The organism is Psychroserpens mesophilus, from assembly GCF_050617655.1.
Classification (GTDB): Bacteria; Bacteroidota; Bacteroidia; order Flavobacteriales; family Flavobacteriaceae; genus Psychroserpens; species Psychroserpens mesophilus_A.
In genome coordinates, this window is record NZ_JBODQC010000002.1 from 115,344 (window position 1) to 230,686 (window position 115,343).

The following is a 115,343-nucleotide window of genomic DNA, read 5'->3' on the forward strand; positions in this document are numbered from 1 at the left end:
CTTGAACTATCTTGCTTAAGTATTGAAACACTTTAGGATAAAACTCTAATTTTTCAAACGAATCGATTTGCTCATCTGCTGGTTCTTTGATTAACGTTCCGTCTCTGTCTATAAATAATATTTTTTTCATCTTTTTATTTTTTCGTTTTGCTGAATACACGTCAACATTTATTGTTTGTGTGATTCTGAAACCTGTTTCAGAATGATTTAAAGTTGTTATAACAGTTTAAGCACTGTAATTAGTTTTTTGTTTTCAGATTCTGTGCCTATAGTAAATCTCAAGCAATTGTTACATAAGAGTTGATTCGTTCTGTTTCTAACAACGATACCTTTTTTTAATAACTCCTGATATCGCTTTGTCGCATCATCAACTTTTACCAATAAGAAATTCGCATCAGAAGGATACACTTTTTCAATAAAGGGAATGGTTTCTAATTCTAATTTCAACCCATCTCGTTGTTTTAATATTTCAGTAATATCTTCTGAAATTCTATCTGGTTCTGAAAGCTTTTCTAAAACCTTTTGTTGCGTCAATGTATTGACATTATAAGGAGGTTTGATTTTGTTTAAAATGGTTATGATAGCTTCGGAAGCATAACAAATCCCTAACCTTACCCCTGCCATACCATAAGCTTTTGATAAGGTTTGTGTCACAATCAAATTGGGAAACTCGTCCAATCGTTTTATCCAGCTTTCTTTATTTGAAAAATCGATGTAAGCTTCATCAATTACTACTAATCCTTCAAATTCTCGTAATAACTTTTCAATTTTACCTTTTGAAAACTGATTGCCTGTTGGATTATTTGGTGAACATATAAATATAGCCTTAGACCTGTAATCTTTAGAGCGTGAGATGAGTTCCAGATTTGGTTGAAATTGATTTGTTAATGGTAATCTTCTATTTTCTATATGGTTGAGTTTTGCCAAAACGTCATACATACCATATGTTGGTGGTAACGTGATGATGTTGTCTTTCTTAGGTTCACAAAAGGCTCTGAAAATTAAATCAAGTACTTCATCACTTCCGTTCCCAAGTAATAGTTGATGCACAGAAATGCCTTTTAGCTTTGATATTTCAGCTTTAACTTTTAACTGTTGCGGATCAGGATAACGGTTTATACCATTTTCAAACGGATTTTCATTAGCATCAAGACATACCATATTTTCAGAAACATCATTGTAATCAGTTCGTGCTGAAGCATAAGGTTTCATGGTCTTGATGTTGTCTCTTATAAGTCGTTTTATATTAAAATCTTTCATTTTGTCAATGCATTTAATGATGATATGTTCTTCTGTTGAAATGCTGAAAAAAGCTCAGCATGTCACAATTAGTCGAGATCTTTAAGTCTTAGTGAAACGGCATTTTTATGTGCTTGTAAACCTTCAGCTTCTGCCATGAGTTCTATAGTGTTTCCTATATTTTTCAAACCTTCCTTTGATATCTTTTGAAAGGTGATGCTTTTAGTAAAACTGTCTAAATTAACACCAGAATACGCTTTACTAAATCCGTTAGTCGGTAAAGTATGATTCGTTCCTGAAGCGTAATCTCCTGCACTTTCGGGAGTATAGTTTCCTATAAAAACGGAACCTGCATTTTCCAGATGATTTAAATAGAACGCTTCATTTTTTGTACAAATAATAAAATGCTCAGGTGCATATTCATTTATCATTTCGATAGCTATTTGATCAGATTTTACATAAATAAGTTTTGAATGCGCTATAGCGTTTTGAGCTATTTTTAGTCTGGATAATTTTTTAAGCTGTTCTTTAATTTCTTTTTCAACAGAAACAATGAGCTGTTTTGATGTTGATACCAAAATCACCTGACTGTCTGAGCCATGTTCAGCCTGACTTAATAAGTCTGAAGCCACGTAATTAGCTTTTGCTGCATCGTCTGCAACCACTAACAATTCACTCGGACCAGCAGGCATATCAATAGCAACACCAAATTTTGTTGCCAACTGTTTTGCTACAGTAACAAATTGATTTCCTGGTCCGAATATCTTATACACCTGAGGAATGGTTTGTGTTCCGAAAGTCAATCCAGCAATGGCTTGAATACCTCCGGCTTTAATAATTTTAGTGACACCACACAATTGAGCTGTGTATAAGATTTCGTTAGCAATTTTTCCGTCCTTGTTTGGTGGAGAACACAATACGATATCTCTGCAGCCTGCAATTTGAGCAGGAACAGCGAGCATTAATACTGTTGAAAACAAAGGAGCAGTTCCACCAGGAATGTATAAACCAACTTTTTGAATCGGACGCTTTTCTTGCCAGCATTCAATTCCTTTTGAAGTTTGAACTGTGATACGTTCTGTTTTTTGAGCTTTGTGAAATGTTACAATGTTCGATTTAGCCGTTTGGATAGCGTTTTTTAAATCGGCAGATACTTGTTTTGAGGCTTCTTCAATCTCTTCTGAAGATACTTCAGTAGTATTTAACACAACACCATCAAATAGTTCAGTGTATTTTGAAATGGCTTTATCTCCTCTTCGTTGAACATCCTTAAAAATTTCGTTAACTGTATCTTCAATATTTTCGACAGTTTGGGTTGGTCGTTTTAAAAGACCTGACCATTTCTTTTTATTTGGATTTATATATGTTTTCATTACAATACCATATTTTCGATTGGACAAACTAATATACCTTCAGCACCATTTTGTTTTAACTCATCGATGACTTTCCAAAAATCATTCTTATTAATAACAGAATGCAACGAACTCCACCCTTCTTTTGCGAGAGGCAAAATGGTTGGACTGTTCATTCCTGGAAGCATATTGCTAATAGCATCTAATTTTTCATTAGGAGCATTCAGTAGTACATATTTACTCTGACGACCTCGCAATACAGATTGTAATCGGAATTTAAGTGTGTTGAGAATGTCTTGGTTTTCAGTATTTATTAGAGGAGAAACAGCAAGAACAGCTTGTGATTTTAGTAACACTTCGACTTCTTTTAATCCGTTTTTGAACAACGTGCTTCCACTGGAAACAATATCGACAATAGCATCTGCCAATCCAATATTAGGAGCAATTTCTACCGAACCGTTAATGATATGGAGATTGGCATTTACCCTATTCTCATTTAAGAACTGGTTAACTGTATTTGGATAAGAGGTTGCAATACGTTTACCTTCTAAATCTTTAATGGATTTGTACTCTGTAGATTTAGGAATGGCGACAGACACTTTACAGGAAGAAAAGCCGAGTTTTTCTATGACTGAAATACCGTTTCCTTTTTCAATTAAAACATTTTCTCCTATGATAGCTGCGTCAACGACACCATCATTTAAATACTGAGGAATATCTCCATTTCTAAGGTATAATACTTCTAGAGGAAAGTTTTTGGCAGATGCTTTTAATTGATCTTTTCCGTTGTCTACAGAAATTCCTACGTCTTGTAGAATTTTCATTGAATCGTCGTGAAGTCTTCCAGATTTTTGAACAGCAATTTTTAATTTACTCATTGTACTTTTTAGTTTTTGTTTGAGTAAATCATTTTGGCAGGATTCCTATAAATTAAGGAACAAAAAAACCGTTTGATTTACTCAAACGGTTTTTAAAATATGTTGGTGTTATTCAATACATTTTCATCTCGCCTGAGTGCCAGTGTGAAAATGATGATGATGTAATTGAATAAATGTCATTTGTTTTTTTTGTATAAACAAAGGTTGCAAATTATAATTTAAAAATCCTAATTATGACTTATTAAATTTGTGTTAATGCTATTGATTCCCCAGAATAATTGGCATTCCCGAATCTCCAGAACCAATAACAACAACTTTGCTGTTAGGTGATTCAGACAATTTTATTGTTGCTTCAATGCCTTTGTCTTGTAAAATTTTATCAGTTAACGAAGCACTTAAAATACGGTTCGCATCAGCTTTACCTTTTGCTTCAATAATAACTTTTTCAGCTTCTTTTGCAGCAGTTACAAGTCTAAATTCATATTCTAAAGACTCTTGTTCTTGTTTTAACTTACGCTCAATAGCTTCTTTAATTGTAGGAGGTAACGTTACATCTCTAATTAAAATATTGTTTAGTTGAATGTACTGAGGCTCAACAATTTTCTTGGTTTCCTCAAAAATTTCATCTTGTATCGCATCACGTTTACTTGAGTAGAGTTGTTCTGGAGTGTATCGTCCAACGACACTTCGTGCTGCACTTCGAATTGCAGGTTGTAAAACTCTGCTGATATATTCTTTTCCTTTCTCTTTGTGTAATCTGCTTAAATTATTGTAATCTGGTTGATAAAGCACAGACGCGTCAAGTTTAATGTCTAATCCATTTGAAGATAATACCGACATTTTTTCAGGCAATTCTTGTTGTCTCACTTCATAGTCGATAACACTATTCCAAGGTGCAACAAAATTTATACCTTCACCAAGTGGTTCACTTTCAGGATCGACTCCACCTCCAAGCTGGTATAAAACGCCAGCATGACCAGAATCAATGGTAACAACCGATTTAAATATTAGAATTAATGCAGCGAGGATAACAAGTATTGTTATCACTCCTCCTTTTGGTAATTTTTCCATAGTAATTGTTTTTAAATAAGTCCGTTATATTTTCTAATAAACCACTCCACTGCCAGACTTAAAGCAATAAGAGCGAGTAGGTATTTCCAATCAATCAAAGGTACGATTTTTTTACTGCTTTTTTGAATCGTAGCAAACCTAGAATCTGTTAATAAATCATCAATGATTGAGCTTGTATTCCCAATAAAATAAGCTTTTCCGTTACTGTTGGCTGCAAGATTTTCTAATTTTGTGACGTTAGCATTTAAAAATTGTTGTTCTACATTATAATCCAGTATTTTAAGCTCTCCAGATTTAGAAATAGTTCCGTTAGAGGTCTTCACTGTGAAGCTATAATCACCTGCTTGCAATCCGCTTAAATCGACTTGATAATTTGTGTTTTTTAAAACAAACGGATACGTTTTAGTATCGTTAGTAAGTTTATTTTTTAAGGTTATATTGATGTTTTCATTAGCATCAAACTCATAGTTTTTATTAAAATACTGCGCTGTAATTTTAACGTTATCATTTCCATTGTAAAACGATTCGTAATTCACATTTAACCTTGAACGTCTTTGCTTAGAACTTAAATACTGAACCAGTTTTCCTATAAAATTATCAAAGGTATTAAACGATTTTTCATCCAAATAACTTTGTGCTCTCCATCTCCAGATATCTTCTCCTAAAAGTATAGCTTCTCGCTTATCGTTAATTTCAAAAGTAGACAATAATGGCTCTTCTAGTTGAGTTCCATTAATGGTTTTAAAAAGAAGCGTTTCAAAAGGAACTTTAAATGTAGTTTCACCAAATTCGGATTGTAATGGAGGAAAAGCCTCAAAATTTAAATCATCTATAATAAAGGTGCTGTAATTTTGATTTAATGAAGGCTGAAAATTTTCAGTTTGATTAGTGATTTGCTGACTGTAGTTATTTTGTAATTGATTTAAAAGCGACCAGTTTGTTTTGGTACCAGTTACAACTATTTTATTAAGTTTTAACCTGTCAATTTCTTTGAATAAAGCCCTAAAGTTATTCATTGGCTGATACACTATAACCAATTGAAAATCTTCGGATTGATTTAAAAACTCAACAGAATTTAGAATAATAGCTTTTCGTTGTTCATTACTTTCAATAGCCTTTTTTAATGCACCTAAATCCGGATGAATGAGATCTGATACAATAGCCACATTTGTTTTTTGATCTATCACTTCAACAGCGAAATTTTTAACATTATTTACGGTGTTTTTTTCATTGCTCAAAGGAATGATTTCAGCTTTATAACTGCCAACACCTACACGATTGGCTGGTAAATTTAAATTAACAATTTGTGACGTTTTGTTTTTGCTAAAACTTACAGGTTGAGAAAAAACAGTTGTAGTTCCAGAAGTTATTTTCAGTTGAGAATTTACGGTTGTATTTCCATTGTAAGTTGCAATAATTTCAACTGGAAATTTATTTTTTAAATAGGCATACCTGTTGACGTTAAGCTGTTGGATTTTTATATCAGTATATGTAGTGGTATCACCCAATATTACTGGAAATATAGCTTGTTGATAACGGTTGGTCATGAATTCGTAATCGTAACCATAGGTTTGATTGCCATCTGTGATAAGAAGGGTTGGTGAAATAGAGTTATTATAAACTTCTGACAGGCGATCAAATACGTCTGCAATATTAGACTGTTTATCATTAAAGTCTAAAGAGTCAGTCTGATTAACTGATTTTCCGAAGGTGTAAAACTTCAGATTAAAATTTTCATTAAGTTGCTCATTTTGCTTAATCGACTTTATTACATTTGAAGTGTTTTCTGATTGATTCAGATACGTGATAGATTCTGAATTATCGACAGCAACAATAAGGTTAGGTTTTTCATCGTAAAATGAGATTTTATCAAACTTAGGATTAATTAAAAGTAATAACACAGAATAGATACTTACAAACCTTAAAAACGCAAGAAACCAATACGTTTTCGTGGTTTTTTTAGATTTGAAGATATACTGAAAAAGCGCTAGTACTAGCGCTAATATTCCAGATATGATGATATATATTATAGTATCTGTTTGCATTTATAGACCTTTCGACTAAGCGCAAGGTAACATCTGTATAAGGTTTAGGTTAACATTCCGCCATCAACATTTAGGGTCTGACCAGTAACATACGCACTCATGTCACTCGCTAAAAACACACAAGCGTTGGCAATATCTTCAGGAGTTCCTCCACGTTTTAACGGAATGGCATTTCGCCATCCTTTTACGGTGTCTTCATCTAACTTCGCTGTCATTTCTGTTTCAATAAAACCAGGAGCAATCACATTGCTTCTAATATTTCTAGAACCTAATTCTAAAGCTACAGATTTAGAAAAACCAATAATACCTGCTTTTGAAGCTGCGTAATTCGTCTGACCAGCATTTCCTTTAACACCAACAACAGAACTCATATTAATGATAGAACCTTTGCGTTGTTTTAGCATCGTACGTTGTACAGCTTTAGTCATATTAAAAACGGATTTAAGATTCACTTCAATGACTTTGTCGAAATCTTCTTCTCCCATTCTCATTAAAAGGTTGTCTTTAGTAATTCCAGCATTATTAACTAAAATATCAATACTACCAAACTCTTCTAACACCTCTTCTGCCAATTTTTGAGATTCTTCAAAATCTGCTGCATTACTTTTATAGCCTTTGGCTTTTATACCTAAAGTGTTTAATTCGTTTTCCAATTCGTTTGCAGCTTCAACAGAAGAACTGTATGTGAATGCTATATTTGCACCATGTTGAGCAAAAACTTCAGCTATTCCTTTACCAATTCCACGACTTGCGCCAGTTATAATTGCTGTTTTTCCTTCTAATAATTTCATGTATGATTGTGTTAAAATAGTTGGTTTTCAAATATAGCAAATTGAAGTTGCTCTTAACAAGAAAACTTCAAATTTTATCATTTAATTAAGAGGTTATAAAAGCTTTATTTTTTTATGTAAAAATCAGAGTACACCTTGGTGAACTGAGCTCCAAAAAATAAGATTAAGCTTGTATAAGAAACCCAAAGCATGATAAGAATTACAGAACCTGCTGCACCATATGTAGATCCTGGTTGCATTTCACGAAAATAAAGTGCAAGAAGATGTTTTCCTGTTAAAAACAAAATAGCTGTAAGTGCAGCTCCAATGCGAACTGATTTCCAAGGAACTTTTATATTAGGTAAAAACTTAAACATGGCTGCAAACAATACATAGATAATAACTAAAGACGTTATGATGTCTATAATGTAAATGGATTCAAATAAATTTTCAGGAAGCAAAGGTTCTAATTGTTTACTAAATGCACTTAATAATGATGTTAAGATTAAACTTACCAAAAGTAAGAATCCTAAAATAAGAATGAAGCCAAAACTTTTAACTCTACTCACTATGATTGCTATGATGCCATTTTTAAATTGTGACTCTGCTTCCCATATTTTATCAAAAGCAGACTGTAACTGAAAAAACACACCTGTTGAACCATAAATTAAAGTAGCGATACCTATTACTGTGGTAAATCTAGACGTTGAAGAGCTTCCTTTTTCCAAAATCATCAATCGAATAGATTCTGCGGTATCTGGACCTAAAGCTTTCGTAATCTCATCTAGCAATTCACCTTGAACAATTTCTTGTCCCCAAATACTACCTACCACATTAAGTATTATAATTGTGAATGCAGGAAGTGATAAAATGGAATAGTATGCAATGATAGCACTTAAGCGAAATGGTTCACTTTTATACCATGAAGCAGCCGTTTTTTTGAAAATTTCAGGCAGATCTTTAACTTTAAATTTGTTTTTCATGCGATGTAATAAAAATCAGAATTATTAAAATTCTAATTCATTTTATTGAATGATGGTTCCGTTAGCTCTAAACTCAACGTCCATATTTTTGCCTTTCCTTTTAAATTCTACATCATAAAATAAACCTTTTGAATGGTGTTCTACTTTTTCAACTTCTGTGATATCTTCATCGCTAAATTTAGATGCAATAACCTCTTTAATTGCTTGTGGTAAATCGTCTTCATCAATACTGGTTTCAGTTTCGATCCAACCTCCATTTGGTGCAAAATCGGCACGATATTTAATACCATCAATTTTAAAATGTGATTCATAATTCCCATTGGAATCTTTCTCCCAGTCTGGGTCATTTTCTCCAGGGTATTTAGATTGAAATGTTTTCTTAACGGCATCAGGTGCCTGAGCGTTTAGTGAATTTTGACAATTGAAACTAAAAATTGTAAGTAAGACTATTAGAATTGTGTTTTTCATTTTCATTTTAATTTCTTGTAATGTATATATTCATGTCATCCTTTTTTATCTCATAAAATTAAAATGCTATCTCATTACATAATTTAGATCACGATTTGAAAGTGATTTGAATTACATTTTAATTTGATAGCGACAATAGGAAAACTTTCACTACTGTAACTTTACTTTTTATTAATTGTAACTTTTTCGAGATGTATCAAGAACATACTTCAACTTCAATTGGCGAATCCTTTTATGATTTTTACAATGACCTGATAGAACAATTACCAGGAATAGGTTTGGGAATTTTCATTATTATAATGGGAATACTTATCGCTTCATATTTAGGACAATTTGCTCGAAGACACATCTCTAAAAGAACTGAAGATCCTCTAATGAGTCGGTTTCTCGGACAAGCAATTAAGTATGTATTAATTATTGTAGCCATTATGCTAGCCTTGAGAGCTGCAGGACTCGGAGCCATTGCTACTGGAATATTAACTGCAGCTGGAGCCAGTGCTGTTATATTAGGCTTCGCATTTAAAGATATAGGAGAAAATTTTATCGCAGGAATTATATTGGCTTTTAACAGACCTTTTGATGTTAATGATACCGTTGAGATTGGAGAGAATTTTGGAAAAGTTAAAGCGTTAGAATTTAGATACACAAAACTAAAAACTTTTGACGGAAAGGATGTGTACATTCCTAATAGTGATGTGCTTACTGAACCAGTGACTAATTATACTGAAGATGGCTTTTTTCGATGGAATTTTATCATCGGAATTGCATATGAAGATAATATTGATGGTGCCAAAAAAACGGTTATGGAAGCACTAAAACAAGAGCCAAACGTGATTGAAGATGAAGAACATGAAAATTTTGTAATTGAAGATGAGTTAGCCACCAGTACAGTTAACTTAAAAGTTTATTTCTGGGTTGACACGAAAGACTTTAGAAGGATGGCTTTAATAACCAAAGGTAATGTGGTAAGAAATGTAAAAGAAGCTTTAGAAGATGCTGGTTACTACATGCCTGCTGACATCCAAGAGATTAAATTATATGGAGGAGAAAAAGAGTTCCCTGTACGCATAGCAGAAAATCTCAAAAAGCATCAATCGGATTAATAATTTAATTGATACAACTAAGAGTGTCAAGAGTGATCCTGTATATTGAGTTAAACTAAAACACAAAACCATTATGTCGATTTTAACCATTATTTTAAATATTCTATTACCACCTTTAGCAGTTGCAATGCAACATGGAATTGGTAAACAATTTCTAATCAGTTTATTATTAACAATTATAGGATGGCTACCTGGTGTGATACATGCCTTTATTGTGAATTCATAATAACATATTAAACCTAAAAACATGTCAAAAGAAAATAAAACAAAAACGTATAATCCTGAAATCACTAAAGACGATAAAACTGCTCTTGGTGATAAAAAAGGTCATTTAAAAACAGAATTGAGTGACGACACACTATTAAAAAACAGAGAAAATAAAGTAGATTTTACTGGAAAAGATTTAGATATTCCAGGACGAAATAAGAATACGAAAAAGAAATTAAAGGATGAAGAAAATCAGCTTTATAGTCAAGGTAGTGATGATAATGAAGATCTTGAAATAACTTCCGAACATATCAAATAGATTAAAAAATTGCTATGAAATTAAAAAAGACTGCTTTATAAGCAGTCTTTTTTTATAAATATATGGAGTTGTTTAGTCTATAATACGTTCTAATTCTTGTCTGTTAACAGACTTTCCATACAACTTTTGATCTGGATCCATAATTGCTGTTTTGGTTAAATCGCCAATGTAAACAGCATCAAACCCTATGTCTTCAATTAATTGCTGTGTTTTTTGTTTGCTATTTTCATCCTGAGCAGCAAACGGAACAGCAAGCTTATCTGTATCTCTCCAGGCTCTATCTCTTAAATGTTCTGCCCTAATAGTGTTAAACGCTTTTGCGGTTTTTGCAGTATTAAATTTCATCGCAGTATATTCAGATGCATTTCTATTGCTATCTCTTACCTCTTGAGCCATATTTCCATCACGTTCAGGATAAGGGTTTGTGGCATCAATAATAGTATTGTTACCATATTCACCAGCATACAATTCTGATAATTTATCAATCGCTTTATAAGGGGTTGCTAATAAATATACATCAGCATTAGCCTCAAATGCTTTTTCTATGCTAACAGCTTTTGCATTTCCTTCGGTTTCACTAACCAAACTGTTTAAGGTTTCTGGGTGTCTTGAACTAAATAACACTTCGTGGCCAGCTTTAGCCCAATGCTTTCCTAGATTTCCTCCAATATTTCCACTTCCAATTACTCCTATTTTCATACTTTTAGTTTTTATTTTTGTTAAACATTAATTTCTAAACATTAATATCTGAAAAACATCATAAAGAAATAGTCGTAAATTCAAATAATTTTAACTCAAATAGAAAAGTTCCGTGTACCATTCAGACGCTATTCAAAAACGATATAAAGGCTTTTGCGCAACAAAAGTATTATGGCATCATTCATTTAAGGGTTTGAATCAATTACATGTGATGCACTCATCAAACACATCGTTTTCAAGAGCATTACTTCAGAAACGTCGCCTTGGACAACTGGCTGAACAATTCGCATTTCATCAACTGGAGCAATTGGAAAACTGTAGGATTTTAGCTGAAAATGTTCAAATCCAAAAAGGAAAACAAACCATTGGAGAACTTGATGCCTTAATTGAATTAAATAGAAAACCTATTCACCTTGAAGGCGTTTACAAGTTCTATGTGTATGATAAAACTAAAGGCACTTCTGAAATTGAACACTGGATAGGTCCAAATAGAAAAGATAGTTTAATTGAAAAAATTACTAAACTCAAAAATAAACAACTTCCACTGCTCCACTCTTCTGAATGCATGGCTACTTTAAAGGAACTAAACTTGAACAGAAACAGCATTCAGCAAGAGGTTTTATTTAAAGCTCAATTATTTATTCCTTATCAGAAAACAGTTAATTTTAATGAACTAAACCAAGATTGTGTTTGCGGATTTTACATCAACAAATCGCAATTAAACGATTTCAACACCTGTAAATTTTACATTCCTGAAAAATTAGATTGGTTTTTGAAAGTCAATGACTGTGTGGATTGGCTGAATTTTGAAACATTTAAATCTCAAGCCGACGTTTTTTTACAAGCATCACAATCGCCTTTAATCTGGATAAAAAAGCACGATGAATCATTCATAAAATGTTTTTTAGTGTGGTGGTAAATTTCGTTAATAACTCTCGATAAATCTCTTTTAATAAACACATACAATTTCCTATTTTGCAGTTCTGTTTAAATCAAAACGGTTCACTTAGTAAATGAAAGTCTGTATTGCCGAAAAACCTAGCGTAGCAAGAGAAATTGCACAAGTACTTGGTGCTAACACTAAACATGATGGTTATTATGAAGGTAATGGATACGCAGTAACGTACACCTTTGGTCATTTATGCACGTTAATGGAGCCAAACGACTACAAATCTTACTGGAAAAGCTGGGATTTAAACAATTTGCCAATGCTTCCGGAAAAATTTAAAACCAAAGTGGTTAGTAATTCCGGAATTAAAAAACAATTCACTATTGTAAAATCCTTATTTGATAAAGCAGACGTTGTGATTAACTGTGGTGATGCTGGACAAGAAGGAGAACTCATACAGCGTTGGGTTTTAGATCAGGCTAATTATAAAGGTAAAGTACAACGCCTTTGGATTTCTTCTTTAACGACTGAAGCCATCAAAGAGGGTTTTGAAAGCCTTAAAAACTCTGAAGCCTATGATAATTTATATTATGCAGGATTTTCTCGTGCCATTGGAGATTGGTTATTAGGTATGAATGCCACACGATTGTATACTGTAAAACATGGAGGTTACAAACAAGTGCTTTCTGTTGGTCGTGTGCAAACGCCTACTTTAGCAATGGTTGTTAACCGTTTTAAAGAGATTGAAAATTTTAAGCCTCAGCCTTACTGGGAATTGCAAACCCTTTATCGTGATACCTTGTTTGCTTATGAAGACGGTCGCTTGTTAAATATGAAAGATGGTGAACTATTAGCCAATAAAGTAAAAGCATCTGATTTCGAAATTGTTTCCGTTACCAAAAAGAAAGGAAAAGAATACGCACCAAAACTATTTGATTTAACGGGTTTACAGGTGTATTGCAATACGAAATTCGGATTTACAGCAGATGACACTTTGAAAATTGTTCAAAAACTATACGAACAAAAAGTAGTAACCTATCCAAGAGTAGATACCACATTTTTACCAACAGATGTTTATCCGAAAATCTCTGGTATTCTTCAAAAACTAACCAATTATTCAGAATTAACCCAACCTTTGTTGGGTAAGAAAATTAAAAAATCATCGAAAGTATTTAACGATAAAAAAGTAACCGATCACCATGCGATTATTCCAACAGGTATTCAGATTAATCTGCAGCACAACCAACAACAGGTTTACGATATTATTGTAAAACGTTTCATTGCTGTATTTTATCCAGATTGTGATGTTTCCAATACAACAGTGATTGGAAAAGCAGATGATGTTAACTTTAAAACCACAGGAAAAGAGATTTTAAAAGATGGCTGGAAAGTGGTTTTTAAATTTGGAAAACAAGCTTCATCAGTTTCTACTGAGAAAGGTACATTACCAACTTTTACAAAGGGTGAAAAAGGGCAGCACGAACCTTCTTTTTTAGAAAAACAAACCAAACCACCTAATCAATTTACTGAAGCTTCTCTCCTACGTGCTATGGAAACAGCAGGAAAGCAAGTTGACGATGATGAACTTCGTGATTTGATGAAAGAAAATGGTATTGGGCGTCCTTCGACTCGTGCCAATATTATTGAGACGTTGTTTAAACGCCAATATATCAAACGCAATAAAAAGCAAATTCTTCCAACGGTTACAGGTATTGCTTTGATAGACATTATTCAAAATGAATTATTAAAATCAGCTGAACTCACAGGTCTCTGGGAAAAGCAACTCAAGGACATTGAAAAAGGTGAATACAGCGCAAGTTTGTTTATCAAAAATATGAAGAAAATGGTAGACGAACTGGTGTATGAAGTGCGAAGTGAAAGCACACGAGCTAACATATCTCAAGCGACTGTTGTAAAACAACGAGACCTTAAAGCTAAGACAATTAAAGTTGCCGGAATTACTGCTGAAGTGTGTCCGAAATGCAAAAAAGGAAACCTTCTCAAAGGAAAATCGGCTTATGGTTGCAGTCAGTTTAAATCAGGTTGTGATTTTGTGTTGCCTTTTAAAGTGTTTGGGAAAAAGATTTCTGAAAAGCAATTCATTCGTTTACTACAAAAAGGATCTACAGTAAATTTGAAAGGTTTTGATTCATCTGCTGTATCAACTGAAGGCTTGTTGCGTTTTGATGACGATTTTAATCTGGTATTAGAACCTAAAAAGCAAACTAAAAAAGCTTCCGAAGCTAAACCTAAAGATCGTATAAATTGTCCCAAATGTAATGAAGGACTTGTTATTAGAGGAAAAACGGCTTACGGTTGCAGCCACTACAAATCTGGATGTGATTTTAAAATGTCGTTTGATAGCATTCGCTCTAAAGCTAAAGATAAACAACTTACTAAAGATCTGGTGTATTCCATTTTAAAAGGCGAGCTCTAAGATGAAACATCGTCACTTCAAACTTTTCAAACCTTATGGTTATTTAAGTCAGTTTCAAACCAATGCCAAACACGAAATCAATAAGAAGTTTTTAGGAGCACTTTATGATTTTCCGAAAGGGACTATGGCAATTGGACGCTTAGATAAAGATTCGGAAGGCTTGCTATTACTCACTACTGATGGCAAAGTGAGTTATGACATAACCAGCACAAAAACAGATAAAGAGTATTATGTGCAAGTTGATGGAGAAATCACTGAAGAGGCAATTTTACAATTGAAAAATGGTGTACGTGTTAGTCATAAAAGCGACATGTATTTAACAAAACCATGCAAGGTATTTCAATTAGATAAAACTCCAGATTTACCAGAAAGAGCAAAGAAGATTCGTGACGAACGACATGGAAAAACGTCATGGATTTCAATAACCATTAATGAAGGAAAGTTTAGACAAGTTCGAAAAATGACAGCTCAAGTGGGATTTCCAACGTTACGATTGGTTCGTGTTCGTGTTGGAACGATTACGCTAGAAGGCTTAAAAATGGGAAGTGTTCTAGAGTTAGATGTAATCCAATAAAAAAAGTCAATGATAAATCACTGACTTTTTTTTTAATATATAATAAAAACTTATATCAATTTCACACGAACGGCATTCATACCACGTTGTCCTTTTTCTAATTCAAACTGAACTTTATCATTTTCCTGAATTTCATCAATGAGACCACTTACGTGACAAAAATATTTTTCCTGATCTTCAGTATCGATAATAAAACCAAAACCTTTAGAATTATCAAAGAATGATACTTTACCTTTTCGAATTGGATCAAACTCTTCTTCGTCTCCTTCTTCTTTTTTTGGAATACCAATCACAATATTTTTAGCCTTCACTTTTATTTTTTCAGATGGATCTGGTGGTGTATCTGTTAGATTACCAAATTGATCTACATAAGCAAAAGGGATGCTTTCACCTCCACTTTGTTCTTTCTCGAGCTTTCGCGCTTCCATCTTTTTGCGCTTATCCTCACGCTTTTTTAATCGTTTTTTTTCTTTTTCACTTTTGTTGAAGGTCTGTTGCGACTTTGCCATTCTTTATCTTAAAGGGTTTTAATTTCTCTGTTATACAATATAACAGTTACGGTAAAGATAACGGTAATAATTGGATAATTATAGGATTATGACAATTAGTTAATCTAAAGTTAAAAAAATAGACATTAATAGTAACACTATTATATTTGCGTGTAAATTAATGTAAGATGAAATATTTACTTTCAAATTTAAAAATCGACATCAATAATAAAATCTATTTAAAAGATCCGGAATCATCAGATCTTGGTAAGCGAATTATTGAGCACAGTATCCAACTGATCGACGATATTGGTTTTGATAGCTTTACTTTTAAAAAATTAGGTATTATTATTGGCTCTAATGAAAGTTCGATTTATCGCTATTTTGAAAGCAAACATAAACTCTTACTCTATTTAACATCCTGGTATTGGGCTTGGTTAGAGTATCAGTTAGTATTTTCTACAACCAATGTAACGAACTCGAATGAAAAACTGGACAAAGCAATTGACATATTAACCAGAACGATTGAATCTGATTCTACGTTTGCTCATATTGACGAAGTGACATTAAGCCGTGTTGTAATTAATGAATATTCAAAATCGTATTTAACTAAAGAAGTCGACGATGAAAATAAAGATGGCTACTTCTCAATCTATAAGCGATTAGTAACGCGATTACACGATATGATGATAGAAGTAAATCCAAACTACAAGTTTCCACATAGTTTAGCAAGTACTGTTTTAGAAGGTGCTCTACATCAACACTTTTTAAAAAACCATTTTAAATCACTTACAGATTGTAATCAAAAAGTTCAACCTTCAGATTATTTTAAACACTTAGTTTTTAATGCCTTAGACACTAAAACATGACAAAAAACATACTAACATCCTGGCAACGCTTAATAGGTTTATTAAAATTAGATCGTAAAGACATTAAGCAAGTATTCTATTACGCAATTTTTGCAGGAGTGGTGAATTTATCACTTCCTTTAGGAATTCAAGCAATTATTAACTTAATTCAAGGTGCACAAATCAGCAGTTCATGGATTGTATTGGTCATTCTTGTGACCCTTGGAGTTGCATTTGTGGGAATTCTTCAATTGATGCAAATGCGAATCATTGAGAATGTACAACAAAAAATTTTTACAAGATCGTCTTTTGAGTTCGCCTACCGATTTCCAAAGATCAAAATGAGTGAGTTAAGACATTATTATCCGCCAGAATTAGCCAATCGTTTTTTTGATACATTAACCATACAAAAAGGATTATCTAAAATACTTGTAGATTTTCCTGCTGCAATTCTTCAAATTATTTTCGGCTTATTGCTGCTTTCATTTTATCATCCGTTTTTTATTATTTATGGTATTTTACTCCTTCTGTTAATTTATATTGTGTTTAAATTTTCAGCACAACGAGGTTTAGACACAAGTTTAGATGAGTCAAAACAAAAGTATAAAGTCGCCCATTGGTTACAGGAAGTTGCAAGATCAATTTTAAGTTTTAAACTCTCTGGAAAAACAAGTCTGGCGCTTAGAAAAAATGATGCTCTAGTCTCTGAATATCTAGATGCCAGAGAGAGTCATTTTAAAGTATTAATTCAACAATTTATAAAATTAATTGGCTTTAAAATTCTTGTTACTGCTGGTTTACTCATTATTGGAGGTTTTTTAGTATTGAATCAGCAAATGAATATCGGACAATTTGTTGCCGCAGAAATTATCATTCTTTTAGTTATTAGCTCTGTAGAAAAATTAATTCTTGGATTGGAAGCCTTTTATGATGTGTTGACATCTATTGAAAAACTCGGACAAGTGGTTGATAAAGAACTGGAACCTCAGGAAGGTGATCTTGTTTGTTCTGAAAACAAAACTCTTAAAATCGAATTAGATAAAGTAAGTTATAATGTTCCAGAAAAAAACAGTCCGATTTTAGAAAACATATCCTTAACTGTAGAATCCAAAGACAGAATTCTTATATATGGACCGCATGGCTCTGGAAAGTCTAGTCTGTTGAAACTTATTGCAGGCATCATTACACCTTCTAAAGGTGCTGTTTATGTTAATGATATTTCGCTAAGCGGAATCAAACTGAACGACTACAGAGCACTCGTTGGTCAATCGCTTCCTGAAGAATCTCCTTTTGAAGGAACCATAAGAGAAAATCTAACCTTTGGTGATGACTCCATTACTGATGAAGACATCAGCTTTGTTTTAAAGAAAACCATGTTAACAGACTTTGTAAGAACACAACCAAACGGATTACGAACTATTTTATATCCAGAAGGTCAACGGTTATCAAGAACCGTTTCCAAAAAAATAGTTCTTGCCAGAAGTATTCTAAAAAAACCCAAAGTATTATTGCTAAAAGATCCATTAGATCAATTTGATAAAAATGAAGCTCAAAGCATTATGGAGTTTTTATCAGATAAAAATAATCCTTGGTCACTGGTAGTGGTAAGTTATAATATGGATTGGAAAAAAAATTGTAACAGAGTTATCAATTTAGAAGACGGTAATTTAATATTAAACAGATAAGATTATGCTTAATATTTCTCACAACAAACTCAACAAAAAAGTAGACTTATCATCGTTTAAGTCTGTTCAGAAAGTATTTCACAAAAGACACTTTAAGCATTTTAATCGTTTTTTACTGGCATTTGCTATCACAGGAATAATTATCATGTTCTTGCCTTGGACTCAAAACATCAATAGTCGTGGTAATGTAACAACTCTAACTCCAGACCAACGACCGCAAACCATCCAGTCTCCTATTCCTGGACGTATAGAAAAATGGTATGTAAAAGAAGGTGATCGTGTTAAAAAAGGTGATACTATTTTATTTATTTCAGAAATTAAAAATGAATATTTTGACCCTAATCTGGTGAACAGAACCGGACAACAGATTAAGGCAAAAGAAGCTTCAGTGAATTCTTATGGTTCTAAAGTAAGTTCCTTAAACAACCAAATTGGAGCCTTACAAAACGAGCTTAGATTAAAACTTCAACAAGCACAAAATAAATTATTACAAGCCAAGCTAAAAGTAAAAAGTGACAGTATTGATTTTGAAGCCACAAAAATTGATTTAAAAATAGCTGAGCGTCAAATTGGAGCCATCCAGAGCTTATATGATGAAGGTTTAAAATCGTTAACTGAATTGGAAGAAAAGCGTTCAAAATTTCAAGAAAAACAGGCCAAATTGATTTCGCAGGAAAACAAGTATCTAGCATCAAAAAATGAAGTGATTAATGCTAAGGTTGAAATAAACCGCGTACAAGCCGAATACGTTGATAAAATCTCCAAAGCTGAAAGCGATAAATTTACAGCTCAATCTAATCAGTTTGACGCTGAGGCTCAGGTAACGAAATTAGAAAGTGATTTTACCAATTACGAAATTCGTAATGACTTGTACTACATCAAAGCGCCTCAGGATGGATTTATAAATAAAGCTATTAAAGGTGGCATTGGAGAAACTTTCAAAGAAGGAGAGCAATTGGTAGGAATCATGCCAGCAAACTATGATTTAGCAGTAGAAATGTTTGTAAACCCTATAGATTTACCATTGCTTCATATTGGTGAAACGGTTCGGGTTCAATTTGACGGCTGGCCAGCAATTGTGTTTAGTGGATGGCCAAATATATCGTATGGTACGTATGGCGCAAAAGTGGTTGCCATTGAAAATTTTATTAGTCCGAATGGAAAATTCAGAGTGCTTTTAGCTCCAGACGAAAATGATCAAAAATGGCCAGAAGCGATTAGAGTTGGTTCAGGTGCTATGACCATTGCATTACTTGAAGACGTTCCAATTTGGTTTGAATTGTGGCGAAAACTTAACGGTTTTCCTCCTAATTATTACCAACCAGAGACCAATAACGCTTCAAAATCTGATAAAAAATAACCGATTATGAATAGATATCTTAGTATCGTATTTGTTTTTACAATATCGCTTTCTTATTCTCAACAGCAAACACAAGCTCAGGATACACTAATTCTAAGTTTTAGTGAATATTTAGGTTATGTAAAGAAATTCCATCCTATCGCTAAGCAAGCTGAATTAGCCATTCAAATTGGTCAGGCGAATTTAATGAAAGCAAGAGGTGGATTTGACCCAAAAGTTGAAGTCGATCACAATCGGAAAAAATTCAAGAATACAGAATATTACGATCAACTCAATGCCACATTCAAAATTCCAACCTGGTATGGTCTAGAACTTAAAGGAAACTTTGAACAAAATGAAGGTGATTATTTAAATCCTGAAGCCTTTGTGCCTGACGATGGTGTATACAGTGCCGGAATTTCAGCTTCTTTAGGTCAAGGCTTATTTATTAATAAGAGAATGGCAGATGTAAAGAAGGCTAAATTCTTTAGAGAGCAATCACTTGCAGATCGTGAAATTCTTGTGAACCAAATTTTGTATGATGCCTCTATAGCTTATTTTAACTGGTTACAGGCTTACACTGAAGTTAAAATGTATGAGGATTTTTTAAACAATGCAAAAGTACGTGTTGAAGGTGTTAAGCGTAGTGTTGAAGCTGGTGATAAAGCTCAAATTGATGCCACTGAAGCTAATATCACTGTTAAAAACAGAGCTTTAGGATTAGAACAATCACGAGTAAAGCTTATGAAAGCTGCTTTAGATTTATCGACGTTTTTATGGTTGAATGATAATATTCCTGTTGAAATTCAAGCTAATGTCATACCTGATATCAATATTGAAACAACCATTGATGGTGTTTTGGAAATTGAAGGTTTACCATTAAGCGATTTTGTTTTAGAGAATCATCCGAAACTTAGATCTTTAAGTTTTAAATACGAAGGAATGCAGGTAGATAAGCGCTTGAAAGCAAATAAACTCTTGCCTATTGTAGATCTTCAGTACAATTTTTTAACGGAAAATCCAGATATCGCACGTTCCTTTAACAGCAATACGTATAAAGGCGGATTTAATATTGCATTTCCGCTATTCTTAAGAAAAGAACGAGGTGATTTAAAACTAGCCAAGTTTAAGCTTCAGGACTTAAAATTTGATATTGATAATGAACGAATTAACATTCAAAATAAAGTGCTGGCAATTTATAGAGAGCTAGAATCTTTTGTAAAACAAAACCAGTTGATTGATGACATTGTTAATGATTATACCATTATGCTAAATGCTGAAGAACGAAAATTTAATTTTGGAGAAAGCTCTTTGTTTTTAATCAATTCCCGCGAGAAAAGTTTAATTGATTCTCAGCTAAAAGCTATTGAATTACAAAATAAATATTTAAAAGCCAAAGCGAAGTTATTTAACAGTCTGGCAAGAGATTTAGACAACTTATAAGGGAATTAGTTGTTTTTTTCTGCTTTAGTTTCATTTGTGTCTTGCTTGGCTTTAGGAAAATCACTACTCTTTATCACTAAAATTTTGGCTTTTACACCAGTGAGTAAATTCCATCGCTTTGAAGACACCAGAACTTCATTGTCGTCGTACACTAAAAATTCTGCTGTATTAGGACCAGATTCACCTTGATTAAGAGCGATAAAAACAACCGTATTAATCCCTTCTTTTAAAGGAATATTAAATGATTTATAATTTTCATTTAAAACTAATCTAGGAATAATAATTTCATCGTTAACCACTACTTGAACCATATCGCCATCTGGAAATTCGTGGTCTCTACATCGTATATTCGCAAACTCAGCATTAATTCTAACATCACCTAAAAACATATCAGACATGGTTTTTATTTTCAAACCCTGTTCTTCAAGTTTAGCATTGTAACGTTTTTCAAAAATTTCGCCTGGATTTCTTAAGTTGTTGTCATCAAACATAGAAAATTCATTCTTTTGAGGCTTTAATTCCTTAACCTTAACAGGAATTCCACTTAAGTTGTCATTTGTTTTGGTAATCTCAATTTTTGAATTTGGTTTTATTTTAAACGTTGTTGGAATAGAATCTTTTTCATCAGTTTCTCTCGCAGGAATTTTAATAGATTCTTTCTCACTATCTGGATTTGGTTGTCCATTGAGACCATAAATCATGCATAAAAAAAATAAGAATACTACTTTAAGTTTCATGTGTGTTTAAGTTGATAACTAGATAACTATTGAAAATCAAAAACCGTTCCTTAAATCAAAATAACGACTTTCAGAATAAAAAATTTCAATATTAACACTTTATTTAGGTGTTATAGTTTTGTTAAGTCGCCAATAACGTTTAAAACTTACCATTAAAGCTTAATCGGAGTTTACGAGTATATTCTTCTAATAACCAGTCTTTATAGTTTTTAGTACTATTCATGATGCAGTAACAATATTGTTTGATTCGGTAACAAATATCATCATGTAATAGCTTGGCAAGTTCTCTGGCTTCAAAGACATCTTCGCTATTAGCAATGACCAGTTCAGAGTGTTGTGCGATAGAATTTTCTATAGCTTTCATCGACTTATGTCCTTCTCGAATCACATTTTTATACTCTTCTTTAATATCAAAATCATCATTTGGATTCTTTTTAAAACGCTTTCGTAATGCATCTGGCATTTCATACACAAAATCACGTTCTATATCTTCATCATTTCTAAGATTTTCAAGATAATAATCGGGATTCTTAAAAATGTGTTGCCAATCTACAGGCTGACTCCATGGTCCGAAACGAATGACATTATTTCCCAAATCGATGACTTTAAATGTTGATTTGTTATTGTGAATTCTAGATCCTCTACCAATCATTTGAAAGTAAAGCGTTAAAGATCTCGTTGCGCGATTCAAAATAATTGATTCTACCGAAGGCTCATCAAATCCTGTTGTTAAAATACTTACAGAAGTAAGAATGCCGTCTGGTGTATTTTTAAACCATTTTAAAATGTCCTTTCGATCTTGTTTAGAAGAGGTGTTGTCTAGGTGTCTAATGTTGTAGCCTGCACGTTTAAAGGTATAATACACTTCCTTAGAGGTGTTGATTCCATTGTTAAAAATCAAGGTTTTTTTTCCTTTCGATAGTTCTTCATAAGCAAACAATAACTTTCCTTGCATTGTTGCATTGCTGTATAAAGCTTCTGAAGATTTTACAGTATAGTCACCATTAATACCAATCTTTAAACTGTTAAGCGATACATCATAATTATAGACATCTGCAGTTGCTAAGAATCCATTTTTTATTAATGTAGAAATATCGTCACCAACAATAAGTTCTTTATAATTATCTTTCATTGGTAGTTTGATATTACTACTCAGCGGTGTTGCTGTAACTCCTAAAATAAAACAGTTGTCAAAAAACTTAAATAATTTTCTAAACGAATTATAATGTGCTTCATCAATGATGACTAAACCAATATCTTCTAATTTTAGTTTTTCATCGTTAAGTCGGTTATTTAATGTTTCAACCATTGCCACAAAGCATTCATACTGATCTTGATCTGGCAGTTCTTTTACTTTGCTATTGATGATTTTGTTATTCACATCGAAACCATGTAATACTTTTGAGGTTTGTTTACATAATTCAATTCGATGCGTTAAAATCACCACTTTTTTCTTGTGCTTTTTTATGTAACGTCTTACAATTTCAGAAAATATAACAGTTTTACCTCCTCCTGTAGGAAGCTGATATAATAAATTATAGTTATCTGGAGCGTTTTCTAAAACATCAAAAATACGATTGAGATCGGCAATTTGATAGTCGTATAAGCTCTTTTTAGCAATCTTCTGGTTTTCTATTTCTAAGGTTGAGGACATAAATTTAATAGCTTCTGAAAAAAAAATTCTTACAAAATTAAGGTTTTATAAGGTTATCAAGGCATATTGTTAAAAACAAATGAAAAAAAAGAGGAACATCATGTTCCTCTTTTCAAATTTGGGTTTGCTTTTACGAAATTTCGATTCGTTTAGGTGGCTTTTGCTTTGCTTCTTCGCGTTTAGGAAGAGTAATGCTTAAGATACCTTCTTCGTAATTTGCTTTCACATGATCTGATTCTACAGTGTCTGGAAGTGTAAAGGTTCTTTTAAAAGAAGAATATCCAAATTCTCTACGCGTGTAGTTATCAGAGTTTTCTTCATTTTTAGTTTCAACTTCAGACGATATCGACAAAATTTTATTATCCAAATCAATATTAAAATCAGATTTTTTCATGCCTGGAATAGCAAGTTCTAATATGTATTCATCAGGATTTTCCTTAATGTTAACTGCAGGTAACGTAATACCTGTATTAAAATTTGAAAGAAAACCTGTTCCTAGTCCATTTTCAAAAAAGTTATCAACCCAAGATGACAAACTTTTCTGACTTGATAATTCATTGCCATTAATAGGCGATTTCATTAAAGTACTCATTGTAAATCAATTTTAAGTTAAACATTTATTTAGATAGTATAATACAAATTAAATACCAGACTAGTTTTTGCAGCAAATACTGACATTTTTTCAAGGTTAAAAGTCAAACTGACATATTTATATATGTTATACTCCCTTCAAAATGAATGATATAAATGTTAAAAAGTGTTAAATTACTACTTTGTATTGCATAGTACTGTAACATTTTTGAAATATTGTCGTCTATCTAGTATAAACAATCAATTAAAAATCGAACAATCATGAGAACATTAAACAGCAATCAGTTAACAAGTACTAGAACAGAAACAAAAACATTTACTTGGAATCAAAAAAGACGTTATAGATAATTACTATAACCATTCATCATCAATCAAAAACAATCTGCCATGAAAGTATTAACCAGAATAGTCAACACGTCGCACACGGTTAACGACGATTTAAATACCGTAAAGTAATTACATATTAATTAGTTTTAAATTAGCAAGAGCACCTAAGTATATTATAATCTTAAGTGCTTTTTTGCGTTTTAAATAGTGGTATCATTATTGAGAGTTAACAATGAATCCTAAAAACTATTCTCATGAAAAACTCTAGACACTCCATGCCTCAAGTGAATGCTGGATCTATGGCAGACATTGCTTTTTTACTTCTCATTTTCTTTTTGGTAACCGCAATGATTCCTAAAGACAAAGGTATTAACAGAAAATTACCAGAACCCTGTCCTCAAGGAGAAATTTGTGATATTCAAATTAATAAACGAAACATGTTAGAAGTTAGTGTTAATTCTAAAAATGAACTGTTCGTTGAAAATAACGTGATTGGGATTGAAGAATTAAAAGCAATAACTAAAGCGTTTCTGGATAATAATGGAGATAAATCTTGTGATTATTGCAAAGGTGTAAGCTTAGAAACATCTTCTGATCATCCTGAAAAAGCTGTTATTTCATTAAAAAATGATAAAGGAACTTCATACGAGTTTTATATAGAAATTCAAGATGAACTCACAAAAGCATATTCTGAATTAAGAGCTGATTATGCAAAAACAGTATTTGATAAATCGGTAAACGAATTAACAAAAGAGGAATTAACAGAAGTACGAAACGCTTATCCTTTTATAGTATCTGAAGCTGAATTGAAATAGATTATTCTTGTACACTATCCCTCAGTTTTTCAACTCTATAACTGATGTTAACTTTACGTCTGCCCCATTTTTTAGCAGCTTTGACATCAGTTCCCATATAAATATCAATTTTATTTTTCCAGCGATAATGCATTTTATCTTTTACAAGATATGTGCCTTCCAACCCTTCAACCTTCACTAAAGTATTGTGTTTTAATCCCAACGATAACAGGTCTCTGGACACTGCAATATAGCATAGATTTGGCTTTAAACTATCTCCAAAAGCAGTTATAAACGGGTTATCATTAGTTTGATATGCTAAAGAATTATATGCTGTTGCAGTCACTTTAATAGTTTTCCACTCATAGTTATTTTGACTGTTTTGTTTGCAATTGCTACTAAAAAGACAAACAAAAACACACATCGCCAACCTATTTAAACCATTAGAAATCATATTTAAATATAAGATTTTGATTCCATATGATACTGAGTTGATAGTTTTCGTAATTTCACATTTTCAAATCAATCTAAATTTATGAAATTTATTTACGCTTCTTTATTTTTAATTATGATGCTAACATCTTCTTGTAAAAACAACGCTAAATCTTCGGTTAATTCTGATGTTACTGAAGATGCCACTGCACTTATTGAAAAAGCACAGGCCATTCACAAAAGAGTGATTACTTTAGATACACATTGTGATATTGATGTAAAAAATTTTACAGATTCTGTAAACTACACACAAAATTTAGATTCTCAGGTTAACTTACCTAAAATGGAAGCTGGTGGATTGGATGTCGCTTGGTTTGTTGTGTATACAGGACAAGACACCTTATCTGATGAAGGTTATCAAAACGCCTATATAAACGCAATCTCTAAGTTTGATGCTATTCACAAACTTGTTGAAGATATTGCTCCTGATCGTATTGAATTAGCGTTAAATTCTGATGATGTGAGACGGATTTCAAAATCTGGTAAAAAAGTTGCTATGATTGGGATTGAAAATGGTTATCCTGTTGGAAAAGACCTTTCTAATGTTGAAAAATTTTACAAGCTTGGAGCACGATACATGTCTTTGGCTCATAATGGTCATAGTCAGTTGTGTGATAGCAATACAGGAGAAAAAGATGAGGTGTGGTTGCATAACGGTTTGAGTGATCTTGGTAAGGATGTCATTAGAGAAATGAATCGCTTAGGAATGATGATAGATATATCTCATCCTTCTAAAGAAGCCATTAAACAGATGTTTGAATTGAGTAAAGCTCCTATTATAGCGTCACATTCTTCAGCTAGAACATTGTGTGATCACAGTAGAAATCTTGATGATGAGCAACTCATGCTGTTAAAAGAAAATGGAGGTGTTGTTCAAACTGTTGCATTTCAAACGTACACCAATACAGAAAAGAATAACGCCAGAAATAAAGCGATTAAATCCATTCGAAAAGATATTGCGCAATCATTAGGAACAACCTGGTATGAATGGAGTGAAACCAAAACCTTATCTAAAGAGGAAAAGGATGCTTTTTTAAATCTAAGAGCAAAAATTATTCGTTTAGCTGATGAGAAAGCAGATACAATGGATGACTTTCCGCCTAAAGTGAATGTATCCGATTTTGTAGACCATATTGACTATTTGGTAGAAAAAATAGGACTTGAGCATGTTGGAATTAGTAGTGATTTTGATGGAGGTGGTGGCGTTGAAGGTTGGAGTGATGCCTCTGAAACCTTTAATGTAACTCTAGAATTAGTAAAACGTGGTTATACAGAAACTCAAATTGAAAAACTATGGAGTGGTAATTTATTGAGAGTTTTGGACGAGGTTGAAGCTGTGGCTAAATCAATGTGATTTTGAATAGCGGACTAATTCAATTACAATATTAATTACTGAAACGACCAATAAAGCCATCAAAATAGAATTTAATACCAAAGCAATGACCTTTTGTTTAGACTTGGGTTCATTTTTGGTTTTTAATGCAAAAACAAAACCCATTATGGTCATAAAGAAAATTAGCAAAACTATAATTCCACTTGTAATTGAATAAAAGTTAATTCCAATAATTTCAGAGTTTGCCAAAGATTTTAAAATAATAAACATGGCAATCAGAACAATCGTTGTAATTGCAGATTTAAGTGCTTTTATTGTATTATGGTTACTCATAATGTTGACATTAATACGCTAATAAATCTTTTAAAGCTTCTTCAAAACGTCCTTTAGCCATATATTGATCTTCTAATTGATTGATAAACGGAATAGGAGTTTCTAAACTAGCAACACGCTTTACTGGAGCGTCTAAATCTTCAAAACAGTTTTCCATAATTAGTGCAGAAATATCACTAGCAATGCCACCAAATAATGAGTCTTCTTGTAAAATTATTGCTTTACCTGTCTTTCTTACCGAATTATAAATAGTTTCGGCATCAAGAGGCTGTAGTGTTCTTAAGTCAATTACATCTGCTTCAATATCAGTGTTATTATCTAATGTTTCTAAAGCCCAGTGTACTCCAGCTCCATAGGAAATGACAGTCACATCTTTTCCTTCTTTTAAAACAGATGCTTTACCAAATGGTAACGTGTAATACTCTGTTGGCACATCTTGACGAATACTTCGATATAATGCTTTGTGTTCAAAGAACAATACAGGATTTGGATCGTTAATTGCTGTTGCTAACAAGCCTTTAGCATCATAAGGAAATGCAGGATATACAACTTTTAAACCTGGTGTTTTTGTAAACCAAGCTTCATTAGTTTGAGAGTGAAATGGTCCAGCAGCAACACCACCACCACAAGGCATTCTTAACACGACATCTGCTTGCTGGTTCCAGCGGTAATATGATTTTGCTAAATAATTTACTACAGGATTAAACCCAGAAGTCACAAAATCTGCAAACTGCATTTCAACTACAGATTTGATTCCAGCAATCGACAATCCCATTGCTGCTTCAACAATAGCAGATTCACAAATTGGTGTATTTCTAACTCGATCTTTTCCAAATGCTTTTACAAAACCATCAGTAATTTTAAAAACGCCACCATATTCGGCAATATCCTGACCCATGATAACAAGGTCTTTATGTTGTTCCATTGATTGTTTTAATCCTTCTGAAATTGCATCAATCAAGCGAAGTTCTGCTGTACTAGATTTTGGAATAACATCTTTATATTCAAAAGGTTTATACACATCATTTAACTCTGAAGTTAAATCAGCTGTTATTGGAGCTTCATCAAAAGCTATTTGTAAATTTTCATTAATTTCATGAACAATTCCTTCCTTTATAGCCACCTCTTGCTTTTCAGTTAAAATCTTTTCATTCTTCAAAAATTCTTGGAAGTTTTCAACGGGATCTTTTTTAGCCCATTCCTGCATTAATTCTTTAGGAACATATTTGGTGCCACTAGCTTCTTCATGACCACGCATTCTAAACGTTTTAAACTCCACGAGAATAGGTCTCGGACGCTTACGAATACTTTGTACAAGTTTTTTAATTTTAGTATAAACTTCTACCACATTGTTTCCATCGAGCACAAAAGCTTCCATACCATATCCTTTTCCTCGATCTGCAATGTCTTTACAACGATACTGCTCACTGGTTGGAGTTGACAATCCGTAGCCGTTATTTTCAACACAAAACAAGACTGGCAACTGCCATACAGAAGCCACATTTAACGCCTCATGAAAATCACCTTCACTTGTACCTCCTTCTCCAGTAAATACAGCTGTTACTTCATTTTTATTTTTTAACAAACTGGCTAATGCTATCCCATCTGCAACACCCAGTTGCGGACCAAGGTGAGATATCATTCCTACAATATTAAATTCTTGTGTGCCAAAATGAAAAGAACGATCACGACCTTTCGTAAATCCGTTTGCTTTACCTTGCCATTGGCTAAATAATCTATGTAAAGGAATGTCTCTTGATGTAAATACACCTAAATTTCTATGCATTGGTAAGATGTATTCTTCACGGTTCAAAGCCATAGTAACACCAACAGAAATAGCCTCCTGGCCAATACCAGAAAACCATTTTGAGATTTTTCCTTGACGTAATAGAATGAGCATCTTCTCTTCTATTAGTCTGGGCTTAAGCATGTTTTTATAAAGCTTTAAAAGTGTTCGGTCGTCTAAATTTTTTTTATCAAAATTTATTGTACTCCTTGTGGAAGTCAGCATAGCAATTCGTATTGTGTTTATAAATCAAAAGTAATTAAAAATTGGTTGAAATGCCTCTAAACCGTATTTTTTTTAAGCGCACAAATACTATATGAATTTAGCGATGTTTTCGTTATTTTTGTAGTATTGCAGTAATAACATAATATTTATAATGATGGATAAAATACCCAGTGTTAACCTTGAAGATTTTATTTCAGGCGACCCAAATAGAAAACAGAAGTTTATTGATGAAATTGGAAAAGCATATGAAGACATTGGCTTTGTTGCTTTGAAAGGTCATTTTTTAGATGATGCTTTAGTTGATAAATTATATGGAGAAGTAAAAAACTTTTTTAGTTTACCAGTTGAAACCAAGCGCAAATATGAAATTGAAGGTATTGCTGGACAGCGTGGCTATATTTCTTTTGGGAAAGAAAGCGCTAAAGGTAAAAAGGAAGGGGATTTAAAAGAGTTCTGGCATTTTGGACAATACGTTGAAGATGATCCTGAGCGCGCAAAAGAATATCCTGAAAATGTTAAAGTTGAAGAATTGCCAGAATTTAATAATGTTGGAAAAGAAGCTTACGGCATGCTTGAAAAAACAGCAAAGTATGTTCTAAGAGCATTGGCTTTGCATCTCGATTTGGAAGAAACGTATTTTGATAACTACATTCATAACGGTAATTCTATATTAAGACCAATTCACTATCCACCAATTACTTCAGAACCTGAAAATGCTGTGCGTGCAGCAGCTCATGGAGATATTAATTTAATTACCTTATTGATGGGAGCTCAAGGTCGTGGATTGCAAGTTCAAAACCATAAAGGCGAATGGATTGACGCTATAGCTGAGCCAGATGAATTAATGATTAATGTTGGAGATATGCTCTCTAGGCATACTAATAATAAATTAAAATCGACCATACATCGTGTGGTAAATCCTCCAAGAGAACTTTGGGGAACATCGCGCTATTCTATTCCGTTTTTCATGCATCCTATAAGCGAAATGAAATTAAATGTCTTGGAGAGTTGTATTGATGACGAGCATCCAAAACAATTTGAGGATATAACCGCTGGAGAATTTTTAAATGAACGTTTAGTCGAACTCGGATTAAAAAAATAAAATGCAGTGTTGCGTATTTTCAGTTTGAATAAAAAAACTGCATACTGAAAGTTAATTACTGATAACTAAAAATGGATTTAAAAGATCAATTAAAAAACCTGTTTCCAGAACATATTCCTGAGGAAGTTTCCGAAGAAAAAGAAACTAACGATAAAGATATATGGTTGCAAGATGATCCTATTATTTGTAAATATGAAAAGCGAAAAGGCAAGCCTATAACGATACTTGAAGGTTATACAGGAGCTGATGAAGACTTTAAAATTCTTGCTAAAGAACTTAAGCAAAAACTAAGTGTTGGTGGTAGTTTTAAAAATGATAAAATTATTATTCAAGGTGATTACAGAGATAAAATCATGCAAATTCTAAAAGACAAAGGTTTTGCTGTCAAACGCGTTGGTGGATAATTATGAGTAAAACACTTCATATAACAAATGGTAATTCATTAACAGAAATCCTTAACAATGAGTTAGAAATAAAAGGAGATATTTTAACTTGGCAGGAAATGTTATGTGAAGGTCCAACAATATCTCATATCGATTCTGATACTTTTATAGAAATAAGACAACAGTTTCTTAGTGAGTACTATAACATAGAAATTGATAAAGTTGAACTTAAAAAGGAATTAGACAAATTAAATTCTATTGAAAACTACGATAAGATAATTTTATGGTTTGAATACGATTTGTTTTGCCATATTAATCTTCTTGGTGTGATGAGTCTACTTCATCAAAAAGAGATTAGGCTTCCACTCTATTTGGTGTGTAGCGGACGAATAGAAGGCGAAAAAAACCTTAAAGGATTATCTGAGCTTTCTCCAGAACAACTTCTTAAACATTATGATGAACGTGTTGAGTTGACAGATGAAGACAAAGATTTGGCGATTACATTATGGCGAACTTACTGTGGTAAAGATCATAATTTATTTAAACGATATATCGTAAAAGAGTCTTCATTTAAATACCTTAGTAATTGTTTAAAGGCACATTTAAGACGCTTTCCAGACGCTAAAAGTGGCTTGAGTGTTTTAGAAAAAAACACTTTGGAAATTGTAAGAGATAATGACATAAAGTCTAAGCATCATTTATTAGGTTATATCTTAAATTATCAAGGCTTTTATGGTTTTGGTGATTTACAGTTAGAACGAATGATTCATAAATTATCATTGTTTTTTGATGAAAATGAACATGCATTAACACTTAACAGGAAAGGTCATGAAGCTTTAGTGAAAATTCATAATTTTTCTTCAGAAATCAATAATAATATGACTTATGGCGGATTGAATCGATTAGATTACCAATTTAATAAAGACGAAAACAAACTTGTAAAAACAAATATTAATGTCCATTAAAAATTCTGAATTAATACTTAATCCTGATGGTAGTGTTTATCATCTCAATCTTAAACCTGAAAATATTTCTGACACCATCATTTTTGTTGGAGATCAAGATCGCGTTGAAAAAATAACAAAGCATTTTGACAGCATAGAGTTTAGCACTCAAAAACGGGAGTTTAAAACCCAAACAGGTTATTATAAAGGCAAGCGCATCACTGTAATTTCTACAGGTATTGGACCTGATAATATTGATATTGTTTTAAATGAACTGGATGCATTAGTGAATATCAATCTAGAAACACGACAACCAAAATCCGATTTAACACGTTTAAATATTATTAGAATAGGCACTTCAGGATCACTTCAAAAAGACATACCTGTGGATGCCTTTGTGATGAGTACTCATGGATTAGACATTAACGGTATGCTTCATTTCTATCAGATAGACGACATTAGTAATCCAGATATTGAAAATGCGTTCATAGCACATACAAATTGGGATAAAAATAAAGCAAGACCAATTGTTATAAATAACAGTGCAGATTTAGAAAAACACTTTGATAGCGACCAGGTTTTTAAAGGCATGACAGGTACTGCTGGTGGTTTTTATGGTCCTCAAGGTAGAGTTCTAAGATTGCCACTTCAGGATCCAACGCTCAATTCTAAACTCGATAATTTTTCTTATAAAGAATTTAGAATCACGAATTTCGAGATGGAAACTTCAGTAATCTATGGCTTGTCAAAACTTTTAGGTCATGAAGCTTTATCGTTAAATGCTATCATTGCTAATCGTCCAAATGGAGATTTCAGTAAGGATCCTAAACAAACCGTTGAAAATCTAATAACTTACGCTTTAGAGCGTATTACAAACCTATAATCAATTAGTAATTTAAAGCTTTACAACTTCATTTCCAGAACAGTAATATGAAACGAATAAATTTAGGTGGTGTTCCAGAACATTTTAATCTGGCTTGGTATTTAGCTCTAAAAAATGGAGAATTTAAGGATGAAGGAATTAACCTTAGATGGAAAGATTATTTTGGTGGTACAGGAGCTATGAATAAAGGTTTGCGTGAAGGAGAAATTGATATGGCAGTTATTCTTACCGAAGGTATCATTAAGGATATTATTGAAGGTAATCCGAGTAAAATAGTACAGACTTTTGTTCAATCTCCTTTAATTTGGGGCATTCATGTTGCTAAAAATTCTAACTATAAAACCATAAATGATTTAAGAGGAACAAAAGCTGCTATAAGCAGATATGGATCAGGTTCACACTTAATGGCTTATATAAATGCTGAAAACAATAACTGGAATCTTGAAAAAGATTTAAATTTTAAGGTTATTAAAAACCTTGATGGTGCTGTTGAAGGGCTAACTGATGGTGTGGCAGATTACTTTATGTGGGAGAAATTCACCACCAAACCTATTGTTGATGAAGGTGTTTTTAGACGTATTGCAGATTGTCCAACACCTTGGCCATGTTTTGTTATTGCCGTAAACAATGATTTTTATAAAACTAACAAAAAAGATGTTGAAACCATTTTAAATATTATAAACAATATCACCAGAAAATTTAAATCCATTCCTAATATCGATGTTACCATAGCAAACAGGTACAATCAAAAATTAGAAGATGTACAGGAATGGTTATCATTAACAGAATGGTCACAAAGTGTAATAGATGAATCCACAATTATGACCATTCAAAAGAAACTTTTAGATTTAGATATTATCCCTAAAACAATAGCCTACTCTGAATTAATTCATGATTTAAAATAGATATTCAGGTAGGAATTTTGCTTAGATTACTGTTATATTAGTGAAAAATGGTCTCAAAATGTCTAATAACATTAACAAAACATTAATGTTTTTTATCATAAGTTTCTATTTTTCAAAATTTTAGTTACATTTGTTATATCCCTATAGCGCTATTAACTTATCAAACTTGAAGAATATGATAATGATTATTACTCTAACTCTATGTTCCTTAGTTGCATTAAATTTCCTACTACTTATATTTAGTTGTAACAAGACAACAAAGAAAAATTCTATTGAAAATCCTAGCGTTTTAAATACTCCCAAGGTTTCTATTCCTACGAAGCAAATTACCAGAACTCAGACGCAATTAGCACCTACAGGAAGCTAGTTTTACATATTTAGAGTAACACATTTAACTACCATTCTATCGGTTTAGATCCGTTTTCAGCCAAGTACATATTAGTTTTACTAAAATGCTTATTTCCAAACCAGTACCCTCTGTTAGCACTCAAGGGAGAAGGATGACCTGAAGATAATAATTGATGTTTATGAGCGTCAATAAGTTTTGCTTTTTGTTTAGCAAATCCTCCCCAAAGTAAAAAGACAACATTACTTTTCTTATTACTAATAGACCGTATAACCGCATCTGTAAAATTTTCCCAGCCTTTTTTTTGATGACTTCCGGCTTGATGAGCTCTAACTGTTAGTGTCGCATTTAAAAGTAAGACTCCTTGTTTAGCCCATCGTTCAAGATTACCAGATTTTGGATAAGGTATTTTTAAATCTGTTTCAATTTCTTTAAAAATGTTCATTAATGAAGGAGGATGTGAAATCCCGTCATTAACCGAAAAACTTAGTCCGTTAGCCTGGCCAACACCATGATAAGGATCCTGACCGATTATAACAACTTTTACATCGTTAAAATGACAATATTCAAAAGCAGAAAAAATCTGTTTTCCTGGAGGATAACAGGTATGAGTTTTATATTCAGACTTTATAAAATCTGTTAAAGCTCTAAAATAAGGTCTATTAAATTCGTCAACTAGTATATTTTTCCAGCTTTCGTGTATGTTTACATTCATTTTGTCTAAAAAAAAATCTTATTATCTAAAATATGAATAATGTCATAAAATTGTATAAACAAATATAGTATATTCGTTTTCGTAAAACCTGAAATCATGGAAAAAGCGATTATAGAAAGAGTGCAAAATATCTTAAATAAGCCTTTACAGGATATAAAGACTATAGAGAAAATTTCTCATGATGATTTTTTTAAGAATTATTTAAAAAAGAACACTCCAGTCAAAATCACTCAAATGATGGATAGCTGGAAAGCCAGAGAGATTTGGTCTTTAGATTACTTTGAAAAAATTGGAAAAGATAAAGAAACCTTTATGTATAAAGGTAATATCAGGCAAAATGATACCAATTGGCAATTTGGTGCTTTTCAGGATTATTTAAATGAAATCAGAAACTCTGATACGGACACGTATTTAGGCAATATGCCTATTGCAAAAATGTTTCCTGAGCTTTTAGAACATGTCGACTTTTCACTTATTTCAAAAAACACAGTGAGAAACTCAACATCTTTATGGATTGGACCTCCTGGAACTTTAACAGGCTGGCACACAGATCGTCTAGCTAATAATATTTTAGCTTTAATTGAAGGTCGAAAATTAGTGTTTTTGGTAAGTCCGAAAGACTCTGATTCTATGTATCCAAGTGATAAATATGAACCTGGTTCACGTTTAAGTGATGTAAACATGGAAAATTTTAACGACTCTAAACATTCTTTATTTAAAGACCTAAATGTGCAATACACAATCATCAATCCAGGTGAAATGCTGTTTATTCCTCAAACCTGGTGGCATTGTGTTTATGGTTTAGATATTTCTATTAGTTCGAATAATTTTGCTTTTACTCCAATTGATAATTTCAAAATGAAAACTACTGAACTGATTAAACGTAAGCTACATAGTGTTGGGTTATTTGGCTCTAAAGATTGTGTTTGCCATTATGTTAATGAGGAAGGTAAACGTGTAAAACGATAATTAATCGAAGCTTATACATTTCATTTTATTACTAATTCATTAATAAGTACCTTTGCAACTTTACCGGTTTTAGGGATAACAATTAATGATTAGCATTCACGACAAAACGTTACAAGACATAGAATTTTACACGGTTTTAAAACAAGTGTCGGAATTGTGTGTCACAGATTTAGGAAGAATTGAAACACTAAAAGTAAAACCCTACTCTTCTAAAGAACAGGTGTTACAATCGTTACAATTTACTAACGAATATGTGTCTTCATTCTATAATGATAATCGCATTCCAAATCATGGTTTTGAACCTATAACAAAAGAACTCAAACTTTTAAAGATTGAAAATTCTTATTTAGAAACTAAGAGTTTTCAAAAAATTGCTTCCATAACGATTACTGTGACCAATATTCTCAAGTTTCTGAAAAAATTTGAGGAGTATTATCCATCATTGTACACATCTGTATCAACCATTGAAATAGTAAGTCATCTCGTTTCAGAAATTGATACAATTATTGATCGTTTTGGTGACGTAAAAGACAATGCTACAGATGCGTTATTCCAACTTAGACAATCTATAAATTTAATCAGAGGTAAAATCAATCAAAGTTTTACTTCAGCTTTAAATACATATCATAACTTAGATTATTTGGATGACATTCGAGAATCTGTAGTTGAAAACAAGCGTGTACTTGCCGTAAAAGCGATGTACAGACGCAAAGTTAAAGGTAGTATTATGGGAAGTAGTAAAACAGGAAGTATCGTGTACATACAGCCTGAAACTACATTTCAACATGCCAGAGAACTCAACAATCTTGAGTTTGAAGAACAAGAGGAAGTCGATAAGATTTTGCGTAATCTCACAGAATACGTAAGGCCTTATGCTTTAGTTCTAGAAAATTATCAGAATTTCTTGAGCTCATTAGATGTTATTTATGCTAAAGCAAAATATGCACAATCTATTAATGCCATCCTTCCTGAAATTAATGAAAATAAGGTTTATGAAGTTAAAGATGCTTATCATCCGTTACTTTATTTATCGAATAAAAATGAAGGCAAGACAACTTATCCTCAGTCTATAGTGCTTCATCCTGAAAATAGAATTATAGTCATTTCTGGTCCCAATGCTGGAGGAAAAAGTATCACCTTAAAAACCATAGGATTACTTCAGATGATGATTCAATGCGGATTATTGATTCCTGTTCACGAAAAGAGTACAATTTGTCTGTTTGACAGAATCATTAGTGATATAGGAGATAACCAATCTATAGAAAATCATTTAAGCACCTATAGTTACCGGTTAAAGCAGATGAATTACTTTTTAAAAAAATGTAATAAGAATACTCTGTTTTTAATTGATGAGTTTGGTACTGGAAGTGATCCAGAACTTGGAGGAGCTCTAGCTGAAACGTTTCTTGAAGAATTTTATCATCGAGAAGCTTACGGAATCATTACAACGCACTACTCCAATCTGAAAGTGTTAGCTAACGAATTGCCATACATGCAGAACGCTAATATGATGTTTGATGAAAAAACCTTAGAACCTATATTTAAATTGGCTTTAGGACAAGCAGGAAGTTCATTTACATTTGAAGTTGCTCAAAAAAACGGCATCCCTTACAGTTTGATTAATCGTGCTAAAAAGAAAATTGAACGTGGTAAGGTAAGATTTGATGCTACTATTGCTAAGCTTCAGAAAGAGCGTAGTAAACTTGAAAAAACAGAACGTTCATTAAAGGAAAATGAAAAGAAAAAGCAATCTGAAGCCGATAAGCTTGAAGAGGTAAATGCTAAGGTTCAGAAGAAATTAGAAAGCTTTCAGGAGTTGTACGATAGTAACCAACGCTTAATTTATCTCGGACAAAAATTTAATGATATTTCTGAAAAATACTTCGATAATCAGAAAAAACGTGAATTAATGGCTGAACTTTTTAAACTCGTTCAAATCGAAAACTCTAAACGAAAAAAAGTATCTGCAAAGCAAAAGCGTGCTGAAAAAGCGAAAGAGAGACAAGTCAAGCAGGAAGCTGAAAAGAAAGTTGCGGTTATTAGAAAAAAGAAAAAAGCTGTAAAAGATAAAACCCCTAAAGTTGAAAAACCTAAACCAGTTTTAAAAATAGGTGATCGCGTTCGTATGTTTGACGGCAAAGCTATTGGTTCGATTGACACCATTGAAAAAGGAAAAGCCATAGTAAACTATGGCTTTTTTACGACTAATGTTAACTTAGAGTTGTTAGAATTGGTTGAGGCTAAAAAGTAGCACTTTATTAAAGTTGTGAATCACAATCATAATCATAGGAAGCATTTTCCCATCCTGAAGGATTATAAGTACGATAGCATTGTTCAATTTCGACATGACCCAAGGTCTGTGAAACTAAACCATTCCAACCAAAATTAAAGTATTCAATTTCAACTTCTACATTCCAACTTCCTGCAGGTGGTTCAAAAAAATCTTGATCTTCATCAGTAATAGTAACCCAATCGGTACTTATTGTTCCATTACTCGTTTGATACGTTAAACGTACTCTAATGTTTTTAGTAGTAAAATCATTAATGACCTTAATACGTTCGTGTTCAAATTCATTTTCACCACAACTATCAGCAGTATATTCTTCTTGAAATCCCATTTTTGCTAAGCTATTATCTTTAAGGTATCTAATGGTGTATGCCATTGGAATTCCAGGATTATTTCTTGTAAAGACAGCATTTGTACCACTAAGAATAGATCCAAAGGAACCAAAAGTTATACCTTCATTTTCATCCTCTGGAGAAAAGATTTCTGCAGCAGCTTGAGCATTTCCTCCTAAGGTCACTACGGTAATTGTAGCTTCGTTTAAAACTTCTTCATATGCGCTATTAGTAGTTCCACCACCACTAATTCCACTTGCATATTGTAACGCCAAACTTAAATCTACTTCAGTTTCAACATCTGAAGTTTCCATTCTAAACATTATGATACGTCCATACGAAACAGATTTCACATATGCTGGTGGACGATTATCATCTATAACTGATTGAACTTGTTCTAAAGTTACATCATTGCCAAAGACACTTGCTGGAGAAAAAGGATTATCCATTGTAACAGTATAAAATACCTGTTTATAAACCAACATAGCTACTTTATTGGTTTCTGTTGATTGATATTCCAGTTGGGATTCTATCGAGCCACTAGCCCACTCTACATTCAAACCAACCTCTAAACCGAGTTGTTTTCGAGAATATGAGGTAGCACTTTTATAGGATGTCTGAGATAAATTCTCATAACCATTTGGATAAGCATTATCATGCCACCATTCTAAAGCGTTGCTAATACTAGAATCCACTGAAGAGTTTTCAAGATTATTAACAACTACAGTTCCTTGATCACCAAAGCCAGGCAAACCTATCCTGAATGTAGCAGGACCTCTACTAACACTAGTAATTGGGTTTGGAAGACCATCAAGCATATTATTATCTCCATAAATAAGAGCTCCAGGGTAAATGATCCCACTTGTTGGTTGCAAAATGGATACTTCTGAAAAATTCGATTTTAAATCGAATGTCTTTCTTACACAAGATGTTACTACACCTTGAACAGGATTATCATCTCCAAGAGATTGAGAGTCAATTTCCGTTCTTTCAATAGATCCACTTATAGATTGTGTATTTAATAAACTTTCAGGATTGTAATTTAATCCTAAGATATATTCATTAATACTCGAGGCAAATGGGTTTTCATCTACATCATTTATCCCGTCATCAGATTTACTGCAATTGAAAGCAACTAATGCAAAAGCAAAAAGCAGGACAAATTTTAAATAGAGTTTCATTATGTGTGGTTTTAAATGTTTCATAATTTTATGTTTTATTTGAAAAAAATCAATCCCATTGTTTTAAAGTTGTACTAAGTCCTTGATGCAGATATACTTTACCGCTTGCTGTATTATCAAGATTATCGACATTGCCATTTCTCCATTTATAACTACTGTTGTTATCGTCCTTTGCTCCAACTGAGCCTCCTGCATACATTCCTATAAAGCCTTCTGAAGTTGTAGGACTATTTGCTCCTTTAATTACAAAATGATTGTACTCATCATTGTGTTCTGGCAAAACGTTGCCAACATCTTGATATGAACCTCCTGAATCATCTTGTGAAAGTTTTATTCTACTCGTTGATACATTATTAATCCATGAGTAATATTTGAACGCAAACACATAACTGTTTGAGGGAATGCTGAAATCATTATTATTGGCAACGGTTCTGTCTCCTGAAGCACTTTCAACAGAAGCATTATTATAGATTTGATCATCTGAAGCACCACTTTTAGTGGTATGTGCCAAGTAATTAGCCAAGTCATTGTATTCACTTTCTGAAATTAGAACCCAATCACCATTATTTGCATTTTCATAGGCAGTTCGTGAACTTCCATTTAAAAATGCCCAAATATCGTCTACATTTTGGATGGCAATTTTGTATTCTAAAACTTCTGTTTCAGAACCATTACTAACTTCAATAGTTACCAATAGGTTTTCGTGAGTTTCATAGTCGAAAGCCAACCAGTCACCAACACGAAGTTCGTCTCCATTGAGGATAATGGCTTGTGATGCTGTTTCAAAGCTTATGTTATAAGTAAGAGTTCCTTCTAAACTAGAATTTATTGTTGCGATTAAATCACCACTTGAAGGATATTCAGCAATGTTAATTGTAATTACATTGTCTGAAGAATCGTTTGAATTGCCATCATCTTCTGAACTACACGATACGAAAAGTGCAATACACAGGTAAAAGCATAATTGATAAATACATTGTGTTTTCATTGTTATAAAGATTTTGTGGTTTTAATTTTTGTAGCGACTTACAGCTGGAAAAGTCTGCAGCCTAACCAGCGCAAGACACCACAAAATATTTATGTCATATATTATTAATGACAACCCAAATCTAAGTGAGATTACGTCTGAATTCTAATTTTCAATATGGACAAACTATGGACACAAGAAAATAATTGGCTTGTACAAAACGGTTTAAAGTGTTATAAAATTTTACTTCAAAACGCTGATTTTAAGCGTTTTATGTATTTATAATAATATCATAGTTATGGACAAATTATAGACTGAGTAGATTTGAGCCTAGACCAACCGAATTATTTATGCTGTTTATTAATTATCTTAGTAATGCAAAATTATCATCATGAAAACCAAACTAATTACTATTTTATTAATTGCATTTATAGGATTATTCTTGCATGCACAAGATCCTATTTATATTATACCTAAGGAACAAAGATCATTAATTGAAAAAGCTGCCAAATGCTTAAAAGAAAAACAAACCGATTGTAATTCGTACTTTGAACAGGCGCTTCAAGTTTCTAAAGATGGTGAAAATGATTCCATCCTTGCACAAACCTATTTTGAAATTTGTAATGTTTTAGATTTTGTTGGCAAAGGTGAAGATCATATTGCTTATGCGAAACGCGGACTTCATCTAAATGGTAAAAATCATCCTTTAGTGACAAATCGATTGTTAAGAGAATTAGGTTATGCTTATTCAAAGGCAGGCAAAGTAGACAGTCTAATTCCTATCTATAACAAAGCAATTTATTGGGCTGAATTTGCAAATGACAGTAGTGAAATTGCCATTAGCAGAATTCGGTTAGCAAGCGCTTACAAGCGAATTGGCAATATTAAAAAATCTATTGAATTACTCCTCGATACTAGAGTATACGTTAAAGCTAGTAATGATATACATCGTGAAAGTGGTCTATTGTTTACCCTTGCAAATTCATACAGTTCTAATAAAGATGATGAATTGGCCATTTCGAATTATCTTGAGGCAGCTAAAGGGTTTTTAGAAGTTGAAGACGACCGAATGTATGCTGCTTCTTTAGTGAATATGTCATTAGTTGCAAATGAAATTGGGAAACATAAATTGGCTTTAGAGAAACTTCCTGAAGCCATAAGAATTTTTGAAAAAAAAGAACCTAACAGTGCGTTATATGGTAAAACATATTTAGGGCATGCCCATTTTCTTAATGGTGATATTGAAAAAGCTATTGCTATTCATAATGAATGTATTAAAGAATCTATTCGAATAGATAATAAACTAATAGAAAATAGAAACCGGAAATATCTGGCACAAGTCTATCTAGACAGTAACGAGCATGCATTAGCCTTACCTGAAACTACAATTGTCTATAAAAATGAAAAAGAGAGAGGAATTTCAGATGCTTATTTAAATGCATTAAAATTGCATGCTGAAGCTTTAACTTTAAACAATAAAACTTCTGACGCAGTTAATGTTTATCAGGAATATATTTCAACCAAGGATTCCATTTTTACTATTGAAAAAGAAAAAGAAATTGCCAATATGCGCGAGCGTTATGAAACTGAAAAAAAGGAAGCTCAAATTGTCTTATTAGAAAAAGATGTTTCTTTAAGTAAAACTCAAAAAACCTTATATGGCATAGGAATGGTTTCTTTTTTAACAATTTCAGGACTTCTCTATTTCGGATTTAAGCAACGCATCAAAAAAAATAAAATTGAACGTGAAAAACAAGAAGAAATTTACAAACAAGAAATTGCCTTTAAAAAGAAAGAATTAGCATCTCAAACACTTCATCTGGTTCAGAAAAGCACATTTATTCAAGAGTTAAAGGAAAATTTAGAAAAGATAAAAAAATCGCCTGAATTATTTAAATTAGAGTTTAGACGATTGGTAATGCTTTTAAAAAAAGAAAGTGCTGAAGACAAAGACTGGGAAGTCTTTAAATCTTACTTTTCAGAAGTTCACAATAATTTTGATCATAAAATAAAAGCCATTTCCGAAGATGTCACCGAAAAAGAAATCCGATTAGCCTCTTTTTTAAGAATGAATTTATCTACTAAAGAAATTGCTTCTATGCTTAATGTTCTTCCAGATAGTGTTTTAAAATCTAAATACCGACTCAAGAAAAAACTAAAGCTAGATAAAGCAGACGATTTAACGCAATTTTTAAATACCTTATAAAACTATCATGTATTTTTGTGATGTGATACAAGACTTACCAAAACACAAACAACTTATTCTTTTTGATGGTGTCTGCAATCTTTGCAACGCTTCAGTTTTGTATGTGATTAAACACGACAAAGCCAATCGATTTATGTTTGCGCCTTTACAAAGTGATGCTGGAAAACAAGTCATTGAAAAATTTAATTTAGACATCTCTAAAACAGACTCTATCCTTCTCTATTCTGAAGAGAAAGGTTTGTTTGTTAAGTCTAGTGCTGCATTACATATTGCTAAACATTTAGGGTTTCCAAGACATCTAATGTCTGTATTTTTTATTGTTCCAACATTTATCAGAAACTGGGTTTATGACTTTGTAGCAAAGAACAGATACAGATGGTATGGTAAAAAAGAAGCTTGTATGATTCCTACTCCAGAGTTAAAAGCAAAGTTTTTAACATAAAAAAGTCCTTTCTTTCAAAAGGACTTTAACAACTAACAACTAATTAAAACTAATTTAACTCTAAAAAAAATTATCATTAACATTTGAGGGATTATCTAATTTGTTTAATGATTAATAGCACATTATTTTGATACTGTAAACATACGCAACATCCTCAAAATCAACTTATATTATCGGTGTAAAGCATAAAAAAATTGATTAAAAAAAAAGAACTGCAAAAAACATCTATAAGATGCAGGGTTCTCATTTTATTTTTCTAATTCGAAGCGAAATGTTCTTCACGAACTAAAAATGGTGTTAACGTACCCAAAAACAGGTATTACTCAATACGAGTATGTATTAGTCAAATTATGAGTTATATTGGTTTAGAATTACACAAAGCCTTAGAGCAAAACGCTCAGTTTGAGCCTAATTTCTGTTAGTTGGGAACTAATCAAGTTCTTGTCTAGTGCAAGTCTAACACGTGATAAGTTTCAGAACAACCTCTGAAAGATAACGTTGCGCTTTAAGGCTTTTATTTCAGACTCTTTAAAATAAAATCTAAATTAGTATTCGAATTATCATTTGTCAGGTAAGAATCTGTATAGTATTTTGATGGTATTGCCAGACCTAAATCCTGAAGTGTTTTAATCGTATCAAGATATTCTAAACTTACTTTTCCGGTTAATAACGGATTCAAATTACCTCCAGCTTTAGCATAATTGTAAACCTGATTGATTCCTCTTAAATACAAGTGGTCTTTAGTAAAACCGCCTCCTCTATGCACTCGTAATGTGATAGCAAAAGCCTTATCTCTATTTAATTTATACTGATTATGAAGTAAATCAAATGTATCAGAAAAGCTATAATCTTTATTAAGTGTATCAACTGCAATCACACGATATGCCAGTTCTTTTAATCGTTTCATGGTTAAACAGCCAGACATATATTCTGAATATACAGCCAGTCCTTCTTGCGTCTCAACATTATTTGGTAATCCGTTAGAAAACACTTTAAGCGGTTGTGACAAACCATTAAATGTAGTGACCATATGTACACCAATTTCATGATTGGTCAAAACTTTTAACTGATTTAAACTAAACTTATGGTTTTTACGTAAGACTAAGGTCTGAGTATTATTCAACACCATAGCAGCAGCTGAAATATTGGTAGATAACTTAATGTTGTAATTAAAATCGTAACGTTTTGAATAGTCTTTAAAATAATCTACTGCATCGTCAACAGTGTACATCGGTAACAATTCTTCATCAAAATCACTGTCATCAAAACGAAGGATAAATTTTGCATTATCAATATCTTTTTCGGTTGGTGTACCAAAACTTTTTAAACTATTGAAGTAAAATTTGCGTCCTTGATTAATGGTTTGAATACATTCTATGAGCCCAGAATATTCGTATATTACATCTTCGTATAGCTGTCTTACACGATCATCTTCAATACGTTCTAATCGTTGTGAAAAAAATAAACGATGCAGCTTGTAACCATTAAATTTAATTTTAGGATACTTAAAAACAGGATCATAAGAAAACTTAGTGGAGAAGAATTGCTTCTTTTCGCGTTCTATATTTAACGGATTGATATAATTAAGAACTTCTATCTTTTGAACCAACCGATTAATATTACCATCGATATCAAATAAATCTTGATATTCTGATGTACTGGGAATTTGAGACATTATGAATTGTATTTTTTATAAAAATTTGCAGCATGCTCAGGCAATCGTTTTTGCAACGCTTTCTCTACTGCTGAAACGACTTCTGGAAAAATAATCTGATCATATTCATTACAATATATTTTAGCAATTTCGGTGGCCAAAACTAAAGTATTTTTAAAGTTATTGGTAATAAATTTCAAGAAATATCCATTCCCTTGAAATGTATTATTAATTTTAGATGTAGACACAATATCTTTTGGTAATTCTATTTCAGATAAACTTTGTCGCCATTGCTCAATGGCTTCTCCAAATCTGTCATTATCTACATTTGAAGTTCCAAGATTCCATGTAGGCACTTCCCTATCCCAACGCTTCCAGTTGTAACTATGTATATCGTAAACAATACAAACACCAAACTTTTCTTCAAGCTTAGAGATAAGTGCGTACACCACTTTAAAAAAATCACTATGCTTGTTAAGACTTTTTTGTTTAAGGTCTTCTCCTAAAGGATGTTTCCATAGTTGTTTTCCCCAAGCAGTTTCAAAAACGGCTTCTTCAGGAGGTCTATTTAAATCGTATTCAAATCGCGAATCACAACCAGCAATGACGATAGGATGTGATGTTATCATTTGCTTGGTTTCTGGATCTTCTTCATACCAACGTTCATATTCTGTATGCAGACAATTGTCCCAAAGCTCTTTCCTAAATTGATGTCCATTATGTACTGCACCACACACATAATGTACATAATTTTCAATTTTTAATGTAAAGGAATAATCTTCAGAAACAGCATGAAACAGCTCTTCTTTCTTAATTTTAGAAATTATTGTATCTACTGGTAATCGTTCCATACTATTAACTCAAAATCTTTTTCAGACTGTTATAAATAGCATGTTCCATTTGGTCCATTTTGCCATCAGCAAATGCCATTAGTTTGATATCAGCAAAGAGTTTTTCAGGGTTTTTACTATAAGTAGGCTCTGTATTTACAGCATTCACGATTTTTGTAATGCTTTGATAATCGTTATCGTCATCAAATTCACTTTTAACATGTTTATAAGTTGTTTCATCAACGCGAGACAAAATATATTCATGTTCTTTCTTGGTTTCTTTTAAATCTGAATGTGCTACATACAATAAAATATAAGCTACTAGTTCTTGTTTAGTCCAGTTGGTGTTTGCCATGTCTATTTGTGTTAAGGTTCCGTATTCTGTCCATGAACCATCATAAACAGCTATATGTTTAAAGTCTGAAACTTGGGCAGCTAAAGCTAAAATACATGCTGTAATTCCAGATCCACAGGAAAAAACCAATGCATTTTCTCCTATTGTAAAAGTATCAAAAATCGCTATTAATTCGTGTTTTTGTTTTAAACAATTTCCATTTAACACATTGGTATAGGAAAGATTTTTTGAATTCGGAATTGTTCCACTTCGCAGTCCTGCTCTAGGTTCTGAAACTAAACAATTGAAGCGTTCATGTGAGCGAGCATCTAAAATTAATGTGTTTTTATCTTTTGAAATTTGCGAGATACTATCAAAAAAAACCATTTTAGTAGCATCAAAAGTTGCAGAAAAATCTCCTGGTTTCCAATTGATAACATGTGGTGAAGATACCGTTTTATAACCAAGTTTTTTCCACTCTGGGAGTCCACCATCTAAAACAACTATGTTTTTAAATCCGAAGGTTTTGAATAACCACCAAACTCTCGGACTCCAATATATTCCATTATGATCATAAACAACCAGAAGTGAATTTGTATGAATTCCTAACTGACGCGCTTCAGTTTCAAATTGCTGTTGTGATGGCATTGTATTAGGAAACTCAGCATGTATGTCATTAAATTTTGCTTTGAGATCCAGAGGTCTTGAGTTTGGAATATAGCCTTCAGAATCAAACACATCAATATCTACGCTTGCGTCTAAAATAATAAGATGTTCTAGATGCTGATTGTCATGCAACCATTTACAACTTACGATGGTTGATACTAACAGATTACCATCAGGCATCTTCAACGGTTTTACGTAAACGCACTCTTCTGTCAAAAGCCTGAAGCTGATCTAAGACTTTGCTTTCAAGGAAATCAATCACACGTTCTTCAACTTTAACTTTATTTTTATACACTTTATTGATGTACGTAATTCCTCCAGGAGACATGACATTCACTTCAACCAATTTTCCTCCAATGACATCAATTCCAACAAAATAAAGTCCGTCTTTAACTAATTTCGGACCAATTTGCTTGCAAAGCGCTTTTTCAGCTTTACTCAACGTGTGTTTTTGAACCGAACCACCAGCAGACACATTAGAACGATGGTCGTCAGAACCAGGAACACGTTTCATTGCTCCAACAGGTTCTCCATTGAGTAATAAAATTCTAACATCACCTTGATCTGCACCTTCAATATAATCTTGAAGAATTACATAATTAGATGAACCATCTCCACTCGTAATATAAAAATCTAATAAGGAATTGATATTACTCATTGCAGATTTTTCTATTAATATCACACCAGAACCACCAAAACCATTAAGAGGCTTTAGAATCATTTTATCTGCTTTAGAATCTTTAATTTGTTTAACCAGGTATTCTTTATTTTTAGATACATGTGTGTTTGGAATGATATTGCTATGCGCATCACCAAAAGCAGCTGTATAGAGTTTGTTATTGGCTTCTCTCATACCTTCCAGTGAATTCACAATAAAAACATCGTCTTTAACAGAATCTAAGAAGTTAAGCATGATAGGATCTAAAGGCGGATTTGCTCTAAAGAATATCGCATCAAAACCAGCAAGTGGCAACATCTCTTCTCTTAACTTTACCTTATTATAAAATGCTTTAAGACTTGATGGCACCTTTTCCATTCGGTTAATCACATTGCAAAATGCATTAGTGACACTGTCTCTAATGGTTAAATTAGCAGGTGTACACATGGCCACACCATGATGACGTTTTACACATTCTTTAATTAAAGCTAAGCTTGTATCATTTTCGGGATCTATATTTTCCCATGGATACATTATAAAACAGATATTCATGTATGTAAGGTTTTGATTGGCAATCGTTAAATTATAAAATTTCTCTTAAATAGTAAAATGCATTGCTTATTTAAGAATCTAAATCAAATGTTTGTGTCGGGTTATCATGTTCTTTATAATCCAGCATATGCTCTCCGTCTGCAATTATGGAACAAACTGTAGCATCTCCTGTGACATTTACAACCGTTCTAAACATGTCTAAAATTCGGTCTACAGGAAATATAATTGCTATCCATGCAGGATTTAATCCAACAGAATCTAATACAATAATTAACATTACCAGTCCAGCACTTGGTACTGCAGCAGAACCTATAGATGCTAAAGTTGCAGTTAAAACAACGGTAACCTGTTGTGCTATAGTTAAGTCAATCATATGCATTTGAGCTAAAAATATCACAGCAACAGCTTGATATAAGCTTGTGCCATCCATATTGACAGTTGCTCCAATTGGTAAAACAAAGCTGCTTATTTTTTTATTGACACCTAAATTTTGCTCAACACATTCCATAGTGACAGGAAGTGTTGCGGCACTACTAGATGTAGAAAATGCTAGTGTTTGTGCTGGACTCATTGATTTAAAAAAGCCTTTGTAAGGGATTTTCTTTACGAATGTTTTCAATATTATTGGGTACACCACAAATATCATTAACAGCAATCCAGCTAAAACAGTTAATGAGTACCAGCTTAACCCTTTAAATATTTCGATAACTTTACCAATGTCATCTCCTGCCATTTTACTTACAACACCAGCCAATAAAGCAAATACAAAGAATGGAGCTGCCTGCATTACGATATCAACCATTTTCAAAAACACTTCATTCACACCATCAACTAAATGCAATACTGGTTTCGATTTATCTGAAGGAATAAACAATAAGCATACACCAAAGAATATTGCAAAAAAGATAATTTGTAACATCAATCCATTGTTTGATAAAGAATAGAAAAAGTTACTAGGAACAATATCTATTAAAGGCTGTAAAGGTGTGCTTTCTTTTCGACTTTCAACAGTTTTCATTTTATCTGCAACTGCGGCTTCTTGAAGTTCACTTTTGGTTAATTCTGAAATTTCCTGAGCACGCTCAAAGAATTCCGGATCCTTTAAGTAATTAACACCATCTTTAATTTCATAACCTTGAGAGTCTGCCCAGATTTCGTAGCTAATCCGATTATCAATTCGGCTTTGTTCATCAATCAGCTTTCCTGGTTTAATAACATTAACCAATAACAAACCGAGTGAAATAGCCATAATGGTAGTAATTAAGTAAATGCCTAAGGTCTTTCCTCCCATTCTTCCAAGACTATTTGGGTCTCCAATATTGGCTACACCACTAATAATAGAAAACAAGACCAATGGTACAGCAATAAGTTTTAACAGGTTTATAAAAATGGTTCCAAAGGGATCAATCCAGTTAATAGTGAACGCACTCCAACCCATTGTGCTGGACAATAATGCCCAAATGATACCAAGTACCATTCCAATAATAATCTTCCAATGTAGTGCCAGTTTTTTCATAATTATATCTATCCTATTGCTTTATTCCTAAAAGGAAACGTTTTTTACTTATACATTTTATTCATCAAATAAAAATCTGCTAAAACCAGAGCAGCCATAGCTTCTACGATTGGAATCGCTCGTGGTACCACACATGGATCATGTCGCCCTTTGCCTTGCATTTCAACGATATTCCCAGAGTTGTCTAAAGCATCTTGTTTTTGAATAATAGTTGCTACAGGCTTAAAAGCAACTCTAAAATAGATGTCCATCCCGTTACTAATGCCTCCCTGAATTCCTCCAGATAAATTTGTCGTCGTCGTACCATCTTCATTAAACAAATCGTTATGTTCGCTTCCTTTCATTCTTGCGCCACAAAAGCCGCTTCCATATTCAAAGCCTTTCACAGCATTGATACTTAACATGGCTTTTCCTAAATCGGCATGGAGCTTATCAAAAACAGGTTCTCCCAAGCCGATTGGTACATTTTGAAGCACACAAGTTATGGTTCCTCCAATAGTATCTCCATCTTTTTTTATAACCTTTATTTTTTCAATCATTCGTTCGGCTGTTTCCTGATCTGGACAACGCACATCATTACTTTCCGTTTTAGAAAAATCTAATTCCTGATACGGTTTTTCAAGAAAAATATCACCTACTGAAGATGTGTAAGCATTAATTTTTATACTATCTATAATTTGTTTTGCAATGGCTCCAGCAACCACGCGACATGCTGTTTCTCTTGCTGAACTTCGTCCACCTCCTCTGTAGTCTCTGATGCCATACTTTTTTTCATACGTATAATCGGCATGACTTGGACGATAAACGTCTTTAATATGAGAATAATCTTTAGACTTCTGATTGGTGTTTTTAATGATAAATCCGATTGGAGTGCCTGTCGTTTGTCCTTCAAATAGTCCAGACAGAAACTCAACAGTATCTGGTTCTTTCCGTTGGGTGACTATTTTTGACTGACCAGGTTTACGACGGTTCAATTCGCCTTGTATCGCTTCAAAATCTAGCTTTAAACCTGATGGACAGCCATCAATAATTCCGCCAATTGCTACGCCATGAGATTCTCCAAATGTGGTGAGTTTGAAAATTTTTCCGAAAGAATTTCCTGCCATAAATTAAGATTTTACGCTAAAGTACTTTTAAATATAGAGAAACAAAAACACTTCACCATAAAGCATGACTTTCCTTGGAGAAAAAAACGCCTAACTATAACGTAACAATTTGCTTAAATTTTAATAATAGTTAGTTGATACCCAGTTAATACTGAATTGAGTTCTTTGCCATACAAAAAGATTGGTAGCTCTTGAAAATTAAAAGAAAAATAGAAATTGCAGTTATTTCAGATGTACATCTTGGCACTTACGGCTGTCACGCAAAGCAACTATTGACTTATCTCAACAGTATAGAGCCAAAAAAATTAATTTTAAATGGAGATATTATTGATATCTGGCAGTTTAAAAAACGTTACTTTCCTAAGTCTCACTTAAGAGTCATCAAAAAAATAATGGATATGGCTACTGATGGTGTAGACATAATTTATATCACAGGAAATCATGATGAAATGCTCAGAAAATTTAGCGACACTAAAATCGGTAATATTTCAATTGTTGACAAAGCGGTTTTAGAACTGGATGGAAAAAAAGCATGGTTTTTTCATGGCGATGTCTTTGATGTCTCCATTCAAAATGCAAAATGGTTAGCTAAACTAGGTGGTTATGGCTATGATGCATTGATTCTTTTAAACCGTTTAGTCAACTGGTGTTTGGAACGCTTTGGAAAAGAACGGTATTCCCTTTCAAAAAAAATAAAAGACAGTGTAAAAGGTGCTGTAAAGTACATAAGTGATTTTGAAAATGTTGCGATAGATTTAGCCATAGAAAATGAATATGATTATGTGATTTGTGGTCATATTCATCAACCAAAAATACTAGTAAAAGATAATAAACATGGTAAAACCACGTATTTGAATTCTGGAGATTGGGTAGAAAATTTTACTGCTCTGGAATATCAATTTAAGCGTTGGAAAATTTATAATTACAATAATGATAAATTAAGGGCTTTTTGTGCAGATGAAGATATAAAAGACATGGAGATAAAAGACTTGATTGCAGCCATTACTATTGTTGATCAAAAGAAATCTAGCTAATTTATGGAGATTCAAGAAGTGCATGCCTTAAAATTGTTATTGGATGTAATGCGTCTCGTTGTGTACCATCCTTTATTTGGTGTCTGCAGCTTGTTCCGTTTGCCGAAATAATAGTCTTTTCAGAAGCACTTCTAACTGCTGGAAACAAGGTTTGATCTCCAATTTGCATGCTTATATCATAATATTTTTTTTCATAACCAAAGCTACCAGCCATACCACAACAACCACTCGGAATGATAGTGACTTCATAGTTTTCTGGTAAGTTTAACACATCAAAACTGGACGATTGATTAGTCAAAGCTTTTTGGTGACAATGACCATGAAACTTTATGGTTTTACGCTCTGAAGTAAATTGATCTGATGTTATATTACCTAATTTTATTTCGTGTTGAATAAATTCTTCTATTAAAAATGTGTGCGTTGCTATTTTTTCTGCGGAAACTTTATCATCAGCTAATCTCAGGTATTCATCTTTAAACGTAAGTATTGCTGAAGGTTCAATTCCTAACAGGTAAAAATCATCATTAACAGTACCTTTTAAAAAATTCACATTTCTATTTGCAATGGCTTTAGCTTCTTCTAAAAAACCTTTAGATAAATAAGATCTTCCGCTTTCCAAATTATTGATAAATAAAACTTTATAATTTAATGACTGAAGTAAAACTTTAGCATCAATAGCAATGTCAGATTCGAGATAGTTTGTAAACTCATCAACAAACATATGTACTGTTTTTATCGGATTTTGATGATGATTTTTGTTATCAATATTATTAGAAAAATTTGCCTGATTTTTTAAAGATTTCGATACTAATGGTAAACTTCTATTTTTGTGAATACCTAAAACTGATTTAACAGGTTTTGAAACCAAGGTGTTTTGAAACAGATAATTAGACATTTTGGGAAACTTTGATGCTATTCTGTTATATGTTGTTGAATTTGCAAAAAACTTATCCTTAAACTTAAAACCATTTGCCTTTTGGTACTGATACTGAAACTCTGCCTTTAAACTTGCTACATCAACACTACTAGGACATTCACTTGCGCAGGCTTTGCAACTTAAGCACAAATCAAAAACTTCTTTGAGTTCCTCATGATTAAATTTATTGGATTGATCAGACCGCGTTAAGAACTCCCTTAAAGCATTTGCTCTAGCTCTTGTGGTGTCTTTTTCATTTCGAGTTGCTCTGTAACTCGGACACATTGTTCCTCCAAATTCTGGAAGCTTTCTACAATCACCTGAACCATTACATTTTTCAGCTTCACGTAAAATACCTAATGAGCTTGAAAAATCTAATAGTGTTTTAATTTCAGGCTCTTGTCTGTCAGCTTCATAGCGAAGTGATTGATCCATAGGAAACGCATCGACAATTTTTCCAGGATTGAAAATATTATGCGGATCAAACGTCGTTTTGATTCGTTTAAGAATATTGTAATTTTCTTTACCAATCATTAACGGGATAAATTCAGCCCTAACAATTCCATCACCATGTTCACCACTCATTGAGCCTTGATATTTCTTTACCAAGTGAGCAACATCGGTTGTTATTTTTCTGAATAACTCAACATCGGCTTTCTTTTTTAAGTTCAGAATTGGTCGCAAGTGCAACTCTCCTGCTCCAGCATGTGCATAATACACCGCTTTTTGTCCGTGTTTCTGCATCAGTAATGTAAACTCCTCAATGTAATCAGACAAATCTGAAACTGAAACTGCTGTATCTTCAATACAAGCTGCTGTTTTTTTATCACCAATCATATTTCCCAGTAAACCTAATCCGGCTTTTCGGAGCTCATTTGCTTTGATAATAGCATCATCAAAAAGTATAGGGTTAGCATAGCTTAGTTGAGACGATTCAAGAGTATGGAGAACTTCATGAGCTTTTTGAAGTGCATTTTCAACTGTATCAGCTTTCACTTCACACATCAAAATTGCTTCTGGATTATCTACGATAAAAGCTCTATTTTCCTGTTGTATTTTATTATGTTTTGTAAGATCTAAAATGGTTTTATCCATCATTTCACAGGTAAACAAATTATGTTTCATAACAGGATCAACCGCATTTAAACAGGATTGAATACTATTAAAATGAGCTGCGATCATTACAGATTTTGATGGAGGTACTTTATCTAACCGCAAAGTGATTTGCGTTGTAAAAGCCAGTGTGCCTTCGCTTCCTGAAAGCAGCTTACACATATTAAATTTTTCCTGAGTTTCTGTAAACACTTCCGTATTTATCAATTCATCAATAGCATAACCTGTATTTCTTCGGTGTATTTCAGGTTTAGGAAAATTCTCTTTTATACGATGCTGTACATCTTTAGAAGACAATGCTTCATATATTTGATTGTAAACAGCACCTTCAAGAGTATTAAGCTGTCGCTTTTTGTGAAATTCTTCAGAAGATAATTCAGAAAAAACAACTTCACTTCCATCACTTAAAACAGTCTGTAGCTCTAAAACCTTATCTCTGGTTACACCATATTGAATAGAAGTTGTTCCAGAAGAATTATTACCAACCATGCCTCCAATCATACAACGATTTGAAGTCGAGGTATTAGGACCAAAAAAGAGTTTGAAAGGTTTCAAATAATTATTTAATTCATCTCTTACAACTCCAGGTTGTACTGTAACGGTTTGTGCTTTTTCATTGACATTTAAAATTTTTGTAAAATACTTTGAAAGATCAACTACAATACCTGTACCAACACATTGTCCTGCAAGAGAAGTTCCTGCTGCTCGTGCTATTAATGAAGTCTTGTAAGTGTTTGCAAACCCAATAAGAGCTTTTATATCTGCTTTTGTCTTTGGAAGCGCCACTGCTAATGGCAACATTCTATATACTGAAGCATCTGTTGCATAGAGCGTCTTCATTAAATCATCAAAATACAGCTCTCCTGACAGTTTGTTTTTCAAGTCAGAAAGTTCATTGTAATAAGAATTTTGCATTGTAAATGAGTCAATATTTTGATTAAAAGCATTATAAAATAGTCCTAAAATTAAGGTTTACTATTCAATTTTAATATAATTTTGTCGTTATAATTTAAGTGGTGGAAATATCTACCTGAATAACTTATAATTTAAACTCAAATTTATGAAAAGATTACTTGTATTTACAATTGCATTTATTGGTTTTACAGCCTTTTCAAATGCTCAAGACATCTCAGATAATGCCATAGGTATTAGATTAGGTGATAGTGACGGATTTGGTGCAGAAATATCATACCAGAGAGCGTTAGGCGACAACAATCGTTTAGAATTGGACTTAGGTTTACGAAGCGGAAGCAATTATGATGGCTTTAAATTAGCTGGACTCTACCAATGGGTTTGGCAATTAGACGGAAATTTTAACTGGTATGCAGGAGCTGGAGGAGGTCTTGGATCTTATAGTTTTGATAATGTACCTAACGGTTTTGACGATAGTGAAACATTTCTGTTTTTAGCTGGAGATATTGGTATCGAATATAATTTTGATATCCCTTTACAGTTATCAATTGATGCCAGACCCGAATTTGGATTTGGCGACTACAGAGATGATCTCGACTTTGACATTGCACTAGCAGTAAGATATAGATTCTAAAACTAAAACTTATATAAAAAGCCACTTGAACGTCAAGTGGCTTTTTTTTTATAAATAACGTTCTTGAATAATTTGACAATGGTGATTTTCATGTCCAACTAAAATAAAACCAATTGCTCTAACTGAGATGTCACTATTACTGGCATTACCAATTTGCAGCATCATATCATCAGTAAAACTCTCAAAAAGCGCAATAGAAGCTAATCGTAACGCTTTATATTCATTAAGCAGACTTTGTTTTGAGCGCCTGTTGGCTTGACTTGTTTTAGCGTATTCATTTTCATCAAAACCAGATAAGGCTGTATTTTCTTTTCTGGCAAAGGACAAGGCTCTAAAAGTGAAAATTCGTTCCGTATCAATAACATGCTGAATAAGCTCTTTGATGGTCCATTTCCCTTGAGCATAAGCGTAATCATATTTTTCTTCAGGTATAGCTTCTAAAAAAGCCATGACAGTTAACCCGTTTTGCTTTAAACCCTCAATGACATTTAAATCACCAGCTTTATCTATATATGTTTGAAAATAAGGGTTATATTCATTGGTGTTGAGTTGATATTTTGTCATCAGATTTTTATTGATAAAATAACCAAAAATCCCTTTATCGTTCTACTGACAAAGGGATCAATACGTGTTCACATTATATGCTGCTTAAACTTATAATTCATTAAAAATAGTGTGCATTAAACGTTTTTTATCGTTTATACTCTCTTCTAACGAAATCATAGTTTCGGTTCTGTAAATACCTTCAATGTCATCTAACATAAAGATAATGTCTTTTGCATGAGATGTGTCTTTAGCTCTAACCTTACAGAAAATATTAAATTTACCAGTTGTGATATGTGCTACAGTCACATAAGGTATTTCATTAATACGTTCTAAAACAAATTTGGTCTGAGAGGTATTATTTAAAAACACTCCAACATATGCAATAAATGAATAGCCTAGCTTTTTATAATCTAATGTTAAAGATGATCCCTGAATAATTCCAGATTCTTCCATTTTTTTCACTCTTACGTGAACTGTTCCTGCAGAAATCTCTAATTTTTTAGCAATATCAGTAAAGGGAATTCTTGTATTATCAATTAACATATCTAAAATCTGATGATCAATATCATCTAATTTGTATTTTGCCATTTCGTCTGTTTCTTTAAATTTTATACAAAAATAGAGCAAAAAACATAAAAATAATGCATTAAATATTAGTTATTTTCCAATTTCAATGAATATTTTTCAGTGCCAATAAATACCAAATCGTTTTCGTCTTCTTCGCAAACTGGTTCGTTATTACCTGAAAGAACCTTATTCCCTTTAGCATCAATCTCTCTATGTGCATAAAAAGCACTCAAATCTGAAATGGTAGTTATTTTCGGTTGAAAATAAACTGTATTATTTTTCAATGTCTCAACATACTGAATCCCAATATCCATATGAGATGTATTTCTAATAATAATATCATAAAATAATTTCTGATTTTCAGGAATCTTAAAATAACCATGATACTGATTTCCATTGATTTGATTTCGGGACATATAGTTGATGGCCACTAAGAGAGATCTAAAAATGAATTCTCGAGTTATTTCTCTTTGATAATCGTTAGCAAAATGTCCTGCTTCAAATAAAACTGTTGGAACTCCGCGCTTTTGAAATGTGTCACCAACGCAATTTATATTGAAGGCATCGTCATAAATCCCAATCTGATTTGGAATTTCACCTTCTAAATATGTATTCATGACAGAAATAATCTCCATTGCAATCTTCCTGTTAGACGTAATAGTGCAATTTTGATCTTGTGCAGGAGCAAGAAACGAAACTGTAGCAGGATTGTTTGTGTTTCCTGCGCTAAAAATTGTACGTTGCCCATGAAGATTAAAACAATAGTCTGGTCTATATGAATCAAAAACAGCCTTCAAAACTTTGCTTTCAGGCTGTGAAAGATCTTGAGCATCTCTATTTAAATCAATGTTATTCGAATTCAAACGCGTGTACGCTTTTGCTCCATCAGGATTTAATATTGGAATTATTTTAAGTGTACAGGTTTCTAAAATAGATTTTGATATCAATTCTGGAGCTAATAAGACATTTAGCATGTCAAAGAGAGCTTTGGTTGTGGTGCTTTCATTTCCATGCATTTGTGACCACATCAATATTTTTTTTGAGCCTGAGCCAATGGTAATACTATAAATGTTTTCATTAGCCACAGAAACTCCTATTCGATTTACAAATGGTTTTAAACCTGGCTTATTTAACAATCCTATAATAGATTCGGTACTAATGTAACGTCCGTAAAGCGATGTTTCTTTGTAGGTATTGAAAAGCAATTTTAATCGTTCTGTTTGCATAAAAAATATTGACTGTGACAAAGGTAAACAAATGGTGTTTTACATTTGTAAACAATCCAGTGCTGTAACTTAAATTACAATCGTAAACAAATGTGTTGTCATATGAACTGTTTCGTTTAACACCATTGCAAAATATTCAATACAAATTTTTTAATTAACTTAAAACACATAAAATCATATATTTAAAGTATTTTATATAAACAAATAGTACAATTTATAACTTAGAATTAGCACAATGATTTAGGTTGTTTATTGAAATAAGTTTACATTTGTAACGTTTTATACTTAGCATTATTTGTTTACAATGATAAACACTCAGGATTTCTCGAAACGGCTTCAAAAAGTGATCGATTATTACGATGAAACAGCATCTTCTTTTGCTGAAAAAATTGGTGTACAGCGTTCTAGTATTTCTCATATTCTTTCTGGCAGAAATAAACCAAGCCTTGACTTTGTTCTTAAAGTGCTTTCCTCCTTTCCTGAAGTAGAATTGTATTGGTTAATGAATGGCAAAGGCAAATTTCCTTCTGAACACTCGCACATCGATTCATCACCAAAAACAGATTCACAACCAATACCTGACTCAAATACCCTTTACACTGAAAAATCTAGCAGCAAATCAATAGAGCGGATTATCATCTTCTATAAAGATGGTAGTTTTCAAAATTTTGAAAACTCGTAACTATTCTCTTATCGTTTTGAAATATGCACTAATTCATGCTTATGAATATTTTAATAAGTGTCTGAAATCGATTCCCATTTTGTAATTTTGCATAAAACATAATTCATGAGAATCACACTAATACTAACCTGTTGTTTACTTTTCTCTAGTTGCTATAATATTGAACGAAATTGCACTGATTTCAAAACAGGAACATTCGAATTTACTTACATCGTTGATGGCAAAGAAAAAACTGGCAAGTTTGTAAGAACAGAAAGTGTGAATATTGATTATTATGACAATAAAATAGATTCTGCTTCCGTACGATGGATAAACGATTGTGAATTCATCCAAAAAGCTTTGCATCCTAAATCTATGGCTGAAGAAAAAGCCATTCATTTTAAAATTTTAAGCACTACTGATGACACGTATACATTTGAATACCAGTTAGCAGTTAAAGATCCGTATAAAAAACCTCGTATTGAAAAAGGAACCGCCAAAAAAATAAACTAATTATGTTAGATTTCTTATTGACAAGTGAAGCTATAATGGCATTATTGACTTTGACGTTTTTAGAGATTATACTCGGAATAGATAATATTGTTTTCATATCTATTGCAGCAAATAAACTACCCGAAAACCAACGTGCTAAAGCAACTAATATTGGCTTATTATTAGCGATGGTTCAACGTGTTGTCTTGTTATTTTTCGTATCCTTTTTAGTCGGATTATCAGAACCATTTTATTCATTAGAAAATTCATGGTTTGAGATTCATATAAGCTGGCAAGCTATTATACTATTTGCAGGCGGATTGTTTTTAATATACAAAAGCACTTCAGAAATCAGAGAAAAGGTGACAGATCCTGAACATGATGCTGATGAAGTAAAAAGTAAAAAGATCAAATCGCTTTCTCAGGCTTTAGTTCAAATCCTAATAATAGATTTTATTTTTTCAATTGATTCTATTTTAACAGCAGTAGGAATGACCAATGGTTTACATCCAAATCACAATTACACACTGGTTCTTATGATTATTGCTGTAATGATCTCCATTGTGATTATGATTGCTTTTGCAAATCCGATAAGAAAGTTCATTGATAAAAATCCGAGTATACAAATGTTAGGATTGGCCTTCTTAATTTTAATAGGGTTTATGCTTGTTACAGAAGCAGCGCATTTATCACATACTGAATTCTTTGGTAATACTGTTGGAGGAATTCCTAAAGGTTATCTGTATTTTGCCATTGCTTTCTCTTTATTTGTAGAGTTTTTGAATTACAAAACTTCAAATAAAAATAAGGTCAATTCTAATCGAGAATAAACTTAAATCCAGCAGAAATGATAGTAGCGCTTAATGTATTATCTCTATCATATTGAGTGTATTTTAAATCAATACTTTTTAAGCCAAGTTTCCAGATATGGAATTTTGTAAAAATATCAGTATAGCTAACTCCTAAACTAAGTTGATGTGCTGAATACTCAGATAAATCATAGTCAGACGTGTAAAACTCATTTGTTGATACATGCGCTTCATAAGCGGCAAAATAATCTGCAGCAGACTGATTATAAAAACGATATGAAGGATAAATGGTAAACTTATCAGACAGTTTAATTGGAATTTCTATACTTGCTGTATGCGATGTAATTCCCCAATCATCAAAGTAATAACGATAGAATGTTCGTAAAACAAAGGTTTCATTTATATAATAATGTAATCGTCCTCCAAGAGCGACTTTAAATCTAGAATCTGGAAGTCGTTCCACATCGTCAGCTAACTGAAAATCTTCGATAAAAGAATCTGCAATATCTTTAAAATAGACACGTTGAAAAGGTGTTGATAATAATCCATCTTGCATCACAACATCTAGGGCTAATGAGCCTTGGAGTTTTTTGGATAAAATCTGTGAAAAACCTAAACCTACTGCATAAGTATTTCGTCCTTCGTTTTCAAAAGGTTTAAAATTCGGATTGTAATTTGGATTTCCTGTAATGGTATATTGATTAAACAAATCATTGTTTAACCCTTCTCCATCTGCAAAAGGTCGTAATTCAGTTGGATATAACGCATTCCAGGTATCTATAAATACGTTTCCATTGATACTAACCTCTGTATTTTTCTCATTAAATAATTTCGTATAGCTTCCTCCTAAACCAATCGAAAAATAATCATATTCAGAAGATACCGATAGTTTAGCAGACCAAATATCATTTCGATCATCTGAACTGTGAGAATATGAACCAGTAAGATTTGCCCAAACGTCACCTTGAGAGGCTCCAGTACTGGCGTCATAAGGATTCGCTCTCCCTTTTCCATCGAAAGGACCAACATTGCTTGAAGAGGCAGATGTATAAGCTGAGATGCCTGCATCAATAGTTAAAACATCATCATCGTTTAAAGGAATTGACACGACAAAAGCAGCTGTAATATCTGTTAATTCTTCAGTACCTATTCCACCGCTAACAGCAGCATTAGCTCCATCCTGCGTATAATAACTTGATAAAAAATCAATCTCAGTAGTTTCTAAAACTCTTTTTTTATAGGTATTTGTTGAGTCTAGATCCTGAGCACTGCATATATGAAACAAACATAAACTAATTAATATGATTAGTAAATTTTTCAATTTTTAGCTTTTTTATAAATTAGTTACAACCACAACCTCCTCCGGTTTTACCTCCATTTCCACCTGCAGCAGCTTCTCTGTACGAATGAAATGTACTGATGTTTCTGTCAGATTTTTTATCTGCTAACACCATATCAGGATCGTTAAGATTAACTTTTTCATATTCTTTAACAGCTACACATGACGATAGCGATGTTAGGACCAATGCGATTACAATAACACGTTTAATCATATTTTGTTGATTTTAATATTCGTTGATGTAAAAATGTTTCCATCTTCATCAATAATAATACATTCTATATGTGGTAATTGATTAATTCTATTTAATCCAACATCTTTTCCCATCACAAAAACTGAAGTTGACAAAGCGTCTGCCAATTCAGCTTTTGGCGCAAAAACAGTAACACTAATAATTCCTGTGGAAGGATAACCAGTTCTGGGATCTATAATGTGTGTGTATCGTTTTCCATTGAAATTCACATATTTCTCATAATCACCTGAAGTCACCACTGCTCCATCTGTGATTGGCAATAACGCAAAAGCTTTGTTTTTATTTAAAGGATTTGTGATGGCTACCTTCCATTCGTCTCCATTGGTTTGTTTTCCCCAAGTAGTCATATCTCCTGAAGCATTTATAATCCCTGAAGCTACACCTTGATCTATTAGCATCGATTTAGCTTTGTCGGCTGCATAGCCTTTTCCAATAGCACCAAAACCAATTTTCATGTCTTTAAGTTTTAGAAAGACAGTAGAATTAACATCATCTAATACAATGTTTTGAAAACCTACTTTACGCACAGAATCCGCAATATCAGCTTCTGAAGGCATTTTTGTCATGCTACCATCAAACTTCCATATTCTATCCATTGATGCATATGAAATATCAAATGCACCATCAGTAAGTTTAGAAATAGCGAGTGAGCGTTTGATTAGATCGAATAATTCTCTATCAACCTTAACAGGTTGAATTCCTGCTTTCCTATTAATTTCAGATGTTTGTGAATTAATATCCCATGATGAAATAAGACGCTCAATTCTTGAGATTTCATCAATGGCAGTGTCGATATGTGTATTTGCTTCAGTTGAATCTTTAGCAATTACAGTAATATCAAATCGGCTTCCCATAAGTTTTAAGGTACGCTTATAAATGTTTTGCGCTTCAATTTGAAACGTAATAATAACGATGAATAAAAATATATTATATGGTTTCAAATACTTACTCATTAAAAGATTTTAATAGTTCTATATATGCTGAAGGAGTTGTTTTTTTGTATCCTGTAGAGCCCAAAATGTTACCTTCATAATCTAAAACAACGACATAAGGAAAATAACCATTTTTATTAAATCGTTCTGCCAGTTTATTGTTGTGAACTTGCTGTTCTTCAGTCAATGCATTTTTCTTGCGTTTTGGAAAATCGGCCTGAAGCATTACAAAATGTTCTTTTGCATACGTTTGGAATTCATCAGTTGTCCATATTTCTTTATCCAGCTTTATACATGGTGCACACCAGTCTGAACCTTGAAACACCAAAATAATAGTTTTATGCTCTTCTTTAGCTATGGATTTTGCTTTTTCAAAATCTGTAATCCACTCCTGAGCATTTACCGATGGTAATGCCACTAATACAAAAAATACTATAGTTAGGTAGGTCTTCATAGAATGTTATGATATAAATTTAATATTTAAACGTGTTCTTTTAACAAATCTTACATTGATATTTATCAACTTATACTGTTATTGAAAGTTAGCCACCTTTATAAGACCATCATAATCTTCTATAAATATACTGCTTCGTTTTGTGGTAATTAAGCTTTCTTCTTTAAAGTCTTTTAGCATTCTTACAACAGATTCTTTGGCTGTACCAACCATGCTAGCTAAATCATCCCGATTGATTATGATTTCAGTGTTTTTTTGAGAACCCTTTCTAAATTTAATTTCTAAAATGAGTAGATTAAGAGCAGTTCGTTCTCTTACAGTATGCTTGGCTAATAGCTTTGTTGCATTAATATAAACTCGAAATTCATGGCTTAAATTTTGCAAGAGATGTTGTGATAACAGATGTGATAAATCTACTGCTTTTAAAAAAGCTGCTTCAGGAATAAATTCCAGTTCACAATCAACCAGTGCTATTGCTGAATCTGCATATAACTCTTTACTCAAAACTGCATGATAACCGAGATACTCAAGTTCTTTACACAAGTAAAAAATATGTTGTGAGCCAAAATTGGTTTGACTCATTTTTTTTACTTTTCCTTTTATTATCCTGTAAACACCTTGTGGCTTTTCACCTTCTTTAAAAATATGATCTCCTGTTTTATAAATCAAAGTGGATCTGTTTGATTTTAAAATCTCGCAAATGGAGTCTGGTAATCCAGAAAACAAATCTTGATTATTAAAACCATAGTCTTTAATCAGTAACTTATCAACGTTCATTTTATGTCAATATTAAATTTATTTAAACTTTTAGCGCATTAATGCAATTACACCGTGAATTCAGAAACAGAATTGCATGCACAATCAGTTTCAAATGTCAATAACCGCAATTAAAATACGTGTGATGATCATCAAACATAACGCGTAAATGATAATCCTCTAAACTTGAAAATATTAAATAATCCTGGGAGGTTGAAACAGGCCTTCTGGATAAGAAGATGAAGACAATTCTTGATAAAAAAATCTATGAGGTTTGAAATCTAAAAACTCTAGAGTCCTTATTTCTAATGTATGAGGAGAAACCAACGATAAGACAGCAACACTACTTGCGTGTCTGTGATGTTGAAAAGGTAATTGGTCGTGGTCTTTTTTTTCCTCTTGATGTCTTGTATTGTGATCTGATTTTAATTCACCATAATGTTTAGAAACAAATACAAAAAAATTGTCTCCATATTGCTGGTTGTGAAACTGGGCATGCTCAATAAACGCATCGAGTTGAAGTATATCATGTAGCTTTACTCCAACACTTTGAAATAAGAATATAAAAGATAATAGGATTGAAATGCCTTTCATTCTATAAATATAAACTATTTAAAACAATTTACCTTGACCAGAATCATCTACATCTAAATTGTCATCTGTAGTTTCTGATGAATCTCCAGAAGGTTTTTTAGTTTCTGAAGGTTCAACGGTTTCATCTATAACTTCAATATCTGTAGCATGAATTTCCTCTGGAGCTTCATAAGGCAAAGGCTCTAAAATATTTATCTGATTGATTTTATCTTTTGTCAATTGATTTCCTAAAGCTGAAATACCTTTAATAGCTATAAATTCTTCAAGATTAACTGCTTCATTATCCTTGCGATCCTTACCTCGCTCTTTTGTAAACTCCATTTCTACCATGGGTTTCCAATCTGTAGAAATGATCTCAAGATATGAGCCTGGATGATCAGAAATAAAAGATTCTTCTTTCCCTTCATTTTCAATTAAAAAACGTTTGACGTAAAACAATTCCTTTTCACCATTATAGTAAATAACAGAGATTGGCTTTTTAGGAATCCATTTTTCTAAGACAATCATGTCGTCATCAAAATGAGTTGTAAGTTCAGGTAAAATCGTTTTAACGATTCCAGATTGTGTGATGATGAGTAATCGGTCTTCACCTCTAAACTCTCCAATCAACTCTCCTCTTCCATCAGCATTAAGTCGCTGTACAGTATCGTCAAACCAGATTTTTCTTGGTTTTAAGGTCGAAACACCCTTTTCTTTAAGTTCAATTTTTTTAACTGAATACTTAGTAACCCGATTTCCTTTAGAAGCACGACCTTTTATAAGAACATCTGCAAAATCGATATCCCATTTTAGTTTCTTAATGCTTCCAACTTGTCTTAAATATATGGTAATCACTTCTGCTTCACCATTTGGATTTGCTGAAAAGTACCAAACTTTTGAACCTTTGTTGCCATTGGTCATATCGTATTCTCGATCACGAGTCACAGACGTTACTGCAAAACGCTTGATGTAGGTTGGTCCTTTACTTCCATCACGATAAATCATATTGTAAATGGTGCGCTTGTCTTTTTTCTTAAAAACCGCCACATGAATGATGTCTTTTCCAACAAACGTTTTACTATCTACTTTTGTAACCATCATGGTTCCATCGTTAGTGAATACTATAATATCATCGATATCACTACAATCACAAACATACTCATCGCGTTTTAGTGACGTACCTATAAACCCTTCTGCTCTGTTGACATAGAGTTTGGTATTACGAATAACCACTTTAGTAGCATCTACATCTTCAAAAGTTCTGATTTCTGTTTTGCGCTCGCGACCTTCACCATAGTCTTTCTTTAAACGTTCAAAATACGCTATTGAATAATCAATTAAATTGGCCAAATGATGTTTCACTTCAGCAATTTGATCTTCTAATGCATCAATTTTCTGTTGTGCTTTATCGATATCAAATTTAGAAATCCGTTTGATTCGTATTTCGGTTAAACGCACGATGTCGTCTTCAGTAATGGCACGTTTTAAATGTTTAATATGAGGTTGTAACCCTTTATCAATGGCCTTAATCACACCTTCCCAAGTCTCTTGCTCTTCAATATCGCGATAGACTCTGTTTTCAATAAAAATACGTTCTAAGGAAGCAAAATGCCATTGTTCTTCAAACTCACCGAGTTTAATTTCTAGATTGCTTTTTAAAAGCTGAACCGTATTATCTGTTGAACGACGCAACATTTCAGATACTCCAACAAAATAAGGCTTGTTATCTTCAATGACACAGCCTAAAGGCGATATGGAGGTTTCACATCCAGTAAACGCATAAAGTGCATCAATGGTTTTATCTGGAGAAATTCCTGAAGGCAAATGCACCAAAATTTCTACATCTGCAGCTGTATTGTCTTCAATTTTTTTAATCTTGATTTTACCTTTATCATTCGCTTTTAAGATAGAATCAATTAATGACGATGTATTGCTTCCATAAGGAATTTCGGTAATAACAAGTGTGTTTTTATCTAGTTGAGAAATTCTAGCTCGTACTCTTACTTTTCCTCCTCTTAAGCCATCTTTATAATCTGAAAAATCAGCAATTCCGGCTGTTGGAAAATCTGGAAGTATCGTAAATCGTTTTCCTTTTAAATGTTTTACAGACGCATCAATGAGTTCTATAAAATTATGCGGTAATATTTTTGTAGATAATCCAACAGCAATTCCTTCGCCTCCTTGTGCTAATAATAACGGAAACATTACAGGAAGATTTACGGGTTCTTTTCTGCGACCATCATAACTGGCTTGCCATTCGGTAATTTTAGGATTGTAAACGACATCTAAAGCAAACTTCGACAATCGCGCTTCAATATATCGTGATGCTGCTGCTCTATCTCCTGTAAGAATATTTCCCCAGTTTCCCTGAGTATCAATTAAGAGGTCTTTTTGACCGATTTGTACCATAGCATCCGCAATACTGGCATCTCCATGCGGATGGTATTGCATGGTATGACCGACAATATTTGCTACTTTATTATAGCGACCATCGTCAAGGTCTTTCATGGAATGCATGATTCGACGTTGCACTGGTTTGAAACCATCTTCAATTGCAGGAACAGCGCGTTCTAAAATTACATAAGACGCATAATCCAGAAACCAGTCTTTATACATACCAGTAACTTTGGTGATCGTTTCATTATTATCGTCTTGTTCGTTGATTAAATCGTTTGTGTCGTCGCTCATTAATTAAGAGGCTTTTTTATTAGCTTTTACTATTTTTTTTAAAGATTGTCTGATATATCTACGTTTGCGCTTTGTAACTAAAGTAATGTTAAATGTTTCCCTTCGCTTACCATCTCCACGGGAATCTTTGATGTAGATTGTCAACGTTCTGTAAATGATGTAATTTTTAAAACTATACGCTAAAAGTCTTTCTTTTTCAAATTCAACAACATGTTGTCTGTAGTTAAAGTATTCTGAAAGCAATAATCCTTTATTCGTTAATATCACCTTAGTACCATCGCTATCATATTCAAAAAACTTACAAATAAAGTGGACTATAAAAAACAATCCAAAAAAGACAACAGCAAACGATACAGAACTCAAGGTTGCATTTCCACTAAAAATCCTTAAAGATTCTATAAATACAGGTAAAATAATAGCTAAAACTAAAAATATAAAATAAATGGAAACAATGATCTTTTTAACATGTGAATTATTGGTACGCATAAAAGTTTTTTAGACAGTTTAATTAATATCAAAATTATTAAGGATTGATGATAATTGCTTCTTTTCAAGCTCTAAATCTAACACATTACCATGTTCTGTTTTGACTTTCAAAGTTATCGTATTTAAAGTTTTTAAAACAGATTTTTTTATTACAAAATCACACAAGTCAGAGGAATTAACTTTTTCTCCATTTATTTCAAGGATTTCGTCTCCATACTTAATTTTAGTTTTTAAATCTTCATCCCAAACATAACCAATAACCAATCTATTGTTTTTTAATGTTTGTGTGAAACCGAAATCGCCATCCAAATCTAAAGTTTTGTCATGCGAATTAAAGTAAAATCTTTTATTTCTGTAATCTATTGTCATAATACCATAATTCAATAACTCCGCTCCAATTCTTGAATGGTCACCTTTCGTTGTGTGCGTAATGGCATTATTAATCTCAAAGTCATTTATAACTAATTTTGGCAAATGAACTCTTATTTGACTATTGACAGGAACCTCGCCAAACAAACTTAATGAAGATGCACCTTCACTTTGTCCTATTGCGTTATAAATCTTCTTCGTTTTAAATATAGCGTAGTTCTCTTGTGAGAGATCATAGAGGCTTCCCATTCCTGTATCGATTAAAACCATTTCTCTCCCTTTCTCTTTTCCTATAACATTAATCCAAACATAAGGACTACTTTGATTTCCTACTAACTTGATTTTTTCAGATTGTTTTTTATCTAAATTTAAGCGCTTTATTTTATCGGTGAAAATTAACGTCTTTTTTTTAGCATTAATTTGAATAATAGATTTTTTAAGCAAATTACTTCCTATAAAACCGTCGATACCAAAGCATTTAAAAATATCACTGGAATTGAGATCATAAACTAAAGCGATTTGTTTTGTAAACTCAATAGATCCAATTTTCAAACTTTCGATAAGAACAAAATCTAAGTTTTCTCTCATATCATTTGCATCAGAAGTTTCAATATTTCTTACAATATTTGGCGTAATTGCTTCAAAAACTTCTTTAGAAATGATATTTGGTGCGCCAGTGTCTAACAAAAAACGATAGGTTTTACCTTCGATTTCGACAGGAATTATAATTTTATTCTTTTCAAATTCAAAACTTAATTCTTCAAAATAATTATTAGCATTGACTTTTCCTTGTTTCAGGCTTTTGCTTTGCGCGTGAGCTGTGATAAAAAAAAATCCAAATAGGACCAGACATAAGATTTGACTATAGTTTTTCATTTTACTTAGTGTCTTCAATCAAATCTAATTCAACTTTCAGATTTTCAATAATAAACTCTTGTCGTGTTGGTGTGTTTTTTCCCATATAAAAGGACAGTAATTCCTCAATAGACATGTCTTTATCAAGCATTACTGGATCTAAGCGAATATCTTCACCAATGAAATGCACAAACTCGTCAGGTGAAATCTCACCAAGTCCCTTAAATCGTGTGATTTCCGGCTTAGGTTTTAATTTCTCAATAGCATCATTACGTTCTTCTTCTGAATAACAGTATATGGTTTCTTTTTTATTTCGGACTCTAAACAAAGGAGTTTGTAGAATGTATAAATGGCCTTCTTTTATAACCTCTGGAAAGAATTGCAGAAAGAAGGTTATTAAAAGCAATCTAATATGCATGCCATCAACATCAGCATCAGTAGCAATAACAATGTTATTATAACGTAAATCTTCGAGAGATTCTTCAATATTTAAAGCCGCTTGCAGCAGGTTAAATTCTTCATTTTCATAAACAATCTTTTTACTTAATCCGTAAGAATTTAAAGGCTTTCCTTTTAAACTGAAAACCGCTTGAGTATTCACATCTCTGGACTTTGTAATACTTCCTGAAGCAGAATCTCCCTCAGTTATAAATAACGTTGTTTCTAAATTGCGCTCGTTTTTAGTATCTCCAAAATGCACTCGGCAATCCCGTAATTTTTTATTGTGAAGATTAGCTTTTTTAGCTCTATCTTTTGCTAATTTTCTAATGCCTGAAAGTTCCTTGCGTTCGCGTTCGGCCTGAAGAATTTTACGCTGGATTTTCTCCGCTGCTTCTGGATTTTTATGTAAATAATTATCCAGATACGTTTTCATAAAATCGTTGATATAGGTTCTTACAGTTGGCAAGTCGCCTCCCATATCGGTTGAACCTAATTTTGTTTTTGTCTGACTTTCGAAAACAGGCTCCATGACTTTTATAGAAATGGCTGCAACAACCGATTTTCTAATATCTGAAGCTTCATAGTTTTTTCCATAGAATTCACGGATTGTTTTTACCAGAGCTTCACGAAAAGCGGCTAAATGTGTACCACCTTGTGTCGTATTTTGTCCGTTAACAAAACTATGATATTCTTCACTGTATTGGGTTTTACTATGTGTCAAAGCCACTTCAATATCATCACCTTTTAAATGAATGATATGATAAAGGCGATCGGTTTCATTGATATTGTCTGATAAGAGATCTTTAAGTCCGTTTTCACTATAATACTTCTCACCATTAAAAACAATGGTTAAACCAGGATTAAGATACACGTAGTTTTTGAGCATTTTAGCAACATACTCATTACGGTATTTGTAGTTCTTAAAAATGGTTTCATCAGGAATAAAAGACACTTTAGTTCCTTTTCGTCGAGACGTATCCTCTAATAAGTTCTGATTGGTAAGACTTCCTTGTTCAAACTCAGCAGAAGCCGATTTTCCATCACGAGTAGATTCAACTCTAAAATAATTGGATAAGGCATTAACCGCTTTGGTACCAACTCCATTTAATCCAACCGATTTTTTAAAAGCTCGAGAATCGTACTTACCACCTGTATTCATTTTAGACACTACATCTACAACTTTCCCAAGAGGAATACCACGACCATAATCTCTAACAATCACTTTATTTCCTTGAATAGAAATATCAATGGTTTTTCCTGCTCCCATAACATACTCGTCAATAGAGTTGTCTAATACCTCTTTGAGCAAAATATAGATCCCATCATCTGGAGATGAACCATCACCTAATTTACCAATATACATACCAGGTCGCATTCGGATGTGTTCTTTCCAGTCTAGCGAGCGTATATTATCTTCGGTATATTTGGTTTCTTGAGACATAAATAAGTGAAAAATTAGAATGGAATGCAATATAACATAACGCTATAAAAAATGAAATAAGGTTTACACAAAGTAATTAACAATAAAAGCCCAATTTTGTTGAGAACATTGAAGTTTTATTGAATTTCAGATAATTCTTCTGCTTTTTCTTTTAAAAAAGTGTTTCTAGTGTTTAAAAGATTGGTCATATAACGTTTTAGAAATAAGACATTCGCTAATTTTCCGAAGAGCCCAAAAGGCGATTGAAAATAGAACTTATCAATCATTACTGTATTGCCTTCTTTTTGCTGAAAAATATGCTCGTGTTTAAACGATTTAAAAGCTCCTGAAACCATTTCGTCTGTGAAATAATTCGGACTTTCAAACTCAGTGATTTTTGAAGTGAGTTGTTGTTTAATTCCGAAATGTCTAGCTTCCCAAGTAACCCATTCACCTAATTCAATCAAACCAGACATTTTTCCTGCAATTGCTTTTTCGTTGGAATGTTTTAGAGATTGTGTATGGAAATCAATATTACGAGACAAATCAAAACAGGTTTGAACGTCTGCTTTAATTAGGGTTTTTACTTCGATTAAAGGCATAGCGATAATTTAGGTCTCGACTGCGCTCGACCTGACAACTATACGTTAAACAAGAAATGCATTACATCACCATCTTTAACAATGTAATTTTTTCCTTCAACACGCATTTTTCCAGCTTCTTTAACTTTAGCTTCACTTCCAAATTGGACATAATCATCATAAGCAATTACTTCTGCTCTAATAAATCCTTTTTCGAAATCGGTATGAATCACTCCTGCTGCTTGTGGTCCAGTAGCACCAACATTAACTGTCCAAGCGCGAACTTCTTTAACACCAGCAGTAAAATACGTTTGTTGATTTAAAAGTTTATATGCTGATCGAATTAATTTTGCAGAACCAGGTTCTTCTAATCCAATATCAGCTAAAAATAGTTGACGCTCTTCATAATCATCTAATTCTGTTATATCTGCTTCTGTACCAACTGCCAATACTAAAACTTCGGCATCTTCATCTTTTACATTCTCACGAACTAAATCTACATAAGCATTACCAGAAACAGCACTTCCTTCATCAACATTACAAACATACATGACTGGTTTTGCTGTAATCAATTGCGCTGGTTTTACAAACTCTTCAATATCTTCATCACTAAACTCAATAGCTCTAACCGATTTTCCAGCTTCTAAACCTGCTTTTAGTTTTAATAAAACAGCTTCTTCTTTTTGAGCCTCTTTATTTCCTGTTTTTGCAGCACGCTTTACTTTATCTAATTTTTTATCGACGGTTTCTAAGTCCTTTAGTTGCAATTCCATATCGATGGTTTCCTTATCTCTAATAGGATCTACATTACCATCAACATGCACAATATTATCATTATCAAAACAACGCAATACGTGAAGAATCGCATCTGTCTCACGAATATTTCCTAAGAATTGATTCCCTAAACCTTCACCTTTACTAGCGCCTTTTACAAGTCCAGCAATATCTACAATTTCTACAGTTGCAGGCAAAACACGTTCCGGATTTACTAAAGCTTCTAATTTTTGAAGTCTTGGGTCTGGAACATTCACCACACCAATATTAGGTTCTATCGTACAAAACGGAAAGTTTGCACTTTGCGCTTTCGCATTAGACAAACAGTTAAATAAGGTTGATTTTCCTACGTTTGGTAATCCTACAATTCCAGCTTTCATAAATAGTAATTTTTGCGATTGCAAATATAGGTTTTCCTCTTGAAACTATTGAGAACTAAAACTTAAAAAACATTAGGTTGATGATTTGCCAAATAACCCAAACAAATACTAGACCTACAATTGCGAATAATGTGCATCCTAAATGCTTCCAAAATCCATTATATTCATTTTTAGTGTTCTTCATTATTGCAAAATAATAAAAAAACATTAATTTTCTATGTAACAAAATTTGTCATGTTTCGTTTATAATACATAAACCATCACCTATGAAAGTAATCTATCAATTGTTTTTCTTTTTAATTTTTATAACCACAGCTCAGGCTCAAGATTTAACTGTCACAGTTATAGATGCAGATACCAAGGAACCTATTCCGTTTGTAGCGATTCAAACAGCTCAATACAAAGGTGTGATGTCTAATGATGAAGGTGTTTTTGTTATTAATATTGAAGATGTTTCAGATAATCAAATTTCATTGTCTTGTCTTGGCTACAACCCTTTAACAATACCTTTGGAAGATATCAAAAACTCGAACTTTATTATTCGTTTAAAGTCTGCTGTTAACGAGTTAGACACTGTGTATCTGAGTAATTCAAGACCTAATGTAAACTCAATTATTTCTAATGTAAATAAAAACTTAAAACTAAATTACAAAAGTGATTCTTTGAGCTATCAACTATTCTTCAGAGAAACAGTTTATGTAGATTTTGAAAAGTTAGAACTTGAAGTGAACAAAGCAAGCCATTTTAAAAAGAAACAATTAGAGGATGTCAATACTCAACTTGCAAATATGGGAACAGAGGTGCAAAATAGTAACATCGTTTATTTTAAAGATTTCTCAGGAGATTTACATGTCTTAGATAATGCAAACAAAAAAATAAAAGTAGATAAGGCGACTCAAATAATAAATTCAAAGAAAGATTTTTCAATAGATAATATTCAAAAAGAAGGACAACGGATTATTTTGAAGTACTTAGACACAACTAAAACGTTTAAACTTAAATCAGGATTATTTAAAATTGAAGATTCATTATCACTTGCAAATGCAAATGATAAAGATAAATTTAATGAATTTGAAATTGACAACTTAAAAGGTAACGCTTCAACACTAATGCAACGATCTCAAACAGATAGCAATAGCATTTTGCGAAAAGTTCTTGATGCGGAAAATTACAACTATACAATTAGCAATATCACATTTGAAGAAGAAGAAACTATTTATCTAATTGAGTTTACTCCAAGACGGTCAAGAGCTAAATTTTCAGGAAGTATGTATGTTTCAGATAAAAGTTTTGCCGTCTTAAAATTAGATTATCAATATTCTGAAGGGAAACGTGGCTACAAATTGAATTTAAGACTATTGTTTGGTGTAAAATACATCGAAAACGTAAAACAAGGCACTATTATTTTCAAACCTAATGAACAGAATTATTACGAACCAAGATATATTAAAAGCGAAACTGGACAATATTTTTATGTGAATAGACCTCTTAAATTTATTGAAAATAGTAATGACAGAAATAAAACAGAATTTAATTTTAAAATAGAAGGCAATTCAAAAAACAGAGAAGAACTATTATTTATAAGTATTGATGCTATTGATATGAATGCATTTAACACTATAACTGAACCTAAAACTATAAAGTTTGAATCGTTGCGAGCCTATGATTCAAATACGTGGTCAGGAATTGAAACCTTGGCTCCTACTAAAGAACTAAAAGCTATTAAGGTTAAGGACTGATGATTTATAGTTTTTTATTGTATCAATTTCAATGGATGAATAAAAAACAAAAAAATCCCAAGCATAACACTTGGGATTTTTTTATAATAATTGTCAATTATCGATTTAATTATCAGGATGCATAAAACGTTGCTTTCCTAATAGCACTTCTTCTGTTTCTACATGGTCTTCATCAGGTACGCAACAATCTACTGGACATACTGCAGCACATTGAGGTTCTTCATGAAACCCTTTACATTCAGTACATTTATCAGGCACAATGTAATAAATCTCATCACTTATAGGCTCTTGTGTTTCATCTGCATCAACAGTTTTTCCGTTTGGCAAAACTAAATTGCCTTCTAAACTTGTTCCATCTTTATATCTCCAGTCATCTGCTCCTTCGTAAATTGCAGTGTTAGGACATTCTGGCTCACATGCTCCACAGTTAATACATTCGTCTGTTATAATAATTGCCATAATACTTAAATTCTATCGTTTATAGCCAAAAAATAGATCCGATTGAATTCGCTTTAACGTTGCGAACAAACAGAATTATTATTAGCTCAATTCTTTTCGGTTTGCGTAAATTTGCAATTGCAAAAATAAAGCCAAAACATCGTATAACCAAACACAAGATGGATTTACAACAAAGAATTAACGCATTTATAAAATTAGGAAACTTTTTGAGTCAGTTTACCAATGAAGGGATTCAAAAAAAAGATAATATTCCTCATAATGATTTGTTTTTTGAAGGTTTTAAACATCAAATTAAATTAGCACATGAACACAATGGCTGGTTTAAAAAAGAAAATATTTTATTTGCTTTACAAGGTTGGTCTAATCAATTGAATAGCAACACCATTAATCAATGGTTAGAAAAGTATCAGTTTAATATTAAAACCCCTAAAACGATTGCCATAATCATGGCTGGAAATATTCCTCTGGTTGGATTTCATGATTTTTTAAGCGTATTAATTACTGGTCATCATGTTCTGGTAAAGCAATCCTCAAATGATAAACACTTATTACCGTTTTTGGCTAAATATTTAGAGCATGTTGAACCTGAGTTTAAAAACCGTATTCAGTTTACAGAGGATAAACTAGAACATTTTGATGCTGTTATAGCCACTGGTAGTGATAATACTGCACGTTATTTTGAATACTATTTTAAAGACAAACCTTCCATCATCAGAAAAAACAGAAACTCAATTGCTGTGCTTACTGGTAACGAATCAGAAGAGCAACTAATAGCATTATCAGAAGACATATTTAGATATTACGGTTTAGGATGCCGAAACGTGTCTAAAATTTACGTGCCAGAAAACTACAATTTTGACGAATTTTTTAAGGCCATGTATGATTGGCATCCAATCATTCACGAAAACAAATATGCCAATAATTATGATTATAATAAAGCTGTGTATTTAATGAGTGAATTTACTATGTTAGAAAACGGATTCCTTATGCTTAAAAAAGATGAAAGTTTCTCCTCTCCTATCGCTACAGTATTCTACGAGCATTACCAATCTCTTGAAAATTTAAGAAAAGTGCTAAGCGAAAAAGAGCAGCAAATACAGTGTGTTGTTTCTCATGGTTTTATAGATAATGAGATTCAATTTGGTCAAACTCAATTGCCAAAGCTTTGGGATTATGCAGATGGTATTGATACTATTTCGTTCTCGTTGACAATCTGTTAATAATTTATCATTTTAATAACGCTTCTTTTATCAGAATTTATGACCTTTGTGAGTAATAAAATCACAACACATCCTCCGTTTCTTCGGAAATTAAACGATCAAATAAATGAAAAGACATAATTTTAGTGCAGGACCTTGTATTTTACCTGGTGAAGTACTCCAGAAAGCATCAGAAGCAGTAATTAATTTTGACAACGGTCTGTCTCTTTTAGAAATATCACACAGAAGTAAACCTTTTGTTGATGTTATGGAAAACGCTAGAGCTTTAGCTTTAGAATTATTAGGACTTGAAGGAAAAGGCTATAAAGCTTTGTTTTTACAAGGTGGAGCAAGTACTCAGTTTTTAATGGTAGCGCTTAACTTATTAGAAAAGAGAGCTGGATATTTAAACACTGGAACGTGGAGCGATAAAGCTATTAAGGAAGCGCGAATTTTTGATGATGTTTACGAAGTAGCATCATCTAAAGAAGCTAATTTTAATTACATTCCTAAAGGATATGATATTCCTTCTGAATATGATTATTTCCACTGCACCTCAAATAACACGATTTTTGGTACTCAAATGAAAACGTTTCCAAATTCACCAATTCCAATGGTGTGTGATATGAGTAGTGATATCTTTTCACGTCAGCTAGATTTTTCAAAATTTGATTTAATTTACGCTGGAGCTCAGAAAAATATGGGACCAGCTGGAACTACTTTAGTAGTTGTAAAAGAAGATATCTTAGGTAAAGTATCTCGTAAAATTCCTTCTATGATGGACTATAAAGTTCACATCAGTAAAAGCAGTATGTTTAATACTCCTCCTGTATTTCCTGTATATGTTTCTATGCTGACTTTACAATGGTTAAAAGATTTAGGAGGAATTCCTGCTATTGAAAAAGAAAATGATAAAAAAGCACAATTGATTTATTCTGAAATAGATCTGAATCCTTTATTTAAAGGTTATTCTACCAAAGCAGATCGTTCTACAATGAATGCAACGTTTACATTGGTTAACGAAGATTTAAAAGAAACTTTTGAAACCATGGTTAAAGAAGCTGGTATTAACGGACTCAATGGTCATAGAAGTGTTGGAGGTTACAGAGCATCCATGTATAATGCGTTGCCTTTGGAAAGTGTTGGTGTACTTGTCGATGTGATGAGCGAACTAGAACGTAAAGCATAATTAATTATAAAGAACAAGTGTAATGAAAGTATTAGCAAACGATGGTATTTCGCAAAGTGGAATCGATGCCTTAGAAAAAGCAGGTTTTGAAGTATTAACAACCACAGTTGCTCAAGAGCAGTTAGAAAACTACATAAACGAACACAACATCACTGTTTTATTAGTTAGAAGTGCTACAACGGTTCGAAAAAATATAATCGATAACTGTCCGAGTCTTAAAATAATTGGACGTGGTGGTGTTGGAATGGATAATATAGATGTCGACTATGCTCGAAGTAAAGGTCTTCACGTAATCAATACTCCTGCCGCTTCCTCTCACTCTGTTGCCGAATTGGTATTTGGACACTTTTATGGCTTAGCTCGTTTTTTGCATAATTCAAATCGCGATATGCCTTTAGAAGGTGATGCTAATTTTAAAGGATTAAAAAAATCGTATGCTAAAGGAACCGAGTTAAAAGGAAAAACACTTGGTGTTTTAGGTTTTGGACGCATTGGTCAAGCTACTGCTAAGGTCGCTATTGGAGCCGGAATGAAAGTCGTAGCTTTTGATCCTTTTATGGAAAAAGCAGATCTAGAGCTAGAGTTTTTTGATGGTCAAAAAGTACATTTTGAAATTAAAATGTCGTCTAAGGAAGACGTATTAAAACAAGCCGATTTTTTAACCTTGCATGTTCCTGCTCAAAAAGAATATGTCATAGATGAAGCTGAATTCAATCAAATGAAAAACGGTGTAATTATCGCAAATGCAGCACGTGGTGGAGTAATTAACGAAGTCGCTCTGGTAAAGGCAATTGAAAGCGGAAAAGTATCGAGAGCAGCTCTGGATGTTTTTGAGAAAGAACCAAAACCTGAAATTCAATTATTGATGAATCCTGCGTTGTCATTAACACCACATACTGGTGCGGCAACTAATGAAGCACAAGATAGAATTGGTACCGAACTTGCCGATCAAATTATAAGCATTTTAAAATAAGTCGCATACATTGTGACCAAAACAAATAAAATGAGTCCTAATATATGTTAGGACTTTTTTGTACCTTAAACATTCAATTTTTTAACCCTTATACAAAGATATTATGTCAGGAATTTTAGACTTATTAAACAGTGACCTTGGTAAAACCATTATTAGTGGTGTTTCAGGTTCAACAGGAACAGAACAAAACAAAACCAGTAGTGTACTTACTATGGCATTGCCAGTTTTAATGAAAGCAATGGAGCGTAACGCTTCTACTCCAGAAGGTGCTCAAGGTTTAATGGGAGCATTAAGCAGTAAGCATGACGGAAGCATCTTAGATAATCTTGGCGGATTATTTGGTGGTGGTGTTGATCAAAACGTTAAAACTGATGGAGCAAAAATTCTCAATCATGTTTTAGGTCAAAGACAAACTGGTGTGCAACAAATTATTGGACAAAAAGCCGGAATAGATGCTGGTTCTGTTGGAGAGATTTTAAAAGTAGCTGCTCCTATTCTTATGGGTGTTTTAGGAAAGCAATCTCGTCAAAATAATGTAAGCAATCCGAATGAATTAACCGGATTGTTAGGAGGACTTTTAGGTGGAAATAGTACTAAAAACGAACAAAGTTTCTTAGAATCTATTTTAGATGCCGATGGTGATGGTAGTGTTATAGATGATGTTGCTGGAATGGTTTTAGGAAGCGCAAAGAATAAAGGCGGACTTGGAGGTTTGCTTGGTGGCCTTTTCGGAGGAAAAAATTAATACATTTATGAATCGTATTATTTAAAAGTCAGACTTAAGTCTGGCTTTTTTGTTATCAAATAGGCTAGCTTTACGCATTCAAAAGTATAGTTTACGCATTGTACATTTAATAGTTTTTAATCCTAGTGTATTTTTGAATCAAATACGACTCATAATAATTTTGTAACTTTAAAACTAAAACGCACTATGAAGATTTTTTTCAAATTAATAATTGTTTCTCTATTAACCGTAGGCTGTAACAGCACGCAAAATGTCGCTGGCACATCTCAAGACAATGAAACTCCAGAAGAAGATATTGTTAGGCTCAATAGTGATGCATTAGAATATGAAATCGTCATTATAGAGCCAGGCTTTAACTCTTGGCTGGCAACAACTGCAAGACCTGAAGGCTATTATTCACAATCTTATATGGAATCTAAAAACTGGATAATGGTTCAAGAATGGAATGCTCGTGTATTACAGCCCATAAAATATGATCCAAATATGTACCAAATGCAAATTGATTACAGACCAGGTATCAATTATGGATACGAGTTGAATTATAAACTCTACAATTACTTCATTTATTTTCAACTAACATATAACCAAAGATTATCTACAGCAATTCCTAGAATTTAAAGTATCTTTGCATGGCAATTTAAAGCTATGTTAAAGACATTTAAATCTCGCTGGGAAATTCAAAAAAACTGGCAACTTTTATTTCCTTTATTAGGACTGGTTGGCTTAGGTTATAGTGCTTATAAGCTTACGCTTGCTCTCACTAATTCAAATTCTGAAATACTTATAAGTGTTGTAGCCATATGCCTCTTTTTTATACTCTTAAAGCTAACACTTTTCATTTTTAAAAAACTGGAAAACAAATGGATATTGGATTATAAGTGGGAAATGATACGCGTTTTTATTGTATTTGCCATTACTGGTTCGTCTTCTCTAGTAGTGGGAAAACCTGTTATGAAACTAATAGGAATTACTAAAGAAAACTTAAACCCTGTTATTTATTGGGTATTATTTATTATCATTGGCCTAATTTTCTATCAGATTCTTTTATTCACATTTGGATGGCTTTTTGGGCAGTTCAAATTCTTTTGGGAATTTGAAAAGAAAATGCTAAAACGATTTGGTTTAGGCAAGTTGATTAAATAGTGAACACATACAAACAACATATCGCATTTAGAATAGCAACACTAGCCATAGTGATTTGCCTGGTACTGCCTACTGTTGTAAAATTCTCTCATATATTTGCTCATCATAAACATGAAGTTTGTCTTGGTGAAAATCAATCGCACTTACATGAAATTGATGTGGATTGTGAGTTTTACAAGTTTAATCTAAATCATCAAACAACCTTAACAAGTTTTGAATTCAGCCCTCTTGAAGTTGCTAAAAACCAACAAGTTATTACTTCAAGATATTTCTTTTTAAGTACATTTCAGAGACTTCATTTCTCCCTTCGTGGACCACCTGTTAATAGTTAATTTTTATAACTACTGATGTAACAAACAATCAGTTAATTTTTAACTATTAAATTTAAATATATAATGAAAACAACTTATGTTTTTGTGTTACTTTCATTAGTAATGCAAACCTTATGGTCACAAAACACCATTCAAGGTAAAGTATCTGACACTAATAATAATGACCCTTTAGTATTTGTAAATGTGTACCTTCCAGAGTTAGAAAAAGGAACCGTTACTGATGAAAATGGTGAATTTACATTAAAAAATATTCCTAACGGAAACTATAAAATTGTAATCTCTTTTATAGGCTATGAAACCTATTCTCAAACCATAAGTCTTCCTCTTTCTGAAAGTTTAGATATCTCATTGGCATCTTCAATAATTGAAATGGAAGAAATTATTATCTCTACTCCTTTTCATAAACTACAAAGTGAAAATGTAATGAAGGTAGAACGAAAAAGTACTAAAGAGCTACGTGTACAAGGTGCTGTTAACCTAACAGATGGTATTACTAATATTGCAGGTGTGAATACGGTTAGTACAGGAATGAGTATTGGAAAGCCTGTCATTAGAGGCTTAAGCTCAAACCGTGTACTGGTTTATACACAAGGTGTACGATTAGAAAATCAACAATTTGGTGATGAGCACGGATTAGGAATCAATGAAGCTGGAATAGAAAGCGTTGAAGTCATTAAAGGACCTGCTTCTTTACTTTATGGTAGCGATGCTCTTGGAGGTGTTTTATACCTGAATCCTGAGCGTTTTGCTGATGAAAACACATCGGAAGGAAACCTACGAGCTCGATATTTCACAAACACGCAAGGCTTTAACTCTAGTGCTGGTTTTAAATCTTCCGGATCTGAATTTAAATTCTTATTTAGAGGAAGCGTTTCAGAACATTCCGATTACGAGACTGAAGATTATCGTGTGACAAATACAAGATTTAAAGAGCAAGATTTTAAAGCGGGTTTAGGGTATCAAAAAAATAGTTTTAAAACAGAATTAAGATATAACATTAATCGCTCAAAACTCGGTATTCCTGAAGAAATTGGTGTACAAAACACAAACATAACACCTTTAGAACCTTTTCAGGAAATCACAAATCATATATTCAGTTCTAAATCCACAGTATTCTTTAATAATTCGAGTTTAGATTTTACATTAGGTTATACCTATAATGACAGAAAAGAATTTGAAGATCATCATCACCATGAAGAAGAACATGAAGACGAAGGAGATGTTGAAGATGAAGATCATGACGAGCATGATGAAAATGAAGAAGCGGCTCTTCATATGAAATTAAAAACGTTTAATTATAACGTAAAATACAATCTACCAAAATTAGGAAGGTTTGAAACTATTGTCGGTGTTCAAGGTATGAATCAAGTCAATACGAATTACGGAGAAGAACTTTTAATTCCAAATGCTACTACAAACGACTTTGGAGTTTTAGCAACATCTCATATTCATTTTGAAACCTTAGACATCCAACTTGGAGCTCGTTTTGACAACAGACAAATTGATATAGAGAATTCTTTCAATCGAAATTTTAACAGTTTTAATGGCGCTTTGGGTGTTAAAACAAATGTGTTTAATAAGCTTACGGCTCGATTAAATTTTGCGAGCGGATTTAGAGCACCAAATTTATCAGAATTAGCTTCCGATGGAACTCATGAAGGAACCAATCGCTATGAAATTGGAAATGCTGATTTAAGCAATGAACAAAATTTTCAGACAGACTTTGCTTTAGAGTTCAAAAATGAGCATGTTGAAATCTTTGCAAATGCATTCTATAATATAATTAACGATTATATTTTTTTAAGTCCTAATGGTGAGTTCATTGATGAAGACCCTGTCTTTCTATACTTGCAAGATAACGCAAGATTATATGGTGGAGAATTTGGGTTTCATTTTCATCCGCATCCTTTAGATTGGCTACATGTTGAAACAAGCTTTGAAACAGTAACTGGACAGTTAGATGATGATAGTTATTTGCCGTTAATTCCTGCAAATACATTAAACAATACTGTAAGAGTTGAATTTGAAAAAGATTGGCTTAAAGAAGGTTTTGCATTCATCAAATACAGTTCTGTTTTTGACCAAAACAATGTCAATGAATTTGAAACCACGACTGAAGGTTTTAACTTATTAAGTGCTGGTTTTGGAGGAACAGTGAATCTGTTCGGTAATAATCTTGATATTAGTGTGGCTGCAACTAATATTACTAATGAAAAATATATAAATCACTTGTCACGTTTAAAACCTGATGGGATTTTTAATATAGGTCGCAATATTAGTTTTGGATTAAATTACACGCTATAACTAAGGAATTCTAGTCAAATTAAGCGCAGTTGAAAATTAGTAACGTGTTTCAACTGCGCTTGACATGACAATTGTTTTAATTAATATCAATTACAGTTTCTTCAGATTTCTTTTCTGAAGAGAATACATATGTGTAAAGCCACATTAAGGTAAACGATGGTATGACATCTAAAAAAGGCAAGGCTTCTTCAACAAATGATATAGCTGCTGCTATTTTACCTTTTTTTCCTTTGTATAATGTTGTCATTAACCAAGCAGATGCTGGTGCCCAAACAAAATCAAAAGGAGGAAAAATAAAAGAAATATATCCACATGCATCAAACAAAAGTCCTAAAAGAAGCTTTTTATGTTTAGATAAGTTTTTTAAATTCATATACATTATAATTTACTTATTGACAGGCAAATAACATTCCAAAATCATAATCAGGACAAATTTTCACTGATTAACTTCAAAAATTCTGTTCTTGTTTCTATATTTTTAAATGCGCCTCTAAATCCAGATGTTGTAGTTGTTGAATTCTGTTTTTGAACACCACGCATCATCATACACATATGCGATGCTTCAATGACAACTGCGACACCTTCTGGCTTAAGTGTGTTATTAATGCAATCTAAAATTTGTTCAGTCAAACGCTCTTGTACCTGCAGTCGTCTTGCAAATACATCAACTATTCGAGGTATTTTACTCAATCCAACAATATGTCCATTAGGTATATAGGCAATGTGAGCTTTTCCAAAAAAAGGTAAAATATGATGTTCACAAAGTGAATACAATTCAATATCCTTTACGATTACCATTTCATTATAAGACTCTTGAAACATAGCACTTTTTAATATTTCTGCGGCATCTTGATGATACCCTTGAGTTAAAAACTGCATCGCTTTAGATGCTCGTTCAGGTGTTTTTTTTAAACCTTCCCGATTTGTATCTTCTCCTAAACCTTCAATAATACTTTTATAACGTGCTTTTACATCATCTGTGACTTGAGTATTATATTCTTCAAATTTGTTATACGGCATTTCTTTTACGGATTAAATTTTATTAAAAGTAAGTAAAAATTCTAACTCTATATCTTTTCAAAATATTAACACAACAGCATTGTTTTTAACGTTCTTTTATGATAATACAGTACATAGCATAATTAGATTTGCGCTACTAACTATATCAATCGCTATTTGGTGTTAATTGATTATTGACATCAGATATGAATCGTTTTTGAATGAAACTCCACTTTATTCTTTCTTCGCTTTTACTTTTAGGTTTTTGTGTTCATTCACAACATAAAAAACAACTACAAATTGAAAGAACCTCTATTAGTCCAAAAATAGATGGTCTACTCGATGATACAGTATGGGAAACTGCTAATAAAACTGAAGGTTTTACTCAATTTAGACCAAATGCTGGAGTGTTAGATTCTCTAGAAAACAGAACCGTTGTACAAATGGCCTATGATGACAATGCTGTGTATTTGGCTGCTTATTTATATGATGATCCTTCGATGATTATGAAACAATTAACCAGTCGTGATAATTTTGGACAATCTGATTATTTTGCGCTGATTTTAAATCCGAATAATGATGCTCAAAACGATACAGAATTTTTTGTTTTTAGTTCAGGAACTCAGGCTGATGCTATAGCAAATCCCAGTAATGGTGAAGATTTTGGTTGGAATGCTGTTTGGGAAAGTGCTGTTAAAATTACTGATGATGGTTGGATTGTAGAAATGAAAATTCCTTATCGCACGTTGCGCTTTTCAAACCAAGACGTACAAACTTGGGGAGTTCAATTTCAAAGGAGTTTTAGACGACATCGTTCGAGATATGCATGGAATCCAATTGATGTTACTAAAGGAAATTACGGATTATATCATGGTGAATTAATCGGACTTAAAAGCATAAAGCCTCCAACGCGTTTAGCCTTTTATCCATTTTCAACAGGAATAATAAACAGTTTTGATGGTGACACTGAAACAGATCTTAAATTTGGGCTCGATGTAAAATATGGCATTACTGAAAATTTCACATTAGACATGACTTTGGTTCCTGATTTTAGCCAAGCTGGATTTGATAACTTGTCTTTAAATTTAGGACCTTTTGAACAAACGTTTTCTGAGCAACGTCAATTTTTTACTGAAGGTGTTGATCTGTTTAACAAAGGAGGTTTGTTTTTTTCAAGACGTGTTGGGAGCCAGCCAACAGGTACTATTGATTTAGCCGAAAATGAAGAGTTTGTTGATTTTCCAAATACCGTTAAAGTCTTAAATGCCGCAAAAATTTCTGGACGAACAAAAAAGGGATTAGGAATTGGTTTTTTTAACGCTGTTACAGAAAAAACTCTTGTCACAATTCGAAATACTGAAACTGGTGAACGTCGCAATGAAAAAATTGAACCTTTATCAAACTACAATATTATTGTTCTGGATCAACAATTTAATAAGAACTCTTCAATTAGCTTAATCAATACGAACGTCACAAGAAATGGCCATTTCAGAGATGCAAACGTTACAGGATTATTAGCAGACATTTCTAATAAGAGAAATACTTATAATGTGTTGGGTGAAATAAAAATGAGTAATGTGAATCGAATCGATGGCACTTCAACTGGTTTAAGTTCATTTTTTATGGCTCGAAAAATACATGGCAACTACAGATATAGCTTTGACCACAGCTACGCAGATACAGACTATGACATTAATGACTTAGGCTTAATATTTAGAAATAACTTTAATAATTTTGGAGTTGATTTTAGTTACAGAACATTCGAACCTACAAAAAAACTCAATGATTTTAACTGGAATTCTTATGTGAATTATACAAGACTGGCAGTTCCTGATGTATATACAGGAATGAGTTTTGGACTTAGCGCTAATGCTCAAACCAAAGAAACGTTTCATAATTTTGGAGGCAATTTTAATTTCCAAGCTGGTAAACAATTTGATTACTTCGAACCCAGAAGATCTGGTCGGTTTTTTATTTATGAAAACCGTTTAAATGCCAGTATTTATTTATCGTCTAACTATAATTACACTTTTGCTATTGATGCAAATATAGGTGGAGTTACATTTTTTGAGAATAATAGAAATACCACCGAATATTGGTTTGGGTTAGATCCAAGAGTGCGGTTTAATGATAAATTTCTGGTTGTTTATTCTTTTGATTACAATGAAGTATTCAGAGATAGAGGTTACGCCAATAACTCAAACAGTTTATATAATGAGATTGTATTTGGGCAACGTGATCAGACAACCATCATAAATAAAATCACAGGAACTTATAACTTTAACCCTTTTCATTCTTTAGGCTTAACGTTTAGAAACTATTGGTCTGTTGTAGATTATGAAAACGATGTCTATCTGTTGCAAGAAAATGGTAGGCTTTTAAAAACAGACGAATCCTTTGAGAGTTTAGGCTTAGACAATTCAGATGTTAATTATAGCACATGGAATCTGGATCTCAATTATACTTGGCAATTTGCACCTGGTAGTTTTTTAACTGCTTTGTACAGAAATCAGTTATTTAATAGTGATGGTATTGCTGAAACAAATTATGGAGAAAGTATAACAACACTTTTTGAACAACCTATTCTTCACTCCTTCTCTTTAAGACTACAATATTTTATTGATTATAACAATCTAAAAAACATGTTTAAAAAGAAAGGTAAATCTGCTTAATAAAATTGTGCATCAAAGCATAAAGTATTAAATTGGACACATGATTCAAGTCAAGAACATTCATAAATATTATGGAGATCTTCATGTTTTAAAAGGTGTAAATCTCGAAATTAAAAAAGGAGAAATCGTCTCTATTGTTGGTGCTTCAGGAGCAGGAAAAACGACACTGTTACATATCTTGGGTACTTTAGACAAAATAGATCATAAAGAAGACAATACGTTGTTAATAAATGAAACAGATATTTCTAAGCTCAATAACAAATCGCTTGCAAAATTTCGAAATAATCATATTGGCTTTATTTTTCAGTTTCATCAATTGCTTCCTGAATTTACGGCATTAGAAAACGTTTGTATCCCAGCTTACATAAATGGTAAAACACAAACTGAAGCCGAAAAAAGAGCAAAAGATCTTTTAGATTTTCTTGGACTAAAAGAGCGTTATCATCATAAACCAAATGAATTGTCTGGTGGTGAACAACAGCGTGTCGCTGTGGCTAGAGCACTTATCAATGATCCTGAACTTATTTTTGCTGATGAACCCTCAGGAAATTTAGATAGCGAATCTGCCGAAAACCTCCACAACCTCTTTTTTAAACTTCGAGATGAGTTTGGTCAAACATTCGTAATCGTTACTCATAATCAGGAATTAGCAGATATGGCAGACCGTAAACTAACGATGGTTGATGGCCGAATACAGCTTTAAACCAGAGTTATAAACAATGAATTCTTAAAAACTTAATTTAACATCTGTGTAATGGTTTATCTTTCGTTTTAAATTTGGCTTAAACATAAAACCTCCCAAACTATGCTTAAAAATTTACTCGTTCTTTTTATTAGTCTATCAACATCGTTATGCTTTTCACAAAATGATTTTGAAAGTGAGATAGACTCCATCCAAACCCTTGATGAAGCCAAAATTTATGTTCAAAAAAACAAATCACTTAAAGGGAAAGTGATAACGTTTAATAAGGAAAAACATCACACTAAAATTGCTGATGAGCTTTTTAGTTTAGGAAAAGGGTCAAAGAAGGTGTATAAAACCGACATGGAAAAAACCTATTATAAAGTCATTGATAAAAATGAAATTCCTTATCAAAAACTAAGTTATATTTTTCTGGACGGAAAGGAAAAGAGTATTGAAGAAATTAATATGCTTAGACAAAACATCATCGTTAAATATCAAAATGGCTTTCGATTTGAAGATTTAGCAAAGCACTACTCAATGGATACTAATGCCAATCGTGGTGGTGATTTGGGTTGGGTAACTCAAGGTGATTTACATCCAGACTTTGAAGCTCATGTACTAAATACATCGCATGAAGTTAACGATATTTTTACTGTTGATATTCCCGAGCAACAATGGTATTATGTTATTTTAAAAACGGAAGACACAAAATATATTGAAGAAATCAAAGTGCTGAAAATAACAGAATCCGTTAAATAATGCAGTTATTTTTTAATTCGGAATTATCTCAAGACAAGTCTCACATCCAATTTTCTAAAGAAGAAAGCAAACACATAGTAAAAGTGCTGAGAAAATCTGTTGGTGATATTCTTCATATTACAAATGGTAAAGGTGATTTGTTTACTTCTGAGATTACGTCTGCAGATCAAAAGAACTGTGTCGCTCATATTATAGCTTCAGAAACAAAACCCAAGAGAGGTTATCATCTACATGTAGCTGTTGCTCCTACCAAAATGAATGATCGATACGAGTGGTTTTTAGAAAAGGCTACAGAAATTGGTGTAGATAGTATCACTCCTGTTTTTTGTGATAATAGTGAACGTCGTGTTATTAAACCTGAACGTTATGAAAAGATTCTGCTATCTGCCATGAAGCAGTCTTTAACTTGTTATTTACCGAAACTTCATGAAGCTGTTCAGTATAAAGATTTTATTAATCAGAAGCATGAAGGCGCATTATTTATTGCGCATTGTGAAGAAACAAATAGAAAATCTTTAAAACAGGAATTAAAAGCTAATCAAGATATTACGATTTTAATTGGTCCAGAAGGCGACTTCAGTACTAAAGAAATTGAACTCGCACTACAATCTAATTTTGTTCCAGTTTCACTAGGAAACACCAGATTAAGAACAGAAACTGCAGCAATTGTTGCTTGTCATTCTGTTGCTTTTACTAATGAATAATAGCTTTTAATAAAGCAATATACTTCCTTTAAAATCAATACATTAACCACAAAAAAAGCCTGATGATTTCTCATCAGACTTTTTTTAATATATTCTATTTATTTATTCACCCATTGCAGCAATTACTGCAGCAGATAAACGTTTGTAAGTTCCATTTAATAAACGCTCTCTAATAGCATCAAATGCATCAAGCGTTTCTGTGACATCTTCTAATGTATGAGTTGCGGTTGGTATCATCCTTAAAAGGATTAATCCTTTAGGAATCACTGGATAAACAACTATGGAACAGAAAATTCCGTAGTTCTCACGCAAATCACGAACTAAAGCCATTGCTTCAGGAATACTTCCTTTGAGATACACAGGAGTTACACAACTTTGAGTTGTTCCAATATCAAAACCACGTTGTTTTAATCCAGACTGTAATGCGTTAACGATTGTCCAGAGATTCTCTTTTAACTCAGGCATTGTTTTTAGCATTTCTAAACGTTTACGAGCACCAACTACAAGTTGCATTTGGAGTGATTTGGCAAACATTTGAGAACGTAAGTTATATTTTAAATAATCAATAATTTCCTGATCTGCAGCAATAAATGCACCTGTACTCGCCATTGACTTAGCAAACGTCGCAAAATACACATCGATATCATCTTGAACACCTTGCTCTTCTCCTGCACCTGCTCCCGTTTTCCCTAAAGTTCCAAAACCATGAGCATCATCAACAAATAACCTGAAATTAAATTTCTTTTTAAGTTCTACGATTTCTTTCAAGCGACCTTGTTCTCCTCGCATTCCAAACACACCTTCAGAAATGACTAAAATTCCTCCTCCAGTTTGCTCAGCCATTTTAGTCGCTCTTTCTAAGTTTTTTTCAAGACTTTCAACATCATTGTGCTTATAAGTAAAGCGTTTTCCCATGTGTAAACGAACACCATCAATAATACATGCATGCGCATCAACATCATACACAATTATGTCATCTTTTGAAACCAATGCATCTATAGTAGATACCATACCTTGATATCCAAAATTTAATAAGTATGCGGCTTCTTTGCTTACAAATTCTGCAAGCTCATTTTGTAGTTGCTCATGAAGATCTGTATGACCAGACATCATTCGTGCTCCCATTGGGTAAGCTGATCCATATGCAGCTGCTGCTTCAGCATCAACTTTTCTAACCTCAGGATGGTTAGCAAGACCAAGATAATCGTTAATACTCCAAGTAATTACGTCTTTACCTTGAAACTTCATTCTATTAGATATCTGACCTTCTAACTTAGGAAACACAAAATACCCTTCGGCTTGTGAAGCCCATTTTCCTAATGGTCCTTTATCTTTATAAATTTTTTCAAATAAATCCTTCATTTAAAGCTATTAATTTTAGTCTAATTAGTTGGAGCAAAATTAGTCAATTATATTATGATGACATAATATTTTAATATCAATGTTAACAAGCTCTTTAAACAAAAAATCCTATCACATTTGAATGCGATAGGATATTATATTTGTAAAAGTTAGTTATTTTACATACTGAATACTTTCAGAAACTTCTGTTTTGCTATCAAAGAAACCTTGCTCTCCCATCCATTTATCACTATAAACTTTACTCATGTAACGTGATCCATGATCTGGAAATACAACAACAACTTTATCTCCTTTTTTGAATGCACCTTCTTCACTAAGCTGCTTCAAAGCTTGCATTGCTGCTCCACTTGTATAGCCAACAAATAAACCTTCCGTTTTAGCTATCTCCCGAGCTGTATGAGCACTTTCTTCATCTGTAACTTTGACGAATGCATCAATCAAATCAAAATCTGTTGCTGTTGGTATTAAGTTTTTACCTAAACCTTCAATTCGGTAAGGGTAAATTTCTTTTTCGTCAAACTCACGTGTCTCATGATATTTTTTTAATACTGACCCGAAAGCATCTACACCAATAACTTTGACATTAGGGTTTTGTTCTTTTAAATACTTAGAAATACCTGAAATAGTTCCTCCAGTACCACTACAAGCCACTAGATGAGTGATTTTACCTTCTGTTTGATTCCAGATTTCTGGACCAGTAGAATTGTAGTGAGCATCTATATTTAACTGGTTAAAATATTGATTGATATAAATAGAACCTTTAATTTCATCATGCAATCGTTTTGCGACTTGATAGTAAGAACGTGGATCGTCAGCACTAACATTCGCAGGGCAAACGTATACTTGTGCTCCCATTGATTTTAGCATATCTATCTTATCTGCTGAAGATTTAGAACTCACAGCTAAAATACACTGGTAACCTTTAATGATACTTACCATAGCTATACTAAAACCCGTATTCCCTGAAGTGGTTTCAATAATAGTATCTCCTGGAGTTAAAATGCCTTGTCTTTCGGCTTCTTCTATAATATGAAGTGCTATTCTGTCTTTTGACGAATGACCTGGATTAAAAGCTTCTACTTTAGCGAAAAAATCACCTGAAAAGCCTTCAGTCATTTTGTTTAATTTGATAAGAGGTGTTTTACCTATCAATTGTAAAACATTATCAAATACTTGTTTGTCTTGTTTCATAAACGCTATTTATCAGTTTCAAAATCATTTAGAATTGAAACATAAAACCTTGCAAAATTACTATTTTTTTTTTAATTATCCAGTAATTCCTTCTAAGTCTAGTAAAAAAGCGTATTCTTGAGCATCTTCTTTCAAAGCCTCAAATCGTCCAGAAGCTCCACCATGACCAGCCTCCATATTCGTTACAAGGTATAACCTGTTAGTATCTTGTTTATAAGTTCTTAGCTTTGCAACCCACTTTGCTGGTTCCCAATATTGTACTTGAGAATCATGTAAACCTGTGGTAACCAATAGATTTGGATAATTCTGCTTTTTTAAATTATCATAAGGTGAATAGCTTTTCATGTACTCGTAATAATCTTTTTTATTCGGGTTTCCCCATTCATCATACTCACCTGTCGTTAACGGAATTGTATCGTCTAACATGGTCGTTACTACATCTACAAAAGGCACAGCAGCAATGACTCCTTTGTAAAACTCAGGCGCTTCATTAACAATAACACCCATTAACAAGCCTCCTGCACTTCCTCCCATAGCATACAAATGCGATTTAGACGTATAATTTTCTGCAATTAAATGCTTTGAGCAATCTATAAAATCGGTAAACGTGTTTTTCTTTTTGAGTAGCTTTCCAGCTTCATACCAATCACGTCCCAAGTACTCTCCTCCTCTAACATGAGCTATAGCATATACAAAACCTCTATCAAGCAAACTTAACCGAATCGTTGAAAAGTATGGGTCTGTTGTTGAGCCATAACTTCCATAGGCATATTGTAATAGTGGTGCATTACCATCAAGCATGGTGTCTTTTCGTCTTACTATTGATATAGGAATTTTAGTTCCATCTTTAGCAGTAGCCCAAATTCGCTCGGATGTGTAATTATTTTTATCAAATTTAGGGTCTAAAACTTCCTGTTCTTTTTTAATGTCTTTTGTTTTAGTTCTCATATTGAAATCTATCACAGAAGATGGTGTGGTCAATGAATTATAGGCATATCTCAATATTTCAGTATCAAAATCAACATTAGTTCCAACATTAGCTGTATAGGTTTCATTATCAAAAGGCAAATAGTAATCCTCTGTATTATCCCATCGTTTTATTCTAATTTGATTTAATCCATTAGTGCGCTCACTAACAACAAGATAATCTTTAAAGATATCAATATCTTCAATTAACACCTCTTCTCTGTGTGGAATCACTTCAACCCAATTTGCTATTTCAGTAGCATTTTCGGGTGTTTTCATCAGTTTGAAATTGGTCGCTTTATCTTTGTTAGTAACCACATAAAAATGATGCTCAAAATGAGCAATACTGTATTCTAATCCGCGAATTCTATTTTGAAATACTTTAAATGCTTCATCAGGCGTATTGGCATTTAAAATATGAAATTCATTGGTAAGTGTACTGTAGCATGCAATAATGATGTATTTTCTGGACTTCGATTTATAAACAGCAACTCCAAAAGTCTCATCCTCTTCAGTAAACACGATTACGTCCTCTTGTTCAGAATCACCTATTTTGTGTTTGTAGATTTGATTTGCCCGAAGGGTTTGCTCGTCCTTTTTTGTATAAAAAATAGTACAATTATCATTTGCCCAAGTCGATGAACCTGTAGTGTTTTCAATAGCATCTGAAAACACTTCATTAGTAATCAAACTCTTAATCTGAAGTTTGTATTGACGTCTTCCTATAGTATCAATTCCAAATGAAATCATTGTGTTATCAGGACTTACGCTTAAACCTACTAGTCTAAAATAGGCATGACCTTTAGCCATTTCATTACAATCAAAAAGCAACTCTTCATCAGCATCTAAACGTTCTTTTTTACGAATATACACAGGATAGTCTTTGCCTTTTTCATATCGCACAATGTACCAATAGCCATTATACTTGTAAGGCACTGAAGTGTCATCTTCTTTAATTCTAGCTTTCATTTCATCAAACAATTGCTTTTCTAATGCTTTAGTGTGAGCCATTTCTTGCTCATAATAATTGTTTTCTGCTTTCAGATAATCTAACACATTTTGATCTTCCCTTTGGTTTAACCAAAAATAATTATCAATTCTAATATCATTATGCTTTTCTAATTCTTTAGGGATTTGTCTGGCAATAGGAGCTTTAATAGTCGTCTTCATTTTTCTTTTTAAAAGTCAGGCAATTTAGTAATTTTGTAATTCATAATTTTAATACTTAACAATATGTTTGGAGATATGATGGGAATGATGGGGAAACTTAAAGAAACCCAAAAAAAGGTTGAAGAAACGAAAGAGCGTCTTCACCATGTGTTAATTGACGAAAACAGTAATGACAACAAGTTAAAAGTTACTATTACTGCCAATAGAGCCTTAAAATCTATAACCATTGATGACGAATTACTTCAGGATAAAGACATGCTTGAAGATTACTTAATTCTAACTATAAATAAAGCAATCGAACGTGCAACTAAGGTTCATGAAGACGAGGTGTCTGCTGTTGCAAAAGCCGGAATGCCAAACATTCCTGGTCTGGATATGTTTAAATAAGTGTCTGAATGTTTAGGTTTCATACAAAAATTTAATCTAAAAATCATTCAAGACATCCAGAAGTCGTTCATGCATTGCATTTGTGTAATCTAAATGTGTGACCATACGAAGTTTATTGCTACCCATACTTATAATACGAATGTCTTTATTTAATAATTGTTGAAGAAATTCACTTTCATCAACATGAGATTCTAGTTCGAAAATGACAATGTTGGTTTCTATAGGCTCCACTTTAGATATGATTGATAGTTCTGACAAAACCGCTCCAATGTCTCTAGCTTTTTTATGATCTTCCTTCAAACGGTCAATATGGTGATCTAAAGCATACAAACCTGCAGCCGCTAAATAACCTATTTGTCTCATATTACCTCCTAGAATTTTTCGGACTCTAATTGCATTTTTCATCACTTCTTCATCGCCAATCAAGACAGAACCAATAGGACAACCCAAACCTTTACTCAAACAAACTGATATGGTATCGAAAAGATCTCCATACTGTTGGGTAGTCTCCCCTTTTTCAACTAAAGCATTCCATAATCTTGCTCCATCTAAATGGTAACCCAAATTATGATCATCACAAACCGTTTTAATTTTTTTAAGTTCATCAAAATCCCAGCAAGCTCCTCCTCCTTTATTCGTTGTGTTTTCAACTTCAACTAAAGTTGTCTGACTATAATAAAACGCATCTGGATTTATAGCTTCTTTAACCTGAGACGCAGTAAACATGCCTCTGTGTCCATGTATCAAATGACATGAGATGCCACTATTAAACGAAGCGCCTCCTGCTTCGTAGTTATAAATATGTGCATATTTGTCGCAAATGACTTGTTCACTCGGATTGGTATGTAATTTTAAAGCTGTTTGATTTGCCATACTTCCTGAAGGGAAAAATAGGGCTTTCGGTTTTCCAAACATCTTAGCTAGTCGCTCTTCTAACCTATTTACAGTTGGATCTTCTTTAAAAACATCATCTCCAACTTCGGCAGACATCATAGCGTCTAGCATGCCTTCAGTTGGCTTGGTAACAGTATCGCTTCTTAGATCTATAATCATAATTAATTGGAATTGTAATTACAAATATCATTTCCAATAGGAGAACCATCTGGAATTTTTGGTGATTGTTTTATTTTAAACTCTTCAGGATCTTCATTAAACCGCTCAATCATTTTCAGAAATTGATTTCTATAATCTGGAAGGTAAACATACTTTTTTGAACTGACACTAGTATGTTCAGCCTCACTTTTTGTATATTGATTTACTTCTTTGATTCTATCAATATATGCATGGGCTAAAGATTTAACCTGTAAAAACGATTTATCATTTGTGGCTAAATTCATTAAGTGTTTAAGAACATTAGCATTAATCATGTACTGAACTTCTTGCTCATATAAATCATTACTAGATGTCATAAAAGACTGTTCAAAAAGTCGTCCAATAACTTCATCTAAACTTAATTGACTTTGATCTATACTGTATTGTTGTATCAATCTGTTAGCACGTTCAGGATGCAATAATAGACCTAAAGTCATGTCACTGGCCGTTGCTGCAGCACTAAAAGGATCAAAAGCAACACCTGTAAGACTTGAAAACGATTCTCGACTTCTGTTATATCCGTAAGCTCGAGGAGGAAAGAGATTGAGTTTATCTTTAGGGATTGCTAGTGTTTCAGAAGACAGTGTTTTTAAAACAACATTTAAAGCATCTTTTTGAGATTTGACATCTACAGGCTCCACAATGGTTTGTCCATCACCTTTCACGGCATAATTATAATTTAAACCACCAACTACTTTTGTAGCTGCCTCTGTTTGATAACGATGAAAGAAATACAAAGGCACAAATACATCTTCTAAAACAGAATAGGGTTCCCCTTTACGTATGTTATCTTTAGAAAAATTAGAAATGGCTTTTTGCCTTACAGCCAAAACATTCTCAAGTTCTTTTGAAGCCGATTTACCATTGTCCCAAAGATGAGCTAAAGCGTGAGCACCTCCTTTTGCTCTAGCATCACTATCTGTGATGAAATTTAATGTCATAAAACGTGAAACTTTTAAAATTTTATTTAAAGCTTCTGTTTCGTCTGTATTTTTATCAAATTCTGAATAGCTATAAGCCACGGTTACTTTATCCCAGTCACCAATGCCTACAGCATAAGCATTATTTAAATCAATATTTCCGTTAGTGAGTTTTACTAAAGGATGTGGATAATCCATGACTGAAGCCCTTCCATCTGTACTTGCAGCAAAATTATGTGCAAAACCAATTGTATGACCAACTTCATGAGCACTTAACTGACAAATTCTAGCCAAAGCCATGTCTAACATAGGTTGATGGTTATCATCTCGTTCCGCAAAAGGCTTGTCCAATAAGGCCTGAGCAATCATAAAATCCTGACGAATTCTTAAGCTTCCTAGACTTACATGGCCTTTTATAATTTCTCCTGTCCTAGGATCGATGACACTTCCACCATAACTCCATCCACGAGTTGAACGATGAACCCATTGAATTACATTGTAGCGACAATCCATAGGATCTATGTCTGCTGGTAACATTTTTACCTGAAATGCATTCTTGAATCCGATTGCTTCATATGCTTCATTCCACCAGCGAGCACCTTCTAAAAGTGCCGAACGAACAGGTTCAGGAGTTCCAGGATCGAGATAATAGATAATTGGCTCTTTGGCTTCACTTACATCTGCTTCAGGGTTTTTCTTTTCTAAGCGATGGCGAATGATATAGCGTTTTTTAATTGGTTCTTGTATTGGTGTTGCATAGTCTAAATAAGCTATTGAAATGGCTCCGCTTCTTACATCAAACTCTCGCATTTTGTAGCCATCATCTGGCAATTTAATAAAACTATGATGCTGAATCACACTCACTAATGAGGCTGTTGGAGTGACCGTTTTTATATTTTTACCTGTAGGCTGGCCTTCAAAGGTTAATAAGGCTTCAAACTCTACATTATCAGGAAAAGCTTTTGTTCTGTCTAGAGATAAGGCGCTTTTAGAAGCATCTAATTTATATGTTCCTTCTTTGTTTCGTTTAAACGTTTCGGCAACACCATGCGCATCTTCCATTAAAAATGGCGTTAAGTCAATAATATAGGTTCCGTTTTTTTCTTCTTCAATTTTAAAACCAAATAAGACCGACTTAGCAAACGCTTGCTCAATACTTTTCTTTTCTAGTTCATTATCTGTAATTGCTCTGTAATTTTGATTTGGCTGAATCAATAACAATTTATGTCCTGCTTTCTGAAATTTTACAATACGTTCCCTTCCCAATTGTCCTCGGTCTAAGCCAATATCGTTAGAGCCAACACCTGTAGCCAGTGAATTTACATACAAGAACTCTTGATTTAAGTTTTTAACTTCCAGATAGATTTTATCTTGAGCTTCTTCATAATAAAAATTAAAGAATCCGTTGTAATGTTCAAGTGCTTTTTTATCTAAAACCTGTGAAAATAGTTGAGAAAAGAACAGACAAAAAGTAATGGCAAGTACAGATGATTTCATATCAAAAATTTAGCTTATAAAATTACATAAATTAATGGTAAAAAAGTAAATTAAATCTTTCTCTACTGAGACTTTCGCTTTACATTTGTTAAAAATTATACGACTATGATAACTTCAGATCAAATTAAAGATCTCAATACACGCCTTGATAAACTAAGGCACTATCTTTGACATAGATGCCAAATTGATAGAAATTTCTAACGAAGAAGAACAAACGTTTGACCCAAATTTCTGGAATGATTCTAAGCAAGCCGAAATGATTATGAAATCACTTCGTGAGAAAAAGAGTTGGGTTGAAGATTACAAATCTGGAAAAACACTTTTAGAAGACCTAGAAGTTATTTACGAATTTTACAAAGAGGAAGAAGCTACAGCAGAAGATGTAGAAAACAGATATCAAAAAGCTTTACTTCTTATTGAAAAACTTGAATTTAAAAACATGTTATCTGATGAAGGTGACAGCTTAAGTGCTGTGCTTCAAATAACGGCTGGAGCTGGTGGTACAGAATCTTGTGATTGGGCTAGTATGCTTATGCGAATGTATTTAATGTATGCTGAAAAAAATGGATTTAAGGTAAAAGAACTCAACTTTCAGGAAGGCGATGTTGCTGGTATAAAAACGGTTACTTTAGAAATTGAAGGCAATTATGCATTTGGCTGGCTCAAAGGCGAAAATGGTGTACATCGTTTAGTACGAATTTCTCCTTTTGACAGTAATGCCAAACGTCATACAAGTTTTGCTTCAGTATATGTATATCCTTTAGTTGATGATACTATTGAAATTGACATCAATCCAGCAGATATCGAAATTACAACAGCTCGTTCAAGTGGAGCTGGTGGACAAAACGTTAATAAAGTTGAAACCAAAGTTCAACTCACCCATAAACCCTCTGGAATACAAATTTCTTGCTCAGAAACCCGTTCCCAACATGACAATCGCGCCAGAGCGCTCCAAATGTTAAAGTCGCAATTGTATGAAATAGAATTGCAGAAGCAAATGGCGCAACGTGATGATATTGAAGCTGGAAAAATGAAAATTGAATGGGGAAGTCAAATTCGCAACTACGTCATGCATCCATATAAATTAGTAAAAGATGTAAGGTCTGGACATGAAACAGGAAATGTAGACGCTGTGATGGATGGCGATTTAGAACCTTTTTTAAAAGCGTATTTGATGATGATGGGACAAAAAGAAGAAAACTCAAACCAATTATAATTTATTATGATCACACTTTACCACAATCCGCGTTGTAGCAAATCTAGAGAAGGTCTTCAACTACTGGAAGATTCTGGCAAGGATTTTGAAGTTATTAAATATCTTGACGAACCAATTTCTGAGGCTAAGCTGAAAGACATTATCGATGTCTTGGGTATTAAACCTATTGACTTGGTTAGAAAAAATGAAGCTGTCTGGAAGTCAGATTATAAAAATAAAAACTTAAAAGATGATGCCATTATAACAGCAATGATTAAACACCCAAAACTTATTGAACGACCAATAGTCATTAACGGAAAACAAGCCGCTATTGGTCGACCACCAGTTAAAATATTGACCATTATATAATTTGTAAACAATGAAAACAATTTACATTACTTTATTCTGTTGTTTCGCTTTAACAGGTTATTCCTTTTCACAACAAAGCGAATTGTCAGATAGTGAAAAAAATAAAATAGAACGCTATGAAGAAGACGTTAAACGTTATCAGTTAGAATACATTTCAGATTTTATGGCAACATTAGATGTTGATGATTTTCAAAAGGAAATTATTACTCAGGCTCTAAATAGTTATTTTGAGGAACTGGTTAAAATCAACAAATTACGTTTAAAGCATTATGAACGTGAAACACAAATTTACAATTTAGACAAACGCCATTTTGCTGATGTAAAAGCTATCGTTACTGAGGATGTTATGCTGAAAATTATGGATGCTGCCAAAGGTAATTGGAATAAAAAAGAAGAAGAAAAAAAGAAAAAAAAGAAAAAAAAGAAGAAAAAGAAGAGACGAAAAAAAGACAATTAGCACCTTTAACTTTTAATTTATTTGTTTAACAAAAGATTAACCACATGTGATGTCAAGTAATTTTATTTTTGCTCATTAAAACGGCAAACTATAACATTATTCATCCATGAAATTAAAACTATCTTTTCTCTTTTTGTTAATCACAACGCTTGGTTTCGCTCAAAAAGAAGTGACCATTTCAGGTAAAGTTATTGATGCTGAAGAAAACTTCCCACTAGAATATGCAACCATTTCCTTTATCAGTAAAGCTGATAATTCTGTTGTTAATGGCGGAATTACTGACATCAATGGTTTGTTTGAAATTGAAGTTCCTTCTGGAACTTACGATGTAAAAATTGAATACCTATCTTACAAAACAAAAACATATTCTGACAAATTACTTGATAAAAGTATAGACTTAGGAACTGTTGGACTTTCTCTTAATTTAGAGGCATTAGATGCTGTAGAAATAGTTGCCGAACGTACAACAGTTGAAATTAAGTTAGATAAAAAAATATACAATATTGGTAAAGATTTAACTACAGCTGGAGGAACAGTAAGTGATGCGTTAAATAATGTACCTTCTGTTTCTGTAGATATTGAAGGAGCCATAAGTTTAAGAGGAAATGAAAATGTTAGAATACTAATAAATGGCAAACCTTCAGCACTCGCAGGATTTGGAGACACCAATGTACTCAGTCAGTTACCTGCTGAAGCCATTGAACGCGTAGAAGTCATCACCTCTCCTTCTGCCAGATATGATGCTGAAGGAACTGCAGGTATTCTAAATATTATTTTGCGTCAAAAAGAAACGCTTGGATTTAATGGTTCTGTAAACTTAAATTTAGGTAACCCAGACCTTGTTGGTATTGCAACAACATTAAATTATAGAACCGAAAAATTCAATCTCTTTTCTAATATAGGTTTTCGATACTTTGATGCACCAAGAAATAGCTTCAGCGATGTTACCCGTTTTGATCGTATTGAAAATGGTTCCTTAATAGTTCCCAGTTACCGAAGAATTATTGAAGACCAAGAGGTTGAGCGTTTGAATAGAAACTATAACGCCAATGTTGGTATAGAATATTTTTTATCTGAAAAAAGCTCTATTACTGGTAGCTTTTTCTACAGATATGGTGAAGATGCCGATCTATCTTTAAATAGCAGTAAGCGGTTTAATGACGGAAGTATCGTTGAAGAAACTTTAAGAAAGGAAAAAGAAACCGAAGAAGACCATAGTTATCAAATTTCCATAAACTATGTAAAACGCTTTGGAGATGATAGTGACCATAAACTTACTGCAGATTTTCAATTTGAAAATGATGCTGAAGAAGGGTTTACATATTTAAACGAAGATTACTTATTTACGGATCAAGATAATCCAGAGCCATTTCAAATAGAACAAGAATTTACAACTGAAGACCAAAAGGAATATCTAATTCAAGCAGACTATGTACTTCCAATTGGAGAAGATTCAAGGTTTGAAGCAGGATATAGAGGTACCTTTGAAAATGAAGTAACAAATTATAGATTAGAACAAGAAAATATTAATAATGGAAATTTGGTTGTTAACGACACTATTTCAAACATTTTTGACTATGACGAAAACGTCAACGCATTATACAGTCAATATGGCACTAAACTCGGGAAATTCTCATTCTTGTTAGGTTTAAGATTGGAGCACACTCAGTTAAAAGGTGATATCGATTCTAGATTATCGGATCAAGATTTGGAAAACGCATACCAATTTCCAATTCAAACTAAGTTTGACAAAAATTATTTGGGCTTATTCCCAACGATAAATTTAATTTACAACTTAAACGGATCAGATTCTGACAATGAAGAAAGTATTACTTTAGGCTACAATAGAAGAATCAACAGACCTCGTGGTTGGTTTATTAACCCTTTTCCTACGCGATCAAGTAGAACTAATGTCTTTCAAGGAAATCCTAATCTTAATCCTGCATTTGCTAGTGCGTTTGATTTAGGATATTTAAAACGATGGGACAAACTAACACTTACTACTTCTGTATATTACCAGCATGAAACCGATTCATTTGAACGTATTGAAGAAAATACTGGTAGCCAAACTACGGATGGAATTGATATTATTAGAACAATACCCGTAAACTTATCTACAAATAAACGTACTGGTGCTGAGTTAGGAATTCTTTACAACCCAGAAAAGTGGTTGCGACTAAACACAAGTTTTAACTTTTTTCAGTTTGAAACTGAAGGTGAATTTAATGGTGTAGATTACAGTGCAAAAAACACAAGTTGGTTTGCAAGGTTCAGTAGTAAAGTTTCATTACCAGGCAAAATAGACTGGCAAACAAATATGAACTATAGAGGAGCTCGTGAAGATGCTCAAACACGAACTAAAGGAATTTTCTCCATGGATCTGGCATTTAGCAAAGAAGTTTTTAAAGACAACGCTACCATATCTTTAAATGTCAGAGACGTTTTTAATTCCAGAATAAGAAAATCGTTCACTACAACAGATTTTTTTAACAGAGAAAGTGAATCACAATGGAGACAACGTCAAGTGACTTTATCTTTAATTTATCGCTTTAATCAGCAAAAGAAACGTCAACGCAACGGTAATAATGGTGACGCAAATGGTGATGACTTCGATTTTGAAGGGTAAGAAGAGAAGCATTTAAAATAAAAAAAGGAAACCAAAATGGTTTCCTTTTTTTTATCAATTTTAAAACTAACCACTAACTATTAGAAGCGCGTTTAGCTTTCTTTTCCTCTTTTATTTCTTTTAAGCGCTCAATCAACGATCCACCAATCCAATATGGAACTACAAATGTGATTAAAAAAATCATTAACCAAAAACCTATTGTTAAAATGGTTAAAAACGCTAAAAATCCTAAATATTGATCAAATTCGAACATGTGGTTTTTTTTTGTTAATGCAAAGATATAATAATCCGATTTGTTTTACAATAGTTTATTTGGGTTTTATTAACAGGATATTAAAAGATTCTAAGTATTAAAGCAAAATAGTGTTTAGTATGTAATGTCGAGTTTAGAATCATAGTAATTTAATGAAGCTACTTTTTTTTATATAAAATGAAAAATTAAAGTAATAATAGTTAAACAATTACTCTTCAAAATCCTAACTTTGTAACAGGATAAATTACACTATATATTATGGAATTCAGAATAGAAAAAGACACAATGGGAAACGTCAATGTTCCTGCTGATAAACTTTGGGGAGCGCAAACAGAACGCTCTCGTAATAACTTTAAAATTGGTGCTTCTGCATCGATGCCTTTAGAAATTATTTATGGATTTGCTTACCTTAAAAAAGCAGCTGCATACACCAATGCTGAATTAGGTGTTTTAGATCAAGAAAAACGTGATTTAATTGAAAAAGTTTGTGATGAAATTTTACAGGGAAAGCACGATGACCAGTTTCCATTAGTAATTTGGCAAACAGGTTCTGGCACTCAAAGCAATATGAATGTGAATGAAGTCATTGCCAATAGAGCACATCAAATCGCTGGAAACGTTATTGGTGAAGGTGAAAAAACTATTCAGCCAAATGATGACGTTAACAAATCACAATCGTCAAACGATACATTTCCAACAGGAATGCATATCGCTATCTATAAAAAAATAGTTGAAACAACAATTTCTGGTGTCATAAAATTAAGAAACACATTACATGAAAAATCTACCGCATTTAGAGATGTTGTAAAAATTGGACGTACACATTTGATGGATGCTACGCCTTTGACACTCGGACAAGAATTTTCGGGTTATGTTTCACAATTAGATCATGGTCTGAAAGCTCTAGAAAACACACTTCCTCACTTGTCTGAATTAGCACTTGGAGGAACAGCTGTTGGTACAGGACTGAATACTCCAAATGGTTATAGCGAACTTGTAGCCGACTATATTGCTAAATTTACCGGATTGCCTTTTGTTTCAGCAGATAATAAATTTGAAGCACTTGCTGCTCACGATGCTTTAGTAGAAACGCATGGCGCTTTAAAGCAAATAGCAGTATCACTTAATAAAATTGCTAATGATATTCGTATGATGGCTTCAGGTCCAAGAAGCGGAATCGGAGAAATAATTATTCCAGCTAACGAACCTGGTAGCTCTATTATGCCTGGAAAAGTAAATCCAACGCAATGCGAAGCTTTAACGATGGTTTGTGCTCAGGTAATGGGCAACGATGTCGCTGTTACTGTTGGAGGAACTCAAGGACACTACGAACTAAATGTATTCAAGCCAATGATGGCTGCAAACGTATTGCAATCTGCACAATTAATTGGTGATGCCTGTGTTAGTTTTGAAGAACATTGTGCTTCTGGAATTGAACCAAATCATGATGTGATTAAACAACTTTTAAACAACTCATTAATGCTAGTCACAGCACTCAACACAAAAATTGGGTATTATAAAGCAGCAGAAATTGCAAATACTGCTCATAAAAATGGTACTACTCTTAAAGAAGAAGCTATTAACCTTGGTTATGTAACTGCTGAAGAATACGATGAATGGGTAAAACCAGAAGACATGGTAGGCGCTCTGAAATAAAATCCATACCTTACAAATAAATCTAAAACGTGTATTATGAAAACAGTTTTACTTAAATTATGCTTTTGTTTTATATTTTGTTCTACTGCTCTTGCGCAAACTACTTTTAATACTTTAGTAACTATTGATCCCGATACTGGAGACGAACCTTATGAGATAGAATCTGGAGATCTCGATGGTGATGGTACTATTGATCTCGTTATGGCAACCTATGATGCTGCAGGATCTATTGATTTTATCAAATGGTATAAGAATGATGGTATGGGGAATTTTACAATTCAACCAACCATATCTTCAAGTATTACTTTTATTGATGGTTTAGAGGTAGCTGATATTGATGGGCAATTTGGTGATGACATCATAGTTTCTTCAGTAAATCAAAATAAGCTCGTTTATTTTTTAAGTAATGGAACTGGAGGTTTTGGTAGTGAAACTGCAATTGATAATATGATTTCAGCTCCAGGTGAGGTAAAAGCTGGAGATGTAAATATGGATGGTCATATAGATATAATTGTTCCATCCTTTAGTGAGTATAAAACAGTTTGGTATGCAGGTGACGGAACAGGTAATTTCTCCAGTGAACAAGTGATTCAAATAGACGTTGCTAACGTTGACACTCCATATTTTGTAGATATAGCCGATTATGATGGTGATACAGATTTGGATGTCGTTATTGGAATATATACATTTCCGGCACCTCAGAGTATAGAAATTTATTATAACCAGTATATTGAAAGTGGATCTACTGCTGTAACTTGGATTAAAGATTCTCAAACAGTAGATAATACTCTTTCAAGAATTATTAATATTGCATTTGCCGATGTTAATAACGATTCTCAATTAGATGTCGTGTCAACCGATATAAATTCAGGAGATGTTATTTGGTATAATAAAGTTAAAAACGGTAGTTCTACACCAAATATAATTTCTGATGATTCAATTATAAATGGTCCTGCTTTAGCGTATGTGACAGACATAGATAATGATAATTTAAATGATGTTATTGTTACTGACTTTGGTGCTAGTGATGATGCAATTATATGGTTTAAAGGGAATAGTAATGCCAGTCCTGATATTACTCCTACTACAATAACAGATAATAATTTTCAAATGGTAGACATTGCTGTAGCTGATTTTGACAATGATATGGATAAAGATATTGCTTCTATAGGTAATTTTAGTGATACCGTATTTTGGCTCTCAAACAATCTTATAACACTTGGGCTTTTGGGTGAGAGTATTGACGGATTAAAAATTTATCCTAATCCAACACATAATGTTTTGAATATTACAACGCATAGTAATGAGGTATTAAATCTTAGTATTATGGATGTTGTTGGTAAAGAAGTTTTACAAAAATCTGTTCGATCTACAACTAAACTGGATGTGTCTCAACTTCAAAATGGATTATACATTATTAAATTTGAAGGTTCTGATTCTACTTATAAATTTATTAAACAATAAAATACAATAATTATATAAAAAAGTATCGCGCTGGCTTTTTGCTGGCGCTTTTTATTCATTAAATTTAGACTTTATATCAATCATATGTCAATACTAATTACCAATATTAAAGAACTTGTTCAAGTAAGAGAAACCAATGTCACCATTGTTAAAGGTAAAGACATGAAGCTTTTACCAACCATTAAAAACGCTTACCTGTTTATAGATCACGATACTATAGTTGAATATGGGAAGATGGAAGATTTAGCTGGTATTGAAGCCCATGAAACTATAGATGCCACAGGCAAAACAGTCTTACCAACCTGGTGCGATTCTCATACGCACATTGTGTATGCTGGAGACAGAACACAAGAGTTTGTTGACCGAATCAATGGTCTTTCATACGAAGATATTGCTAATCGTGGTGGTGGCATTTTAAATTCAGCTGAAAAATTACAAAACACATCTGAAGAGGAACTCTACAATCAAGCAGCACATCGATTAAACAAAGTTATAAAACTTGGCACAGGAGCTATTGAAATTAAATCTGGTTACGGGCTAACAGTTGAAACAGAACTAAAAATGCTTCGTGTTATAAAGCGATTAAAAAAAGAGTTTCCTATTAAGGTTAAACCAACATTATTGGCTGCACATGCACTTCCTAAGACATTTAAGAATAATAAAGAAGGATTCATCGATGTAGTAGTTAATGAGATGATTCCTGCTGTTGCGAATGAACGTTTAGCAGACTATATTGATGTTTTTTGTGAAAAAGGTTATTTTGATCTGGAAGATACTCAGCGTGTTCTTGAAGCCGGAACGAAACACGGATTAAGACCCAAAATACATGTCAATCAATTCAATGCTTTTGGAGGTGTTGCATTAGCTGTTAAACACAAAGCCTTATCAGTAGATCATCTTGAAGAACTCAATACTGAAGATATTGATGCTCTAAAACAATCAGATACCATTCCTGTGGCTTTACCAGGTTGCTCCTACTTTTTAAGTATTCCTTACACGCCTGCAAGACAACTTATTGATGCAGGTTTACCTTTAGCCTTGGCTACAGATTATAATCCAGGTTCTACTCCAAGCGGAAATATGAATTTTGTAGTATCTGCAGCTTGTATCAAAATGAAAATGACTCCAGAAGAAGCTATAAATGCGGCTACAATTAATGGTGCTTATGCAATGGACATCTCTAATATGTATGGCAGCATTTGTAGAGGAAAAAAAGCGAATATCATTATTACAAAAGCCATACCTAGTTATCATTATTTAGCATATGCTTTTGGTGACAACCATATAGATAGTGTGCTTATTAATGGTCAGAGAATTAAATAATCTTGCTACCATACATAAAAAAATCCGAAAGTTTAATAGCTTTCGGATTTCTTCTTTCTCTACAATGGTTTAGTCTATTTCAAAGTGAATTCTGAAGTTGATACTAACTCATTTTTGTTAAATACGTTTACAACATAACGACCTTCAGTAAAATCGTCATTAGGAGCTACAAACTCACAAATATCCAAGTTTTTATTTTCATAATTAAACTTACTAATTAAACTGTAATTCAGTATCGTATCATCAAATTGAATTTGTTCATTAGCACCTAACACATTGTTTTTAGGATCTAAAATTTGCACATACAACTCCTTATCTCCTGCACCAACTAATGCGTTTTTAGCAACTGTATAACATACTCTTATCTTATCACTACGTCTAGCTCTTTCTGTGGGAATCAATTTTCCTGAACTTCTTTCAATAACTCCAAATCCTTTTAATCCTACCGTTTGCAATACAGCTGCATTTTCTACCACTTCAGATAATTGTGTGTTTTGAATTAATAAAGAATCGGTAAATACAGCACGTTCTTGCAATTGTATATTTGTACTGTCTAATGAGGTCGCTAATAAAGCATTTTCAATTTTTAATTTATCGTTTTCAGTTAATAAAACATCCATTTCTTCCTGAAGTGCCATAAATTTCTTCTTATATCTCCATAAACTGTTGACACTGTTTTGAGAAATTTTTAATGAATCCATTAAGCCTTGAATACGTTCTCTGGCTTCAACAAGATTTTCATTTGCAACTTCATTTTCGCCAATAGCAATGTCGTATTGTTTTGCCATCGAACTCAAATCTGCCATCACTTGCTCCTTTTCTCTTGTTAACGTAGCTTCATTTTCTTTTTTCTCATTATACAATTTAGAAGTGTAAAATGCAGTCCCTAAAAATAGAGCTAATAATATACCTAAAGCAATTTTTAACCCAATCCCTTTACTATTTGAATTTTCCATAATTTACTTTTACCTTTTAGTTAGTTTAAAACTTTAATTCTTTTATTTTTTTGCAAAGCTGAAAATAAAAAACTGTACTTTTATTACATCAAAATTAATAAATTTTGTTGATGGAATACTTAAAACCTTTTACAAGTTCAGAATTATCAACTCTTCTGAAAAAACGTCCTAATGAAACCAAATTTGGGGAACATATAACGTTACTTCCAGACTTTGACAATATATACGAGCAATTGTTAAAAACAGACGTTTCTTACGTTATTTTTGGAATTAAAGAAGACGTTGGTGTTTTTGCAAATTACGGAAATACTGGTACTTCTGAAGCTTGGGAAGCCGCTATTAAAGTTTTGTTAAATACACAAAGTAATGTATTCACAAAGGCTAAAAAAATTGTTGTTCTGGGATGTTTAGACTTTGAAAACTATCAAAGCAAACTAAAAAAACTTGATCAAACTAATAAAAAGGACATTCATAAAGCCAGAAAACTGGTATCAAAGATTGATAAACATGTCTCGTATTTGATTTCACAAATTGTAAGTGCTGGAAAAATCCCAATTGTAATTGGTGGTGGTCATAATAACGCTTATGGAAACATTAAAGGAACTTCTCTAGCTCTTAAAAAACCTGTAAATGCTGTTAATTTTGATGCACATCATGATTTTAGAGCTGAAGAAGGACGACACAGCGGAAATGGTTTTAGTTATGCTTTTGCTGAAGGGTTTCTTAAAAATTACTATATTTTCGGATTACATGAAAATTATATTTCTGAACAAATTTTTAGTACTATAGACAAGCTTAAACCTATACAATACTGTACATTTGAATCGATTCTGGTAAGAAAAGAGTTAAAGTTTAAATCTGAAATACAAAAAGCATTAAATCATGTTTCAAACTCTATTTTTGGATTGGAGATAGATTGTGATGCAATCTTGAATACTCCAAGTAGTGCCATATCTCCTAGTGGATTTTCTGTAAATCAAGCCAGACAATTTATACATCTTTTCGGGTCACAAAAAAATGTTGCATACCTGCATATTTGTGAGGCTGCTCCAACACCCGAAACTGAAACTCAGGTTGGAAAATTAATTACATATCTTATTACCGATTTTATCAAAGCACATGAAAGCCTTTGAAATTATTCCTTTCGACAACCAATATTCTAAAGATTTTTACGAATTAAATATAGAGTGGCTCAAAACCTATTTTTATGTAGAACCCTTTGATGAAGAAGTCCTCAGCAAACCTAAAGTCTATATTATTGATAAAGGTGGACATATTTTCTTTGTCAAACGAGATGATTTTATTATTGGAACTGTAGCACTCATGCCAACACCTAATCCTAAGGTACTTGAATTAACCAAAATGGCAGTGCAACCGAATTTACGCGGACAAAACATTGGGCAACACTTACTTCAATATTGTATTGATTTTGCGAAATCTATTCAACTAGACGCTTTAATACTCTACTCTGCTACAAAACTGGAAAATGCTATTTACATTTACAGGAAATTTGGTTTTATTGAATTAAAACTGGAACAAAACAGTCCTTATAAACGCAGTGATATTAAGATGGAACTTAAATTACAATGAGCGATTCAAAATTTTATCCAATTCTAAACAATACGCTTTGTCATGATTACATAGAGCACTTAAAGTTTCAAGTAATAATTGATTGATTATTTAAAAATTGCTATCACTAAAACAACTACTAGGAGAACAATAGCAACAATAATTTGAAATTTCATATAGGTTGAAATCGTATCCCAAAATGATTTTTTATTCATAAAAACTAGTTGTCATCTGAAGCTTTCAAAGAATCTATTTTACGCTGAAGTGCTTCAATTTCTTTTGTTTTATCATCTACTTTAGGCATAGCCATTATTGAATCAACCGCTTGCTGAATTAAAAGATCTTCATCTATCAATTCTTCTTCGTAGAAATAACCGATGCCTTCACTGGCTCTCCAGGCTTCTCCCAATTGGTCATATACTTCTTTATCCCATGTACTAGGGTGCTTTACATCAATCCAGATAACATCACGATACTCACTGTCAATTAATACCAAATCTGGAGTAGCTGCACCATCAAACTGTTCAGAATTTGTATCACTTATAGCAGAAATAGTTCCAAGAAAAAACATTCTTTTTCGTCCAGCAATATCTTTGATGTAAGGTCTGAATTCAACTGGTGTATTGGCTGTCCAATCTATTTCTTTTCTGGACTCTTTTACTTTTAAGGGCATAGCCGAAACACCTGCATAACCTTGCTTTTTAGCAGCATGATCATAATAATATAGTTTATCTGTTCCGTCTGCTGGAACAAAAACACTAAAACTTAAACTGGTACGCTCCTCTCCTACAGGTTCTAAACCAAACCAGTGGTATAAACCACTGTAAGCATCACTTTCAGAACCAGCGAAATCAAAATCAGTTACAAAAGGCTGTTGGTTTTGATCTTTAGGCATGTCAGGAATTTTAACTGCAGTTTCCATATTCCATGGTAAAGGATCACTAAAGCCTCCCAAAAATTTTAAAGATTCAGCTTGTAAACGTGATACCTTCTCTGCTAACGTGTTTTGCCTATTCAGATATGGATAGTTTTTCATCTTATCTGGAGCAATATAAGTCCCTTTCCCTATGGCTATTCTTTCAAGATAATCATTAAAATCGTGATCACCATTTTCAATTACCATCACGCCTCCAAAACTTGGGTAAGGAAAGAAAAACCCTTTCCATTTAATCAAACTCACAACTTGAACCCATTCGTCTTGATCATCTTTCATATAAAAAGTATCACTAGGTTCGTAATTGAGTAACATCCATGGATTAAAACGCTGTACAACTGCATTATAGGTGTTACGACTAAATTTTAATGATTCGCCAATTGAAAAGGTGACCGGAATTCGATTTTCAGCAGAAAAACGTGGAAATGGTGTTGTGCTTGAAACAGCAAAAACTTCTTCGGTATTATCACTAATTTGCTGAAATGTATAATTTTCTGAAGGCTGAATAGCCATCGTCCATTTATTTTCATTGTCAACACGAACCAAATGCGGAAGGGATACATCTTTGGTCTCTCCTACACTTTCGTTAGCCATTGAAAAGATATTTCGCAGTGGTTGAATTCGCTCATTTTGTGTTAATGGTAACTCGTTTATTTCAACTTTGTTTAAATCATTAAAAACGTTATAGGTTTTCATATACTCATACATTTTTAAATGCCAACCGATAAGGTATAGTAAACCGAAGAAAGCAATCATAGCCACGAGAATACCTAAACGTGTTCCTGTACTTGCCGAACTTCTGAATTTTTTAAGTCCGAAAAGCAACACCACCAAGCTCAAAATGATGATAAAAATGTACTTTCTGACAAATAATAATGCAGGTTGATAATCATCGCGAAGCACAAATAATGCTATTATCAAAATAAGGCTTACAAAAACAGTAATGCCTTTTTGCTTTTTTCCTTTATTCCAGTATGATTTGATCATTGTCTAAATTTTGTGTCTGGTCGAGCGTAGTCGATATTTTTTTTTAAATCTTTTGTTATATCTACCTCTAGACTGCATTTGAGGAGACCTATATTGTGCTATAAAATCCTGAAACAAGTTCAGGAGGATATTCAAATTTGATTATCACATCAAACCTTTATCTTTTAAGCGTTCTCTTGCTGATTTTTTATTGGGATCAGGCTTTGTTTTAATTTCTTCTTTAGCTTCTTCAACAGCTTTATTGTCTTTGTTTTTTAAGTCTTCAATAAAATCTTTTCCTTTTTCAACAACACTATCAAATTTGTCTTCTAAAGTTTCACTTTGTTCTTCAATAACTTTAGTAGATTTTAATACAAAACTGGCCAGATATGTACCTATTAAAGTTCCTGTTGCAAAAGATGCAAAACCAGAGAGTACAAAATAATTCGTAAATACTTCTACAGGAGTTAAAAACTGAATAATTAATCCTGTGATAAGCACCAGACTAAAGATAAATATAACTCTAGGAATAAAAGCTTGCTTGTATACAAAGCCCTTAGGATTGTTTGGACTCATTTGTAATTCTTTGCTATTTACCAGCTTATTAAAAAACCGATACACACCATTGCTATTAGATTCTCTCCAGTATAAGAAAATACCAAATAATATGGATGTAATAAAAACTATAATATCTATTCCCATAGTTGCTTATTTTTAGTTAGAAGCCTTTATAAAGTTAGTCTAATTTTATTAAATATTGTTACTAATCGTTTCAATTACCCAGTCTTTTAGAGATTCATCCCAAGTTTCGTAAAGCCTGTAAAACACCTGTTTATCATACCAGTATAAAAACAAAACATCTTTTGGAGCAATATTAACTAACAATTTCCAAATTAAATCCTGATGTTTGGGATGTAAACTGGAATGTGGCTCGTGCATGGCTTCAAATAAATCTGCATCAACGATATCTGAAATTTTATACTGATTACTGATTTCTAGTTTTTCAAGATAGCGTTCAACACTCATGACCTTTTTTCGAGCATCAATATCAATTTTGTTTAAATAACTTTTAAACAGTAAAGGATCGTTTAGAATATCTCTAATAGGATGCTGTGTGTCTTTTAAGTAATTGGCAAACTCAAATTTTTTAATACGTTCGTACCGTTTTGTTCTTACAATATCTTCGAGGTCGTAAGCGATAATGATGTGGTCCCGAAGCTTCTCCATAAGTTCTGGTTGAGACATATGAAAGATAAAAACGTCATGAACTGTATCCTTAATTGCTTGTTTATACCATTTTTCATCTTCAAAAACAACGATTGGAGAAATGAAATCTCTAAGCACATACACACCTCCAAATGATCTGGTATAAAAAGAGTTTACTTTAAAATCAATTGCAGGCAATTCTAAATCTCTATTTCGTAAATCCCCATAGGTTTGAGCAGATTTTAATAATTCCTGATGAATATCTTCATCAATAAAATTATGACCATGCTTGAACTTTTCTATAAGCCGCAATTGTTCATTTTGCTGATGGTACAAATTATTCATTAGATGAAAATTAATATGAATCGTATCATATTTCAACACATCTAAAGGTTCATAAAATGCATCAATTCTTTGGTCGAAATCAATACAAATTGCAGAATCTCTGGTAATATCATTAATCTTACTTCCGTAGCTTTTAAATATATGCTGCATCATATCCCTATCAAATGTGTGATTGGGCAAATACACTGGCTTGTTGTTTTGTAAAGGCGAAATAATAATACCATGCGGATTAGATTCACCATTACACAGGTAGTATTGTTCACCTTTTTCTTCAGCAATTTCCGGACTCCAACCAATGCCATCAATAGAAAATTTAGTGAGTTTCGTTTCTGTAAATCCGAGTTTTTTTAAGCACTGATTATAACGCTCAACTAACTTTCCAGAAATAGGAATGAGTTCACTTCTATATAAATTTGCTGCTTTTAATTTTTGCATTGTAATACCTTATTAATCTGTGCGTATTGCAACAACATAATTGTCTTTGCATCAATTATCTGTTTTGTTCTAATCATATCGATAGCGTCACTGAAAGACATTTCCAAGACCTCTATGTCTTCATTTTCAGAATCTAATCCACCACCTTCATTAATGTTCATATCATCAGAATATTCTGCAATAAAAAGAAATACCTTTTCAGTTAATGCACCTGGTGATGTATAAGTTTCCAAAACGCATTTTGCATCATTAAGTTTATATCCAAGTTCTTCTTGAATTTCTCTCAGAATTGCATCTTTTGCAGATTCATTTTTATCGATGGAGCCAGCACAGACTTCCACAAACATTCCTTCATTTTTATCATTATCATAAACAGGCATTCTGAATTGCTTCGTTAAAATTATTGTCGATTTTTCAACATTGTATACTAATACTGCTGCACTGTTTCCTCTATCATAACATTCTCGTTTTAATCGTTTAATCCTTCCATCTTTAAACTGATAATCAAATTCAATTCTATAAAGCGTTGCCCATGCTTTAGAGAGAATGTGATGTGTTATGTTTTTGATTTGCTTCATTTATTATTCCTGCGAAGGCAGGAATCTATTTTTTTTATGGATTCCGCATCAAGTGCGGAATGACAATCAATTAATATTAATCTTTATTACCAAATTGTTCGCGAGCTTCAGTATCTATTTTTATCTGATTCACTCTAGCGTCAACTTTGCGTTTAAAGTCGGTATCTGCAATAGTAGCCACATTGTCTAAATATCTTACCACTTCCTGGCGACGAATCTCAGAAAAATCCAAACCTTTCATATTAGAGCGCATCAATTCCTGTAACATATTAAACTTGGTATCGTAGTCCTTTTTGAAATACATGTCTGGATTTTCGAACCAATCTTCTTCCAAATCGAAATCCGTTAAACGCAAGGACACAGCACTCTGAATGTTTCTGACATCACGTGATGAGAAAAATGGAAAAATTTTCTGAATTTCTTTGTACAAATTGGCATAAAACAAATGTTGATTTGTTTTAAAATGACCTTCAACTTTATCATAAGCTTTTAGAACGCGCTCTTCGGTTGGTTTATCTGAAACGTTTAAGATTTCACCCATATTTTTAGCCAAACCTTGATCTTGAAGGTAACTGTAGTTTTCTGGTCCTTGCATATTTACGAAATCTGGCATCGTATCATCTAACTTTCTCCACCACAAATGATCCTGATCGAGGAAATCATGTTCTGTTCGTGCACCATCAATTTTAAAACGTCCCTGAACTCTTGAAATCACAGCTTTATCTAACATTTCAGGAAGATTTGTAAATAAACCTATGGAACTGTTACCATAATTCACAGCATAAGCACCTTCTGTATATCTTAAAAACACACCTATTACTTCTTTAACACCTGCGGAAACACCTTGAGCAGTTCGCTCTTGCAAATTGTTTTCGGCATCATCAATAGGTGCGAAAATTAATTTTGAAGGATCTTGCAAAGGCTTCATCCAATCCACCATCTTTTCTGCTGAACCACCTTGAAATGTTGAAATCAGTGTATCTGGCATTGGGTGAAACAAAAAAGGAATCTCTAAATTATCGCAATGTTCTTTAAGTCGTGTGGCAATGGCAGCAATCAACATACTTTTTCCAGTTCCTGGAATTCCGTAACCCATAAACACAGGCATAAAACCTCCAAGTTCCTGAAACGGATTCTTTTTAGCAGTGAAATCGTAGCTCAACATACGTTCAGTTAAACGTCTTGCAAAGTGTTTGGCATCTCTGTTTCCTACAATTTGTTCAAACTTAATTTTATTAAACTCGACACTTTTAGCTGCACCTTGAAAAACATTATCCCAACCTGAAACAGCAAACTCGGAGTTTTCAAGTTTATAGGTTCTGTCCAGTATCGTTTCGGTGTATTCCAAACTACTTTTACGCATTTGGATTTCAGCAATTAGTGCTTCAAAATATACGACTGTAAAATCGACCACATCTTTATCAGTCTTGACAATTTCTGGATGACCTAAATATTTATCGTAATAAAATAAGGCACATGAAATTCCTTTTAAAGGTGACATCAACGAGACTTCCGGAATGCCTGCAAACTTATTCTTCATGACGCTCAAATCATCTGAAGCAACTGTTTGTAAATCGTGTAAAATCTTATAAGCCGTTGAAAACAACATAAACGCTGTTGCAGTTTGCATTTTACTTTCATACTCACGCTTTCCAGAACGATCTAAAGCTGATTTATTTTCAGATAAATTAGACAATCCAGACGCATCGTAATAACTGTCTTTTATCCAGATACCTAAAGTAATACCTTCCTGAACTGCGTACAACGTTTGGTTTAGGTAAACAGGAATCGCAATCGACTCAGGAAGCAAACGTTTTTTCAACTCTAAAACGGTTTTAGAAACAGATGTTGTTGTTGCTCCTCCATTTCCATTGGCACGTGATAAATACAAAAGAATGGATTCATCTTTTGCATCCTTATCTTTATTTTTTGCACGTTGTCCTTGCTCCCATTGTACACTTTTAATATAGGAAGTCGCTTCGTCACGAAGCATGTCCAGTTCGTTTTGTTTAATAGGAAATGTTGAGTTGTGTTCCATTGTTACAGTCTTCAATTTGCAGTCTTCAGTCTTCAGTACTTACAGTTAAGGACTTACTCTGCTGTTTATAATTTTCAGTGCTTAATTTTTAGACTTAGTCTAAATGTATTCTTTTTATTATAATCCAAACTTCTGTGGGTTGTTTATCATGTAATTTATAAGTTTGCCAATTTCATGGCTTTTGTCAATTAATTCTTTATTCTTTTCTTCAGAAATATAATTACAAGCTAATGCAAAATCAAGCCATAATTGAGTTTCTGAATTTTCGCTATCAGCATCAGATATTTTACTTATAAAATGCTTTTCATATCGACGCTTTCTATATCCTTCCGCAATGTTAGAGCAAACAGATCTACTTGAACAAACCATTTGAGAGGTAAGTCCAAACATTTCAGATTTAGGAAAAGCTTTAGTCAAATGAAAAATTTCCATTGCTAAATCAAAACCTTTCTGATATGCTAATAATGTTTTAAAACTCATATTTTCAGTCTTTATCTATTAGTCTGCAGTAGCAGTCAAATAGCGCTTTTATTTTTTAATTTTTGTTTTATTAAATTGCCTCTTCATTTTTATTATTGAAAAACATTTCACACAAACTAACCACTGTCAACTGACTACTTAACACTGCTTACTTCAATTGGAGGTTTTGCCAACAGATTCATGATTTCTGGTGTTTTATTGTACAGTAATTGTATAATTCGATGTGGTGCAAATACATAATTTTGTTTGACGACATCACTCCATTTTTGTAATATTTGCTTACTAAAATAGCCACCTTCTTTAAATTCACTTCCAGAAAACACTTCGTGTATTTTAAATGATAAGGCATATGACTCTAATGGGATCTCTTTATTAGCTATACTTTTTAAAATGGTATGTGTGATGTCATTTTCATCTTTAGCAAACACATTATGAAATGGCCCTAAATCGATACGTTTGATATGTTTAGGTTTTACCTCTGGTAGTTTTCTATCAATTCCGTAAGCCATAGTATCTAAATCCATATCACGATCTGCTGTGTTTTTTAAGACCTCGTAAATTTCATTTTTATAATTTTCAATATTCCGACCATCATAATCGAAGTACATAAAACAAATAAACGGACGATTATGTGATACATCATAAAAACTCCAACTCGTCATATATTGTGCTGAAGCGGTTTCTGGAGCTTCTATAATTTTCCCTTGT

At 32.8% G+C, this 115,343-nt stretch carries 108 protein-coding genes (2 of these 108 cut by a window edge); 49 read left to right on the forward strand and 59 right to left on the reverse strand.

The genetic code is table 11. From position 1 onward, the window contains the following. The 9 genes from hisB to ACRHNM_RS04805 all read right to left on the reverse strand — a co-directional run. A protein-coding gene (gene hisB, locus ACRHNM_RS04765) for a bifunctional histidinol-phosphatase/imidazoleglycerol-phosphate dehydratase HisB (protein WP_431134220.1) crosses the window boundary here: on the reverse strand, positions 1-130 show its 5' portion. It extends 1,004 nt beyond the left edge of the window; only the first 130 of its 1,134 coding nucleotides appear in the window; the start codon lies at positions 128-130; the stop codon falls past the left edge of the window. Positions 131-216: 86 nt separating this feature from the next. Continuing rightward, positions 217-1,260 (reverse strand): histidinol-phosphate transaminase, encoded by a 1,044-nt coding sequence (gene hisC / locus ACRHNM_RS04770; protein WP_431134222.1) that lies wholly within the window; start codon positions 1,258-1,260, stop codon positions 217-219. A 68-nt stretch (positions 1,261-1,328) separates the two neighbouring features. Next, positions 1,329-2,612, reverse strand: a complete 1,284-nt coding sequence (gene hisD / locus ACRHNM_RS04775) for a histidinol dehydrogenase (RefSeq protein ID WP_431134224.1) — start codon at positions 2,610-2,612, stop codon at positions 1,329-1,331. After that, positions 2,612-3,469, reverse strand: a complete 858-nt coding sequence (gene hisG, locus ACRHNM_RS04780) for an ATP phosphoribosyltransferase (RefSeq protein WP_431134226.1) — start codon at positions 3,467-3,469, stop codon at positions 2,612-2,614. Before hisG ends, hisD begins: the two co-directional genes overlap by 1 nt. Before the next feature lie 258 nt (positions 3,470-3,727). Next, on the reverse strand, positions 3,728-4,540 hold the full coding sequence (locus tag ACRHNM_RS04785) for a prohibitin family protein (protein WP_431134228.1): 813 nt from the start codon (positions 4,538-4,540) through the stop codon (positions 3,728-3,730). 11 nt (positions 4,541-4,551) lie between these two features. After that, positions 4,552-6,585 (reverse strand): VWA domain-containing protein, encoded by a 2,034-nt coding sequence (locus tag ACRHNM_RS04790; RefSeq protein WP_431134230.1) that lies wholly within the window; start codon positions 6,583-6,585, stop codon positions 4,552-4,554. 44 nt (positions 6,586-6,629) lie between these two features. Next, complete coding sequence (fabG, locus tag ACRHNM_RS04795) at positions 6,630-7,376, reverse strand: 3-oxoacyl-[acyl-carrier-protein] reductase (RefSeq protein WP_431134232.1); 747 nt, start codon at positions 7,374-7,376, stop codon at positions 6,630-6,632. Positions 7,377-7,480: 104 nt separating this feature from the next. Then, positions 7,481-8,338, reverse strand: coding sequence for a YihY/virulence factor BrkB family protein (locus ACRHNM_RS04800; protein ID WP_431134234.1), 858 nt, complete (start codon positions 8,336-8,338; stop codon positions 7,481-7,483). 42 nt (positions 8,339-8,380) lie between these two features. Continuing rightward, complete coding sequence (locus ACRHNM_RS04805) at positions 8,381-8,806, reverse strand: PepSY-like domain-containing protein (RefSeq protein ID WP_431134236.1); 426 nt, start codon at positions 8,804-8,806, stop codon at positions 8,381-8,383. Between the two features lie 191 nt (positions 8,807-8,997). On the opposite strand from ACRHNM_RS04805, the gene ACRHNM_RS04810 reads away from it, so the two are divergent. From ACRHNM_RS04810 to ACRHNM_RS04820, 3 genes are all read left to right on the forward strand, one after another. Further along, positions 8,998-9,909, forward strand: coding sequence for a mechanosensitive ion channel family protein (locus tag ACRHNM_RS04810; protein ID WP_431134238.1), 912 nt, complete (start codon positions 8,998-9,000; stop codon positions 9,907-9,909). 73 nt (positions 9,910-9,982) lie between these two features. Beyond that, a complete protein-coding gene (locus ACRHNM_RS04815; RefSeq protein WP_431134240.1) occupies positions 9,983-10,135 on the forward strand; it encodes a YqaE/Pmp3 family membrane protein in 153 nt (50 codons plus the stop codon). Positions 10,136-10,156: 21 nt separating this feature from the next. Further along, positions 10,157-10,435 carry a hypothetical protein gene (locus ACRHNM_RS04820; RefSeq protein WP_431134242.1) on the forward strand — a complete coding sequence of 93 codons (279 nt, stop codon included), beginning with the start codon at positions 10,157-10,159 and terminating at the stop codon, positions 10,433-10,435. Between the two features lie 72 nt (positions 10,436-10,507). Here ACRHNM_RS04820 and ACRHNM_RS04825 read toward each other — a convergent pair whose 3' ends face one another. Then, on the reverse strand, positions 10,508-11,134 hold the full coding sequence (locus ACRHNM_RS04825; RefSeq protein WP_431134244.1) for an NADPH-dependent F420 reductase: 627 nt from the start codon (positions 11,132-11,134) through the stop codon (positions 10,508-10,510). Positions 11,135-11,246: 112 nt separating this feature from the next. Between ACRHNM_RS04825 and ACRHNM_RS04830 the strand changes: the two genes are divergently transcribed. From ACRHNM_RS04830 to ACRHNM_RS04840, 3 genes are all read left to right on the forward strand, one after another. After that, complete coding sequence (locus ACRHNM_RS04830) at positions 11,247-12,053, forward strand: DUF1853 family protein (protein WP_431134246.1); 807 nt, start codon at positions 11,247-11,249, stop codon at positions 12,051-12,053. 94 nt (positions 12,054-12,147) lie between these two features. After that, positions 12,148-14,460, forward strand: coding sequence for a DNA topoisomerase 3 (locus tag ACRHNM_RS04835; RefSeq protein ID WP_431134248.1), 2,313 nt, complete (start codon positions 12,148-12,150; stop codon positions 14,458-14,460). A 1-nt stretch (position 14,461) separates the two neighbouring features. Next, positions 14,462-15,034, forward strand: a complete 573-nt coding sequence (locus ACRHNM_RS04840) for a pseudouridine synthase (protein ID WP_431134250.1) — start codon at positions 14,462-14,464, stop codon at positions 15,032-15,034. 50 nt (positions 15,035-15,084) lie between these two features. On the opposite strand, the gene ACRHNM_RS04845 is transcribed toward ACRHNM_RS04840, so the two are convergent. After that, complete coding sequence (locus ACRHNM_RS04845; RefSeq protein ID WP_431134252.1) at positions 15,085-15,543, reverse strand: cold-shock protein; 459 nt, start codon at positions 15,541-15,543, stop codon at positions 15,085-15,087. Positions 15,544-15,710: 167 nt separating this feature from the next. Here ACRHNM_RS04845 and ACRHNM_RS04850 point away from each other — a divergent pair, with 167 nt between their 5' ends. From ACRHNM_RS04850 to ACRHNM_RS04865, 4 genes are read left to right on the forward strand one after another with little or no spacing between them, the layout of a single operon-like run. Continuing rightward, on the forward strand, positions 15,711-16,391 hold the full coding sequence (locus ACRHNM_RS04850; RefSeq protein WP_431134254.1) for a TetR/AcrR family transcriptional regulator: 681 nt from the start codon (positions 15,711-15,713) through the stop codon (positions 16,389-16,391). Then, on the forward strand, positions 16,388-18,055 hold the full coding sequence (locus ACRHNM_RS04855) for a peptidase domain-containing ABC transporter (RefSeq protein WP_431134255.1): 1,668 nt from the start codon (positions 16,388-16,390) through the stop codon (positions 18,053-18,055). The genes ACRHNM_RS04850 and ACRHNM_RS04855 overlap by 4 nt, the downstream gene beginning before the upstream one ends. Positions 18,056-18,059: 4 nt before the next feature. Next, positions 18,060-19,415, forward strand: coding sequence for an HlyD family secretion protein (locus ACRHNM_RS04860; protein ID WP_431134257.1), 1,356 nt, complete (start codon positions 18,060-18,062; stop codon positions 19,413-19,415). Positions 19,416-19,421: 6 nt separating this feature from the next. Further along, positions 19,422-20,837, forward strand: a complete 1,416-nt coding sequence (locus ACRHNM_RS04865) for a TolC family protein (protein WP_431134259.1) — start codon at positions 19,422-19,424, stop codon at positions 20,835-20,837. A gap of 5 nt (positions 20,838-20,842) precedes the next feature. On the opposite strand, the gene ACRHNM_RS04870 is transcribed toward ACRHNM_RS04865, so the two are convergent. From ACRHNM_RS04870 to ACRHNM_RS04880, 3 genes are all read right to left on the reverse strand, one after another. After that, positions 20,843-21,574, reverse strand: coding sequence for a hypothetical protein (locus tag ACRHNM_RS04870; RefSeq protein ID WP_431134260.1), 732 nt, complete (start codon positions 21,572-21,574; stop codon positions 20,843-20,845). Positions 21,575-21,713: 139 nt separating this feature from the next. Continuing rightward, entirely contained in the window at positions 21,714-23,228 is a 1,515-nt protein-coding gene (locus ACRHNM_RS04875) for a DEAD/DEAH box helicase (RefSeq protein ID WP_431134262.1), read from the reverse strand. 130 nt (positions 23,229-23,358) lie between these two features. After that, complete coding sequence (locus ACRHNM_RS04880) at positions 23,359-23,820, reverse strand: Hsp20/alpha crystallin family protein (protein ID WP_431134264.1); 462 nt, start codon at positions 23,818-23,820, stop codon at positions 23,359-23,361. A 580-nt stretch (positions 23,821-24,400) separates the two neighbouring features. On the opposite strand from ACRHNM_RS04880, the gene ACRHNM_RS04885 reads away from it, so the two are divergent. Further along, complete coding sequence (locus ACRHNM_RS04885) at positions 24,401-24,961, forward strand: ExbD/TolR family protein (protein ID WP_431134266.1); 561 nt, start codon at positions 24,401-24,403, stop codon at positions 24,959-24,961. Position 24,962: 1 nt separating this feature from the next. On the opposite strand, the gene ACRHNM_RS04890 is transcribed toward ACRHNM_RS04885, so the two are convergent. Continuing rightward, positions 24,963-25,364 carry a 3D domain-containing protein gene (locus ACRHNM_RS04890; RefSeq protein WP_431134268.1) on the reverse strand — a complete coding sequence of 134 codons (402 nt, stop codon included), beginning with the start codon at positions 25,362-25,364 and terminating at the stop codon, positions 24,963-24,965. Between the two features lie 111 nt (positions 25,365-25,475). Between ACRHNM_RS04890 and ACRHNM_RS04895 the strand changes: the two genes are divergently transcribed. Further along, entirely contained in the window at positions 25,476-26,786 is a 1,311-nt protein-coding gene (locus ACRHNM_RS04895) for a dipeptidase (protein ID WP_431134270.1), read from the forward strand. Here the strand turns inward: ACRHNM_RS04895 and ACRHNM_RS04900 are convergent. Further along, the gene (locus ACRHNM_RS04900; protein WP_431134272.1) at positions 26,778-27,098 is read right to left on the reverse strand and encodes a hypothetical protein; all 321 of its coding nucleotides are present in this window, start codon (positions 27,096-27,098) and stop codon (positions 26,778-26,780) included. The genes ACRHNM_RS04895 and ACRHNM_RS04900 overlap by 9 nt on opposite strands. 10 nt (positions 27,099-27,108) lie before the next feature. Then, positions 27,109-29,109, reverse strand: a complete 2,001-nt coding sequence (locus ACRHNM_RS04905) for an alpha-ketoacid dehydrogenase subunit alpha/beta (protein WP_431134274.1) — start codon at positions 29,107-29,109, stop codon at positions 27,109-27,111. Between the two features lie 154 nt (positions 29,110-29,263). On the opposite strand from ACRHNM_RS04905, the gene ACRHNM_RS04910 reads away from it, so the two are divergent. From ACRHNM_RS04910 to ACRHNM_RS04930, 5 genes are all read left to right on the forward strand, one after another. Next, positions 29,264-30,211, forward strand: a complete 948-nt coding sequence (locus tag ACRHNM_RS04910) for an isopenicillin N synthase family dioxygenase (RefSeq protein ID WP_431134946.1) — start codon at positions 29,264-29,266, stop codon at positions 30,209-30,211. A 71-nt stretch (positions 30,212-30,282) separates the two neighbouring features. Next, positions 30,283-30,615: a translation initiation factor gene (locus ACRHNM_RS04915; protein WP_431134276.1), complete on the forward strand. Its 333-nt coding sequence runs from the start codon at positions 30,283-30,285 to the stop codon at positions 30,613-30,615. A gap of 2 nt (positions 30,616-30,617) precedes the next feature. Beyond that, positions 30,618-31,559, forward strand: a complete 942-nt coding sequence (locus ACRHNM_RS04920; protein WP_431134277.1) for a DUF1835 domain-containing protein — start codon at positions 30,618-30,620, stop codon at positions 31,557-31,559. After that, positions 31,549-32,421, forward strand: a complete 873-nt coding sequence (locus ACRHNM_RS04925) for a nucleoside phosphorylase (protein WP_431134279.1) — start codon at positions 31,549-31,551, stop codon at positions 32,419-32,421. Before ACRHNM_RS04920 ends, ACRHNM_RS04925 begins: the two co-directional genes overlap by 11 nt. A 47-nt stretch (positions 32,422-32,468) precedes the next feature. Then, positions 32,469-33,326: a substrate-binding domain-containing protein gene (locus tag ACRHNM_RS04930; protein WP_431134281.1), complete on the forward strand. Its 858-nt coding sequence runs from the start codon at positions 32,469-32,471 to the stop codon at positions 33,324-33,326. Positions 33,327-33,721: 395 nt separating this feature from the next. Here ACRHNM_RS04930 and ACRHNM_RS04935 read toward each other — a convergent pair whose 3' ends face one another. Continuing rightward, on the reverse strand, positions 33,722-34,387 hold the full coding sequence (locus tag ACRHNM_RS04935; protein ID WP_431134283.1) for a uracil-DNA glycosylase: 666 nt from the start codon (positions 34,385-34,387) through the stop codon (positions 33,722-33,724). Between the two features lie 96 nt (positions 34,388-34,483). On the opposite strand from ACRHNM_RS04935, the gene ACRHNM_RS04940 reads away from it, so the two are divergent. Both ACRHNM_RS04940 and ACRHNM_RS04945 read left to right on the forward strand, forming a co-directional pair. Further along, entirely contained in the window at positions 34,484-35,356 is an 873-nt protein-coding gene (locus ACRHNM_RS04940) for a cupin-like domain-containing protein (protein WP_431134285.1), read from the forward strand. An 85-nt stretch (positions 35,357-35,441) separates the two neighbouring features. Further along, the gene (locus ACRHNM_RS04945; RefSeq protein ID WP_431134287.1) at positions 35,442-37,607 is read left to right on the forward strand and encodes an endonuclease MutS2; all 2,166 of its coding nucleotides are present in this window, start codon (positions 35,442-35,444) and stop codon (positions 37,605-37,607) included. Between the two features lie 7 nt (positions 37,608-37,614). Here ACRHNM_RS04945 and ACRHNM_RS04950 read toward each other — a convergent pair whose 3' ends face one another. Together ACRHNM_RS04950 and ACRHNM_RS04955 are read right to left on the reverse strand one after the other, a co-directional pair. Beyond that, positions 37,615-39,180, reverse strand: a complete 1,566-nt coding sequence (locus ACRHNM_RS04950; RefSeq protein ID WP_431134289.1) for a thiol-activated cytolysin family protein — start codon at positions 39,178-39,180, stop codon at positions 37,615-37,617. 25 nt (positions 39,181-39,205) lie between these two features. Continuing rightward, the gene (locus ACRHNM_RS04955) at positions 39,206-40,144 is read right to left on the reverse strand and encodes a hypothetical protein (protein ID WP_431134291.1); all 939 of its coding nucleotides are present in this window, start codon (positions 40,142-40,144) and stop codon (positions 39,206-39,208) included. Positions 40,145-40,514: 370 nt separating this feature from the next. Here ACRHNM_RS04955 and ACRHNM_RS04960 point away from each other — a divergent pair, with 370 nt between their 5' ends. Then, positions 40,515-42,329: a tetratricopeptide repeat protein gene (locus tag ACRHNM_RS04960; protein WP_431134293.1), complete on the forward strand. Its 1,815-nt coding sequence runs from the start codon at positions 40,515-40,517 to the stop codon at positions 42,327-42,329. Between the two features lie 7 nt (positions 42,330-42,336). Then, positions 42,337-42,771 (forward strand): thiol-disulfide oxidoreductase DCC family protein, encoded by a 435-nt coding sequence (locus tag ACRHNM_RS04965; RefSeq protein ID WP_431134295.1) that lies wholly within the window; start codon positions 42,337-42,339, stop codon positions 42,769-42,771. Between the two features lie 514 nt (positions 42,772-43,285). Here the strand turns inward: ACRHNM_RS04965 and ACRHNM_RS04970 are convergent. From ACRHNM_RS04970 to aroC, 6 genes are all read right to left on the reverse strand, one after another. Beyond that, entirely contained in the window at positions 43,286-44,446 is a 1,161-nt protein-coding gene (locus tag ACRHNM_RS04970; RefSeq protein WP_431134297.1) for a flavohemoglobin expression-modulating QEGLA motif protein, read from the reverse strand. After that, complete coding sequence (locus ACRHNM_RS04975; RefSeq protein ID WP_431134298.1) at positions 44,446-45,276, reverse strand: N-formylglutamate amidohydrolase; 831 nt, start codon at positions 45,274-45,276, stop codon at positions 44,446-44,448. The genes ACRHNM_RS04970 and ACRHNM_RS04975 overlap by 1 nt, the downstream gene beginning before the upstream one ends. Positions 45,277-45,280: 4 nt before the next feature. After that, positions 45,281-46,435, reverse strand: a complete 1,155-nt coding sequence (locus tag ACRHNM_RS04980; protein ID WP_431134300.1) for a sulfurtransferase — start codon at positions 46,433-46,435, stop codon at positions 45,281-45,283. After that, positions 46,428-47,465, reverse strand: coding sequence for a glutathione synthase (gshB, locus tag ACRHNM_RS04985; RefSeq protein WP_431134302.1), 1,038 nt, complete (start codon positions 47,463-47,465; stop codon positions 46,428-46,430). Before gshB ends, ACRHNM_RS04980 begins: the two co-directional genes overlap by 8 nt. Positions 47,466-47,535: 70 nt before the next feature. Then, positions 47,536-48,981, reverse strand: coding sequence for a dicarboxylate/amino acid:cation symporter (locus ACRHNM_RS04990; protein ID WP_431134304.1), 1,446 nt, complete (start codon positions 48,979-48,981; stop codon positions 47,536-47,538). 44 nt (positions 48,982-49,025) lie between these two features. Then, the gene (gene aroC, locus ACRHNM_RS04995; RefSeq protein ID WP_431134306.1) at positions 49,026-50,087 is read right to left on the reverse strand and encodes a chorismate synthase; all 1,062 of its coding nucleotides are present in this window, start codon (positions 50,085-50,087) and stop codon (positions 49,026-49,028) included. Between the two features lie 191 nt (positions 50,088-50,278). Here aroC and ACRHNM_RS05000 point away from each other — a divergent pair, with 191 nt between their 5' ends. Next, positions 50,279-51,121: a UDP-2,3-diacylglucosamine diphosphatase gene (locus ACRHNM_RS05000; RefSeq protein WP_431134308.1), complete on the forward strand. Its 843-nt coding sequence runs from the start codon at positions 50,279-50,281 to the stop codon at positions 51,119-51,121. 1 nt (position 51,122) lies between these two features. On the opposite strand, the gene ACRHNM_RS05005 is transcribed toward ACRHNM_RS05000, so the two are convergent. Next, entirely contained in the window at positions 51,123-54,065 is a 2,943-nt protein-coding gene (locus tag ACRHNM_RS05005) for an FAD-binding and (Fe-S)-binding domain-containing protein (RefSeq protein ID WP_431134310.1), read from the reverse strand. A 145-nt stretch (positions 54,066-54,210) separates the two neighbouring features. Between ACRHNM_RS05005 and ACRHNM_RS05010 the strand changes: the two genes are divergently transcribed. Beyond that, positions 54,211-54,696, forward strand: coding sequence for a hypothetical protein (locus ACRHNM_RS05010; RefSeq protein WP_431134312.1), 486 nt, complete (start codon positions 54,211-54,213; stop codon positions 54,694-54,696). A gap of 48 nt (positions 54,697-54,744) precedes the next feature. On the opposite strand, the gene ACRHNM_RS05015 is transcribed toward ACRHNM_RS05010, so the two are convergent. The 3 genes from ACRHNM_RS05015 to ACRHNM_RS05025 all read right to left on the reverse strand — a co-directional run bounded on the left by ACRHNM_RS05015 (position 54,745) and on the right by ACRHNM_RS05025 (position 57,035). After that, positions 54,745-55,260: a DinB family protein gene (locus ACRHNM_RS05015; RefSeq protein ID WP_431134314.1), complete on the reverse strand. Its 516-nt coding sequence runs from the start codon at positions 55,258-55,260 to the stop codon at positions 54,745-54,747. Between the two features lie 90 nt (positions 55,261-55,350). Then, positions 55,351-55,830 carry an Lrp/AsnC family transcriptional regulator gene (locus tag ACRHNM_RS05020; RefSeq protein ID WP_431134316.1) on the reverse strand — a complete coding sequence of 160 codons (480 nt, stop codon included), beginning with the start codon at positions 55,828-55,830 and terminating at the stop codon, positions 55,351-55,353. Positions 55,831-55,895: 65 nt separating this feature from the next. Next, positions 55,896-57,035, reverse strand: a complete 1,140-nt coding sequence (locus ACRHNM_RS05025) for a M14 family metallopeptidase (protein ID WP_431134318.1) — start codon at positions 57,033-57,035, stop codon at positions 55,896-55,898. A gap of 304 nt (positions 57,036-57,339) precedes the next feature. Between ACRHNM_RS05025 and ACRHNM_RS05030 the strand changes: the two genes are divergently transcribed. From ACRHNM_RS05030 to ACRHNM_RS05040, 3 genes are all read left to right on the forward strand, one after another. Continuing rightward, positions 57,340-57,717, forward strand: a complete 378-nt coding sequence (locus ACRHNM_RS05030; protein WP_431134320.1) for a helix-turn-helix domain-containing protein — start codon at positions 57,340-57,342, stop codon at positions 57,715-57,717. Between the two features lie 105 nt (positions 57,718-57,822). After that, positions 57,823-58,209 (forward strand): hypothetical protein, encoded by a 387-nt coding sequence (locus ACRHNM_RS05035; RefSeq protein WP_431134322.1) that lies wholly within the window; start codon positions 57,823-57,825, stop codon positions 58,207-58,209. Positions 58,210-58,211: 2 nt separating this feature from the next. Further along, positions 58,212-59,018, forward strand: coding sequence for a TerC family protein (locus ACRHNM_RS05040; protein WP_431134324.1), 807 nt, complete (start codon positions 58,212-58,214; stop codon positions 59,016-59,018). Here ACRHNM_RS05040 and ACRHNM_RS05045 read toward each other — a convergent pair. From ACRHNM_RS05045 to ychF, 12 genes are all read right to left on the reverse strand, one after another. Then, positions 59,005-60,318, reverse strand: coding sequence for a DUF3570 domain-containing protein (locus ACRHNM_RS05045; protein ID WP_431134326.1), 1,314 nt, complete (start codon positions 60,316-60,318; stop codon positions 59,005-59,007). The genes ACRHNM_RS05040 and ACRHNM_RS05045 overlap by 14 nt on opposite strands. Before the next feature lie 19 nt (positions 60,319-60,337). Beyond that, positions 60,338-60,550: a DUF4266 domain-containing protein gene (locus ACRHNM_RS05050; RefSeq protein WP_431134328.1), complete on the reverse strand. Its 213-nt coding sequence runs from the start codon at positions 60,548-60,550 to the stop codon at positions 60,338-60,340. Beyond that, complete coding sequence (locus ACRHNM_RS05055) at positions 60,547-61,542, reverse strand: FAD:protein FMN transferase (RefSeq protein WP_431134330.1); 996 nt, start codon at positions 61,540-61,542, stop codon at positions 60,547-60,549. Before ACRHNM_RS05055 ends, ACRHNM_RS05050 begins: the two co-directional genes overlap by 4 nt. Continuing rightward, on the reverse strand, positions 61,535-61,975 hold the full coding sequence (locus ACRHNM_RS05060) for a thioredoxin family protein (protein WP_431134332.1): 441 nt from the start codon (positions 61,973-61,975) through the stop codon (positions 61,535-61,537). The genes ACRHNM_RS05055 and ACRHNM_RS05060 overlap by 8 nt, the downstream gene beginning before the upstream one ends. 78 nt (positions 61,976-62,053) lie before the next feature. Beyond that, positions 62,054-62,752, reverse strand: coding sequence for a Crp/Fnr family transcriptional regulator (locus ACRHNM_RS05065; RefSeq protein ID WP_431134333.1), 699 nt, complete (start codon positions 62,750-62,752; stop codon positions 62,054-62,056). Between the two features lie 174 nt (positions 62,753-62,926). Then, on the reverse strand, positions 62,927-63,325 hold the full coding sequence (locus tag ACRHNM_RS05070; RefSeq protein WP_431134335.1) for a hypothetical protein: 399 nt from the start codon (positions 63,323-63,325) through the stop codon (positions 62,927-62,929). Positions 63,326-63,343: 18 nt separating this feature from the next. Further along, positions 63,344-65,992, reverse strand: a complete 2,649-nt coding sequence (locus ACRHNM_RS05075; protein WP_431134337.1) for a DNA gyrase/topoisomerase IV subunit A — start codon at positions 65,990-65,992, stop codon at positions 63,344-63,346. 3 nt (positions 65,993-65,995) lie between these two features. Beyond that, positions 65,996-66,478, reverse strand: coding sequence for a hypothetical protein (locus ACRHNM_RS05080; RefSeq protein ID WP_431134339.1), 483 nt, complete (start codon positions 66,476-66,478; stop codon positions 65,996-65,998). A gap of 18 nt (positions 66,479-66,496) precedes the next feature. Then, complete coding sequence (locus tag ACRHNM_RS05085) at positions 66,497-67,723, reverse strand: retropepsin-like aspartic protease (protein ID WP_431134341.1); 1,227 nt, start codon at positions 67,721-67,723, stop codon at positions 66,497-66,499. A gap of 1 nt (position 67,724) precedes the next feature. Then, entirely contained in the window at positions 67,725-69,584 is a 1,860-nt protein-coding gene (locus ACRHNM_RS05090; protein WP_431134343.1) for a DNA topoisomerase IV subunit B, read from the reverse strand. Positions 69,585-69,700: 116 nt separating this feature from the next. Then, on the reverse strand, positions 69,701-70,165 hold the full coding sequence (locus ACRHNM_RS05095; RefSeq protein ID WP_431134345.1) for an SRPBCC family protein: 465 nt from the start codon (positions 70,163-70,165) through the stop codon (positions 69,701-69,703). 38 nt (positions 70,166-70,203) lie between these two features. Continuing rightward, on the reverse strand, positions 70,204-71,298 hold the full coding sequence (ychF, locus tag ACRHNM_RS05100; RefSeq protein WP_431134347.1) for a redox-regulated ATPase YchF: 1,095 nt from the start codon (positions 71,296-71,298) through the stop codon (positions 70,204-70,206). Between the two features lie 266 nt (positions 71,299-71,564). On the opposite strand from ychF, the gene ACRHNM_RS05105 reads away from it, so the two are divergent. Then, entirely contained in the window at positions 71,565-73,037 is a 1,473-nt protein-coding gene (locus ACRHNM_RS05105) for a carboxypeptidase-like regulatory domain-containing protein (RefSeq protein WP_431134349.1), read from the forward strand. A gap of 105 nt (positions 73,038-73,142) precedes the next feature. Here the strand turns inward: ACRHNM_RS05105 and ACRHNM_RS05110 are convergent, their stop codons facing one another. Then, complete coding sequence (locus ACRHNM_RS05110; RefSeq protein ID WP_431134351.1) at positions 73,143-73,496, reverse strand: 4Fe-4S dicluster domain-containing protein; 354 nt, start codon at positions 73,494-73,496, stop codon at positions 73,143-73,145. 158 nt (positions 73,497-73,654) lie between these two features. On the opposite strand from ACRHNM_RS05110, the gene ACRHNM_RS05115 reads away from it, so the two are divergent. The 8 genes from ACRHNM_RS05115 to ACRHNM_RS05150 all read left to right on the forward strand — a co-directional run bounded on the left by ACRHNM_RS05115 (position 73,655) and on the right by ACRHNM_RS05150 (position 81,381). Then, positions 73,655-74,716: an acyl-CoA reductase gene (locus ACRHNM_RS05115; RefSeq protein ID WP_431134353.1), complete on the forward strand. Its 1,062-nt coding sequence runs from the start codon at positions 73,655-73,657 to the stop codon at positions 74,714-74,716. Positions 74,717-74,822: 106 nt separating this feature from the next. Beyond that, positions 74,823-75,884, forward strand: a complete 1,062-nt coding sequence (gene serC / locus ACRHNM_RS05120; protein ID WP_431134355.1) for a 3-phosphoserine/phosphohydroxythreonine transaminase — start codon at positions 74,823-74,825, stop codon at positions 75,882-75,884. 22 nt (positions 75,885-75,906) lie between these two features. Next, positions 75,907-76,857 (forward strand): D-2-hydroxyacid dehydrogenase, encoded by a 951-nt coding sequence (locus ACRHNM_RS05125; RefSeq protein ID WP_431134357.1) that lies wholly within the window; start codon positions 75,907-75,909, stop codon positions 76,855-76,857. Between the two features lie 103 nt (positions 76,858-76,960). Continuing rightward, entirely contained in the window at positions 76,961-77,602 is a 642-nt protein-coding gene (locus tag ACRHNM_RS05130; protein WP_431134359.1) for a DUF937 domain-containing protein, read from the forward strand. A gap of 186 nt (positions 77,603-77,788) precedes the next feature. Continuing rightward, positions 77,789-78,220: a DUF6146 family protein gene (locus ACRHNM_RS05135; protein WP_431134361.1), complete on the forward strand. Its 432-nt coding sequence runs from the start codon at positions 77,789-77,791 to the stop codon at positions 78,218-78,220. Between the two features lie 27 nt (positions 78,221-78,247). Beyond that, complete coding sequence (locus tag ACRHNM_RS05140; protein ID WP_431134363.1) at positions 78,248-78,745, forward strand: DUF6787 family protein; 498 nt, start codon at positions 78,248-78,250, stop codon at positions 78,743-78,745. Next, positions 78,745-79,077: a hypothetical protein gene (locus tag ACRHNM_RS05145; RefSeq protein ID WP_431134365.1), complete on the forward strand. Its 333-nt coding sequence runs from the start codon at positions 78,745-78,747 to the stop codon at positions 79,075-79,077. The genes ACRHNM_RS05140 and ACRHNM_RS05145 overlap by 1 nt, the downstream gene beginning before the upstream one ends. Positions 79,078-79,140: 63 nt before the next feature. Further along, positions 79,141-81,381, forward strand: a complete 2,241-nt coding sequence (locus tag ACRHNM_RS05150) for a TonB-dependent receptor (RefSeq protein ID WP_431134366.1) — start codon at positions 79,141-79,143, stop codon at positions 81,379-81,381. 76 nt (positions 81,382-81,457) lie between these two features. Here the strand turns inward: ACRHNM_RS05150 and ACRHNM_RS05155 are convergent, their stop codons facing one another. Beyond that, complete coding sequence (locus ACRHNM_RS05155) at positions 81,458-81,754, reverse strand: hypothetical protein (RefSeq protein ID WP_431134368.1); 297 nt, start codon at positions 81,752-81,754, stop codon at positions 81,458-81,460. Positions 81,755-81,804: 50 nt separating this feature from the next. After that, entirely contained in the window at positions 81,805-82,401 is a 597-nt protein-coding gene (gene folE / locus ACRHNM_RS05160; protein WP_431134370.1) for a GTP cyclohydrolase I FolE, read from the reverse strand. Between the two features lie 200 nt (positions 82,402-82,601). Here folE and ACRHNM_RS05165 point away from each other — a divergent pair, with 200 nt between their 5' ends. From ACRHNM_RS05165 to ACRHNM_RS05180, 4 genes are all read left to right on the forward strand, one after another. Next, on the forward strand, positions 82,602-85,052 hold the full coding sequence (locus ACRHNM_RS05165) for a DUF5916 domain-containing protein (protein ID WP_431134372.1): 2,451 nt from the start codon (positions 82,602-82,604) through the stop codon (positions 85,050-85,052). 40 nt (positions 85,053-85,092) lie between these two features. Continuing rightward, positions 85,093-85,755 (forward strand): ABC transporter ATP-binding protein, encoded by a 663-nt coding sequence (locus ACRHNM_RS05170; RefSeq protein ID WP_431134374.1) that lies wholly within the window; start codon positions 85,093-85,095, stop codon positions 85,753-85,755. 102 nt (positions 85,756-85,857) lie between these two features. Then, entirely contained in the window at positions 85,858-86,496 is a 639-nt protein-coding gene (locus tag ACRHNM_RS05175) for a peptidylprolyl isomerase (protein ID WP_431134376.1), read from the forward strand. Further along, a complete protein-coding gene (locus tag ACRHNM_RS05180) occupies positions 86,496-87,200 on the forward strand; it encodes a 16S rRNA (uracil(1498)-N(3))-methyltransferase (protein WP_431134378.1) in 705 nt (234 codons plus the stop codon). Before ACRHNM_RS05175 ends, ACRHNM_RS05180 begins: the two co-directional genes overlap by 1 nt. A gap of 102 nt (positions 87,201-87,302) precedes the next feature. On the opposite strand, the gene ACRHNM_RS05185 is transcribed toward ACRHNM_RS05180, so the two are convergent. The 3 genes from ACRHNM_RS05185 to ACRHNM_RS05195 form a co-directional block, all read right to left on the reverse strand. After that, positions 87,303-88,562 carry an aminotransferase class I/II-fold pyridoxal phosphate-dependent enzyme gene (locus ACRHNM_RS05185; protein ID WP_431134380.1) on the reverse strand — a complete coding sequence of 420 codons (1,260 nt, stop codon included), beginning with the start codon at positions 88,560-88,562 and terminating at the stop codon, positions 87,303-87,305. Between the two features lie 153 nt (positions 88,563-88,715). Continuing rightward, positions 88,716-89,753, reverse strand: a complete 1,038-nt coding sequence (locus ACRHNM_RS05190; RefSeq protein ID WP_431134381.1) for a PLP-dependent cysteine synthase family protein — start codon at positions 89,751-89,753, stop codon at positions 88,716-88,718. A 75-nt stretch (positions 89,754-89,828) separates the two neighbouring features. Continuing rightward, positions 89,829-91,889 (reverse strand): S9 family peptidase, encoded by a 2,061-nt coding sequence (locus ACRHNM_RS05195; protein WP_431134383.1) that lies wholly within the window; start codon positions 91,887-91,889, stop codon positions 89,829-89,831. Between the two features lie 63 nt (positions 91,890-91,952). Between ACRHNM_RS05195 and ACRHNM_RS05200 the strand changes: the two genes are divergently transcribed. Continuing rightward, a complete protein-coding gene (locus tag ACRHNM_RS05200) occupies positions 91,953-92,276 on the forward strand; it encodes a YbaB/EbfC family nucleoid-associated protein (protein ID WP_431134385.1) in 324 nt (107 codons plus the stop codon). Between the two features lie 36 nt (positions 92,277-92,312). On the opposite strand, the gene ACRHNM_RS05205 is transcribed toward ACRHNM_RS05200, so the two are convergent. Both ACRHNM_RS05205 and ACRHNM_RS05210 read right to left on the reverse strand, forming a co-directional pair. Next, positions 92,313-93,329 (reverse strand): threonine aldolase family protein, encoded by a 1,017-nt coding sequence (locus tag ACRHNM_RS05205; RefSeq protein ID WP_431134388.1) that lies wholly within the window; start codon positions 93,327-93,329, stop codon positions 92,313-92,315. Between the two features lie 2 nt (positions 93,330-93,331). After that, a complete protein-coding gene (locus ACRHNM_RS05210) occupies positions 93,332-95,785 on the reverse strand; it encodes a zinc-dependent metalloprotease (protein WP_431134390.1) in 2,454 nt (817 codons plus the stop codon). A 105-nt stretch (positions 95,786-95,890) separates the two neighbouring features. Between ACRHNM_RS05210 and prfB the strand changes: the two genes are divergently transcribed. The 4 genes from prfB (at position 95,891) to ACRHNM_RS05230 (ending at position 100,432) form a co-directional block, all read left to right on the forward strand. Then, a protein-coding gene (prfB, locus tag ACRHNM_RS05215; protein WP_431134392.1) for a peptide chain release factor 2 occupies positions 95,891-97,001 on the forward strand; the annotation gives its coding sequence in 2 pieces (ribosomal slippage) (positions 95,891-95,953 and positions 95,955-97,001; 1,110 coding nt in all). Between the two features lie 6 nt (positions 97,002-97,007). Then, complete coding sequence (arsC, locus tag ACRHNM_RS05220) at positions 97,008-97,349, forward strand: arsenate reductase (glutaredoxin) (protein WP_431134393.1); 342 nt, start codon at positions 97,008-97,010, stop codon at positions 97,347-97,349. Between the two features lie 10 nt (positions 97,350-97,359). Further along, the gene (locus ACRHNM_RS05225; protein WP_431134395.1) at positions 97,360-97,806 is read left to right on the forward strand and encodes a hypothetical protein; all 447 of its coding nucleotides are present in this window, start codon (positions 97,360-97,362) and stop codon (positions 97,804-97,806) included. 106 nt (positions 97,807-97,912) lie between these two features. After that, positions 97,913-100,432, forward strand: a complete 2,520-nt coding sequence (locus ACRHNM_RS05230; RefSeq protein ID WP_431134397.1) for an outer membrane beta-barrel protein — start codon at positions 97,913-97,915, stop codon at positions 100,430-100,432. A gap of 73 nt (positions 100,433-100,505) precedes the next feature. Here ACRHNM_RS05230 and ACRHNM_RS05235 read toward each other — a convergent pair whose 3' ends face one another. Further along, a complete protein-coding gene (locus tag ACRHNM_RS05235) occupies positions 100,506-100,685 on the reverse strand; it encodes a hypothetical protein (RefSeq protein WP_431134399.1) in 180 nt (59 codons plus the stop codon). Positions 100,686-100,943: 258 nt separating this feature from the next. On the opposite strand from ACRHNM_RS05235, the gene fumC reads away from it, so the two are divergent. The 3 genes from fumC (at position 100,944) to hutI (ending at position 105,128) form a co-directional block, all read left to right on the forward strand. Next, positions 100,944-102,341 (forward strand): class II fumarate hydratase, encoded by a 1,398-nt coding sequence (gene fumC / locus ACRHNM_RS05240; protein WP_431134401.1) that lies wholly within the window; start codon positions 100,944-100,946, stop codon positions 102,339-102,341. A gap of 36 nt (positions 102,342-102,377) precedes the next feature. Then, positions 102,378-103,805 carry a T9SS type A sorting domain-containing protein gene (locus tag ACRHNM_RS05245; protein ID WP_431134403.1) on the forward strand — a complete coding sequence of 476 codons (1,428 nt, stop codon included), beginning with the start codon at positions 102,378-102,380 and terminating at the stop codon, positions 103,803-103,805. A gap of 84 nt (positions 103,806-103,889) precedes the next feature. Next, on the forward strand, positions 103,890-105,128 hold the full coding sequence (gene hutI, locus ACRHNM_RS05250) for an imidazolonepropionase (protein ID WP_431134405.1): 1,239 nt from the start codon (positions 103,890-103,892) through the stop codon (positions 105,126-105,128). A 74-nt stretch (positions 105,129-105,202) separates the two neighbouring features. Here hutI and ACRHNM_RS05255 read toward each other — a convergent pair whose 3' ends face one another. Then, a complete protein-coding gene (locus ACRHNM_RS05255) occupies positions 105,203-106,084 on the reverse strand; it encodes a chromosome partitioning protein ParA (RefSeq protein ID WP_431134407.1) in 882 nt (293 codons plus the stop codon). A 110-nt stretch (positions 106,085-106,194) separates the two neighbouring features. Between ACRHNM_RS05255 and ACRHNM_RS05260 the strand changes: the two genes are divergently transcribed. After that, on the forward strand, positions 106,195-107,217 hold the full coding sequence (locus ACRHNM_RS05260) for a formimidoylglutamase (protein ID WP_431134409.1): 1,023 nt from the start codon (positions 106,195-106,197) through the stop codon (positions 107,215-107,217). Further along, complete coding sequence (locus ACRHNM_RS05265) at positions 107,204-107,674, forward strand: GNAT family N-acetyltransferase (protein WP_431134411.1); 471 nt, start codon at positions 107,204-107,206, stop codon at positions 107,672-107,674. Before ACRHNM_RS05260 ends, ACRHNM_RS05265 begins: the two co-directional genes overlap by 14 nt. Before the next feature lie 199 nt (positions 107,675-107,873). On the opposite strand, the gene ACRHNM_RS05270 is transcribed toward ACRHNM_RS05265, so the two are convergent. From ACRHNM_RS05270 to ACRHNM_RS05300, 7 genes are all read right to left on the reverse strand, one after another. Further along, a complete protein-coding gene (locus ACRHNM_RS05270) occupies positions 107,874-109,574 on the reverse strand; it encodes a hypothetical protein (protein ID WP_431134413.1) in 1,701 nt (566 codons plus the stop codon). A gap of 144 nt (positions 109,575-109,718) precedes the next feature. Beyond that, positions 109,719-110,255: a hypothetical protein gene (locus ACRHNM_RS05275; RefSeq protein ID WP_431134415.1), complete on the reverse strand. Its 537-nt coding sequence runs from the start codon at positions 110,253-110,255 to the stop codon at positions 109,719-109,721. Positions 110,256-110,303: 48 nt separating this feature from the next. Then, positions 110,304-111,539 (reverse strand): DUF6638 family protein, encoded by a 1,236-nt coding sequence (locus ACRHNM_RS05280; RefSeq protein WP_431134417.1) that lies wholly within the window; start codon positions 111,537-111,539, stop codon positions 110,304-110,306. Continuing rightward, positions 111,527-112,117, reverse strand: coding sequence for an NUDIX domain-containing protein (locus ACRHNM_RS05285; RefSeq protein WP_431134419.1), 591 nt, complete (start codon positions 112,115-112,117; stop codon positions 111,527-111,529). Before ACRHNM_RS05285 ends, ACRHNM_RS05280 begins: the two co-directional genes overlap by 13 nt. 76 nt (positions 112,118-112,193) lie before the next feature. Beyond that, a complete protein-coding gene (locus ACRHNM_RS05290) occupies positions 112,194-114,155 on the reverse strand; it encodes an AAA family ATPase (protein WP_431134421.1) in 1,962 nt (653 codons plus the stop codon). Positions 114,156-114,272: 117 nt separating this feature from the next. Continuing rightward, positions 114,273-114,635, reverse strand: coding sequence for a four helix bundle protein (locus tag ACRHNM_RS05295; protein ID WP_431134423.1), 363 nt, complete (start codon positions 114,633-114,635; stop codon positions 114,273-114,275). Positions 114,636-114,769: 134 nt separating this feature from the next. Continuing rightward, positions 114,770-115,343: the 3' portion of a hypothetical protein gene (locus tag ACRHNM_RS05300; protein WP_431134425.1), read on the reverse strand. 464 nt of this gene lie beyond the right edge of the window; 574 of the gene's 1,038 nt are visible here — the last part of the coding sequence; its start codon lies beyond the right edge, outside the window; it ends in the stop codon at positions 114,770-114,772.

Bases quoted from the DNA above. Each gene is read 5' to 3' on its own strand.
- ACRHNM_RS05035 (WP_431134322.1), top strand. From the start codon at position 57,823: ATGAGAATCACACTAATACTAACCTGTTGTTTACTTTTCTCTAGTTGC.
- ACRHNM_RS04785 (WP_431134228.1), bottom strand. From the start codon at position 4,540: ATGGAAAAATTACCAAAAGGAGGAGTGATAACAATACTTGTTATCCTC.
- ACRHNM_RS05255 (WP_431134407.1), bottom strand. From the start codon at position 106,084: ATGGAAAATTCAAATAGTAAAGGGATTGGGTTAAAAATTGCTTTAGGT.
- ACRHNM_RS04945 (WP_431134287.1), top strand. From the start codon at position 35,442: ATGATTAGCATTCACGACAAAACGTTACAAGACATAGAATTTTACACG.
- ACRHNM_RS05180 (WP_431134378.1), top strand. From the start codon at position 86,496: ATGCAGTTATTTTTTAATTCGGAATTATCTCAAGACAAGTCTCACATC.
- ACRHNM_RS04865 (WP_431134259.1), top strand. From the start codon at position 19,422: ATGAATAGATATCTTAGTATCGTATTTGTTTTTACAATATCGCTTTCT.
- ACRHNM_RS04835 (WP_431134248.1), top strand. From the start codon at position 12,148: ATGAAAGTCTGTATTGCCGAAAAACCTAGCGTAGCAAGAGAAATTGCA.
- ACRHNM_RS05210 (WP_431134390.1), bottom strand. From the start codon at position 95,785: ATGAAATCATCTGTACTTGCCATTACTTTTTGTCTGTTCTTTTCTCAA.
- ACRHNM_RS05235 (WP_431134399.1), bottom strand. From the start codon at position 100,685: ATGTTCGAATTTGATCAATATTTAGGATTTTTAGCGTTTTTAACCATT.
- hisC (WP_431134222.1), bottom strand. From the start codon at position 1,260: ATGAAAGATTTTAATATAAAACGACTTATAAGAGACAACATCAAGACC.
- ACRHNM_RS05140 (WP_431134363.1), top strand. From the start codon at position 78,248: ATGTTAAAGACATTTAAATCTCGCTGGGAAATTCAAAAAAACTGGCAA.
- ACRHNM_RS05015 (WP_431134314.1), bottom strand. From the start codon at position 55,260: ATGACAAAATATCAACTCAACACCAATGAATATAACCCTTATTTTCAA.
- ACRHNM_RS04855 (WP_431134255.1), top strand. From the start codon at position 16,388: ATGACAAAAAACATACTAACATCCTGGCAACGCTTAATAGGTTTATTA.
- ACRHNM_RS05230 (WP_431134397.1), top strand. From the start codon at position 97,913: ATGAAATTAAAACTATCTTTTCTCTTTTTGTTAATCACAACGCTTGGT.
- ACRHNM_RS04950 (WP_431134289.1), bottom strand. From the start codon at position 39,180: ATGAAACATTTAAAACCACACATAATGAAACTCTATTTAAAATTTGTC.
- ACRHNM_RS05260 (WP_431134409.1), top strand. From the start codon at position 106,195: ATGGAATACTTAAAACCTTTTACAAGTTCAGAATTATCAACTCTTCTG.
- ACRHNM_RS04870 (WP_431134260.1), bottom strand. From the start codon at position 21,574: ATGAAACTTAAAGTAGTATTCTTATTTTTTTTATGCATGATTTATGGT.
- ACRHNM_RS05265 (WP_431134411.1), top strand. From the start codon at position 107,204: ATGAAAGCCTTTGAAATTATTCCTTTCGACAACCAATATTCTAAAGAT.
- arsC (WP_431134393.1), top strand. From the start codon at position 97,008: ATGATCACACTTTACCACAATCCGCGTTGTAGCAAATCTAGAGAAGGT.
- ACRHNM_RS04860 (WP_431134257.1), top strand. From the start codon at position 18,060: ATGCTTAATATTTCTCACAACAAACTCAACAAAAAAGTAGACTTATCA.
- ACRHNM_RS04990 (WP_431134304.1), bottom strand. From the start codon at position 48,981: ATGAAAAAACTGGCACTACATTGGAAGATTATTATTGGAATGGTACTT.
- ACRHNM_RS04890 (WP_431134268.1), bottom strand. From the start codon at position 25,364: ATGTGTGTTTTTGTTTGTCTTTTTAGTAGCAATTGCAAACAAAACAGT.
- ACRHNM_RS05280 (WP_431134417.1), bottom strand. From the start codon at position 111,539: ATGCAAAAATTAAAAGCAGCAAATTTATATAGAAGTGAACTCATTCCT.
- ACRHNM_RS04930 (WP_431134281.1), top strand. From the start codon at position 32,469: ATGAAACGAATAAATTTAGGTGGTGTTCCAGAACATTTTAATCTGGCT.
- ACRHNM_RS05110 (WP_431134351.1), bottom strand. From the start codon at position 73,496: ATGGCAATTATTATAACAGACGAATGTATTAACTGTGGAGCATGTGAG.
- ACRHNM_RS04915 (WP_431134276.1), top strand. From the start codon at position 30,283: ATGGATTTAAAAGATCAATTAAAAAACCTGTTTCCAGAACATATTCCT.
- aroC (WP_431134306.1), bottom strand. From the start codon at position 50,087: ATGGCAGGAAATTCTTTCGGAAAAATTTTCAAACTCACCACATTTGGA.
- ACRHNM_RS04895 (WP_431134270.1), top strand. From the start codon at position 25,476: ATGAAATTTATTTACGCTTCTTTATTTTTAATTATGATGCTAACATCT.
- ACRHNM_RS05165 (WP_431134372.1), top strand. From the start codon at position 82,602: ATGAAACTCCACTTTATTCTTTCTTCGCTTTTACTTTTAGGTTTTTGT.
- ACRHNM_RS04940 (WP_431134285.1), top strand. From the start codon at position 34,484: ATGGAAAAAGCGATTATAGAAAGAGTGCAAAATATCTTAAATAAGCCT.
- ACRHNM_RS05125 (WP_431134357.1), top strand. From the start codon at position 75,907: ATGAAAGTATTAGCAAACGATGGTATTTCGCAAAGTGGAATCGATGCC.
- serC (WP_431134355.1), top strand. From the start codon at position 74,823: ATGAAAAGACATAATTTTAGTGCAGGACCTTGTATTTTACCTGGTGAA.
- fumC (WP_431134401.1), top strand. From the start codon at position 100,944: ATGGAATTCAGAATAGAAAAAGACACAATGGGAAACGTCAATGTTCCT.
- ACRHNM_RS04790 (WP_431134230.1), bottom strand. From the start codon at position 6,585: ATGCAAACAGATACTATAATATATATCATCATATCTGGAATATTAGCG.
- ACRHNM_RS05050 (WP_431134328.1), bottom strand. From the start codon at position 60,550: ATGATTAAACGTGTTATTGTAATCGCATTGGTCCTAACATCGCTATCG.
- ACRHNM_RS05085 (WP_431134341.1), bottom strand. From the start codon at position 67,723: ATGAAAAACTATAGTCAAATCTTATGTCTGGTCCTATTTGGATTTTTT.
- ACRHNM_RS04805 (WP_431134236.1), bottom strand. From the start codon at position 8,806: ATGAAAAACACAATTCTAATAGTCTTACTTACAATTTTTAGTTTCAAT.
- ACRHNM_RS04975 (WP_431134298.1), bottom strand. From the start codon at position 45,276: ATGGAACGATTACCAGTAGATACAATAATTTCTAAAATTAAGAAAGAA.
- ACRHNM_RS04875 (WP_431134262.1), bottom strand. From the start codon at position 23,228: ATGTCCTCAACCTTAGAAATAGAAAACCAGAAGATTGCTAAAAAGAGC.
- ychF (WP_431134347.1), bottom strand. From the start codon at position 71,298: ATGAAAGCTGGAATTGTAGGATTACCAAACGTAGGAAAATCAACCTTA.
- ACRHNM_RS05275 (WP_431134415.1), bottom strand. From the start codon at position 110,255: ATGGGAATAGATATTATAGTTTTTATTACATCCATATTATTTGGTATT.
- ACRHNM_RS04935 (WP_431134283.1), bottom strand. From the start codon at position 34,387: ATGAATGTAAACATACACGAAAGCTGGAAAAATATACTAGTTGACGAA.
- ACRHNM_RS05055 (WP_431134330.1), bottom strand. From the start codon at position 61,542: ATGAGTAAGTATTTGAAACCATATAATATATTTTTATTCATCGTTATT.
- ACRHNM_RS04810 (WP_431134238.1), top strand. From the start codon at position 8,998: ATGTATCAAGAACATACTTCAACTTCAATTGGCGAATCCTTTTATGAT.
- ACRHNM_RS05175 (WP_431134376.1), top strand. From the start codon at position 85,858: ATGCTTAAAAATTTACTCGTTCTTTTTATTAGTCTATCAACATCGTTA.
- ACRHNM_RS05155 (WP_431134368.1), bottom strand. From the start codon at position 81,754: ATGAATTTAAAAAACTTATCTAAACATAAAAAGCTTCTTTTAGGACTT.
- hisG (WP_431134226.1), bottom strand. From the start codon at position 3,469: ATGAGTAAATTAAAAATTGCTGTTCAAAAATCTGGAAGACTTCACGAC.
- ACRHNM_RS04825 (WP_431134244.1), bottom strand. From the start codon at position 11,134: ATGAAAATAGGAGTAATTGGAAGTGGAAATATTGGAGGAAATCTAGGA.
- ACRHNM_RS05135 (WP_431134361.1), top strand. From the start codon at position 77,789: ATGAAGATTTTTTTCAAATTAATAATTGTTTCTCTATTAACCGTAGGC.
- ACRHNM_RS05065 (WP_431134333.1), bottom strand. From the start codon at position 62,752: ATGAACGTTGATAAGTTACTGATTAAAGACTATGGTTTTAATAATCAA.
- gshB (WP_431134302.1), bottom strand. From the start codon at position 47,465: ATGAATATCTGTTTTATAATGTATCCATGGGAAAATATAGATCCCGAA.
- ACRHNM_RS04920 (WP_431134277.1), top strand. From the start codon at position 30,618: ATGAGTAAAACACTTCATATAACAAATGGTAATTCATTAACAGAAATC.
- ACRHNM_RS04885 (WP_431134266.1), top strand. From the start codon at position 24,401: ATGAAAAACTCTAGACACTCCATGCCTCAAGTGAATGCTGGATCTATG.
- ACRHNM_RS05295 (WP_431134423.1), bottom strand. From the start codon at position 114,635: ATGAGTTTTAAAACATTATTAGCATATCAGAAAGGTTTTGATTTAGCA.
- ACRHNM_RS05060 (WP_431134332.1), bottom strand. From the start codon at position 61,975: ATGAAGACCTACCTAACTATAGTATTTTTTGTATTAGTGGCATTACCA.
- ACRHNM_RS04955 (WP_431134291.1), bottom strand. From the start codon at position 40,144: ATGAAAACACAATGTATTTATCAATTATGCTTTTACCTGTGTATTGCA.
- ACRHNM_RS05090 (WP_431134343.1), bottom strand. From the start codon at position 69,584: ATGTCTCAAGAAACCAAATATACCGAAGATAATATACGCTCGCTAGAC.
- ACRHNM_RS04905 (WP_431134274.1), bottom strand. From the start codon at position 29,109: ATGCTGACTTCCACAAGGAGTACAATAAATTTTGATAAAAAAAATTTA.
- ACRHNM_RS05270 (WP_431134413.1), bottom strand. From the start codon at position 109,574: ATGATCAAATCATACTGGAATAAAGGAAAAAAGCAAAAAGGCATTACT.
- ACRHNM_RS04910 (WP_431134946.1), top strand. From the start codon at position 29,264: ATGGATAAAATACCCAGTGTTAACCTTGAAGATTTTATTTCAGGCGAC.
- ACRHNM_RS05130 (WP_431134359.1), top strand. From the start codon at position 76,961: ATGTCAGGAATTTTAGACTTATTAAACAGTGACCTTGGTAAAACCATT.
- ACRHNM_RS05010 (WP_431134312.1), top strand. From the start codon at position 54,211: ATGAAAAGATTACTTGTATTTACAATTGCATTTATTGGTTTTACAGCC.
- ACRHNM_RS05225 (WP_431134395.1), top strand. From the start codon at position 97,360: ATGAAAACAATTTACATTACTTTATTCTGTTGTTTCGCTTTAACAGGT.
- ACRHNM_RS04925 (WP_431134279.1), top strand. From the start codon at position 31,549: ATGTCCATTAAAAATTCTGAATTAATACTTAATCCTGATGGTAGTGTT.
- ACRHNM_RS05115 (WP_431134353.1), top strand. From the start codon at position 73,655: ATGGATTTACAACAAAGAATTAACGCATTTATAAAATTAGGAAACTTT.
- ACRHNM_RS05070 (WP_431134335.1), bottom strand. From the start codon at position 63,325: ATGAAAGGCATTTCAATCCTATTATCTTTTATATTCTTATTTCAAAGT.
- ACRHNM_RS05105 (WP_431134349.1), top strand. From the start codon at position 71,565: ATGAAAGTAATCTATCAATTGTTTTTCTTTTTAATTTTTATAACCACA.
- ACRHNM_RS05200 (WP_431134385.1), top strand. From the start codon at position 91,953: ATGTTTGGAGATATGATGGGAATGATGGGGAAACTTAAAGAAACCCAA.
- ACRHNM_RS05150 (WP_431134366.1), top strand. From the start codon at position 79,141: ATGAAAACAACTTATGTTTTTGTGTTACTTTCATTAGTAATGCAAACC.
- ACRHNM_RS05040 (WP_431134324.1), top strand. From the start codon at position 58,212: ATGTTAGATTTCTTATTGACAAGTGAAGCTATAATGGCATTATTGACT.
- ACRHNM_RS05285 (WP_431134419.1), bottom strand. From the start codon at position 112,117: ATGAAGCAAATCAAAAACATAACACATCACATTCTCTCTAAAGCATGG.
- fabG (WP_431134232.1), bottom strand. From the start codon at position 7,376: ATGAAATTATTAGAAGGAAAAACAGCAATTATAACTGGCGCAAGTCGT.
- ACRHNM_RS04980 (WP_431134300.1), bottom strand. From the start codon at position 46,435: ATGCCTGATGGTAATCTGTTAGTATCAACCATCGTAAGTTGTAAATGG.
- ACRHNM_RS05205 (WP_431134388.1), bottom strand. From the start codon at position 93,329: ATGATTATAGATCTAAGAAGCGATACTGTTACCAAGCCAACTGAAGGC.
- ACRHNM_RS04965 (WP_431134295.1), top strand. From the start codon at position 42,337: ATGTATTTTTGTGATGTGATACAAGACTTACCAAAACACAAACAACTT.
- hisD (WP_431134224.1), bottom strand. From the start codon at position 2,612: ATGAAAACATATATAAATCCAAATAAAAAGAAATGGTCAGGTCTTTTA.
- ACRHNM_RS05290 (WP_431134421.1), bottom strand. From the start codon at position 114,155: ATGGAACACAACTCAACATTTCCTATTAAACAAAACGAACTGGACATG.
- ACRHNM_RS04815 (WP_431134240.1), top strand. From the start codon at position 9,983: ATGTCGATTTTAACCATTATTTTAAATATTCTATTACCACCTTTAGCA.
- ACRHNM_RS04845 (WP_431134252.1), bottom strand. From the start codon at position 15,543: ATGGCAAAGTCGCAACAGACCTTCAACAAAAGTGAAAAAGAAAAAAAA.
- ACRHNM_RS05245 (WP_431134403.1), top strand. From the start codon at position 102,378: ATGAAAACAGTTTTACTTAAATTATGCTTTTGTTTTATATTTTGTTCT.
- ACRHNM_RS04800 (WP_431134234.1), bottom strand. From the start codon at position 8,338: ATGAAAAACAAATTTAAAGTTAAAGATCTGCCTGAAATTTTCAAAAAA.
- ACRHNM_RS05025 (WP_431134318.1), bottom strand. From the start codon at position 57,035: ATGCAAACAGAACGATTAAAATTGCTTTTCAATACCTACAAAGAAACA.
- ACRHNM_RS04850 (WP_431134254.1), top strand. From the start codon at position 15,711: ATGAAATATTTACTTTCAAATTTAAAAATCGACATCAATAATAAAATC.
- ACRHNM_RS05005 (WP_431134310.1), bottom strand. From the start codon at position 54,065: ATGCAAAATTCTTATTACAATGAACTTTCTGACTTGAAAAACAAACTG.
- ACRHNM_RS04970 (WP_431134297.1), bottom strand. From the start codon at position 44,446: ATGTCTCAAATTCCCAGTACATCAGAATATCAAGATTTATTTGATATC.
- ACRHNM_RS04880 (WP_431134264.1), bottom strand. From the start codon at position 23,820: ATGAGTACTTTAATGAAATCGCCTATTAATGGCAATGAATTATCAAGT.
- folE (WP_431134370.1), bottom strand. From the start codon at position 82,401: ATGCCGTATAACAAATTTGAAGAATATAATACTCAAGTCACAGATGAT.
- ACRHNM_RS05190 (WP_431134381.1), bottom strand. From the start codon at position 89,753: ATGAAACAAGACAAACAAGTATTTGATAATGTTTTACAATTGATAGGT.
- ACRHNM_RS04960 (WP_431134293.1), top strand. From the start codon at position 40,515: ATGAAAACCAAACTAATTACTATTTTATTAATTGCATTTATAGGATTA.
- ACRHNM_RS04820 (WP_431134242.1), top strand. From the start codon at position 10,157: ATGTCAAAAGAAAATAAAACAAAAACGTATAATCCTGAAATCACTAAA.
- ACRHNM_RS05030 (WP_431134320.1), top strand. From the start codon at position 57,340: ATGATAAACACTCAGGATTTCTCGAAACGGCTTCAAAAAGTGATCGAT.
- ACRHNM_RS05170 (WP_431134374.1), top strand. From the start codon at position 85,093: ATGATTCAAGTCAAGAACATTCATAAATATTATGGAGATCTTCATGTT.
- ACRHNM_RS05185 (WP_431134380.1), bottom strand. From the start codon at position 88,562: ATGAAGGATTTATTTGAAAAAATTTATAAAGATAAAGGACCATTAGGA.
- ACRHNM_RS05195 (WP_431134383.1), bottom strand. From the start codon at position 91,889: ATGAAGACGACTATTAAAGCTCCTATTGCCAGACAAATCCCTAAAGAA.
- ACRHNM_RS05075 (WP_431134337.1), bottom strand. From the start codon at position 65,992: ATGAGCGACGACACAAACGATTTAATCAACGAACAAGACGATAATAAT.
- ACRHNM_RS05080 (WP_431134339.1), bottom strand. From the start codon at position 66,478: ATGCGTACCAATAATTCACATGTTAAAAAGATCATTGTTTCCATTTAT.
- hutI (WP_431134405.1), top strand. From the start codon at position 103,890: ATGTCAATACTAATTACCAATATTAAAGAACTTGTTCAAGTAAGAGAA.
- ACRHNM_RS05095 (WP_431134345.1), bottom strand. From the start codon at position 70,165: ATGCCTTTAATCGAAGTAAAAACCCTAATTAAAGCAGACGTTCAAACC.
- ACRHNM_RS04840 (WP_431134250.1), top strand. From the start codon at position 14,462: ATGAAACATCGTCACTTCAAACTTTTCAAACCTTATGGTTATTTAAGT.
- ACRHNM_RS04900 (WP_431134272.1), bottom strand. From the start codon at position 27,098: ATGAGTAACCATAATACAATAAAAGCACTTAAATCTGCAATTACAACG.
- ACRHNM_RS05020 (WP_431134316.1), bottom strand. From the start codon at position 55,830: ATGGCAAAATACAAATTAGATGATATTGATCATCAGATTTTAGATATG.